Source organism: Solilutibacter tolerans, assembly GCF_900155935.1.
GTDB classification, from domain to species: Bacteria; Pseudomonadota; Gammaproteobacteria; order Xanthomonadales; family Xanthomonadaceae; genus Solilutibacter; species Solilutibacter tolerans.
On the sequence record NZ_FTLW01000003.1, the window covers coordinates 111,677 to 224,194 of the forward strand.

Sequence of the window (112,518 nt, forward strand, 5' to 3'; positions counted from 1 at the left end):
TGTCGGCACGCAGCGTGTGCAGCGGCACGCGGCCTTCGCGGTACCACTCGGAGCGGGCGATTTCAGCACCGTTCAAGCGGCCAGCCACGTTGACCTTGATACCCAGTGCACCCAGGCGCATCGCGTTGCCCACCGAGCGCTTCATCGCGCGGCGGAACATGATGCGACGCTCGAGCTGCTGTGCGATCGACTCGGCCACCAGCTGTGCGTCGAGTTCCGGCTTACGCACTTCGGTCACGTTGATGTGGGCGGGAACGCCCATCACGTCCGAGACTTCCTTACGCAGCTTCTCGATGTCTTCACCACGCTTGCCGATCACAACGCCGGGACGGGCGGTGTGGATCGTCACGCGTGCCGACTTGGCCGGACGCTCGATGGTGATCTTGCTGATGCCGGCCGAGGCCAGCTTCTTGCGCAGCATGTCGCGGACCTTGAGGTCAGCGGCGAGGAATTCGGCGTATTCCTTTTTGCCCGCATACCACTTGCTGTTCCAGTCCTTGGCGATGCCAAGGCGGATGCCGATCGGATGAACTTTGTGACCCATGATTACTTGCCCTCGCCGACGACGATGGTGATGTGGCTGGTGCGCTTGACGATGCGGGTACCGCGACCCTTCGCACGCGCCATGAAACGCTTCAGGGACGGACCTTCATCAACCATGATGGTCTTGACCTTGAGCGCGTCGGCATCGGCGCCAACGTTGTTTTCGGCATTTGACACCGCCGACCACAACAGCTTGTGGATCATGTGTGCAGCCTTCTTGTCGCTGAACTTCAGCAAGTCGAGGGCGCGAGAGGCCGGCAGGCCGCGCACCTGATCAGCGACCAGGCGGGCTTTCTGCGGGGAGATGCGCGCAGTGCGCAGGATGGCTTTAGCTTCCATGGTCATCTCCTTACCTCGACTTCTTGTCGCCGCCGTGACCCTTGAAGGTACGGGTCAGTGCGAATTCGCCGAGCTTGTGGCCCACCATGTTCTCGTTGATCAGCACCGGCACATGATTCTTGCCGTTGTGAACTGCGAGGGTGAAGCCCACCATTTCCGGCAGGATCATCGAACGACGCGACCAGGTCTTGATCGGCTTTTTCGTATTGGTGCCCGCGGCCTCCACCTTCTGGATGAGGTGATGGTCGACAAAGGGGCCTTTCTTGAGTGAACGTGCCATGGCCGATTAGCTCCTGCGATCGCGCACGATGAACTGCTGCGTGCGCTTGTTCTTGCGGGTCTTGTAACCCTTGGTCGGGACGCCCCACGGGGTGACCGGATGCGGATTACCCTGGCCGGCCTTGGCTTCACCACCACCGTGCGGGTGATCAACCGGGTTCATCGCCGCACCGCGAACGGTCGGCTTGACACCGCGCCAGCGCTTCGCGCCAGCCTTGCCCAGCTTCTCGAGGTTGTGCTCGACATTGCCCACTTCACCGATGGTGGCGCGGCAGTCGACCGGCACTTTGCGCATTTCACCCGAACGCAGACGCAGCGTGGCATAGCCCTGCTCGCGCGCGATCAGCTGCACGCCAGCGCCAGCGGCGCGGGCCATCTGAGCACCCTTGCCCGGCTTCATCTCGATGCAGTGCACCGTGGTGCCCACCGGGATGTTGCGAAGCGGCAGCGTGTTGCCGGCGCGGATCGGCGCGGACTCGCCCGCCATCACCTGGTCGCCGGCCTTCAGGCCCTTCGGCGCGATGATGTAGCGACGCTCGCCGTCCACGTACAGCAGCAACGCGATGTGCGCAGTGCGGTTCGGGTCGTACTCGATGCGCTCGACCTTGGCGGGAATCGTTTCCTTATCGCGCTTGAAGTCGATGATGCGGTAATGCTGCTTATGACCACCGCCGATGTGGCGGGTGGTGATGCGGCCGTGATGGTTGCGACCACCGGTCTTGCCCTGCTTCTCCAAGAGCGGCGCGTAAGGCGCACCCTTGTGCAGATCGGGCGTGACCACGCGAACCGCGCTACGGCGGCCAGCGGAAGTCGGCTTGAAAGTCATTAAAGGCATCGTGTGCTCCTTAGGCCTTCGCAGTCACGTCGATGGACTGGCCGTCAGCCAGCTTCACGTAAGCCTTGCGCCAGTCGCTGCGGCGACCCATGCGCGAACGGAAGGCTTTCTGCTTGCCCTTCACGTTGACTACGTTCACCGACTCAACCTTCACGTCGAAGATCTGCTCGATGGCTGCCTTGACGTCAGCCTTGGTGGCGGTGGTCGCCACTTCGAAGACGTACTGGTTGGACACTTCCTGCAGGCGGGCGGTCTTTTCAGACACGCGCGGCGCGCGGATTACTTCATAAACGTTGGTGGTCATGCCAGCCACTCCTCGATCTTCTTGACTGCGTCGGCAGTGATCACCACCGAGTCAGAACCGACCAGCGACACCGGATCCAGGCCCTGCACGTCGCGCACTTCCACGTAGGGGAGGTTGCGAGCGGACAGGAACAGGTTTTCCGAAGCTTCTTCGGTCACGATCAGCGGACGCTTGCCGACTTCGAGATCCTTCAGCTTGGCAACCAGGCCGGAGGTCTTGGCGGCATCCACGTCGAAACCTTCAACGATGGTGATACGGCCCTGACGGTTCAATTCCGACAGGATCGCGGCCATCGCGGCGCGGTACATCTTGCGGTTGACCTTCTGCGCGAAGCTGCGCGGCTTGGCCGCGAAGGTCACGCCGCCGCCGATGAAGATCGGAGCCGTCAATGCGCCATGACGCGCGCCGCCGCCCTTCTGCTTCTTCGACTTCTTGGTCGTGCCGTTGACTTCCGAACGGGTCTTCTGCGCCTTGGTACCAGCGCGACCGGCGTTGCGGTAGGCGACGACGACCTGGTGGACGAGGTCCTGAGAAAACTCACGGCCAAACACGGCTTCGGAGACCGACACCTTGTTGCCACTACCCTTGATGGTCAGTTCCATGCTCATGCTCCCTTGCTGGTCGGACGCACGATGACGTCGCCACCCGGGGCGCCCGGCACAGCGCCGCGCACGGCGATCAAGCCACGCTCGGCGTCAACCTTGACGACCACGAGGTTCTGGGTGGTCTGGTTTTCGGCACCCATGTGACCGGACATCTTCTTGCCCGGAAACACGCGGCCCGGCGTCTGGCGCTGACCGATCGAACCCGGCGAGCGATGCGAGAGCGAGTTACCATGGGTGGCGTCACCCATGGTGAAGTTCCAGCGCTTGATCGTGCCCTGGAAGCCCTTACCCTTCGTCACGCCCTGCACGTCGACCATCTGGCCTTCGGCAAAGATGTCGGCCTTGACTTCGCCACCGACTTCGTAATCGGACAGCTTGTCGTCGGCGACGCGGAATTCCCACAGACCGCGACCGGCTTCGACCTTGGCCTTGGCGAAATGGCCAGTGCCGGTCTTGTTGATGAGGGCAGCGCGCTTCACGCCGGCAGTGACCTGCACAGCGCTGTAGCCGTCGGCCTCAACGGTCTTGATCTGGGTGATGCGGTTCGGCGTGGCCTCGATCAGCGTCACCGGGATGGACTTGCCATCTTCGGTAAAGACGCGGCTCATGCCTGCCTTTCGGCCAACCAGGCCCATTTGATGGATTTTCGTCGACATGATGATTTCCTCAGGTCAACTTGATCTGGACGTCGACGCCGGCAGCCAGTTCGAGCTTCATCAGCGCGTCCACGGTCTTGTCGTTGGGGTCGACGATGTCAAGCACACGCTTGTGCGTGCGGGTTTCATACTGGTCGCGCGCGTCTTTATCGACGTGGGGCGAGGTCAGCACGGTGTAACGTTCAGTCTTGGTCGGCAGCGGGATCGGGCCGCGCACTTGCGCGCCGGTCCGCTTGGCCGTCTCGACGATTTCGCTGGCCGAGCGGTCGATCAAACGATGATCGAAGGCTTTCAGCCTGATGCGAATCTTCTGGTCCGCCATGACGGAGATTCCTCAATAAGTCCAAAGAGCGAAGGCCCGACAGCTAGGTGTGCCGAACCCGGTGGTTGCGACGTGCAAGCACCGAAGCGCAGGCCGTATCGCGGTGAAACTTTCCCAAAAACAAAGGCGGCCCGGTCTCCCGGTCCGCCCAGACACCAACAAACGCGTGTGTCACCCGGCATTGCCAGATGAGCCACGCGACCTGTCCTTGTCTGGCGAAGACGAGGCGCTTCCTGCTCCTCATTTCGCTGGCTGCGGCCATCGTGCAAGCACGAATCCGCAAGTGGTCTTACATTCTAGCAGGCATTTTCAAGCCCTTGCAAGCCTTTTTCTGCCTTGGACCGAGCGGCTCGCGCCGCCCTGCCCTGATCCGGCCTGCTTCCGGCATGCGGAAGCAGGGGCTGGACCGGTCTTACTTGAGGATCTTCGCCACCACGCCGGCGCCGACCGTACGGCCGCCTTCGCGGATCGCGAAGCGCAGGCCTTCGTCCATGGCGACCGGGTTGATCAGGCTGACGACCATCTTCACGTTGTCGCCCGGCATCACCATCTCGGTGCCTTCCGGCAGCTCGACCGCACCGGTGATGTCGGTGGTACGGAAGTAGAACTGCGGACGGTAGCCCTTGAAGAACGGCGTGTGACGGCCGCCTTCGTCCTTCGACAACACGTACACCTCGGCTTCGAACTCGGTGTGCGGGGTGATCGAACCCGGCTTGCACAGCACCTGGCCGCGCTCGACGTCGTCACGCTTGGTGCCGCGCAGCAGCAGACCGGCGTTGTCGCCTGCCTGGCCCTGGTCCAGCAGCTTGCGGAACATTTCAACGCCCGTAACGGTCGTCTTCTGGGTCGGGCGGATACCGACGATCTCGATTTCCTCACCCACCTTGATCACGCCGCGCTCGATTCGGCCGGTCACCACGGTGCCGCGGCCCGAGATCGAGAACACGTCTTCCACCGGCATCAGGAACGCCTTGTCCACGTCGCGCTCCGGCTCCGGGATCCAGGTGTCCAGCGCGTCGACCAGCTTCAGGATCGCCGGCACGCCGATCTCGCTCTGGTCGCCTTCCAGCGCCAGGCGGGCCGAGCCCGAGATGATCGGGGTGTCGTCGCCCGGGAACTCGTACTTCGACAGAAGTTCACGCACTTCCATCTCCACCAGCTCCAAGAGCTCAGCGTCGTCCACCATGTCGGCCTTGTTCAGGAACACGACGATGTACGGCACGCCGACCTGACGCGACAACAGGATGTGCTCGCGGGTCTGCGGCATCGGGCCGTCAGCGGCCGAGCACACCAGGATCGCGCCGTCCATCTGCGCCGCACCGGTGATCATGTTCTTGACGTAGTCGGCGTGGCCCGGGCAATCGACGTGGGCGTAGTGACGGGTCGGGCTCTCGTATTCGACGTGTGCGGTCGAAATCGTGATGCCGCGTGCCTTTTCTTCCGGCGCCGCGTCAATCGCGTCATAGGCCTTGAACTCGCCGCCGAAACGCTCTGCGCCCACCTTCGTCAGCGCCGCCGTCAGCGTCGTCTTGCCGTGGTCAACGTGACCAATCGTGCCCACGTTCACGTGGGGCTTGGTGCGCTCGAACTTACCCTTTGCCATGATTTTTCTCGGTTCTGGATTGCGGTGGTATTGCGAATATGGTGCTCACGAATGGAATCGAACCATCGACCTCCTCCTTACCAAGGAGGTGCTCTACCGACTGAGCTACGTGAGCGGATTGTTGTTACCTTCCGACGGTGTGGTTCAGTGGAGCGGGAGACGGGAATCGAACCCGCACTAGTAGCTTGGAAGGCTACAGTTCTACCATTGAACTACTCCCGCACTCGGAAGCCGTTCGCCACTAAACGATGATGGTGGAGGGAGGTGGATTCGAACCACCGAAGGCGTAAGCCAGCAGATTTACAGTCTGCCCCCGTTGGCCGCTTGGGTATCCCTCCGCCGAAACCGTCTGGCGGTGAAACAGCCCGTTATTCTGACGGGCGTCTCAAGGCATGTCAACGCTCCGCAACGAAGAATTTGAATACCGGTGCACGCTCAACGCACCGGGGCATCCAGCGTGGCCTGGGCAGCCGGCAAAACGTCGCCGCGCAGGCCTTCATCGACGTACAGGGCGACATGTGGCTGGCCACTGGCATCGATCCAGCCGCGGTACATGCCCTCGGTGTTGAAGGGGAAGGCGAAATCGCCATCCGCCGTCATCACGATCGCCCCACCATTGCCACCCAAATTGACGATGTCGCCATTCACGATGGCCGCACCCGCAGCTGCCGCCGACTCGCCTTCAAATTCTACCCGGGCACAAGTCATTCTCGCTGCCGCGGTACGAATGTAGTATTCGCCCCAGCCGGTGCCGGAGAAGGCGCACTGCTTATCCGCCCATGTGCCAGCCCCGATGATCGGGCTGTCACCAACTCGGTTCCAGCGCTTGTTGCTCATCCCACCGGTCGAGGTTCCGGCGGCGAGATTGCCCGCCGAATCCAGCGCCAGTGCGCCCACGGTGCCGATATAGCGGAGATATTCAGGTCCGGCGGCAACCTGCTTGCCCGCCTCCTGTAACTGCGCCTTGCGCAACTGGCCGGCGCGCTTTTCGGTGTGGAAGTATGAGGTCGGCATCATCGTGAACCCTTGCGCCTTGGCGAAGGTTTCCGCGCCCTTCCCCACCAGCATCACGTGCGGCGACTTATCCATGACCGCGCGGGCCAGAAGAATCGGGTTCTTGATATGTTGCACGCCCGCGACCGCGCCTGCGCGCTGGGTGTGGCCTTCCATGATCGAGGAATCCAGCTCGTTGCGGCCCTCATGGGTGAACACCGCGCCCTTGCCCGCATTGAAATAAGGACTGTCCTCAAGCACGGTGATCGCGGCGGTCACGGCATCGAGTGCGGGCTTGCCCGCTTGCAGCTCTCCATAACCATTGCGAAGCGCGGTCTCCAGCACCTTGCGGATCGCGGCATCGTCGTTCTTGCTGTTTTCGCGGCGAATCACCCCGGCGCCGCCGTGGATCACCAGCACCGGCTTGCTGACTTTTGATCGGGATTGCGCACCAACTGGCGCAGCGGCAAGGCTGAACGTGGCAGCAAGCACGCCGAGAACGATCATCTGGCGCATCGGTCTTCTCTAGTTCGGATGTTTCACGATACTAAAGCGAAAGGGCATCCCCCAAAACAAAAAGGCCGATGCAGGGCACCGGCCTTGGGTGTGCGATGAAACGCGCTCAAACGTTGAAGCGGAAGTGCAGCACGTCGCCCTCGGCGACCTTATATTCCTTGCCTTCCAGGCGCAGGCGACCGGCTTCCTTGGCACCTGCCTCGCCTTTGTACTTGATGTAGTCGTCGTAGCCGATGGTCTCGGCGCGGATGAAGCCTTTTTCGAAATCGGTGTGGATGACACCGGCCGCTTGCGGCGCCGTCGAGCCTTTCTTGACTGTCCAGGCACGTACTTCCTTGACGCCTGCGGTGAAGTAGGTCTGCAGGCCGAGCAGCGTGTAGGCCGCACGAATGACGCGATTGAGACCGGGCTCTTCCAGGCCCAGATCGGCGAGGAAGGTGTCGCGGTCTTCGTCATCGAGTTGCGACAACTCTTCTTCGATGGCTGCAGAAACCGGCACCACTTGCGAACCTTCGGCTTCGGCGCGCGCGCGCACGGCATCGAGATACGGGTTGTTATCGAAACCGTCTTCGAGCACGTTGGCGACGTACATCACCGGCTTGGTGGTGAGCAGGAAGAGATCACGAATCGCTGCCTTGTCCTCATCGGAAAGACCCAGTGCGCGCACCGGCTTGCCTTCATCCAGACCCGCACGCACGCGGCCCAGCACTTCAACACGCACCTTCGCGTCCTTGTCGCCGCTCTTGGCGTTGCGCTCGGCGCGCTGCAGGGCTTTCTCGACGGATTCAAGATCGGCCAGCGCGAGCTCGGTATCGATGGTCTCGATGTCGGCGATCGGATCGACCTTGTTGTTGACGTGGATGACGTCGGCGTTCTCGAAGCAACGCACGACGTGCGCGATCGCATCCACCTCGCGAATGTGGGCCAGGAACTTGTTGCCGAGGCCCTCACCCTTGGCCGCACCGGCGACGAGGCCGGCGATGTCGACGAATTCCACGGCGGTCGGGATCACCTTCTCCGGCTTGACGATGGCGGACAACTCACCCAAGCGCGGATCCGGCACCGGCACCACGCCGACGTTGGGCTCGATCGTGCAGAAAGGGAAGTTGGCCGCGGCGATGCCGGCCTTGGTGAGCGCATTGAACAGCGTGGATTTGCCGACGTTCGGCAGGCCGACGATGCCGCATTGAATGGCCATGTCTTGCTCCGGGCAGCGCGCGTGCGCCGCAGAAATCTGGATGGAAAATCTTAAGAAGAAGTATTGAGGCGCTTCTGCGCCTCGTTGAAGTTGCCCTCGGCGAGCAAGGGCATGATCGCGAGCGCATCGTCGATGCCGCGTGCGATCAGTACATCGTCATCGGCATTCGCGCGGCCCAGCACCCAGCCGGTGACGCGATCCTTGTGGCCAGGATGGCCGATGCCGACGCGTAGCCGACCGAACTTGCCGTGGCCGGTGTGCTTGAAGATGTCGCGCAGGCCATTCTGCCCGCCGTGCCCGCCATCAAACTTGAGACGAACCGTGCCAGGTGGCATGTCCAGCTCATCGTGCGCAACCAGCATGGCGCCGGGTTCGATCTTCCAGAAGCGCAGCGCCGCGGCAACCGACTTGCCACTGAGGTTCATGAAGGTGCTGGGCTTGAGCACCCAGATGTCGCGACCGCCGATGTTCACGCGGGCGACTTCACCGAACAATTTGGATTCCACGCTCCAGCGCGCACCGGCCGCATCGACCAGTTCGTCCACAAAACGAAAACCCGCGTTGTGGCGGGTCTTCGCGTGTTCGGATCCCGGATTGCCGAGCCCGACGATGAGGCGGAGTGCTTGCATCGATCGATGCGACGGGAGGACCTGCGCCATCCCGTCGCGCCAAGGCGATTACTCGCCCTTGCTCTCGCCTTCGCCTTCCGGCGCGGCTTCGTCGCCGCCCTGGTCGATGGCGGGCACGTCGTCGGCCGGCACTTCTTCCGCGACTTCTTCTTCGACTTCTTCCTTGACGAAGCGCGCCACGGCCACGGCCGGGTTGTGCTCTTCGCTGACCGCGTGCGACAGCTCGACGCCCGACGGCAGCTTGACGTCGGCCAGGTACACAGTGTCGCCGGCGGCGATATTGCCGAGATCGACTTCGATGAACTCCGGCAGGTCCTTCGGCAAGCAGACGATGTCGAGGTCGTTCAGTTCGCTGGTCACCGAGACATCGGCAGCCTTGCCCGCGGGCGACTCGTCGATGTTGATGAAGTGCAGCGGCACCTTGACGTGGATCTTCTCGCCCGCCTTCACGCGCTGGAAGTCCAGGTGCATGATGATTTGCTTGTACGGGTGGCGCTGCATGTCACGCAGCAGCACTTGCTGGGCCTTGCCATCGACGGCCAAGGTGATGATCGACGAATAGAACCAGTCGTTCATCTGGGCAAGCCAAGTCGGCTCGTGCTCGAGCTCGATGCTCACCGGGTCGGCGCCACCGCCGTAGACGACGGCAGGAATGCGGCCCGCATGACGCAGGCGGCGGCTCGCACCCTTCCCCTCGTCCTTGCGGCCGAACGCCGTCAGTTTGTGTTCTTTGCTAGCCATTTCAGTTACTCACTTTCAGTCATTGAAAGCTGCATTGCTGCAGCAAGGCGACTCATCCGCGACCAGATGAGCCGTGTCCGCGACGCTCGGCATGAGCGCCACGAATGGGGTGCTGCTCTTGCGTCAGTCGACGTAGAGCGAGCTCACCGACTCGCCAAAGGCGATGCGGCGAATGGTTTCTGCCAAGAGCTCCGCCACCGAGAGCTGGCGGATCTTGCCGCAGGCCTTGGCGGCCTGGGAGAGCGGGATGGTGTCGGTGACGACCAGCTCATCCAGCGCGGAATTCGTGATGTTGTCGATCGCCGCGCCCGACAACACCGGGTGGGTGATGTAAGCGGCGACCTTGGCCGCGCCATGCCGCTTGAGGGCAGCGGCAGCAGCGCACAAGGTGCCGGCGGTATCGACGATGTCATCGACAAGAACACAGTCCTTGCCGGCGACATCACCAATGATGTTCATCACCGTCGCGACGTTCGCCTTCGGACGACGCTTGTCGATGATGGCAAGGTCGGCATCGTCCAGACGCTTGGCAATCGCGCGTGCGCGCACCACGCCGCCGACGTCCGGGCTAACCACGATCAGATTGTCGGTGCCATAGGCGCGCCAGATGTCGGCAAGCAGCAGCGGCGAGGCGTAGACGTTATCGACCGGGATGTCGAAAAAGCCTTGGATCTGGTCGGCGTGCAGGTCCAGCGTCAGCACGCGGTCGGTATGCACCGTGTTGAACATGCTGGCCGCGACCTTGGCGGTGATCGGCACGCGCGCCGAGCGCGGGCGGCGGTCCTGGCGGGCGTAGCCAAAATACGGAACCACGGCGGTCACGCGGTTGGCGGAGGCACGCTTGAGCGCGTCAATCAACACCAACAGCTCCATCAGGTTCTCGGCCGAGGGCGCGCAGGTCGGCTGGATGACGAAGACATCCTGGCCGCGCACGTTTTCCTCGATCTCTACCTGCACCTCGCCATCGGAGAAACGCCCGACCAGCGCCTTGCCCATGCGGATGCCCAGCTCGTCGCAAACAGCCTTGGCCAATGGGCGATTCGCGTTACCCGAGAACACCAGCAAGTTGGGCTGTTCCTGCATCTGAGACTCCGCTTCGCTCTGACCGCGCGGTGGATGGTGGATGGAGATGGCAGGGGCGGAAGGATTCGAACCTACGCATGCCAGGATCAAAACCTGGTGCCTTAACCACTTGGCGACGCCCCTGTAAAACGTTCGGAATCAACGCGATGCGTCAGCTCCGTCTCTCCAGCGCATCCAGCAACGGCGATCGTGCCGCGCCTTCCGCGACCCGCGCGTCCAGTTGCGCGGGCAATCGCTGCAGGGCGTCCATCGCTTCATCGCGCGTGGCGAATTCGACGAAACAACCGCTGCCGCTGCCGGTCAAACGTGGCGTACCGATGGCTGAAAGCGCGTTCAGCACGGAATCCACCGCGTTTTCGCGCTTCCGCAGCACCGGCTCGAACGCATTGCCCGAGAGCGATCCTGAAAGGAAGTTGGCTATTGTCGCGGGCGCGGAATCCCGCGTCAAATCTTCGGCCTGAAAAAGTCCTGCGGTCGGGGCATGAACCCCGGGGAAAGCCAGCACATACCAGGCCGGCGGCAGGTCGATCGGGGTGATGACATCCCCCACGCCTTCGGCCCAGGCGTTCTGCCCATGAACAAAGACCGGCACATCTGCGCCCAATGACAGGCCGAGCCGAGCGATGCTATCAGTGGGCCAATCCAGCCCCCATAGGCGATTGAGAGCAACCAAGACAGTGGCCGCATCCGACGACCCACCACCAAATCCGCCGCCTGACGGAATTCGCTTTTTGACCCCGATATCAACACCTTGAGCGATATTCGACTCTTTTTTTAGTGATTTCGCGGCTTTTACCATCAGGTCGTCAGCCTCCACGACACCCTCGGCGGACTCACCTAGCCGGCGAATTCCACCATCGCCGCGCATGCGCAGGTACACGGTGTCACCCCAATCGAGCAGACGAAATACGGTCTGCAGCGTGTGGTAGCCATCCGGCCGACGTCCGGTGATCTGCAGAAACAGGTTGAGTTTGGCCGGCGCAGGCCATGCGCTCCAGCCTTCAGCTTCAGGAAACATCACTGTCGGATCAGCCACCCGTCGCATCGCTCCACTGGTCGATGACGAGTCGTACACGGCTGTCACCGCGCGTGGCGGTGATGCGCCCAGGCAGACCATCACTGCGATGCTGTTCAAAATCGATGCGCCAACCGTCCTGGTCGAGGCGGATCAAGTCAGTGCCCGAGCCGAAAACATACCCGGTCGGCACCGGGTGCGTGGCGGCCGTGCCGCGCAACCAGAACCGCATCGATTGCACGGGGATGTCCCAACCCGTTGCCTCACGCAGCAAGGTCGCGGCATCGACACCACTGCGCGGCCCCCCTTCCAGGCCCGTGATCGTGGCTTTTTGGTTTGCGACATCCAGCTGCCAGCTTTGTCGGGTGATCGGCGCGCTCAAGGTCACCGAATAGTCCAGCGGGCCGCGCTGCTGCCAATCTATACGCGCATTGCCGGCGTTCTTGCCGGTGCTGATAGCGGCGCGCGCTTGCATCGACCACACATCCTCACCTCGTGCGGCAACACTGGCCTTGTGCGCCGCGAGCGTTGCACTGCATACAACGCTCATTTCCGCGACATCGCACACCGAAGCATAAGCGGGCAAGGAACGGGTCTGCTGCCCCGCGCAACCAGCGAGCAACGCCGCGAGTGTCACTGCTGCAGTAAGCGTGTAGGGATGTCGCATCGTCATGATCCCGCCCCTGTTTTTTCCAGCGCACGCCTCAGCGAACGATTCTCCGGGTCGATTCGGCGCGCTTGATCGAACCATTTCTGTGCTTCGTCCTTGCGCCCCAGCACCCACAGCACTTCAGCGACATGGGCTGCGACTTCCGCATCCTTGTTGAGCGCGAAGGACCGCTCCAATTGCACCAGCGCTTCTTCGTTGCGACCAAGGCGATACAGCACCCAACCGTGGCTATCGATGATCGCGGCGTTCCCCGGATCAGCCACGCGCGCACGATCGATCAGCTCCAAGGCTTCGCGATAACGCGTGGTGCGATCAGCCAGCGTGTAACCCAGCGCATTGAGCGCGGCGACATTGTCGGGCTCAATCACCAGCAATTTGCGCAGGTCCGCCTCGGCGCGATCAATCTGATCGACACGCTCCCATGCAAGCGCCCGGCTGTAGAGGATGGCGAGCTCATCCGGCATCGCGGCGAGGCCGCGTGCATAGGCATCAAACTCGCCTTTTTCGTCGCCATCTTCGCGGCGCAATTCGGCCTCGGCGAGGTAGGCGTCGCGCACGACTTCACCCTCTGCCGCGTCATCGTTTTGCAATGCGCGCAATGCGGCGAATCCTTCGTCCTTGCGGCCCATCGCATGAAAGGTGCTGGCGCGCCGCAGTCGAGCGACATCGCGCAGATTGCCGCCCGCCACAGCGTCGTACCACTGCAGCGCTTCGTCGTATTTCTTCAGGGTCTCCGCCACCTGCCCCAGCAGCAGGCGTTGGCGCGGGTCGCCAGGGCCAACAGTTTCAGCCTTGAGCTCGGCGTACAACTTTTCCAGACCCGGATCGTCCTTGGCGCGCGAGAGCATCGCGGCGCGCAGGGCGCGGGTCTGGGTGTTCTGCGGGCCACCAGCCAGTATCGCGGCAGAGGTCGCGGCATCGCCCAGCGCTTCGTACTCGCCAGCCAGGGCCAGACGTGCACCCGGAATCTCATCGAGGCGGCTGCGCAGAGCCTCCAATTGTTGGCGAGCATCATCCAGATTCCCGGCTTCTCGCGCTAGGCTCGCCTGCAACAGTTGCACGCGCGGCTCGTTCGGGTGTGCTTTGACGATGTCGGCAATCAACGCATCGACCAAAGGCTGTTGCTGGAGACGTTGCGCCAGCCCGGCGAAGGCCAGTTGTGCGTCCATGTCCTTGGGCAAGGCATCTCGCTCGCGCAATTTCTGCAGCACGTCGGCCGTGGATGCGGTGTCTTTGCCGCCCGCCGACAACGCGATCAGCGCATAGCGCCAGCCGCGCGGATCCGGGTTGCGCAGCAAAGCCTCCAGGCTGCTGACAGCCGTCGCGGCTTTCCCGCCGCGCAGGGCCAGGGTGGCCTCGGTCGCGGACAGGGCGAGCGATGGCTCCGCGCCGCGCTTCCACAGGGCCAATGCTGCGTTGGCGGTGCGATCGTCGTTGGCCAAGAGCGCGATGCGCGCGGCGCGCTCGGCCAAACCGATATCACCGCTTTTGCGCGCGGCTTCCAGATAATGCTTGGCCGCCTCATCCAATTTGCCCGCCTGCAGGGCGAATTCGCCGGCCAACATCGGCTCCAAGGCCACATTCCCGGGGGCCGGCTTGGGCGTCTTTGCCGCCAGCTGCCAGGGCGCACAGGCAAGCAACATCGACATCAAGAGGATGGATAAACGGCGAACGTGACTGTCAGGCATCGGCAGGGGCGTAAAATGCGCGGTTTGGAATCGCAGCCAGCTTAATCGCAAGCGCCTGAACATGCCGACCCGGCCCACCTTCCACGCCTTGGGTGTCAACCATCAGACCGCGCCGGTCAGCCTGCGCGAGCGTCTGGCGTTTGACGAGGGCGCGTTGCCGGAAGCGCTATCGGCATTGAAATCGCTGCCGGGCGTGCAAGAAGCTGCGATTCTCTCCACCTGCAATCGCACCGAGCTATACGTTTTGGCAGAGGGTGATGCAGCGGGGCTGCACGAATGGCTGGCCGACCGCCCCGGCGGCCGTTTGGCGCTGGAGGCGTACCTGTATCGCCATCGGGATGCCGACGCCGTGCGTCACCTGTTTCGGGTCGCAGCGGGGCTGGACTCACTGGTATTGGGCGAGCCGCAAATCCTGGGTCAGGTGAAGGAGGCCTGGGCATCGGCGCGCGAAGCCGGCACGCTCGGCAGTTCGCTGGATCGTTTGTTCCAGCAAGCCTTCGGCACGGCCAAGCACGCACGTACGCATACCCGTATCGGTCAACATCCGGTGTCGGTGGCCTCCACCGCCGTGCGCCTGGCGCAGGACACCTTCGCGCGACTGGAGGATTCGACGGTGCTGCTGATCGGCGCGGGCGAGACCATCGAGCTCACCGCCAAGCATTTGTCCGAAGGCCGGGTGAAGCGGCTGCTCATTGCCAACCGCACCCTCGCCCACGCACAGGAAATCGCCGGGCGTCACGGTGGATTTGCACTGCCGTTGTCGGAGCTGGACCGTCACCTCGCCGAAGCCGACATCGTGTTCTCTGCCACTGCCGCGCGTGAGCCGGTGGTGACGCGCTCGCAGGTCGCCGATGCGTTGAAGGCGCGTCGTCATCGCCCGATGCTGCTGCTGGATTTGGCCGTACCGCGCGATATCGAAGCCGATATCGCCAAGCTTCGTGATGTGTTCCTGTACACGGTCGATGATCTCGAACGCGTGGTCGAAGACAACCGCCGCAGCCGACGCGAAGCCGCTGATGAAGCCGAAGCGATTGCGACGCTGCATGCCGAGCGATTCATGGAGCGTCTTGCGTTGATCCGCAACGATGCACCGCTGCGCCAACTGCGCCAGCACGGCGAAGCCGCGCGCGCCGAGGCGATGCGCAAGGCGCAACGATTGCTGCAATCGGGGGCGGATCCACAAGAAGCGCTTGACCTGCTCGCACACACCCTGACCAATCGCTTGTTGCACGCGCCGACTGTTGCACTGCGCGAAGCGGCGGCCATTGGCGATGCAGAACTGGGACGCGCGGTGGACCGCCTCTTCCCCACCACCGGCGCCACCGACACTAACGACGAATCGAACGATGCTGCCGACCCTGCGCCGCAAGCTTGAGCTGCTCGCCGAACGGCGCGATGAACTTGAACGTCTGCTAGCCGACCCATCGGTGATCGGCGACCAGAACGCCTTTCGCAAACTGTCACGCGAATTCGCGCGGCTTGAACCCGTTGCCCAGGCGATGAACGAAGACAGGCAAGCCCGCGAGGACCTCGCCGCCGCCATCGAGTTGCGCGCGGACCCGGAACTGGCCGCGATGGCGGAGGAAGAGATTGCGGCAGCCGAAGCCCGCATCGCCGAACTCGACACCGTATTGATGGGCCACCTGGTGCCCCGCGATGCGCGCGACGACGGCAGTCTGTATCTGGAAGTGCGCGCCGGCACGGGTGGTGACGAGGCCGCGATCTTTGCCGGCGACTTGTTCCGCATGTACTCGCGCTATGCCGAAAAACAAGGCTGGAAGGTGGAAGTCGAATCCGCCAACCAGGGCGAACACGGCGGTTATCGCGAAGTGGTCGCGCGCGTGGAAGGCGATGGCGCGTACTCGAAGCTGAAGTTCGAATCCGGCACCCATCGCGTACAACGCGTACCGGAAACCGAATCGCAAGGCCGCATCCACACCTCGGCCGCGACCGTCGCGATCATTGCCGAGGAAGGCGGCGATGTTGAAATCGAAATCAATCCCGCCGATTTGCGCGTCGATACCTACCGCTCATCCGGCGCGGGTGGTCAGCACGTCAACAAAACCGATTCCGCAATTCGTATCACGCATCTTCCCAGCGGCGTGGTGGTGGAGTCGCAAACCGAGCGCAGCCAACACGCCAACCGCGACAAGGCCATGAAGCGACTGAAGGCGATGTTGGTCGAGGCCGAGATCGAGCGCCGCGAGGCCGCCCAGGCCGCTGACCGCAAGTTGCAGGTCGGCAGCGGCGATCGCAGCCAGCGCATCCGCACCTACAATTTTCCGCAAGGCCGTATCACCGATCATCGCGTCGAGGGCCTGACCCTGTACGACTTGCCGAATGTGCTGGAAGGCGCGCTGGACCCGTTGATCGACCGCTTGGCACAGGAAGCGCAGGCCGATGCACTGGCACGGTTGACCGACGCGCCCTGAGACACCGAATAACGATTCTTCAACACGCGCTGTGATGTGCTTGGCGTCCTCAAAACCGGGGGCGAGGATGAAAACCAAGGTCCGCCAGGCAGAACTGGATGATGTCGATGAACTGGTGCCGTTGTTTGACGCGTATCGACAGTTTTACGACCAACCCAGCGACCTGACCCGTGCACGCAACTGGTTGCGCGCACGCATCGGTGCGAACGAATCCGTAGTATTGCTGGCTGAAACCGATGGCAATGCAGTCGGTTTCACCCAGCTGTATCCGATGTATTCATCCGTGCATACCGCGCGCATCTGGGTCTTGAATGACTTGTATGTCCCACCCGACCAGCGTCGACACGGCGTGGCCAAGGCCTTGCTGAAGGCCGCCATCGAATACGCCCGCAACGATGGTGCCAGTCGCTTGCAGCTGGAGACCGGTCGCCGCAACGAAGCCGCGCGCGCGCTGTATCGCAATGCGGGCTGGCAGGAAGACGACACTCAGTGGTATTCAGTGCCTTTGAACTGAGCACGGGTGACGCAGGCCATGAGCAAACTCAAGCGCAAGGACTACGAGCCCTTGCTGGAACCGCTGCAGGTGGAGCTGGCGCAAATGGCGCAGTGGGCCGCAGCCACGGGGCAGCGCATCCTGGTTTTGTTCGAGGGCCGGGACACCGCAGGTAAGGGGGGCGCGATCAAGGCTGTCAGCGAACACCTAAACCCGCGCCAATGCCGCGTGGTCGCACTACCCAAGCCGACCGAACGCGAAGCGTCGCAATGGTATTTCCAGCGCTACGTGTCGCACCTGCCCGCAGCCGGAGAAATCGTGCTGTTCGACCGAAGCTGGTACAACCGCGCCGGCGTCGAGAGGATCATGGGATTTGCGACATCCGCACAAGTGAAAGCTTTCCTGCAGCAAGCACCCGTCTTTGAAAAGCAATTGGTCGATGACGGTATCCTGCTTTTCAAGTACTGGCTGTCCTGCGATCAGGTGCAACAGGAAAAGCGTTTCGCCGAACGTCGCGAGGATCCGCTCAAGGGCTGGAAGCTTTCACCCATCGACCTCAAGGCGCGCGAGTTGTACGGCGACTACACCGCGGCGCGCGAAGCGATGTTGAAGGCCACGCACACCAAGGACGCACCTTGGACACTGGTCGATTTCAACGATCAAAAACTGGGCCGATTGACCTTGATTCGCGATTTGATAGACCGGCTGCCTGATACGCATATGGACGCGGAGCCCATCGACTTCCCCTCACTACCCGGCAAGCCGAAAAAGGAGCGCTTCGGCATGGTCAAACCCCTTACTGATTTCCCATTAAGTAAAAAGAAAAAAGACTGAGCCCGCTCAATATGAATTTCAGGCGATGTTGAACCCGACCGGCACACCGTCCGCTTCAACATCTTCGCGAGCCACATGATCCACGTGCGCCAGTGGTGGGCCTTCATGCAACCAGGCCTGCAGTGCATCGAGTGATGCGACATCACCCACCGCCAGCACTTCCACGCCGCCATTCACCAAATTAGTTGCATGACAGGCTCCCAGGCCCAACTGCTCAGCCTGCTTGAGCGTGCTGGCGCGAAACCACACGCCCTGCACCTTGCCGCTGATGAGAAAACGCGCGGCAGGCATCAGTGATCACCCGCCGCGGCTTCTTGCTTGGCGGCCTGCACTTCGTCATCGAACAGCCACAACATCGCCTGCCGATAGGTTTCGCCAACGCTGGCTGCATGCGTGCCATTGGCGATGACCAGCCGCTTGAGCGCCCATGGCGCATCGCGCCGCGATTGCCACGCATCGCCCCACTCACGCACGAAAGTCTGACGGAACTCGGGTTCGCGCTCGCCGATGGCCACAGCCAAGTGCAGATCACCTCTTGCATGCGCCGCGGCAGGCGCAAAGAATCGGTCGCGTCCGGGCGTGGTGGCGGGGTTGCTGGCGATGCGACCCCAGAACAAGTCCGGTGCCTCCATGGCCGACCACAGCACGAAATAGCCACTACGTGACTGCCCCGCCAAGATACGGCGTGTCGGATCGATGCGGTATCGGCTTTCGATGGTCGGCAACAATTCGGTTTCGAGGAAACGCAGGAAGCGAGGCGCGCCATCCTGGCCGGGCTTGCCGTCCACCGCGGGCGGGTTGAAATCGATGTCACGCTTGTTGATCGACGGATCGAATCCGCCATACGCGATACCAACGATCACCGCTTCCGGCAATTTTTCGTCGTAGGTGAGGAAGAGATGCTGTGGTGCCAACATCGGAAACAGGCTGTCCCCATCCAGCAGATACACCACCGGATAGCGTTTGACACTGGATGGGTCATACCCTTCGGGCAAACGTACATACACGTGATACGCACGTCCGACCTGATTCGACTCTAGTTTCAGGTAATCGCCCTTGAGCGAGGGCAGATGATTGAGCGGGACGATGTCGCTTCCGATTGCTCTGGCGGGTGGCGATGCCGGCGTGGACGCACAGCCCGCCATAACCAAGATCACCGCGACGAGTAAACACTTCACCGCATCGCCCTCATGCACTGCCGAGTGAAGGGCCGCCTGCTTCGGCGATGGCATCTTCGATCAATTTTGCCGTGACCGGTCCGACGAACTGACGTGTCAACTTCCCATCCGGTGCGATGAGGTACGTCAAAGGCAGTCCGCGCGGCGCTTCAAATGAGGCTGGCGGGTTGGTCACACCGATGATCGCGATGGGATAGACCACAGGGCGCTCTGCCAAGAATGCACGCAGGTCGTCGGCCGGGATGTCTTCGTAGGCAAGGCCGATCACCTCGATGTGCTCGCGCATGGCATCGAGCGCGGAAAGCTCGGGCATTTCCTTGATGCAAGGCCCGCACCACGTGGCCCAGTAATTGACCACCACCCATTTGCCTCGCTGCGCAGTCAGGTCAAAGGTCTTGCCATCCAAGGTGTCGATGGAAAGCACGGGCACCTCGCCGATGGCCGCCGGTTTCACTGTTACAGGCACGACGGGCTGGTTCGACGGCGTGGCGACGGGCTTGGCCGCATCGTCAGCAGCTGGCTTGCACGCCGCCAGCACGCACAACATCAACGGCAAGATCAGGTGGCGTAGCTTCACTGGGCGGGCTCCTTAACGGGCATGTCGTCGTACACGGTGGCCACCTTGCGCTTGAGCAAGTCGCGCAAGGGAATCCGCAAGTCGTCGATCACTGATGACACACAAACACCTAACTCATCATCACGGCAAGGCAGGTGCGCTTCGGCGGTCGGTATGCGCAGGTGGCAGGCTTCGTAGAGTTCAGTCAGGGTGATCTGGTCCAGGTCACGCGAGAGCAACCATTCACCCGACTCCGCACGCGCAACCACATCAATCTCATCCAGCTGACTGAGGAACTGTTGCACCAGGGCATCGGTCAGCATCGGCTCCATCGCTTGTATCTCGTCCACGTGCAGGCCGCGCCCATCCTGCCGCGCTTCCTGCAAGCGACCCAACATCCGCAGCAAGCCATACATTTCATAGCCTATCGGCAGACGCATGGAAGCCGGCTGGTAGCGGAATGCGGAGAGGCTTGCGGCGAAAGACGCGCCGAGCAATATCGACACCCACCCCATATAGATCCACAACAGGAAGATGGGGGCCAATGCCAACGCGCCGTACAAGTTCTTGTAGGTTTCCGAATGGCCGAAATAGAAGCCCAGCGCCCACTTGATGAGATCGAACGCGATCGCGGCGAGGATTGCACCTGCAAAGGCGTGACGCCATTTGATCGTGCGGTGGGGCACGACGCGATAAATCAAAGTAAAGCAAACCAACTCGATGAGGATCGGCGTGCCGCGCAGCATCAAGCCGCTCAACCACTGGCCCGCACTGGTCTCGGAAAAAAATGCGAGCGCGAACAAGCGCGTGGAAAGCGCCAGACCGCTCGCCGCCAGCAAGGCGCCCAAGGTCATCACCGTCCAATAGACGAGGAAACGGCTGAACTTGGGACGCGCGGTCGGCACCCGCCAGATGCGATTGAACACCGCCTCGACGCTGGTCAAGGTGACCAGCAGCGACACGATCAACGCGACCACGCCTGCCGCGGTCATCTTCACCTTCGTATCTTTGTTGGGCAGCAGGTAGGTCTTTACCGACTCGGCGGCGCTCGGCACGAAATTGTTGAAGATGTAATTGCCCAGCGCATCGGTCCAGCGCTCGAAGCCCGGGAACGCCGACAACACGCCAAAGACCACGAACGACAAGGGCACGATGGCGAAGGTAGTGGTGAAGGCCAGCGCACCGGCGGCCTCGAACAAACGGTCATCGACAAAGCGACGGCCGACGAATCGGGCGAAGGTCAACATCCGTGCGCGATCGCGGACGCGTTCCATGACATGGCCTTGCAGGCGACGATGTGCAGGTATTCCAGACATCGGCAAAGACTAGCAGGCGCCCCGTGCGCATACACTGTCAGCCCCCGAAACAGGTGAAACGGATGGCAGACGTCCTGGTGGTTTATTACAGCCGAGTCGGCTCGGTTGCAGCACTGGCTCGACAAATCGCCCGTGGCGTGGGCGAAATCGATGGAATGACGGCGCGCTTGCGCACCGTACCGCCCGTGGCATCGCAAACCGAAACAGCCATGCCGCCGGTACCGGAAACCGGCGCGCCCTACGTGACGACCAAGGATCTGGAAGAGTGCGCCGGCCTTGCCATTGGTAGTCCGACGCGCTTCGGCAACATGGCCGCGCCGATGAAGCACTTCCTTGATGGCTTGGGCAGTCAATGGGCCAGCGGTGTGCTGATCGGCAAACCGGCCGGGGCATTCACCTCGACCGCGAGCATGCACGGCGGCCAGGAATCGACCTTGTTGTCGATGATGATTCCCCTGCTACACCACGGCTGCATCATCACCGGCCTCCCCTACAGCGAGCCACGCCTGTCATCGACCCAAACCGGTGGCACGCCTTACGGCCCCAGCCACGTCTCGGGCGCACACGCCGACCCGACCTTGTCCGATGACGAAGCGGAGCTCGCACGTGCCTTCGGCCGCCGCTTGGCCGAGCTCGCAAGGAAGTTGGCCGCATGACTGCCAGCAAGCGTCTATTGTTTATCGCATTGCTGCTGCTGGCCGCGTTGTTCGCTTGGGGCTTCCGCAGCAATCCAGCGACCTTGATCTTTGCCGCGGGGCCGCCGTTCCTGATCGCCTTGGCCCTGGTGCTGCGCTTTCGCAGCGCGGCCTTCTGGGCCGGCGTGTTTTCGCTGGGCTGGTTCTCGTTCGGCGTGATGGAAGCATGGACACTCAGTGGCGGCGCGCGTACCTACGCCTTGGCCATAGTGGCGCTTTCGCTGGTGATCGTCGGCGCCTCCAGTTGGGGCGGGATGAAGGCGCGATTCGGGAAGCATGACGGCAAGCCCGGGGGTTCAGCGTAAAATCGCCGACATCACGCATCGTGGATCACACAATGGAAGACCTGCTCATCGTCACCACCGGCGGCACCATCGACAAAGTGTATTTCGATGCGAAATCGGATTACCAAGTAGGCGAGCCCCAGATCGGCAAGATCCTCGATGACCTGGGTGTGGCGTTCCGTTTTCACGTGATCCCGCTGCTGCGCAAGGATTCGCTGTTCATCAACGATGACGATCGAGTGCTGATGCGCGCAACCATCGCCGCGCAGAACGAGCGCTGCGTGCTGGTCACGCATGGCACCGACAGCATGGTAGAGACCGCGAAAGTGCTGGCCGAGATCAAGGACAAGACCATCGTGTTGACCGGCGCACTCAACCCCGCCCGTTTCGAAGGCTCGGATGCGGAGTTCAACATTGGTTGCGCCGTGGGCGCGGTGCAGTCGCTACCGCCCGGCGTCTACATCGCGATGAACGGGCGCATCTGGGATCCGGAAAAAGTCCGCAAGAACGTCGAAGCCAATCGCTTCGAGGCCAACTGATCCTTAGTTGGGCGGGCCGAGCACACGCCAGGCTCCGCCCAGCTTCTCGTCCTCGCTACCGATCGACAGCACGCCACCCGGGATGCGACCGTCGGGCGATGACAATGCCTCGACCTTGAAGCCATCCACGATCCAGCGCGCATCCCGATCCGCGCGATCTGTCAGGAACGGCTTGTCCAAGCTCATGCCCAGCTGCCCCGGCGTCCACACCAGCGAACGGAACGGGCCGTAGTCATCCGGGTCGGAAGCTGCGACCGCCCATAGCGTGCCGGCACCATCGACATACAAATCCGCGATATCGCGATGCGGCGGCACCGACAGCCAGCTGCCCGGCGCATGCAGTTCTCGTTCCTGCGTCTGCCAACTCACTGTGCCGGCATCAGCATTGAACTCGCCAAAGCGCAAGCTACCGCGCGGCCGCACCTTCGAGCCGCCACGCTCGCCCAAAGCCAACAGATAGCGACCCTCACCGATGCTGCGACAAGCCAGGCCTTCATAGCCCATGTCGTCCTTGCCGTTGCTGCGCTCGGCCGGCAGCTTCACTGCGTGCAGCAATTCAATGACACCATTGACTATGCGCAGGTGCAGGATGCGGCCGTAATCAGCATCGCGATAGCTGCTTTCCGCGGCGAGAAATTCATCACGACGCCCGGGCAATGCGCACAGCGCCTCTAGGTCATTCGACAGGCCACCGACAATCTCCCAACCACGCACCGGGATCGGCGAGAAGCGGGTACCACCTTCGGCCACGGCGTCTATCGCGCCAAAACGCAGGTCCTCGGAATACGCCTTGGTGTCCATGACGATGAGGTATCGACCGTCGCTCATCGGTGCCATGCCGCTGATGCCTGGCAGGTTTGCCGAGAGATTGATCGTCGGGATCGACGGCAGCGGGGCATTGATGCTGATGCAGCCCGCGAGGGAAACAGCCGCGACGATCGCGAAGAAGCAGTGACGTGACAACATGCGAGCCGATCCAAGAGCCAGAGGCGATGATGCGTTGGCATCGCGTGATGTACAAGCCATTTGTGACGGGCGGCTAAGTTTGAAGCGGGTTGCGATCAAAACATGCCGGTTTCAAGCCGCGCAGCCTCGCTCATCATGTTGCGGTTCCATGGCGGGTCGAAGACCAGCTCGACATCGGCTTCCACGATTGTCGGAATCATTTCCAGCTTGTCACGCACGTCGGCCACCAGGATGTCGCCCATGCCGCAACCGGGCGCGGTCAGGGTCATCTTGACCTCGACCTTGCGCTGGCCAGGCTGATCGGGATGCGCGGATAGATCTGCTTCGTACACCAAGCCCAGATCGACCACGTTGATTGGAATTTCCGGGTCAAAACAAGTGCGTAGTTGCTGCCAGACCAAGCGTTCGACTTCTTCGTCCCCGGCCCCTTCCGGCAGCTCGATCGGCATCGGCGGCTCCTTGCCGATGGCATCCGCATCCTTGCCCGCCACGCGCATCAGATTGCCTTCAACGAACACGGTAAAACTGCCACCCAAGGCCTGGGTGATATAGCCGATGCTGCCAGCCGGCATCGTCACTTCCTCGCCCGAGGGGACTAGGACGACGGGGCAATCGCGCTCAAAGCGCACAGGTTCGCTACTGCGGGAATACATGGACAGGGAAGGAAAACGGAATCGGTTATTGTACGCCGCCAAGCCGCTATCCTGTACGGCCCAGTCTTGTTAGTCCGCATGTCCGAGACCCCGCCCAAGCCCGCTGGCTACAACTTTTCGCGCCTCTTGCTGCCCGTGATCGGCATTGTCGGCGTCGCGGCGCTCTGGGTGCTGGCGGCGCTGTACATGGACCGAATGTTGAGCGCGTTCGCCCTCATCGCCGCGCTGGACCTGGTGTTGATGGTGCGACTGGCCCGCCTGCCCCGCGGCTTGAACCGCGGCATGATTGCGGCCGGCGGCACCGTGCTCGCGATCCTGATCGCCAATGGCTGGATGCTGGCCGCGCGCGTCGGCCTCTTGATGGGGATGATGCCGTGGGAAGGCATCTCCTTGATGGGCCCGGGTTTCGCCTGGACCTTGGCGCAGCTGGCCAACGACGGTCGCGATCTGGCCATCTACATCGCCGCCGTGGTGCTGGCGGGCTGGTTCGGGCGTTGACCCTTGAATCAGGCGGGCTTAGTGCCCGCCGTCGAGCGCCTTCAACTCACTGACCAGGGCGCTGGCCATCTCGCTGCCATCGCCGTACAGCATGCGCGAGTTGTCGGCATAGAACAGGGCGTTCTCGATGCCGGCAAACCCGGTGCCCTTGCCGCGCTTGATGATGACGGTGTTCCTCGAGTTGACGACATCCAAGATCGGCATGCCGTAGATGGGCGATGCGGGATCGGTCTTGGCCACCGGGTTGACCACGTCGTTCGCACCGATCACCAGCGCGACATCGGTATTGGCAAACTCGGGGTTGATGTCGTCCATGTCGGCGATGAGGTCGTAGGGCACACCGGCTTCGGCCAGCAATACGTTCATATGGCCTGGCATGCGCCCCGCGACCGGGTGGATCGCGAATTTCACCTTCACCCCACGCTCCATCAGGCGCTGGGTCAGTTCCCAGATCTTGTGCTGCGCCTGCGCGACGGCCATGCCGTAACCGGGCACGATCACCACGCGCTCCGCATACGCCATGAGCGCGGCGACATCGCTGGCTTCAATCGGTTTCATGCTGCCGCCGATTTCCTGCATCTCCGCGCTCGCGCCACCAAAGTTGGAGAACAGCACGTTGCTGATCTTGCGATTCATCGCCTTCGCCATCAGCCGCGTCAGCAACATGCCCGCCGCACCGACCATCGTGCCGGCGATGATCAGCGCCTCATTGCCCAGCACATAGCCTTCGAATGCGACCGCGAGGCCGGTGAACGCGTTGTACAGCGAGATCACCACCGGCATGTCCGCGCCGCCGATCGGCAACGTCATCAACACGCCCAACAGCAGCGCCAGCACGAAAAACGCGATGATCCACGGCATCGACAAGGTGTACAACGCCATGCCGCCAGCAAGAATCGTGGTTAGTGCGACGCAGGCGTTGAAATACTGCTGGCCATCGAACGCGTAGCGCTTGTCCATGCGCCCGTCGAGCTTGGCCCAGGCGATGATGCTGCCGGTCAGCGAGACCGCACCGATCAAAGCCCCCAGCACTGCCAGGCCCAACGCGAAACGCGTGTGGCCTGGTTCACCGCCCGATGCCTTGACCAACTCGACTGCGCCAATCGCCGCCGCGCTGCCACCGCCCATGCCGTTGAACAGGGCCACCATCTGCGGCATGTCGGTGATCGCCACCTTCTTGCCCCAGACCCAGTTGAGCCCGACACCGATCACAATCGCCGCGATCATCAGTGCGATGTTGTGCAGACCGGGCAGGAAGAACGTCGCCAGCGTCGCCAGCACCATGCCAGCACCGGCCCATTGGATGCCGCTGCGTGCAGTCTTGGGCGATGCCATGCGCAGCAAGCCCAACAAGAACAACGTCGCCGCAATGAAGTAACTCAATTTGACCAAGGTCAGGACAGTCATGCGCGGCCTCCTTCAACAAACACTTCGGGCTGCTTGTCCATGCGATGGTGTTCGCGCATCTCGATCGCCGTCTTCAGTAGGCCCACCATGCCCAGGCCAAACGCCACCAGACCCAGCGACAATTGATTGACGATGGTGTCCTCGGCCAGGTACGCGCCGATGAGGCCAAACACCATCGCCCCCAGCGCATACGCGGCCAGCACCATCAACATCCAACGGCCCTTGCGCGGGTCCTGCCAGACCCGGCGTGACATCTCGTTCTGGGTCTTGGTCGGGTCCTGCAAGGAAGACAAACCAATACCGACACCGGCGTACAGCAAGGCGTAGTTCCAGTCGTCGTAGATCGGCAGCCAACCGGCGGTCTTGATGGAGGCAACCGCCAACCCCGATTTGAAGATGTAGCCCAGCGCGACGATGAGCGCCGGGTATTGCAGATAGCTCAGCCCTTGAAAAATGTTACGCATCGATGCGTGCGCGCGGACCGGCACCGAAGCAACATCACGGCTCATTTGTCACCCTCCACCTGCTTGGGCGCGGCCTTCTGGCTGGGCTTGAACATCTCCAGCATCCGCTCGGTGACGACGTAACCGCCGGCGGCGTTGCCCGCACCCAGCAGCACGGCGATGAAACCCAGCGCCTTCTCGGCCGTGGTGTCTGCATGGCCCAGGACCACCATTGCGCCGATCAAGACGATCCCGTGGATGAAGTTGGAGCCCGACATCAGTGGGGTGTGCAGGATCACCGGCACCCGCGAAATGATCACGTGACCAGCGATCGCCGCCAGCATGAAGATGTACAGCGCCACGAACCCATCCGACATCGCTTCGTCTCCACCGTGTTTCCCGCATCATAACCATCGCTGAACGTCGCCGCCCACGGTCAACCTGCCGTGCCAACAAGCGTTTGCATCCTCGACCCCCTTGCATGAACCCGCCCACGTGTGCCCCGATGCTGGAAAGGAACCCTGTTTGAGCAGGATGGAGAACCGGGTGGAAAGCCAGGTGGCAGAGGTAGCGCCGATAGAGACGCTGGACAGCTTTTTGTCCGGAGTTAGCGCCCGCGCGTTCCGCTTTGCCGAGCTGGGATTGCGCCATCGCGAGGACGCATTGGACGTGGTCCAGGAAGCGATGATGAAGATGCTGGGCTATCGCGACCGCCCGGCCGAAGAATGGTCGCCTTTGTTCTGGCGAATCCTGCGCACACGCATCATCGATGCGCAGCGCAGGCGGCGGTTTCGCCTTGGCTGGATGGGTTCTGCAACGCTCGATGATGGCAGCGAGATGGAATGGGCCGACACCGACCCGGATCCTTCCCGCAGCCATGACAGCCGCGAAGCCTGGGTGCGGATGCGCGAGGCGATGCGCGCCCTGCCCGACCGCCAACGCGAGGCCTTCACACTTCGCGTGCTGGAAGAGTTCGACGTGGCACAAACCGCCGCGATCATGGGCTGCAGCGAGGGATCAGTGAAAACCCACCTGTCCCGCGCCCGCGGCTCGCTACAAAAACAACTGGAAGATTGGCGATGAACACGCAACCCCCTGATCAATTCGATGCCGCTCTGCGCCACACCTGGCGCGATGCCGCCGCCCACCTGCCCGGCCCGCTGCAGATGCAATTGACCCCCGGCATGGCCGCGCAGCGCAAACGCGCGCAGCCGCAGCGGAAGAACTGGTGGCTGCCAGCTGCTGGTGCGTTCGCCAGCCTGGCCTTGGCGGTGGGCCTGTGGTGGTCGCCCAGCTTCAATTCGATAAGCCCGGCGTCCGATGCACCCAGCGCGCAAGCCGCGGTCGATGCGGCCAGCGTCGCGGTCAATGACGATGATGCCGCCACTGAACTCTTGACCCGAAACCCCGATTTTTACGCTTGGCTGGGCACTGAAGAAGCCCGCAACCTGGCGATGGAGTGATGACGATGAAAATGCTGCACCTTGCCCTGCCCGTGCTGATGATGATCGCTGCGCCCGCCTTCGCCCAGCAATCCGCGCCGCCACCCGGGAACTGGGATCAACTGGACGCCACACAGCGTGAGCTGCTGTTGCAGCCGGTACGCGACCGCTGGAATCTGGCGGATACCGAGCAGCGCCAGCGCATGCTGGACCACGCAACTCGCTGGCGTGACATGCCGGCTGAAGAACGCGCCAATGCACGCGTAGGGATGAAGCGCTTTCACCGCCTCAGTCCTGAGCAGCAGGCGCAGATGCGCGTGCTCTACAACAAGACCCGCGACATGAAGCCGCAGGAACGTCGTGAAGCCTTCGCCTTGTTCCATGCGATGCGCGATATGAACGCAGAACAGCGTCAGGATTTACGCAATCGTTGGGCCAAGATGTCGCCGGAGCAACGTGAGACATGGATGCGCGAGCACGCGCCCCGTCGTCATGGGCACAAAGGGCCGCAGCCCAAGCAATAAGCCTCAGCCGGTGGTCGCCGCATCGCGCGGTGGCCACACGGTCTTGGCCAGCAACTCGTCTTCCCAGTCGAAGGTCAGTGCCCCTTCGCCTAACAGCAGGCTGGCGAAGTTGTAGACGTTGCGTGCGTACATCTCGCTGGCATGCAATGCGCCCATCGAAGCCAAGCCGAGCGGCCCGGCCACGGTGACACCGCCATCGGTCTCGATGGCATCGCCCGGCACGGTCAGTGCGCAGTTGCCACCACTCTCGGCGGCCAGATCGACGATCACGCTGCCCGGCCGCATCATCCCCACCATCTCGGCGCTGATGATCTTCGGCGCAGGACGGCCCGGCACCGCGGCCGTGCAGACGATGACATCGACACTTTTCAGATGCTCACCCAAACGGCGTTGCTGTTCGGCGCGCTCTTCATCGGTGAGCTGGCGCGCATAACCGCCCTCACCTGCGGCGCTGACGCCAAGATCGAGAAAGCGGCCACCCAATGATTCGATTTGTTCACGTGTTTCCGGCCGCACGTCGAAGCCTTCGACCTGCGCGCCGAGGCGCTTGGCGGTGGCAATCGCCTGCAAGCCGGCGACACCTGCACCGATGATGAGCACCTTGGATGGACGGATGGTCCCGGCGGCCGTGGTCAGCATCGGAAAAAATCGTGGTGCAAGTTCGGCAGCGATCAAGGTCGCCTTGTAGCCCGCCATGCCCGCCTGTGAGCTGAGCACATCCATCGCCTGCGCGCGCGTGGTGCGCGGCAAACGCTCGAGTGGGAAGGTGATGATGCCGCGTCCGCGCAGAGCTTCGGCACGTGCGGAATCGGCCTCCGGTTGTACGCCGCCGACCAGGGTCGCGCCCTGCTTCAACAAGGCGATACGCGCGTTATCCGGCGGCTGCACACAGAACACCAAATCCGCATCGGACAAGGCGGCAGCCGCATCGTCCACCAACTTGGCGCCCGCGGCAGCATAAACATCATCAGGAAAGTGCGCGCCACGACCCAGACCACGCTCAGCGACCACCTCGGCTCCGGTTTTCACCAGTTTCCCGCAGGTTTCCGGTGTCAGCGCCACGCGCTTTTCACCGTTGGCCGTCTCGCTCGCCACGCCGATCTTCACCGCCATCGCTTTACCCCGGAATGCGTCGTTATCTGCATCCTAACCGGATTGGCGATGAGGCTTCAGCCGGCCTTGTCAGCTCGCCGCGCGCAACTGCTCCCAGACCTGCCGCATCGCGTGGTCCACCGGCGCTTCGATCGCACGGATGACGACTTCACCGCGCCCGACCAGCGCCGCCAATTCCTCCGCCGACACCACCAGTTTGCGCAGTCCGCGCCGGTTGACGATGAGAAAACGACCCGTCAGCGGGCTGACCCAGGCGATCTTGGCGGCGGACTCATGACCCTCTTCTTCACGAATGCGCAGCCCCTGACCCGCACGCAGTTTGCGCAGACGCGCGACCAATACCGGGTCTTCCGGCGTCTCGCGCGCACTGACCAAACGCAAACCCGGCTCAGGCACGTCATCTGATGCTGCTTCCATCAAGAGCGGCATCCAATCACGTGGCCGACGCTCGGCATCAGGATTGGCCAGACCAGCACACAGCCGCGCGATGGCTTCCTCGGCGGCTTCATGCACATGGCCGCACAAGGACAGGCATTCGCGCAGTGGCACCAACTGGCCAATGAAGCCCCGCGCCAACTTGTCGGCCTGGAGCTCGGCCCCGGCAACATCCAGCTCGATCAGGGTCGCGCCGAGGCTGCGCATCGCGCGGTAGCGCGCGGTGTCTGCACCGTAGCGCAGCCATACGTGCAGCAAGGCGGTTTGCCAGATCTGCTCAAGGAAGTGGTGGCAGGCCTCGGACAGGGAGCGGCCACGCGCCAGCGAGACCAGCTCCGCATGAGCATCCTGTCGTGCGAAATGCAGTCGCTCGCGGCCGTGCAGGGCTTCGGCCATGCGGCGTTCGGCGATCTCGGCGCGCAGGCGTTGCTGCTCCAGATAATCCCGCAGCTCCTTGGCCGCCAGCTCGAATATGGCTTGATCCTCTTCGAAACGCGCGACGACCTGATCGACTACTGCCTCGGCCCGAGTCAACATCTCTCGATGCGGCGCGCTTTCGCCTGCGTTGCCGTCACAACTTTCGGCGAGTGCATCCAGCAAGCGGCGCGCCGGGTGGCTACGACGATTGAACAAGGAGTCATCCATCACCGCGACTTTGACGTATGGCAGTACCAGCTTGCCCAACATCTGCGTACCACGTGGCATCAGGTCGTTGCTGTCGGCCAAAGTGTCGAAGAGGATGGCGACCAAATCGATGGCATCTTCATCGTCCTGACTGAACTGGGTTTGCTCGCGATCAAAGCCAAGCTGCACAGCGGCCTTGAGCATTTCTTCGCGGATCACGCATTGCAGCGAACTGCCACCATCACGCGCCAAGGCCGTCGCGAAAGGCGCAGGGTCTTCGCCTTGCAACACCGAGGCCATCGTCATGACTTCCGCGCTGCGCAGCACGTGCACACCCTGGCCCGCCGGCTTGTGCGCCCGCCACGTGCCCGCTGCCTGCGCACGCTGTCGCCATTGGGCGAGATGTTCGTGGACGATGTCACGGTAGCGCGGCAGCCCTTCGTCACGGCGCGGCACATGCCCGACCGAAGCTGCAGATGCCGGCTCCACCGAAGGCCGCGCACGCAAGTTGGCGACGATGTCATGGCGCAAGGCATCCGTATGCTGGGGCATAGGGTTAATCGCTTCGTTTTGCACGGACTGCACAGTGGCAGAAGGCGATGCGTTCAGACCCGAAGGCGCGGCCACGATGCCGCCGCCCTCCAGCAAAGTGGAGATGCGCGGCAAGACATCGCGCACCAAGGCAGGCAAACGCTTGCGCAGGTCGTCGAAGGTCGCCGGGACCAGCGTCGCGCTGAAATCATCCAGCGGCAAGGACTGGGCAAACACGCGCAGGATCGTCTCGGGCGCCCACGGATTGCCGGCTCCCGGGCGCATGCCCAGGCTCGACGCCAGCGCCGCGACCCGGCGATCGGAGGCTTCAAGCGAATCGGCCAGCATCTTCTCCAGATCACCGGCGAGTTGCTGCGCATGCAGATGCGCGGACAACTCGATTTCCGACATCAAACTCAGCGTGCGCGAGGCGATGACCTGATGGTTGCGCCAAGCCAGCGCGGCATCTTCCAGACCGTTGCGCAGTTGAGCGGCCCAGGCTTTCTCCTGCGCCACCAGCGCGCGCACGGCCTCCATGTCCGCCTGATGCGTCGAGTAATTGGTGGTGGCGACACTGCGGGTCGCCCATTCGCTGGCAAGTCGGGTCCAGAAGCTGGATAGCGGCGCACTCAACCACTCCGCGCCCAATCGAGCCGCCTGTCGATGCAGACGCTCGGCATCGGCAGTCGCGTGGACACCGTCCAAGAAGTCAGGCGCGTGCCCCATGAACATCCCCATCCCTCATAAAACTAGAATGGACGTTACCAATCCCGGCGGCGACAGCGCTGAGATGTCCATCCCAATTCGATGACGCCATGACTTTTGATTGCCTAGATCAGCGCCGCTCGGTGCCCTCCCGCCAACTGGCCGAACCCGGCCCGGACATGGCGCAACTCCTGGCGATGCTGCAAGCCGCCAGCCGCGTACCCGACCACGGCAAGCGCGTGCCCTTCCGTTTCTTGCGCATCGCGGGCGATGCGCGAAACGTGATGGGCGAGTTGCTGGCATCGCGCAAATTGGCGCTCGACCCAGAAGCCAGCAACGCGGTGATCCAGAAAGAGCGTGAACGTTTCAGTTTCGCGCCTGTGATCGTGACGGTGATCGCAGAACAAGGCTATGATGAAAAAATTCCAGCCAGCGAGCGCTTCTCCACCGCGAGCTGCGTATGCTTCGCATTGCTGCAGGCCGCGCAGGCAGCGGGCTTCGGCGCGCAATGGCTGACCGGCTGGGCCTCCCTCGACCCTGAAATCCACCAACGCTTGGGAGTGAGAAAGGATGAAGCGATCGTTGGCTTCATCCATATAGGTACCGCACAGATGGAAGCACCGGAGCGTGATCGCCCGGACGCTGCCTCCCTGCTGAGCGACTGGCAAGCATGACGGGGACTGCCGTGCGCCCCACTCTCCATCTGATCGATGCTTCGCTCTACGTCTTTCGCGCCTGGCACTCGATGCCGGACGAATGGCACGATGCCGACGGCTGGCCACTGAATGCGGTTCAGGGTTTCACGCGCTTCTTGCTGGAGTTGATCGAACGCGAACGTCCGCGTCACATGGTCGTCGCCTTCGACGAAGCACTTGATTCTTGCTTCCGCAACCGTCTTTATCCCGAATACAAAGCCAACCGGCCGCCAGCGCCGGAAGAACTCATGCGTCAATTTGCCTACTGCAAGGAATTATGCGAAGCGATGGGCATCGTGACCTTGGCCCACGGCGAATACGAGGCCGATGACCTGATCGGCAGCGCGCTTAAATCCGTACGCAAGGATGGATTTCGCGGCGTGATCGTTTCTGCCGACAAAGACCTCTCGCAACTTCTGCAAGACGGCGATGAGCAGTTCGATTTCGCCCGCGGACAGCGTTGGGGCGCGGGGGGCGTCAAGGCGCGGCATGGCGTGCACGCGCACCAGATCGCCGATTATTTGGCGCTATGCGGCGACGCCGTCGACAACATTCCCGGTGTCAATGGCATAGGGCATAAAACGGCGGCGGCATTGATCTCGCATTTCGGCAGTCTGGATGAATTATCCAATCGCATCGACGAAGTCGCTTTTTTGCGCTTGCGTGGCGCGGCCACCACCGCACGCCGCCTGCACGAGCAACGCGAGCTTTTGCCGCTCTGGCTGCAACTCACCCGCATCGCGCTGGATGCGCCATTGATGCCGCATGCACCGCCCTTCGCGCGGCGTACTGCCGATGAAGCCGCGTTGGACGATTTCGCCGAGCGTGCGCGCCTGGGCCCACTGACCCGTCGCCGTCTGCAGGCAGCCACACAACTTTGATTGTCATCGCATCCTCCCCGCTCGCCAGCTAGCATCACGATATGAACGACGATCTGGAAATCCTCTATCAAGGCGACTGGCTGCGGCTGGTCAAACGCGGCAAATGGGAGGCTGTCGAGCGCTGCCACGGCGGCAACGGCATGGCGGTCATCGTGATCGCGGTGACACCCGCCGATGAAGTGCTATTCGTCGAGCAATACCGCATGCCATTACAGGCGCGCACCATCGAAATGCCTGCCGGCCTCGTCGGCGACGACCATGAGCATGATTCGCTGGAGGCTGCAGCAAGGCGTGAATTGATCGAAGAAACCGGTTGGGAGCCGCGTCGTGTGGATGTGCTACTGACCGGACCGACTTCGTCCGGCATGAGCAACGAGCGCATCGCCTTCGTGCGTGCGCGTGATCTGGTAAAAGTAGGCGCTGGTGGCGGCGTGGATAGCGAAGACATCATCGTGCATGCGGTGCCACGCGTCGAAGCGCCGCGCTGGCTGATGCAAAAGCATGCCGAGGGTTTTGAGCTGGATCTCAAACTCTGGGCTGGGTTGTGGATGATCGAACACAACCCCGACGGCAGCCGCGCCGCGGATTGACCGCGGCGGCGTTTTGAGGTCTCAAGCCTTCTTGATGAACTCGGTCCGCAACACCAAGCCCTTGACCTTGTCGACATTGCATTCGATCAGGTCTTCGTCATCGGTCAGGCGGATGTTCTTGCATAACTGCCCACGCTTGAGCGTGACCGAGGTGCCCTTCACTTTCAGGTCCTTGATCAAGGTAACGCTGTCACCATCGGTCAGACGCGTGCCGTTGCTGTCCTTGACGATGATCTCGTCGTTGTCGTCACTCATGTGATCACTCCTCGATGCGGATTACAGCGCTTTCGGCGCGAATTGATCGGTGGCGCGGATCAAGGCATCGATGTTCTCCGCTTCGAACGCCGAATGCCCAGCGGTCGGTGAAATCATCAGCTCTGCCTTCGGCCAAGCCTTGTGCAGATCCCAGGCATTGGCGACCGGACACACGACATCGTAACGTCCATGCACGATCACACCGGGAATGTCTTTGATGCGATCGACGTCGCGCAGCAGCTGATCATCGACTTCGAAAAACCCCTTGTTGACGAAGTAATGGTTCTCGATCCGCGCAAAAGCCAGCGCGAATTGCGCATCGCCGTGACTGTCGGCGTAGTCCTCGGGCACTTCGAGGTAGCTGGTGCCACCTTCCCAGATGCTCCAACGGCGCGCAGCTTCCAGACGCACGGCTTCGTCATCGCTGGTGAGACGCTTGTGATACGCCGCCATCAAGTCGCCACGCTCGGCTTCTGGGATGAATTCGCGATAGGGCTCGAACTGGTCCGGGAACAGGCGCGATGCGCCTTCCTGATAGAACCATTCCAGCTCCCAGCGACGCAACATGAAGATGCCGCGGAGCACCAGCTCGGTGACGCGCTCAGGATGTTTTTGCGCGTAGGCCAGTGCCAACGTTGAACCCCAGCTGCCACCGAACACTTGCCAATGTTCGATCTCCAGCATCTCGCGGATGCGCTCGATGTCGGCGACCAGGTCCCATGTGGTGTTGTCGTTCAAGTCCGCATGCGGCGTGCTGCGGCCCGCGCCGCGCTGATCGAACAACACGATGCGGTACTTGGACGGATCGTGGAAGCGGCGCATCGCGGCGTTGCAACCGCCGCCGGGACCGCCATGCAACATCACCACCGGTTTGCCATCGGAATTGCCGCACTCCTCCCAATATAGGGTGTGACGGTCATCGACCTTGAGCATGCCGCTCTTGGTCGGCTCGATCGGGGGATACAACGTGCGCATGGCGGGCTCCGCGTGCGAAAAGACGACAGTGTATCGCCTAGCTCAAATGCGACGCCCCAGCGTGATGCGGTCGCGGCCTTCCAGATCGCGGGCCGTTTGCACATCAGCGAAGCCGGCTGTCTCGAACAAAGCACGCACGGATGCGCCTTGATTCCAACCGTGTTCGACCAGTAGCCAGCCATCCGGTTTGAGGTGGGATGTCGCCTGATTGGCGATCACGCGCAGGTCATCCAATCCATCAACACCCGAAGCCAGCGCCGTCATAGGCTCAAACCGCAAGTCACCTTCACCCAAATGCGGGTCGCCAGACTCGATGTAAGGCGGATTACTGGCGATTAAATCGAATCGCTCGCCTGCCAGCGGCGCAAACCAACTGCCTAAACGGAATTCGATATTGGCAATGTGATTTCTCTCTGCATTTTGGCGTGCGACGGCGAGCGCGGCCTCACTGAAATCCGTGGCCACCACCTGCGCACGTGGCCGCTCGCTGGCGATGGCGAGCGCAATCGCGCCGCTGCCGGTGCCAAGATCGGCAATGCACACGTCGACATCCTGCGGGATGCGTTCCAGCGCCAGTTCCACGAGCAGCTCGGTCTCAGGGCGCGGAATCAACGTGTCGGGCGTGACTGCGAGATCGAGCGTCCAAAAGCCGCGCGTGCCGCTCAAGTAAGCGACCGGCTCGCCGACTTCGCGCCGCGCGACCAAGGCCGCGAACGCGGCCGCATCGGCATCGCCCAAGCCATCTTGCTCGTGCAGAAATAGCCATGTTCGGTCGCGGCCCAAGACATGCAACAGCAGCAATTCCGCATCAATGCGGTCGATGCGTGTCGCAGCGGCACGCAACGCTTCGGCAAGGGGGATGGGGCTATGCGACATCCGCATAGCTTACGGGTCCGTCTCACCTGGCGAGACGCTCCGCGCGCACGCTCGCGCGATGGCTGCCCAGTTCCGTCTCGATTTCACCCCGCTGCCCTGCGTTCAGGCCTGCACCGGCCATGCAGCGGATAATCGTGGGATGCCGCTTCCTCCTGCCCTCGCGCCCTTCCACCCGGCGGTTGCCGGTTGGTTTGCACGGCGCTTCCCCGCGCCCACACCGGCGCAGGCCGAGGCATGGCCAGCGATCGCCGCGGGCGAGCATGTGCTGGTCGCCGCGCCCACCGGCTCAGGCAAGACGCTGACCGCCTTCCTTGCCGCCATCGATGCGCTGGTGCGCGAAGGCCTGGCGCACGGGCTGACCGATGCGACGCAGGTGCTGTACATCTCGCCGCTGAAGGCGCTCTCCAATGACATCCATCTGAATCTGGAAGCGCCGCTGGCCGGCATCCGTGAGGAACTCACGCATCTGGGCCTGCCCGATGTCGAGATCCGCACCGCCGTGCGCACTGGCGACACCCCGCAGGCCGAGCGCGCCGCCTTGCGCAAACAGGCGCCGCATATCCTGGTCACCACGCCGGAATCGTTATACGTGTTGCTGGGCTCGGAATCGGGGCGCGCGATGCTGGCTTCGGTACGCAGCGTGATCGTCGATGAAATCCATGCCCTAGTGCAAAGCAAGCGCGGCAGTCATCTCGCCTTGTCGTTGGAACGACTCGAAGCACTGACCGGCCGCTCGCTGCAACGCGTCGGCCTATCCGCGACGCAAAAGCCCATCGATGCCGTGGCTCGCTTCCTCGTCGGCGCGGGTCATGTGGATGCCGATGGCCAGGCCCACTGCCGCATCATCGACATCGGCCATGATCGAAAGCGCGACCTCGCACTCGAAGTCCCGCCTACACCGCTCACCGCGGTCATTTCCAATGACCAGTGGGAGCAGATCTACCAACGCATCGCCGCGCTCGCGGCCGAACACCGCACCACGCTGGTGTTCGTCAACACACGTCGCATGGCCGAGCGTGCATCGCGCCATTTGGGCGACCTGCTTGGCAAGGAGCATGTCGCCGCGCATCACGGTTCGCTGGCCAAAGAACTACGGCTCGATGCAGAGCAACGTTTAAAGGCCGGCCAGCTGAAGGTGCTGGTGGCGACCGCATCGCTGGAGCTCGGCATCGATATCGGCGATGTCGACCTGGTCTGCCAGATCGGTTCGCCCCGCTCCATCGCCGCCTTCCTGCAGCGCGTGGGCCGCGCTGGCCACCATGTCGGCGGCGTGCCGAAGGGGCGTTTGTTCGCCACGACGCGCGACGAACTGGTGGAATGCGCGGCGCTGCTCGATTGCGTCAGGCGCGGTGAATTGGACGCGCTGATCATGCCGCCCGCACCACTGGACGTGCTGGCGCAGCAGATCGTCGCCGAGGTCGCCTGCCGCGAGTGGAAAGAAGACGCGCTCTACGAGTGCCTGCGTAGCGCTTGGCCGTACGCAACACTCACGCGCGACACCTATGACGATGTCGTACGCATGTTGGCCGACGGCTTCACCACACGGCGCGGCACGCGCGGCGCGTGGCTGCATCGCGATGCGGTGCACGGCGTGTTGCGTGGCCGCGCCGGTGCGCGCATGACCGCGACCATGTCCGGCGGCACCATTCCCGACACCGGCGACTACGCCGTGGTACTCGATCCGGCTTCCATCCAGATCGGCACGGTCAACGAAGACTTCGCCATCGAAAGCGCGGCCGGCGACATCTTTCAATTAGGCAATGCGAGTTACCGCATCCTGCGCGTGGAGCCTGGCCGTGTGCGCGTGGAAGACGCGGAAGGCCTGCCGCCGTCAATTCCATTCTGGCTGGGCGAAGCGCCGGGCCGCACGGATGAGCTCTCGCTGGGCGTCTCACGCCTGCGCTCGACCATCGCCGAACGCATCGAAGTCAGCGGCAGTGATGCCGCCCTGCGCTGGCTGATCCAAGACGTGCATTTGAACGAAGCTGCGGCTCGCCAAATCGTCGATTACTGCGCGGAGCAACTCATCGCTTTTGGTCTCTTGCCCACGCGCGAGCGCATGGGGATGGAGCGTTTCTTCGACGAATCCGGCGGCACCCAGCTCATCATCCATTCGCCACACGGCTCGCGCATCAACAAGGCCTGGGGGCTCGCGCTGCGCAAGCGTTTCTGTCGCAGCTTCAACTTCGAGCTGCAAGCCGCCGCCACCGAGAACGCGATCATCCTCTCGCTGTCCACCAGTCACAGCTTTCCCTTGGAGGATGTGACCAAGTTCTTGCACTCCAACTCGGCGCAGGATGTCTTGGTGCAAGCCTTGCTGGATGCACCGCTCTTCCCCGCACGCTGGCGCTGGAATGCGACCAATGCCCTGGCCTTGCCGCGCTTCACCGGCGGCAAGAAAGTGCCGCCGCAACTGCAACGCATGAAATCGGAAGACTTGCTGGCAACGGTATTCCCGGATCAAGTCGCATGCCTGGAGAACATCGTCGGCGAGCGCGAAGTGCCCGACCATCCGCTGGTGGCGCAAACGCTGCATGACTGCCTTGAAGAAGCGATGGATTGCGAAGGGTGGCTGGCGATGTTGCGTCGGCTGGAGGCCGGCGACATCGAGATCGTCACGCGTGACCTGACTGCGCCCTCGCCTTTCGCCGCCGAAGTGCTCAACGCCGCGCCGTATGCTTTCCTTGACGATGCACCGCTGGAAGAACGCCGCACACAGGCCGTGCAGACGCGCCGCTATACCGATCCCGAGCAAGCGCGCGACCTTGGCAAATTGGATGTCGCAGCGATCGAGCAAGTGCGCGAAGACGCATGGCCGCAGGCCCGCAACGTCGACGAGGCTCACGATGCCTTGATGAGCCTCGGCGCGATTCGCGATGACGAAGCGGATGCCAGCGGCTGGGCCGGCTTGCTCGATGCACTGGCCAAAGCACGACGCGCGACCCGATTCGACATCGACCACACGCGCTTTTGGGTCGCCGCCGAGCGCTTACCGATGATCAGCGCCGTGCACGCGCAGGCCAACCTCGATCCACCGATCAGCGCGCCAGCGGAATACGCCGCGCAAGACTGGCCACGCGAAGACGCCCTACGCGAATGGGTGCGCATGCGCCTGACCGCCAGCGGCCCGATCACCACCGCGCACCTGTCCCACACCCTCGCCATACCCGCCAGCGACATCGAGCTGGCGCTCGCTGCACTGGAGCGCGACGGCTATGCGATGCGCGGTCACTTCGACGAAACCATCGACGGCGAGCAGTGGTGCGAACGGAACCTGCTGGCGCGCGTGCACCGCCTGACCCTGGGGCGATTGCGGCGCGAGATCGAACCCGTCTCGCCGCAGGATTTCATGCGTTTCCTGTGCGATTGGCAGCATGTCGCGCCGCATACGCGCCTGCGCGGGCCTGAGGCCTTGTCGAAAGTACTCGGCCAACTGGAAGGTTATGAAGCGGCTGCAGGTGCATGGGAGTCCGAACTCCTTCCCGCGCGCCTCGCCGATTACTCGATTCACTGGCTGGATGAGCAATGCAGCGCCGGCCGCGTGCGTTGGTCACGTCTGCGGCCGGCTGTTGAAGGCAGCAGCGGAAAATCGCCCGTGCGCGCCACGCCGATTGTCCTGCTGCCGCGGCGCGAGCAAGCCACGTGGATGCGGCTGGCAGCCGAGCCCGATGCGGCGGCGCTGTCATCGCGCGCGGCCAAGGTGGCGGAGGCGTTGAAACATCACGGCGCGCTTTTCTTCGACGAGTTGCTCAATGAATCGCGTCTGTTGCAGACTGAACTTGAAGACGCGCTCGCGGAACTGGTCGCACGCGGCATGGTCAGCTGTGACAGCTTTGCCGGCCTTCGTGCCTTGCTGCTGCCGCAGGGCAAACGGCCGAAGGCCTCGAATCGATTGCGACGCGGACGGGTATCCGGTATCCACGATGCAGGCCGTTGGTCGCTGCTGCGCCGCCCGCTGCTGGACGAGGCCGATACCCCTGACACCGCGTTGGAGCACGTCGCCCGCGTCCTGCTGCGTCGCTATGGCATGGTCTGCTGGCGCCTCTTGGAGCGCGAAGCCGGCTGGCTGCCACCGTGGCGCGAGTTGCTGCGCGTGTATCGACGGATGGAGGCGCGTGGCGAGGTGCGCGGCGGGCGCTTCGTCGCGGGCCTTGTCGGTGAGCAGTTCGCCCTGCCCGAGGCCGTCGCCGTGCTGCGTCAGGTCCGCAAACGCGAGGCCGATGGCGCGATGTTGGTGCTCTCGGCCACCGATCCGCTGAACCTGGTCGGCACCCTCCTGCCCGGCGACAAGGTGCCACGCACCCCGGGCAACCGGCTGCTGCTGCGCGATGGCGTGCCGCTGGCGGCGTGGATCGGTGGGGAGTTCCGCCCGCTGGCCGACCTGTCACCGATTGATGCGACATCCGCCCAAACGCTGTTGCAACAAGCCCCGGCGCATCGCCGACGCAGCCAGTTGGCGAGCCCTGTGATTGATGCGGCTTCCCATATCGATAGCTGATATCTATCGATAGAATTCCAACTATCGATTTGAATTATCAATGGATGATGCCTACCCTATTGCAGTCGGACAGGTATCCCCCTGCCCGATCTCAATCAAGCCCCCCGCATTCATCCACAGGAGTTATCGATGTCCCTGATCAATACCGAAGTCCAGCCGTTCAAGGCCAATGCATTCAAGAACGGCGAATTCATCTCCGTCACCGAGGCCGATCTGAAGGGCAAGTGGTCGGTCCTGATCTTCATGCCTGCTGCCTTCACCTTCAACTGCCCGACCGAAATCGAAGACGCCGCCGATCATTACGCCGAGTTCGAAAAGGCCGGCGCCCAGGTGTTCATCGTCACCACCGACACCCACTTCTCGCACAAGGTGTGGCACGAGACCTCGCCGGCCGTCGGCAAGGCCAAGTTCGCCCTGGTCGGCGACCCGACCCACGCCCTGTCGAAGGCGTTCGACGTGCTGATCCCGGAAGAAGGCCTGGCCCTGCGCGGCACCTTCGTGATCAACCCGGACGGCGTGATCAAGACGATGGAAGTGCACGACAACGCCATCGCACGTGACGTCACCGAAACCCTGCGCAAGCTGCAGGCCGCGCAGTACGTCGCCAACCACGACGGCGAAGTGTGCCCGGCCAAGTGGAAGGAAGGTCAAAAAACCCTGAAGCCGTCGCTCGACCTCGTCGGCAAAATCTGATTACAGCTACTGCGCTCGCGGAGGCTATGCCGCTGCGCTTGCTCGAAAGGGTCGTGGACTCTCGGTCCACTCCCCTTCCTCCGCAGCTTGCGACTACGCCTGCGCATCGCTCGTCACGCTGTAATCCGTTGCGATAACCCGCCCTCTCCGTGCTTCGGAGAGGGTTGGGAAGAAGGGGTGATGTCGCTTCGTCTCGCGCCTTTTTCCCAGCCCTCTCATCGCCTCCCGTGCCAACGGCGCGATGGCCACGCCTACCCGATTTTTGACTTCAACGATCCAACATCCCCAAGGAGTCCGACATGCTTGATACCGAACTCAAAGCCCAGCTCGCCGCCTACCTGGAACGTCTGCAGGCACCGCTGACCCTGATCGCCACGCTGGATGCCACCGACGCCAGCCGCGACATGCGCGCGCTGCTCGGCGACATCGTCGATGCCGGCGCGGGTCGCATTTCACTGAAGGATGCGGGCGAAGCGGGCGTCGAGCCCGGCAGCCGCCTGCCCAGCTTCCGCATCACCCGCGCGGATGCCGACATCGGTGTGGAATTCGCCGGCCTGCCGCTTGGCCACGAATTCACCTCCTTGGTGCTCGCATTGCTGCATGTCGGCAAGCACCCGCCGAAACTCACCGAGGACGACATCGCGCGGATCAAGTCGCTGGAAGGCAATGGCCCGGACAGCGAGCTGCACTTCGAGACGTTCTTCTCGCAGTCCTGCCAAAGCTGCCCGGACGTGGTGCAGTCGCTCAACACGATGGCCGCGCTCAACCCGCGCATCCGTCACAGCGCGGTCGATGGCGCGGCATTCAGTGATGAAATGGAAGAGCGCGGCGTGATGGCCGTGCCCACCGTGCTGCTCAACGGCCAACCGTTCGGCACCGGTCGCATGGGCATGGCGGAGATCATCGCCAAGCTGGACACCGGCGCGGGCGAGAAAGCCGCGAAGGCGATTAGCGAAAAAGCCCCGTTCGATGTCCTCGTCGTCGGTGGCGGCCCGGCGGGCGCTGCCGCGGCGATCTATGCCGCACGCAAGGGCATCCGCACGGGCGTCCTGGCCGAGCGCTTCGGCGGCCAGGTGCTGGACACGCTCGCCATCGAGAACTTCGTTTCGGTGAGTCATACCGAAGGCCCGCAGATGGCCACCGCCCTCGAAGCCCACGTCGCCGACTACGAGGTGGACGTGATGAACCTGCAGCGCGCGGAAAAGCTTGAGAAAACCGATGACGGCTTCCGCCTGACCACCGCGAGCGGCGCGACCTTGCAGGCGAAGTCCGTGATCGTCTCGACCGGTGCGCGCTGGCGCAAGATGGGCGTGCCCGGCGAAGACCAGTACATGACCAAGGGCGTGGCGTTCTGCCCGCACTGCGATGGCCCGTTGTTCAAGGGCAAGCGCGTGGCGGTGATCGGCGGCGGCAACTCGGGCGTGGAGGCCGCGATCGACCTCGCCGGCATCGTTGGCCATGTCACCTTGATCGAATTCGACAGCCAACTGCGCGCCGATGAAGTGCTGCAAGCCAAGCTGCGCAGCCTGCCCAACGTCGCCATCATCACCTCGGCGTTGACCACCGAAGTGCTGGGCGATGGCAGCAAGGTCACCGGCCTTGTGTACGAAGACCGCACCACGGGTGAAAAGCACAATGTCGAACTCGAAGGCATCTTCGTGCAGATCGGCCTGTTGCCGAACACTGAGTGGTTGAAGGACAGCGGCGTCAGCTTGAGCCCGCGTGGCGAGATCGTCATTGATGACCGCGGCGCGACGTCGCTGCCCGGCGTGCTGGCGGCAGGTGACGCGACCACGGTGCCGTACAAGCAGATCATCATCGCGATGGGCGCAGGCGCGACGGCCTCGCTGTCGGCGTTTGATCACCTGATCCGGACCTCCGCCCCGGTTGCGCAGGCGCAAGCCGCGTGAACCTGCGCGACCTCAAATACCTGGTCGCCCTGGCCGATCATCGCCACTTCGGCAAGGCGGCCGAGGCCAGCTTCGTCAGCCAGCCGACGCTCTCCACCCAGATCAAGAAGCTGGAGGATGAGCTCGGCGTGCAGTTGTTCGAGCGCGCGCCGCGCAAGGTGATGCTGACGCCCATCGGCCGCGAAGTCGTGGCGCGTGCACGCGGCATCGTGGGCGAGGTCGAATCGATGCGCGACCTCGCCCGCCGCAGCCAGGACCCGGAATCCGGCACCTTGCGCTTGGGCGCGTTCCCCACGCTGGCACCGTACTTCTTGCCGCATGCAGTACCGGCATTGCAGCAGCGATTCCCGCGCCTGGAAATGCTGCTGGTCGAGGAAAAGAGCGACGCGTTGATCGCGCAGCTGCGCGAGGGCCGCATCGATGCCGCCTTGCTTGCGCTGCCGATTCATGATGACCAGCTGCATGCCGAATCGCTGTTCGATGAACCGTTCCTGCTCGCCACACGCGAAGACGGCGCATTCGCCGAGCGTCGCGACATCGGCATCAATGAACTCGATGACCAGACACTGCTGCTGCTCGAAGACGGCCACTGCCTGCGCGATCAGGCGCTGGATGTGTGTCGCCTGTCCGGCGCGCACGAGAAAGCCGGCTTCCGCGCCACCAGTCTGGAAACGCTGCGGCAGATGGTCGCGGCGGGTGCCGGCATCACCTTGTTGCCAGAGCTGGCGACGCGTCCGCCCATCGCGCAACCCGACCACCTGCGCCTGATCCCGTTCGCGGGCGAAGCGCCCCGCCGCAGCATCGCGCTGGTCTGGCGCAAGAGCTCGGCGATGAGCGAGCTACTCACTGACATCGCGCAAACATTGCGCTCGCTATCGTCGACGCTTCTCAAGGACTGACGAGGCGGCATGAGCCGTGCAAGAAACTTGTCGCTAGGCTTGGCCGCGACCGCCGGCATCGCGGGCGGCGGTTGGTGGTGGCAGACGCGGCAGGCACCCGAGCCGAAACTGCGTGACCCGGCCAAGATCGAAGCGGCCATGCGGCCGACGCCAAAGTCGTTCGTCCCCCGCAAGCAAGTCGCGGCGCCGGGCTGCCCGATGCCCACGCAAATCGCCACGCCCGCGCTGCCGGCGCAGTCGCCGGTGCCAACGGGCCTTTCGCCTTTCAAACATCCGCAGGGGCGCTTGCAACCACTCGCCGGTTTCAGCGTGGATGCGCGCGTGTTGTCATCACGCCGTTATCAGGATGACCGCGAAGCCGAGTTTTCGCCGGTCGATCTGGCACTGGGCTGGGGGCGGATGCGCGATGACGATGTGTTGTCGATGTTGCAAGTCGGCCAACAGAATCGTTGGTACTACACGCGCTGGACCGAGTCGCCGCCGATCCCGATCAATCAGGTGCGACTGGAAAGCGCCAACATGCACATGATCCCGGCCAATCGCGACATCGCCCAAGCGCTTTCCGCGATCAAGCCCGGCCAGCGCGTGCGCATCGATGGCTGGCTGGTGGAAGTTCAAGCGAAAGACGGCTGGCGTTGGCGCAGTTCGACCACGCGCAGCGATCACGGCCCCGGCGGCTGCGAAGTGATCCAGGTCTGCGCGGTCGCGGTGGAGTAAGGCTCAGGCTTCGGCGGGCGGCGTGCGTCGAATGGGCTTCAGCCCCGCGACGAAGATGCCGGCCATCGTCACCAACAAGCCCAGCCATTGGCGCGGCGAAGTCGGATGGTCGAGCAAGACGACATCCAGCAAGTAAGCCACCATCGGTTGGAACAGCAGCAACAGGCCCACCATCGCCACCGACAGCACCGCGATCGAGCGCGAGATCAGGATCCAGCTGAGGCAGTGGCCGATCGCCGCGAGGGTGAGCAGGATGCCGAAGGATTTCCAGGACGGGATGGCGAACGAAGCGCCTTCGACCATCCCCATCACGCCGAGGCAGGCGGCGGAACCGAATGCCGCGAGGCACAGCACCTGCTCCACCGGCGCTCGGTGCGAGGTGACAGCGGCCTCCGCCTGCGAGCGCTTGATGCCGATGTTGTAGGCCGCATAGGCCACGCCAGTGGCGAGGCCCAGCCACACACCCCAGCGGTATTCGTCCGGCAGCGTGGCCCAATCGCCGCCCAAGAGCAGCCACAGGCCGAAGAACGCCAGCAGCACGCCGAAGATGAAACGCGGGGTGAGCTTCTCGCCGAAGAACAGCACGCCGGCCAGCGCCATGAAGAACACCTGCGCATTGGCCAGCAAGGTGGACAGGCCCGGCCCGACGATGAGGATGCTCCGGTGCCACATCCACAGGTCGATGGCGAAGGCGATCGAAGGCAGCGCGATCCACGCCCACGCCTGCTTCGACAAGGGCTGCCAGCCATGGCGGAATTGCACCAGCAATGCCAGCAAGATGCCGGACAGAAACATCCGCCAGAACGCAGAGACCGTGGGCGGCGTGTCGGCGAAGCGCACCATCAGCCCGTTGGTGCCGATGATTGCAGCACCGATCAGCAGTTGGACTATGGCGGCGCGACGTGGCGTGTGGTCAGGCAGGCCTGCGGCACTCATGCCGGCAGCCAGCCTTCGTCGTCCTCATCCACTTCGGCGGACTCGCCGGCATCATTCAGCAGCGGCAGGGTCTTGAGCAGCGCTTGGGCTTCTTCGACCCAGTCATCCGGCACGCGTACTTCGACGAATCCGGTGGCCGGCAACTCGCCCATCCCACCGACCAGATGCTCGCCCAGCACGAAGGCCGGGATGTCGGCATCCTCCAGTGCATGCTTCACCAGATGGGCATCGATGGGGTTGAGCGCCTGATAGACCGTGCGCATGGACGATTCCGCGAGAGGGCCTGGCCAGCATAACGGTAAACTGGGCGCAGCTTCCCCAGATTCGAGCGAATTCGCCGCCCTCATGACCGACAGCCACGCCCCCGCGCCCGAGCGCACCGATTTCATCCGCAACATCGTCCGCGAGGACCTGGCCAGCGGCAAGCACACGCATATCAAGACGCGCTTTCCGCCGGAACCCAACGGCTATCTGCACCTGGGCCACGTGCGCGCGATCCATACCGATTTCGGCATCGCGTCTGAATTTGGTGGCGACTGCAACCTGCGCTTCGACGACACCAACCCGGCCAAGGAAGACCCGGAGTATGTGGAGGCGATCCAGGACGATGTGCACTGGCTGGGCTACGAATGGCACGACCTGCGCCATGCCTCCGATTACTTCGGCGTGTTGTATCTGGCCGGCGAAAAACTGATCCGCGATGGCAAGGCGTTCGTCTGCGACCTCAACGCCGAAGAAGTGCGCGCCACGCGCGGCACCTTGACCGAGCCGGGCACGGCCTCGCCTTATCGCGAGCGTTCGGTCGAAGAAAACCTGGACCTGTTCCGTCGCATGCGCGCGGGCGAGTTCCCGGATGGTGCACGCACGCTGCGCGCGAAGATCGACATGGCATCGCCCAACATGAACCTGCGCGATCCGGCGCTGTACCGGATCAAGCATGTCGAGCACCAGAACACGGGCGATGCGTGGCCGATCTACCCGATGTACGACTACGCGCACTCGCTGTCGGACGCGATCGAAGGCATCACCCACTCGCTGTGCACGCTGGAGTTCGAGGACCACCGCCCGCTGTACGACTGGGCCGTGGACAACGTGAAGCTGCACGAGCATCCCGAATTGCTTGCGCCATTGGTCGAGAAAGGCTTGCCGATGGAAGCAGCCAAGCCGCGCCAGATCGAGTTCTCGCGCCTCAATCTCGATTACACCGTGATGTCCAAGCGCAAGTTGATGGCGCTGGTGAACGAAGGCCTGGTGGATGGCTGGGATGACCCTCGCATGCCGACGCTGCAGGGCATCCGTCGTCGCGGCTACACGCCGGACGCATTGAAGCTCTTCGTCTCTCGCCTCGGCTTGTCGAAGCAGAACTCGACGATTGACTACACGGTGCTGGAAAACACCCTGCGCGAGGATCTGGATGGCCGCGCCGAGCGTCGCATGGCGGTGCTCAACCCGCTCAAGTTCGTGCTGACCAACTTGCCGGAGGATCATCGCGAGACGCTGACGTTCTCCAATCATCCCAAAGACGAGTCGATGGGCAGCCGCGAGATTGGCTTCTCCAACGTGTTGTGGATTGATGCCGATGACTTTGTCGAAGAACCGCCGAAGGGCTGGAAGCGATTGGTGCCGGGCGGCGAAGTGCGCCTGCGCGGCGCCGGCATCGTGCGCTGCGACGAAGTGATCAAAGATGACGCCGGCCACATCGTCGAACTGCGTGGCTGGCTGGATCCCGAATCCCGCCCCGGCATGGAAGGCGCGAACCGCAAGATCAAGGGCACCATCCATTGGGTCGATGCCGCGACTGGCATCCCCACGGAGTTCCGCCTGTACGACCGCCTGTTCACCGTGCCGAATCCGGATGACGATAGTGAAGGCAAGACCTATCGCGATTACCTAAACCCGGAATCGCGCGGCGTGGTGCATGGCTATGTCGAGGCCGCGGCGGCCACCGCTGCGCCGGAGACACGCTTCCAGTTCGAGCGCACGGGCTACTTTGTCGCTGACCGTCGCGATCACACGTCTTCACGTCCTGTGTTCAACCGCGCAGTAACCCTGCGTGATACCTGGATGCAGAAGGAAGGCTGAGATGCGCCGGATCGTCTTCGCGTTGCTCGCATGCCTGCTGCTGGTGCTGATCACCGGCTGTACTGCGCCGACGACGGCCAAGGATTCGCCACCCGGCGACTTCCCGACCAACCCCTTCGACAAGCCCGTACAGCCACGGCCGATCGGCGCGGATCCTTCGGTGGTCAATCGCAGCTGCAAGACCGATGCCGACTGCACGGTGAAGAATGTCGGCAACTGCTGCGGCCACTACCCGGCCTGCGTGAACGTCAACGCCCAAACCAACCCGGAAGCGGTACAAGCGCAGTGCGCTAAATCCGGCATGGCGTCGGTCTGCGGCTTCCCGCAAATCAGCGGTTGTAAATGCGTCAGCGGGCAATGCGCCGCCGATAGCCAAGCGAGTGCCTTGTGATGCTGCCACTGCAACAACATTTGACCTTGCCCGCCTGGGTCCACGACTTCGATTTTGCTGAGCGCTATCCGGGGGATGAAGCGAAGGTCGCTTTAGCCATCGAACTGTCACGCCACAACATCGAATCACGCTCGGGCGGGCCGTTCGGCGCCGCCGTGTTCGCACCGGATGATCGCCTGATCGCGGTCGGCGTCAATCGCGTGCTGCCGCAGAACTGTTCCGTCGCGCACGCGGAGATGATGGCCTTCATGCTGGCGCAGCAACGCATGCAGCGCGCACGCTTGAACCTCAATGACGATGGTAGCCGCTACGCACCCATCACCTTGGCGACTTCCGCCCAACCTTGCTGCCAGTGCTATGGCGCGAGCATCTGGGCCGGCATCGACCGCTTGTTGATTGGTGCGCGTAGTGAGGATGTCGAATCCCTCACCGAATTCGACGAAGGCCCGCTACCGGCCGACTGGATCGGCGAGCTGGAGCGTCGCGGCATCGAGGTGGTGCGCGATGTCGAACGCGAGGCCGCGCGCACCGTGCTGCGCGATTACGGCCTGCTTGGCGGCGCGAACTACTGACGCATGGACGGCCTCCTGTGCTGGTGTCGAAGCGGCTTCGAGCCGGATCTCGCGGCAGAACTCACCGCACGTGCGGCCGAGGCCGGCATCCCCGGCTACGCGCAGACGGAACGCAATAGCGGCTACGTCGTGTTCCATGCCGAAGACGGCGTGACCCTCAATGCCGCGCTGCCTTGGGAGTCCCTGATCTTCGCGCGGCAAAAATTACCTGTGATCGCAGAGCTGCGGGATTTGCCCCCAAGTGATCGCATCACCCCGATGATCGAGGTACTGAAAACCCACGGCACGCGCTTCGGTGACCTGTGGGTGGAGCACCCGGATTCAGAAGCAGGCAAGCCCCTCGCCGGCCTGGCGCGCAGTTTTGGCAATGCGCTGCGCCCGGCGTTGCGCAAGGCAGGCTTGCTGACCCAGCGCGAGGACATGGACCTGCCCCGCCTGCATGTGGCCTTCGTCGATGGCGATCACGCGTTCCTCGCCCAGACCGACCCTGCCGACAGCGCACCGTGGCCGCTCGGGATTCCGCGTTTGAAGATGCATGCCGATGCGCCATCACGCAGCGCGTTGAAGTTGGAAGAGGCCTTGCTGGTCCTGCTGAGCGCGCACGAATGCGCCAGCTTGATGAAGGAGGACATGCGTGCCGCCGATTTGGGCGCAGCACCGGGGGGATGGAGTTGGGTCTTGGTGCGCCAAGGCCTGCGGGTCATCGCCATCGACAACGGCCCGATGCGCCCCGAACTGCTGGATGGCGGCCGGGTCGAGCACCTGCGCGAGGATGGTTTCCGCTGGCATCCCACCACCCCGCTGGACTGGATGGTCTGCGACATGGTGGAGCAGCCCATCCGAGTGGCCGACCGCATGGCCGAGTGGTTCGCCCAGGGCTGGTGCCGTCATGCCATCTTCAACCTCAAACTGCCGATGAAGAAACGCTGGCAGGAGACCGAGCGCTGTTTGTCACTGTTTGCCGCAGAGGCTGGCCGACCACTGACCTTCCGAGCCAAGCAGCTCTACCACGACCGTGAGGAAATCACGGTGTTTGCCAGCGTTCGTCGGCTGCACGAATAGAACTAGCCGCCAAAGCCACTGGCATGGGATTTGCTTATATATCATCCGGCGGACTGAAAAATCGCGGGAGTGCCGGCTGACCAAGCCCCGCCTGAGGCTTCAGGGCGTTCTCGTGCACCCGATAGAGAGGGAAAACTGCCGGAAGGCTTACGGCGATGGTCGCGAACTGCGATAGAACGCCGTTCTTCCAGCCAGGAATGAGCCGAGTGATTCACCAAGGATGGCCAAAAAACCGTGTCCTGTGGTCAGTTTCCCAGGGGAATCCAACAGTGCAGTTCCAACTTATAGTGTCATCCGCATGGCGAGATGGTCTGATGCGTCTGCTTGCCTTGGCTTGCTGCGGCGGGTTGCTGATGGCGGGCAGCCCCGCCATGGCGCAGACGGTACAGCGCAGCTTCTTGAACCTTGGGTTTGAACAGCCCCGCATCAACGGCCCTTCGACCAGTGCGTCCAGCGATGGGGATGCAGGTTGCAGCCGCACTGTAGCTGCAAGTGATGTGAATGGCTGGGAGACGACTGAGGATCAAAGCAACCCAGCTGGCTTTTGGGGCAGTCCCGCCTCCGAAATGTGTCCACAGGCAGCAGGCTTCCCAGGCCCTCCTAATACTGGCAACGTCATCCAGATGTTCTACGAGAACTACCAAGGCTCCGGCGCTGGCTCTACTGGCGTAGGCGGCGTCATCTTGGCCCCTACCGACACACCGGCGCGTTTGGGTGAACAATTCGCAGAGCTCAACGCTGACAACCCCGAACGTCTCTATTAGAAGGTTTGCCTAGTCAGAGGCGAGACCATTAGCTGGAGACTGAGCCACCGGGCACGCAGTCATGCCACGGTGCCCGACGTCATGGAGTTCAACATCAGTCCCTCGCCATATGGCAGCCTTCCGGCACGAGCGTTTCCTCCCCGCGCCGCCGGCCCTGGTGCGATCCGTATCGTCCGGGCAGCCACCACCACCACGGGGATTGAAGGCACAACCCCGACACCACGTGAGTGCGGGACCACTGGCTTGACCAATGCAACCTGTAGTTGGACATCAACTAACCTCAATGGAGGCTGGGCTGATTACTCGGGCACTTTTACTTGGGATACTCCTTCCGGCGAGCAATACATCGGTTTTCAAGCCATCAGTAGCACCTGGGGGTTGTCTGGAGGCAACTATCTTGACGAGATTTCAGTCACGCTGAAGCCGTTCCTCCATTTCGCAGGCGGGGCGAGCAATGTCAGCTTCGTCGAGGGCGAGACGGCACCGACAATCAACGTTCGAATCGTGGGCACAGTGACTAGCGGTTTCACCATTCCCCTCACAGTGGGAGGCACTGCCACCCGGGGTACCACCGCAACGCCCGGCGCAAACGACGACTACATCCTCACGGCCGCGAATGCCACGATCACCGTGCCGGCAGGCGATTACGGCGCAGGACAAAACATCAATATTCCGATCACGTTCTTGTCCGACACCGTGGTCGAAAACAATGAAACCATTACCTTCACCATCCCCACGGGCAGTAGCCTGCCCTATGTAGTCGCTAATACTGATGAGTGCGCGGGCGTTGCAATCGGTGAGATGACCATCAACATCCTCGACAACGACGTCGACCTGCGGATTTCCAAGACCAACACACCCGCAGTACAGCCGCTGGATCAAGCCGCTGACACGGTGACATCCGGCCAGAACGTCACCTATACCCTACTGGTGGAAAACGGCGCACGCGCGGTTTCAGGTGCAGTGATCCAAGACCAGGCCGTAAGCGGCATCACGTGCCCGGCACCAGCACCCGCCTCCGCCTCCGTAACGTGCACTGCAAGCTCCGGGCCTGCCTGCACGTCCGCCACCTACCCCGTCAGTACATTGACCGGCAGCGGGATCGTCTTGGGCAACATGCCCGCCAACAGCACGGTGACGCTGACGTTCACTTGCCGAGTCAATTGACGCTCGGCGAGATTCGATGAGTGCATCGCCATGGCGGCGCACTCGGTGATGACGCGTAACGACGGCGCGATTCAGTCTGTTGAGCGCAAAGTTTCGCGCACCCAGGTCTCGCGCTGATCGACGATCAACTCTTCCAGTAATGCGCTTTCGGTATCGACACGCCCCTTGACGGCGCGCGCATCAAATTTCTGCGCTGCGGTTTCCGGGTCACGCCAAGCAATGGTGACCCGCAAATCCCACTCATCGTTCTCGCTTGCCATCAGCGGTTGCGCAATGCGGTACCAGAGCACACGCCCATCCTTGCGAAGAGCTTCCAGCTTTGGGCGTTCAACGCGATCGAACAAGGTCATGAACTGCACCATGCGACGGGGCTGCACCCACATGGTGCGCTCGACGACAAAGGGGTCTTGCGTGGATGTAGCGGTCTGCGCGTAAACAGGGGCAAGCAAAAAGCTGGAAAGGATCAGGACAGAAACTTTTTTAATCATTAGCAATGGGCAAATAAAATTGTTGGTCAGAGAATTTCGATGGGCTAGATCAGGTACCAGCAGCATGACGCCAGAGCGCATTCCGCAACGGCACAAGTGCATTGGCAGCTGTGAGCGCATGACCTCGCAGCATCGTCGGCAACAAGGCGTCATTCGAATACACCCGATTGATGGTCTCGAAGGCGTAGCTCGATACGACGTTGTCGCTCCGCCGCGCGCGCGCCCAGCGTTGCAGGCGATGCGGCGCATCGAAGTCGCGCCCGAGGCGTTTCGCCTCGCGCATCTCGTCACGCAAGGCAGCGACATCGCGCAAACCAAGATTCACGCCCTGCCCGGCCAACGGATGCACGACGTGGGCGGCATCGCCCAGCACCAGGACGCGTCTTTCGATTTGCGTTTTAGCCAATTGACGTCGCAGGGGGAAGGCGACGCGGCGCGACACGGGCCGCACTGCACCGAGCCGGGCACCAAACGCGTTGGTCAGCTCGACACCGAAGGCTTCATCGTCCAGTGCAAGGATTCGCTCAGCCTCGACGTCCGGCAGGCTCCACACGATGGAGCTGCGACACTCAGCATCCACCGGTAAAAAGGCAAGCGGGCCACTTGGTAAAAAGCGCTGCCATGCGGTGAGTTGATGGGGCTCTTCGGTTTCGACATAGGCAACCACGCCGCGTTGCCCATAATCGTGTGTCGGCGCTTCGATACCCGCCAGCGATCGCAAGGTGGAATTCGCGCCATCGGCGGCAATGGCGATGCGGGCATCGATGGTCTCGCCACTTTCCAGCGTCAGACGCACACTGTCATCGCGCTGCTCCAGACCATTGACACTGGCCGGTTGAAAATATTCGACGCCGGCGCGATTGGCTGCAGTCTGCAAGCGCTCGGCCAACAGGTCATGCTCGATGATCCAGCCCAATTCACGGCGCGCGAGCGTATCGGCATCGAAATGCAGTTCACCGCCACCGGCCGCATCCCACACGCGCATGTGGCGATAGGGTTGCGCGCGGGTGGCGAGGATGTCTTTCCACACGCCGAGCGACTCAAGTAACGCGGCATTGTCGGGGGCGAAAGCGAACACGCGCAGGTCCGGTTGCTCGCGCGACCAGCGCGCGGGCGTGCCTGCTTCGACCAAAGCCACCTGCAAGCCGGCATCGGCCAGGGCCAACGCGCAAGCCGCGCCGACCACGCCGCCACCGACCACCACCGCGTCACGTTGCATGCGTCGGCTCATTGCGCATTCTCCCGACACATCGCGGGCACATCGCCGCGATAGCCCATGCCACCGGCCACGACTTGCGCTCGCAGGCCGGGCACGTTGGCGAGCGCCGCCATCCCCAGGCTGCGCAGGCCACGCATCGCCAAGCCTTCGTTACTGCTGGCGCGCGCCATGCCATCGGAGAAGGCCAGCGTGCGTGCGCGATCTTCGCTGCGACGCGCCGCGTAGGACTCGAGCATCGCGGCATCGTCCAGCCCATGGGCGGTGATTTCTTCGACCAAAGTCAGCGCATCGCGCAGGCCCAGGTTGAAGCCCTGCGCGCCGATGGGGTGAATGCTTTGCGCGGCGTTGCCCAGCAACACGGCGCGCGGCGCGGTCAAACGCTCGGCCACCACGCGCACGGCGGGATACCGGCTGCGTTCGCCACTGGCGACGAAACGGCCGGCGCGCCAACCGAAGGCGTCCTGCAGTCGCGCAAGCCACGCGGCTTCATCCAATGCAGCGACGGCATCGGCCTCCTCGCTGGGGACGCCATGCACCACGCCATAGTGGCGATCGAAACGCGGCAAGAACGCCGTCGGGCCATGCGGACCCAGACGCTCCCACGCGGTGCCGTCCGGCGGGCGCTGCGGACGCACGCGGCTGACGAAGAGCGTTTGCCCGTAGTCATGGCGCGTCGCATCGATACCCAGTGACGAGCGCACCGCGCTCTTCATGCCATCCGCGCCAACCAACAAACGCGTGGTGATGCGATGTTCGCCCTCGGCATCGGCCACGCGCACTTCGCGCCGGCCATCCGCCAACCCTTGGGTGTCGATAAAGCGCGCCGGGCGATAGCGGGTGAGCGAAGCAACATCGCCCAATCGCTTTTCCAAAGCCTCGCCGAAATCACGGGCGATGACGACATGACCGAAAGCCTCACGCCCGACTTCGCTGGCATCCAGTGACACCCGGCCGAAATCCCCCACCCGACTGGCGTGGATGCGGCGAATGGGCGATGCGGTCTGCAGCAACGGCCAGATCTTGAGCGCCTGCAGCGCATGGCAGCTGGCTTCGGCCAGGCTCAGGTTGCGCTCGTCGAAGACCGGGGGCAGTGCGCCCGGGGGCGCGGCTTCCACCATCGCCACATCCAAACCACTGTTTTCCAGCGCGATGGCGAGGCTCGCGCCCACCAATCCGCCGCCGACGATGACGATGTCATGTTGCGCGTGCATGCGGGAATGATAGCGACCCGATAGAATCGCAGGATGACGGAGACCACCCACATGAATCTGAACCTGAATCTTGAGCCGCGCAGCCGTGGCGTCAACCTCGCTCTGCTGGCGGGCCTCGCCCTGGTGATGGTCGCCACGCGCGCCAACCACTTCGCCGCCATCCCCGATGCGTCGTGGGCGGTGTTCTTCGTCGGCGGCTTCTATCTGCGCCACTTCACCAAGTGGGCGTTCCCGCTGCTGATGGCCCTGGCCGTGGTCATCGACTACGTCGTGATCACCGCGCAGGGCATCAATTTCTGGAGCCATTACTGCGTGTCGCCGGGTTACTGGATGCTGGTGCCCGCGTACTTCAGCCTGTGGTTCGGCGGGATGTGGCTGGCCAAGCAGGAAGGCAGCGCCGGTGCGCGCCTCGGCAAGCTGGCTTTCGCGGTGGTGGCCTCGGTCGCGGTGTGCCAGCTGTTCTCGCAGGGCGGCTTCTACTGGCTGAGCGATGCGGTCGCCCACAAGACCGTGGCCGGCTGGGCCAAGAACTACATGGATTGGGTCGGCCCGTACCTGATGACCACCGCGATGTACGTCGGCGGCGCGCTGGCGCTGCACGTGACCGCCTACACCCTGCTTGGCCAGCGCACGCAGGCCGTGCGCGGCTGAGTCTGGGCCGATGGGCAATCGCCTCTCCAAGATATACACCCGCACCGGCGATGACGGCAGCACCGGCCTGGGCGACGGTACCCGCGTCGCCAAGGATTCGCTGCGGGTCGAGGCCTACGGCACGGTGGACGAGGCGAACTCCTGTATTGGCCTGGTGCTGGCCAGCGACGTGCCCGAGGACATCCGCACCCTGCTGACGGCCGTGCAGCACCAGATGTTCGACCTGGGCGGGGAGCTGTGCATCCCCGGCCATGCGGCGATCGACGATGACGATGTGGAACGCCTCGAGCAGCATCTCGACCGTTACAACGACGACCTGCCGCCGCTGAAGGATTTCATTCTGCCCGGCGGTGGCGAAGCGGCCGCGCGTTGCCATATCGCGCGTACTGTCGTGCGCCGCGCCGAGCGCGAGACGGTGGCGTTGTCGCGCGTCGAAGCGGTCCGCCCGCAGGCGATCCGCTACCTCAATCGCCTCTCCGACCTGTTGTTCGTGCTCTCGCGGGTGCTGGCGCGCGCCAGCGGCCACGGCGAGGTGCTCTGGAATCACGAGCGCCGCCGCGGGTGAGCCTGCGGCTGTACACGCACACCGACTGCCTGGGCCATGACACCGGCCCCGGCCACGCCGAACGCCCTGATCGCCTGCGCGCGGTGACCGCCGCGATCAATGCCGCCTTCCCTGATCTAGGGTGGACGTCGGCGTCGGTCGCGCCACGGGACGCCCTGTTGCGCGTGCATGGCGCAGATTATGTCGATGGGCTGATGTCGCGCCCGGCCGAGGGGTTGGCTTGGCTGGATGAAGACACGGTGTTCTCGCCCGGCAGCCTGCAGGCGGCCCTTGTCGCGGCCGGCGCCGGCGTGGAGGCGGTCGACTGGGTGCTCGGCGGCGACGGCCGACGCGCCTTCTGCGCGGTGCGCCCGCCCGGCCACCACGCCGAGGCCGCCCGCGCGATGGGCTTCTGCCTGTTCAACAACATCGCGGTGGCCGCCGCTCACGCGCTCTGGGCCGGCGTGCAACGCGTGGCCATCGCCGACTTCGACGTCCACCACGGCAACGGCACCCAGTCGATCTTCGCCCGCCAGCCGCGCGTGCTGTTCGCCAGCTCCCATGAGATGCCGCTGTATCCGTGGACCGGCGGCTTCGACGAAACCGGCATCGGCAACATCTTCAATGCCCCGATCCTGGGCGGCACCGGCCGCGAGACCTTCCGCAGCACCTGGTCGAAGCAGCTGCTGCCGGCCATCGACGATTTCGCGCCGCAGTTGCTGCTGATCTCCGCCGGCTTCGACGCCCACCGCGACGACCCGCTGGCCTCGCTGCAGCTGGAAGCCGACGACTTCGGCTGGCTCACCGGCGAGCTCCGCGCCATCGCCGACCGCCATGCCGGCGGGCGCGTGGTGTCGATGCTCGAAGGCGGGTACGCACTCGGCGCGCTGGCGGAATCGGTCGTCGCGCACTTGAATGCGCTGGACGGCTGAGGCGGCTCCGGCAAGCCTGCCCTGCGACTGAACGGAGACGGGCCGGCGATTGCCGCTTCACGGGGGATGCGGCAAGCTAACGGCCGATTTCTGCCCTCCGGACCGGACGCGTGCGCCCCTTCCCAAAATTGCTTCCCCTGCCATTCGCCATCGCCTTCGCCCTGCCCGCCATGGCCCAAGAGCGGGAGATGCCGCTGAACTACGGCCTGTGCCCAATCGAGGACGCAGTGCCCAAGTTTCCGGAAGCGCCAGAGACCAATCTGGGTATCGCGCCGCAGGATCGGAGTCAAATGCCGACCGAAGTTGCTGGCGACGAGCAAAGCGGCACGATTGAAGTGCCCATTCTGCAAGGCAATGTCGCACTGACCCGCGGCGACCAGTTCCTCGGCACCGACAAGATCACCATCGACAGCGAGAAGCAAACCTACGTCGCCGAAGGCAGCGTACGTTTCCAGGACTCGGGCATGCGCATCGTGGCCGAGCGCGCCAGTGGTAGCCAGGCGACCGATACGCATCGCATCGAGGAGCTGCGCTACCAGCTGACTGATCGTCGCGGCAATGGCGGCGCGGATCGAATTGAACTTCAGGGTGGCCAAGGCACCTTGTTCGGATCCTCCTATTCGACTTGCCCGCCAACCCAGCAACATTGGCGTGTCGTCGCCAATCAGATCAACGTCAACACCGAAGAAGGGTTCGCGGTTGCCCGCAATGCGACCCTGCGCTTGGGCAAGGTACCGGTGCTGTACGTGCCGTGGTTCAAGTTCCCGATCGATGAGCGCCGCCAGACCGGGCTGCTGTTCCCGTCGATCTCCAACTCCGGGCGCAACGGCTTCGATTACAAGCAGCCGATCTACATCAACCTCGCCCCCAATTACGACATGACCTTGTCGCCACGTATCATGACCAAGCGTGGCGTGTCGCTCGGCACCGAGTTCCGCTACCTCAACGAGGCCGGCGCTGGCACCTTGCGCGGGTTGTGGATGCCGAAGGATGACCTGCGTGATCGCGAACGTGGATTCGTCAACTTCGGCGGGTATCAAAACCTCACCTCTCATTGGCAAGCCCGTGCCAACGTGATGTGGATCAGCGACCCACGCTACTTCGAGGATTTCAACAACTCCTCGATGGGGGTCTCTGCCTACTCCTCGTTCAGCGAAGTGGGACTGTATGGTCGCGGGCGTTATTGGGATGCCGGACTGACGGCAGATCACTGGCAATTGGCCGACTACACCTTGACCGAGGCCAGCCTGCCCTTCGACCGCCTGCCGCGCGTGTTCTTGAACTGGGAACAACCTTTCGGCACCTTGCTGCGCGCCGGCGTGGAAAGCGAAGCTGTCCGCTTCCAACATCAGTCTTATCGTGCGATCGATGCGCAATACCGGCCAATCGGGCCCGAGATCGACATCCCGGGCGGCAGTCGCTTCGATGTTAAGCCCTACATCAGCATGCCCTTGGAAGGGGCTGGCTGGTTCATCCGGCCAACAGTGGCCTGGCGTTACACCACTTATCAGCTGGACGACGCGCTGGCACAACAAATCGCTCGTAGACGCGCGCAAGCTGATGCGGCCAATCGCGGCATCGCCTATACCCCGGCGATGGACGCCGCGTTCTTCGACAGCAAGCCTAGCCGCAGCCTGCCGATCTATTCGCTGGATGCCGGATTGCAGTTTGATCGCGAGTTCGAGCGCAAGGGCAAATCGTTCCTGCAAACGCTGGAGCCGCGCATCTTCTATCTGCACGCCCCTTATCGCGACCAATCCGCGCTCCCGGTCTTTGACACCGTGCCGCTGACCTTCGGTTGGGGCCAGCTGTTCCGCGACAACCGCTACAGCAGCGCTGATCGCCAGAGCGACGCCAACCAGATCACGACCGCGCTCACCACGCGCATCCTGCGCGATAGCGATGGCTTCGAGAAATTCAGCGCGAGCCTTGGCCAGATCCATTACCTGGACGATGTACGGGTCAAGGCATATCCGTGGGAAAACACCGTCGAGCGGGGCCGCTCTGCCTGGGTCGCGGATGCCAACTGGTCACCCAGTGATCGCTGGCAGATCGGTGGCTCGTATCAATGGGACCCGAAATACCGCCGTCACGACCTGGCTGCCTTCCGTGCCCGCTATCTGCTGAAAGACGACGGCATCGTCAATCTTGCCTACCGTTACCGTCGTGACCTGCTTGAGCAGGCCGACTTCTCCTTCCTGTATCCAATCAACCCGACCTGGAGCCTGGTCGGCCGCTATTACTACTCGCTCAAAGACCGCAAGGCGCTGGAAACGGTGGCCGGTGTGCAGTGGGATAGCTGCTGCGTCGCCGTACGATTGGTAGGCCGGCAATACATCCACAACCGCGAAGGCGAACTCAACGACAGCATCATGCTGGAGATTGAATTCAAGGGTCTTGGCTCCGCGGGCCAGGACACTAGGCGTACCTTGCGCCGTGCTATTCTCGGCTATTACCGCGACGATCTTTACCTCGTGCCGCCCCCCTCGATCAACCAGGGCACGACGGATCCTGACCCGGACCCCACACCATGATGAATTTTCGAGTCCTTTTGCTGGCAGCAACGCTGGCATTTGCCCCCTTGGCACTGCAGGCACAGACCCAGCCCATCGACCGCATCGCCGCGGTGGTCAACGAGGAAGTGATCCTGCAAAGCGAGTTGGACCGCGCCATCGCCAACATCACCGCGCAGTACGCCAGCAACCCGGGGCAATTGCCGCCGGCTGAGGTGCTGGCCAAGCAGGTGCTGGAACGCCTGGTCCTGACCCGCTTGCAGGTCGCGCGTGCGCAAGAAAGCGGCATCCGCGTCAACGATCAAGAGATCGAACAGGCAGCGGCCAACATCGCCCAGCAGAACGGCATGACTCTTGACCAGCTGCAGGCGCAGGTGGCGAAAGATGGCCTGTCGATGACCGATTTCCGCAACACCTTGCGCGATGAAATCACCATCCAGCGGATGAAGCAGAGTTTCGCGCAGGGCCGCATTTCAGTCAGCGAGTCCGAGGTCAACGCTGCCCTCGCCCAGCAGGCCAATGCAGGCGGTGGTGCTCAGTACCATCTGGCGCACATTTTGGTTGCGTTGCCGGAAGGTGCAACGGCCGAGCAGATCGCCATCGGCCAGTCCAAGATCGATGGCATCAAGAAGGTCATTGAAAGCGGCGAGATGGATTTCGCCGCCGCCGCCGTGCGTTATTCCGATAGCCCGAACGCGCTGGAAGGTGGTGACCTGGGCTGGCGCCCGGAATCGGAGATCCCGCCGGCCTTCGCGCAGACCGTCAAAAGCATGCAGCCCGGCCAGATCATTGGCCCGATCCGTGGTGGCAGCGGTTTCCAGCTGATTCGTCTGGTTGAAACCCGCACCGCACCGGCAGCTTCGCAGGTCACCCAGTATCACGTCCGCCACATCCTGGTCACCGGTGACGATGCCGCCGCCGAAGCCAAGTTGAGTACGCTGCGCGCTCGCGTCGCGGGCGGTGCGGACTTTGCCCAGCTAGCGAAGGAAGAGTCGCAAGACCCGAACAGCAAGGAAAATGGCGGCGACCTGGGCTGGTTGGCCGTCGATGCCTTCGGCCCGGATCTTGGCCCGCGCATCGCTGCGTTGAAAGATGGCGACATGACGCAGCCGATCAAGACCCCGTCCGGCTGGCACCTGATCCAGGTGATCGAGCGCCGCCAAAACGCCGCCGGCGACGACCAGAAGCGCGCCGCGATGCGTGAAACCATCGGCCGCCGCAAACTGGAGGACGAGTACACCCGTTTCCTGCAGGAAATGCGCGGTGACGCCTTCGTCGACATCCGCAGCGAATCGGTGATCAACACCGCGCCAGCGGCCGACAACAACGGCGGTTGAGATGCGCCCTCGGCTCGCGCTCGTTCCGGGCGAGCCTGCCGGCGTTGGCCCTGAATTGTGTGTCCGCCTGGCCCAACGCCCGGCGAATCGCTTTGATTTGACGGCTTTCGGCGATGCGGCCACCCTGCGCCGCGCCGCCCAAGCACTCAATCTCCCTTTGCGATTGCTGCCCGCCGAGGCCCTTGCGCAGAAGCCCGGCGACCTGCCGCTGCACGAGATCGCCCTGCCCGGTGCGCCGCCTGCCTTCGGCCAGCCTGATCCCGCCCATGCTCGCGCTATCATCGATTCGCTGGAATTAGCCGCCCATGCCTGTATCGATGGTGCCTACCAGGGTCTGGTCACTGGCCCCACGCATAAAGCGAGCTTGAATGCAGGCGGCATCCCCTATATCGGCACCACCGAGCTGCTCGCGGACATCAGCAGACATGAAGTCGTGATGATGCTGGCACGCCCCGGTCTCAGGGTCGCTCTCGTCACTACCCACCTGCCACTGCGCGAGGTGGCCGACGCGCTGACTCCAGCGGCATTGAAACGCACGCTGCGCATCACCCATCAATCCATGCGCGATGACTTCGGCATCACCGTCCCACGCATCGCCGTGCTAGGCCTCAACCCACATGCGGGCGAAGATGGCCATATGGGCCGAGAGGAGATCGAGGTGATGCGGCCTGTGATGGAGGCCTTGCGCGCTGAAGGCATGAATTTGATCGGCCCGCTGCCCGCTGACACCGCATTCCTGCCAGACAAATTGCTCGGCTTTGATGCGGTTGTCGCGATGTACCACGACCAGGGCCTGCCAGTGCTGAAGAGCCATGGCATCGATCAGGCCGTCAACATCACCTTGGGCCTGCCCTTCCCTCGCGTGGCCGTGGATCACGGCACGGCGCTCGATATCGCCGGGCAGGGGATTGCCGATGCCAGCAGTTTGTTTGCCGCAGCCGATCTATGCGCCGAGCTCGCACACCATCGCATGAACAAGGAGCCCGCGTGAGCGAGACCATAAGCTTTGACGATTTCCTGAAAGTAGACCTTCGGGTCGGTCGCATCATCGACGCGCAAGAGTTTCCCGAGGCACGCAAACCCGCCTACAAATTGAAGGTGGATTTCGGCTCCGAAATCGGCGTACTGCAGTCCAGCGCGCAGATCACCGTGCACTACACGCCGGAGTCCCTCGTCGGGCGATTGGTTGTGGGTGTGGTGAATTTCCCGCCACGCCAAATCGGTCCGGTGCGTTCGCAGTGCCTGGTCACCGGCTTCCACGACGAAAACGGCGCCGTGGTGCTGTGCATGCCTGATGGCAACATCCCCTTGGGAACTCGATTGCTGTGAACGCACGCTTCGACAAGCCAGCGAAAAAACACCTTGGGCAGAACTTCCTGCACGAGCGCGGCGTCATCGACAAAATCCTGCTCGCAGTCAATCCGAAACCAGGCGATCGCATCGTCGAAATCGGTCCCGGCCAAGGCGCGCTCACCTTGCCACTGCTCGACTTGCATGGTGAAGCCACCGCGATCGAATTCGACCGCGACCTCTTGCTGCCTTTGACCGAGGCGGCCAGTGCGCGCGGCAAGCTCGACCTCATCAATCGCGATGTGATGCAGGTGGATTTCACCGAGCTCGCACGCGCCCTGGGCGGACCGATTCGCCTCATCGGCAACCTGCCCTACAACCTATCCAGCCCGATCCTGTTCCACGCGCTGGACCATGCGACTTCCATCATCGACATGCACTTCATGTTGCAAAAAGAAGTGGTGGATCGCATGGCCGCGAGCGAAGGCAGCAAAGTCTACGGCCGCCTGTCGGTGATGCTGCAGGCGTATTGCAAGGTCACGCCGTTGATCAAGGTGCCGCCGGGTGCATTCCGTCCAGCGCCCAAGGTCGATTCGGCGGTCGTCCGATTGGTGCCGAAGCCGGCATCCGAAATCACCGTGCGCGATCACGCACGCTTTGTCGAAGTGGTGCGTTCAGCTTTCGGCCAACGTCGCAAGACACTGCACAACGCGCTGAAAGATGTCTGTAATGACGATGCGATTCGTGCCGCAGGGCTTGAACCGCAGCTGCGCGCCGAACAAGTCCCGGTCGCCGGTTTCATAGCGCTGGCAAACATCAGCGACTGAAAGCGCCGGTTTTGCCGCCTGGTTCACGCTGCTTGCGTAGAATCACCGCATGTCCAGCGAAACCCCTTATGCCATCGGCATCGACGTGGCGACGCACTACCTCGACGAGGAATCCTCGCCCGAGGACAGCCGCTACGTCTTCGCCTACACCATCCGCATCCAGAACCGCGGCACCCAGCCTGCGCGACTGCTGAACCGCCATTGGATCGTCACCGACGCAGAAGGTCATGTCGAAGAAGTGCATGGCGAAGGCGTGGTCGGCGAGCAACCGTGGCTGAAGCCGGGTGACGGCTTTGAGTATTCCTCAGGCGTGGTGTTGCCCACCAGTCTGGGCACCATGCATGGCAGCTATGACCTGCTGGCGGATGACGGCACGCATTTCAAGGCCGACATCCCCGCCTTCACGTTGAGCACGCCGCGAACCTTGCACTAGGCCGGCGCGACGATGGCGACCTGGGCGATTGGTGACCTGCAAGGCTGCTACGAGGCAACCCAGCGGCTGTTGGAGCGCGTGCGTTTCGATCCAGCCGTCGATCGCCTGTGGTTCTGCGGTGACCTGGTCAATCGTGGCGGCGAGTCACTGGAAACCCTGCGCTTGGTGCACAGCCTGCGTGATCAGTCGCATGTCGTCTTGGGCAATCACGATCTCTCGCTCATCGCGATCGGCGAGCGCCGCCCGGAAGAGCAACGCAAGGTCAACCCGGACCTGCGCCGCGTGCTGGAAGCGCCTGACGCGCGCGAACTGCTGGACTGGCTGCGTCAATGTCCGTTGATGCATTCTGACCGCGAACTGGGCTGGTGCATGTTGCATGCCGGGTTGGCGCCGCAGTGGGATATAGCCGCAGCAGAGCGCCACGCGCGTGAAGTAGAAGAGCGCCTGCGCGGCCCCAACTTCCGCAAATTGCTGCGCGCCATGTACGGCGACCGCCCGGCCTGGCATCCGAATCTTCAGAGCATTGATCGCCTGCGTTCGATCATCAACATCTTCACCCGCATGCGTTATTGCACGCCGCGCGGACGCATCGCCTTCGACATCAAGGGCGCACCGGGCACGCAGCCGCCGGGTTTGTATCCGTGGTATTCGGTGCCGGGGCGTGCAGAGCGCGATCTGAAGATCGTCTGCGGCCATTGGAGCACGCTGGGATTGATGATCGGCCATGGCGTGCATGCCATCGACACCGGTGCCGTCTGGGGCGGCCCGCTGACAGCGCTGCGCCTGGGCGCTGATACATTGGAGCTGGTGCAGGTGCCAGGCCGGAAAGTGTGATGTCGCTTCGGCGTATCAACGCGAAAAATTCAGGCGCGCACGTAATCCACGAACTCGAACGCATGGGGATGTCGCGCATCGGCCGGGTGTGATTCGCGTGCGGTCACGCGCCAATGCTCGGCATCAAAGGCGGGGAAGAACGCATCCGCCCTCTCCACTTCGACATCGACCCAGGTCAAGTGCATGCGATCAGCCAGCGGCATCGCCAAGGCATAGATTTCGCCGCCGCCGATCACCGACAGCGTAGCCGCGCCGTCCACGCGTGCAATGGCCAGCGCTTGACCTAGCGATGCCACCGCTTCCATGCCTTCAAAAGGCACGCGCCCACTGCGCGTCAGTACCAGGTTGCGTCGCTTGGGTAGTGCGCGGCCCAGCGACTCAGCGGTTTTGCGCCCCATCAATACTGGCTGGCCCAAGGTGAGCGCCTTGAAGCGCTTGAGGTCGTCCGGTAGATGCCAGGGCAGTGCATTGCCGCGGCCGATGGCGCGGCGACGATCAAGCGCGGCGATCAATACGAGCGCTGGCGGTCCCGCCGGCTCTCCTGCCAACGACATCAAGTATCCGCCTTTTCCTGGCACGCCATCACTAGATCAGCGATGTGTTTTCCAGAATTGCGTGCCTGCTCCATGAACTGGGGTGTCATGAGGTCGGCGTGCGCATTGCCCAGCACTTCATCAACACGCCCACCCAATGCATCGAACTGCCGGTCATAGGCGCGCAGCTCGGCATCTTGCAGAAATTCTGGGAAGTGGCTGACATCGCCCTTGCCGCTTTGATTGCCGATCTGGTTGAGATGTCGCTGGCCATTGGGCGTGGCGGCGAAACGCAAGAACGCACGAAGTTCAGCCTCTCCAAAAGCTTCGCTCAACACCTGAGTAATGCGGGGTCGGATCGAGCTATCCAGCCAGCCACGAAAATGCGGGGTGATCACCTCACGATACTGCTCTTGCATGTACTGCTCGGCTGCCGGACAACCTGCCACCTTGGCCTGCAACTTGGCTGGTGGCTTGACAGATTGGGCGATCAACACCTCGAACATGCGTCCACCGGTGATGTCGTAATAAGCCTTAACCAACTCGGCTTTTCCAGCTGTCGGCGAAAGCACGGGTACCGCGATCGGCGTCGCCGGTAGCGGTAGTACGGCGCCGATCTTTTGTGTCGCTGACGTAGATGCTTCTTGTGCGATGACCGGCGACGCAACCGGCAATGCCAATGAAAGACTGACCAGCAAACCGCTCAAACACTTCATGTGTGCACCTCTCCTTATACGGCCACGGGCGCCTTGATCGCCGCTTGCGGGTGGTAATTACGGATTTCGATGTCATCGAAATTGAAATCGAAGATGTCGTCCACGTCCGGGTTCAAGTGCAAGGTCGGCAACGCACCCGGCGTGCGCGACAACTGCTCGCGGGCTTGCTCGAAATGGTTCGAATACAGATGTGCATCGCCGAGTGTGTGGACGAAATCCCCCACTTTCAGCCCGCAGACCTGCGCGACCATGTGGGTCAGCAATGCATAACTGGCGATGTTGAACGGCACACCCAGGAAGATATCGCCGCTTCGCTGGTACAGCTGGCAGCTGAGCTTGCCATCGACCACGTAGAACTGGAACAACGAGTGACACGGCATCAGCGCCATCTTCGGCAGGTCAGCCACATTCCATGCGCTGATGATGAGGCGGCGCGAATCCGGGTTGCGTTTGATCTCGTCGATCAGCCAGCTGATCTGGTCGATGGCCTGGCCATCCGCGCCTTCCCAACTGCGCCATTGCTTGCCGTACACCGGGCCCAGCTCACCTTCCGCATCGGCCCATTCGTCCCAGATCGAGACCTTGTGATCTTTCAGGTACGCGATATTGGTCTCGCCTTTCAGGAACCAGAGCAACTCATGGATGATCGAGCGCGTGTGCAATTTCTTGGTGGTGACCAGCGGAAAGCCTTCGTTCAAATCGAAGCGCATCTGCCAACCGAACACGCTACGCGTACCGGTGCCGGTGCGGTCGGATTTCTCGTCGCCCTGCTCCAGTACGTGCTGCAACAGATCCAGGTACTGGCGCATCAGTTCGCCTCCTCAGGCAGCTGCGGCTGCAACGTCGGCTGCGAATGCGATTTCCATAGCCAGTACAGGCCGAGCGCGATCAGCGGCAGGCTGAGCACCTGCCCCATCGTCAGCCAGCCAAACGCCAGATAGCCAAGCTGCGGATCCGGCAGGCGCACAAATTCGACGACGAAGCGGAATGCACCGTAGAGCAGCGCGAACATGCCGGCGACGGCATAACGCGGGCGTGGCTTGGACGAATACCACCACAGCAGCGCGAACATGACGATGCCCTCCCACACCATTTGGTAGAGCTGGCTGGGGTGACGTGCGTATTGATCCAGTACGCCCGATTCAGCCATGGCGCGCAGGCTGTTGGCGGGCAGATGCTGGAGCTCGGCCGGCAACGATCCCGGGAAGATCACGCCCCAGTTGCCATCGGTCGGCTTGCCCCACAGCTCGCCGTTGATCCAGTTGCCCAGGCGACCAAAGCCAAGACCCAGCGGAATCAGCGGCGCGACGAAATCGACCACGTCGAAGAAATGCAGGCGATGCTTGCGTGCCCACCAGAACACGGCGATCAGCACGCCGATCAGGCCGCCGTGGAAGCTCATCCCGCCTTCCCACACCTTCAGCATCTGCAGTGGATCGGCGATATAGGTCTTGAAGTCGTAGAACAGGATGTAACCCAGGCGTCCGCCCAGCACCACGCCCAGCATGCCGTAGAACATCAGGTCGCCGAATGCGTTGTCATCGACCCCCGGCAAACGTCCTTTGCGGATGCGGCTGCGACCCAGCCACCACGCGCTGACGAAGGCCAAGAGGTACATCAGACCGTACCAATGGACTTTCAGCGGCCCCAGGGCAACAGCAATCGGGTCGAGATCATGAAAATAGACAGGAGGCATCGCGGTCTTCGGCGGCGGAATGCCTTCATTGTGCCCGACCCGCACCCCGAGGCGAAGTCAGCGCAGGATCACCGGCGCGTTGGGTAACTCGTCGTGGTCGATTTCGCCTTCGATTTGCGGGAAATGCGTGGCCAAGAGGCTACCGATCTCAGTCACGCCGCGCATGACGGCATCTTCCGGCTCGCCCGCCTTCATCCGCTCTTCCATCAGCTGGCAGATGCCGCGCCATTGCTCGGCGCTCACCAACTCGTGCAGGCCACGATCCGCAACGATCTCGATGCGGTGATCAGCCAGCAACAGGTACACCAGCACGCCGTTGTTCGCCTCGGTATCCCAGACGCGCAATTGGGCGAAGGCGGCTTCGGCGCGCTGACGCGAATCCACCCGATTCCACACATCACGCCAATGCAAGGCTGACTCGACGGCGAAGCAAATCTCGCCACGATGCCGGCGTTCGTCATCGGCGATGGCGTCATGGATGCGTTTGAGGCTATCCGTCGGAAACGTGCCTTTGGCCGAAGGCGCGAAGAGATGTTTGAGGATGCGCATGATCACCAGCTCCCCGAGGCACCGCCGCCGCCGGACATACCGCCACCGCCCGACCAGCCACCGCCACCACCACCAAAGCCGCCTCCGCCGCCCCAGCTGCCGCCGGAAGATCCGCCGCCCCAGCCACCCATGCCACCGCCACCCCAACCGCCCCAGCTGTCATCGCGGGCGAAACGGCCAGCGCCAGCACCAGCCAAGCCGAGGAACAAGCCGATGAAGGCGCCAATGCCGCCAACCAAGAGGGCCGAGGAAATCAGCCATGCCACGCCGCCCGCGCCCGCGCCCGCGAGCAAGCCACGGATGCCCGCAGGCGTGCCGTTGAAGATGCCGCGGATGACGTTGGCCACGATGAAGGCGGCGATCAGCGCGAACAACCAATTGCCACCACGGTCCTGACCGGCAGGGTGATCGGCGATCGGCGCCGGCAATGGCTCACCATCGATCAAGCGCACCAGCTGCGCCGAGGCATCGGTGATGCCGCCGGCGAAATCACCCGCGCGGAATTTCGGCACCAAGTATTCCTGGATGATGCGACTGGAGGTCGCATCGGGGATCGCACCCTCCAGGCCATAACCGGGTTGGATGCGCACGCGCCGATCATCTTTCGCCACAACCAGGATCACGCCGTCATCCACCCCCTGACGCCCCAGCTTCCACTGGTCATACACGCGCTGGGTGTATTGGGCGATGTCTTCGGGTTCGGTTGTTGGGACGACCAGCACCTGTAGCTGGCTGCCCTTGCGCTGCTGCAGGGCTTGCGCCTGTTGAACCAGCTGGCTTTGGGTCGCTGCATCCAACGTACCGGTGGTATCGACCACCGGCGAATCCAAAGGCGGGATCGGCGCTAGCTGCTGGGCCAGCGCAACCGTCGTAACCAGCCACAACAGGCAGAGCGCAGCGAGCCGCCGCGTCCAGTGCACGTCAGGCGGGCCTGATCAGCCCGCGGGCGCAGGTGCAGGCTGCGCGGCCGGGGCAGGCTGGGCCGCAGGCGCAGACGTGCCGAAATCAACCGTCGGTGCCTGCTGGATCTGCTGCTCGTTCTCGACGCTGAAATTGGGCTTGGGCTTGTAGCCGAACATCATGGCGACGAGGTTCTGCGGGAAGGAGCGGATGTAGGTGTTGTAGTCCTGCACCGTTGTGATGTAGCGCTGGCGCTCCACCGCGATGCGGTTCTCGGTGCCTTCCAGCTGCGCCTGCAACTGCAGGAAATTCTGGTCGGCTTTGAGCTGCGGATAATTCTCAGCCACCATCAACAAGCGACCGATGGCGCCGTTCAACTCGCCTTGGGCTTGCTGGAACTGCTGCACGGATTGCGCATCGTCGGCATTGACGTTGATGCTGCCGACCTTGGCGCGTGCGTTGGTGACATCGGTCAGGACCTTGGCTTCGTGAGCGGCATAGCCCTTCACCGTATTGACCAGATTGGGCACGAGGTCAGCACGGCGCTTGTAGACGTTGAGCACCTGCGACCAGGCGGCTTTGACGGCTTCGTCCTTCTGCTGGATCTGGTTGTAGCCGCAGCCGGACAGCAGCGAGGCCAGCATCAGGATCGCGATAAAACGGAAGGTACGCATCAGGGGACTCCATAAACAGGCAAGCGCACGACCCTTTGTCGTGCGTTCAGGGAGATAAAGTGCCCACCCGGACGTTCAGTCCGGGTGAAAGCCGGCGGGGTTCACCATTCGCCGGCGCCGGGAACGTGGTCCTTCACCGCATTGCGGCGCATAAGCAGGCTCAGCCATTCCACCAGCACCGAGAAGCCCATCGCGAAGTAGATGTAGGGCTTGGGCACGTGCAGGTCGAAACCGTCAAGGATCAGCACCACGCCGATCAAGAGGATGAAGGCCAGCGCCAGCATCTTCACAGTCGGGTTGGCGTCGATGAAGCGGCCCAGCGGGTTCGCCGCCAGCAGCATGATCGCCACGGCCAGAAGGATCGCGAAGACCATCACCGGGATGTGCTCGGCAATGCCGACCGCGGTGATCACCGAATCCAGCGAGAACACCAGGTCGATCACGGCGATCTGCGCGATCACCACCCAAAACACACCCGAAGCCTTGGTCGTGCGCGGGTCATCGTCATGGCCGCCGGAAATCATTTCGCGGATCTCGGCGATGCCCTTAACCAACAAGAACGCGCCGCCCAGAATCAGTACCAGATCGCGAATCGAAATGCCCATGCCGAAGATGTGGAAGAGATCCCGTTCCATCTTGGCCAGGAACGCCAACATCACCAACAAGGCGATACGCGTGATGCAGGCCACCGCGATACCGATCTTGCGCGCCACCGGGCGCTGGTGCTCTGGCAGGCGGGACACGGCGATCGAGATGAACACCAGGTTATCGATGCCCAGCACGATTTCCAGTGCGGACAGGGTGACCAGCGTCATCCATACATCAGGGGAGGAAAGGAAACTCAGATCCATCGTCAGCTCGTTCTCTTGTCGTCTTGGTTAATTCGTTTCAATGCAGGCGCGGCAGCAGGATGCAGGCCCACACCAGCAACACGTTCATCATCAGCATGAACACCGCGGCCGAGCCCATGTCCTTGGCGCGACCGGCCAACTCATGGAACTCCGCGCCGTAGCGCTCGATGATGGCTTCAGCCGCCGAGTTCAGCAGCTCCATCGCCATGACCATGATCAGCGAGCCCACCAGCAGCGCACGCTCCACCCCGGTCTGCCCCAGCCACAGGCCCAACGGCCCCAGCAGGCAGAACGCCACCACTTCCAAACGGAAGGAGGACTCATGCAACCACGCCGCCTTCAATCCCTTGAGCGACCACAGGAAAGCCCTGTAGATCCCGCGCGGGCCGCGCGGCAGATGGCCATAGGTGTCAGCCATGGGCAATCGACACTGTCAGGGGGGAGCGGAGGTGGCGCATGCAGGACCGATAGGAACAGGCGGCCGATGGCCATCCCCCCGATTTTGCCACAGAGCCGCGCCGCAAGCCCGCCGGATGGCGGGGCTTGGCGGCACATTTGGCGCCTATTGCTGGCGCAGCGCCTCGATCGGGTCCAGCAGCGAGGCTTTGCGCGCCGGGTAATACCCGAAGAACAGACCGGTGACGATGGAGAACGCGGCCGCCAGGCCAACGACTTGGGCATTCAGCGCAATCGGCAATTCGCTGAACTTGGATACCAATAGCGCACCACCAATGCCGATCAGGATGCCGATGACGCCACCGATCAGCGAGATCAAGATCGCCTCCATCAAAAACTGCCGACGCACGTCGGATGGCCCGGCACCCACTGCCATGCGCAGGCCGATTTCCTTGATCCGCTCGGTGACCGAGACCAGCATGATGTTCATGATGCCGATGCCGCCGATGATGAGGCAGATGCCGGCCACTGCACCCAACAGTTTCGACATCAGATTGGTCGTCGCGGTACGGGTCGCCACGATCTGGCTGATGTTGCGAACATTGAAATCATCTTCCTCGCCCGGCTTGATCTTGTGGCGTTGGCGCAGCAACGCTTCCACCTCGCCTTGCACGTAATCCAGATCTTTCGCATCGGCCACGGTCAACGCGATTTGCATCACCGCGCTCGGCGGCAGGCCCATATTGCCCATCAAGCGGCGACGCCCGGTTTCCAGCGGCACCATCACCACGTCGTCCTGGTCCTGACCGAAACCGCCCTGGCCTTTGGCTTCCAGGGTACCGACCACGGTCAGTGGTACGCGCCCCAAGCGAATGGTCTGGCCGATGCCGCTGTCCTCACCAAACAAGGTGCGGCGGATGGTGTCGCCGATGATTACGCCACGTCCGTTGCCGCCATAGTCATCGGCCTCGAACAGACTGCCTTGGGCGATCTTCCAGCCATTGATTTCGAAATAATCCGGCTGCACGCCCTGCCAGCTGGTCGATGCATTGTTCTCGGCGAACACCACTTGGGTGCCGCCTCGCAATGCGCCTGCGACGTATTGCACTTCCGGAATTTCGTCCTTGATCGCATCAACATCCCCCTGGTTGAGGGTGAAGAAGCTCGATGAACTCATGCGCGCACCACCGCCCGGACCGCGACCACCGCCCGGCGAAATATCAAGCCGCTGCGAACCCAGGCCCGACACCAGCTTGTCGATTTCCTTCTGCGTGCCTTGGCCGACCGAGACCATCACGATCACCGCCGCGATGCCGATGATGACACCCAGCGAGGTCAGCGCACTGCGCATCCAGTTGCCCCGCAAGGCATGGAAGGCCGTGCGCAGGATGTCCATCCAGGTCATGCGCGCACCTCCTCGTGCATCTCGCCATCGCGCATCACGAAGATGCGGTCGGCGTGCTCGGCGACTTCCTGATCGTGGGTGATCAGCACCACGGTGTGGCCGTCATCACGCAGCTGCTTGAACAGGGAGAGGATTTCTTCGCCCGTTTTGCTGTCTAACGCACCCGTTGGTTCATCAGCCAACAAAATGGGAGGCTGGTTGATCAACGCGCGGGCAATCGCGACGCGTTGCTGTTGGCCGCCGGAGAGCTCATTCGGGCGATGGTGACTGCGCTCACCCAGGCCGACCGATTCAAGCGCCGCTTGCGCACGTTCGCGGCGTTCGTGTGGCGGGATGCGCGCATAGCCGAGTGGCATTGCCACGTTGTCAAGCGCGGACATGCGCGGCAACAAATGAAAGCCTTGGAAGACGAAGCCGATTTTCTCGCGGCGCAACGTCGCCAATTCTTCGGCATCAAGCGTCGCGACATCGATGCCGTCACAGGCATACAGGCCGTCGCTGGGCGTATCGAGGCAGCCGATCAAATTCATCAGCGTCGACTTTCCCGAACCCGATGGCCCCATGATTGCGACGAAGTCACCGCGATTGATGACAAGGTCCACGCCCTTGAGCGCGACGACTTCGGCCTCGCTGCCTTCGGAATAGACTTTGCGCAAGCCACGCGTCTCGATGACCGGCGGCACCATCGGCACGGGTTCCATCACCGCGCTCACGAACGCGGCGGCGTGGATGCCGAACTCGCGCTCGACGACGCAGCGCGTGCCCCCGTGATCACCTCGTCGCCTTCCTTGATGCTGCCGGCGATCTCGGTCGAGGTGCCATCGGATGCACCGACACGCACCATCACCATCTTCGCCTTGCCATCGACCAGCAGATACAAGGGCGCGCGCGTCGCGTTAATCAGCGCATCAATCGCCGAATCCCATTGCGTGCGTTGTGCATCGCTCAGCTTGCCGCGGAAACCGGCAAATTGTTGCTGGAAGCGATCGCGCATGCGGTTGCGCATTTGCGCCTGCATCGCACCGCCCCCGCCGCCCATCGTCACCATGCGCATGCCACCACCACCGCCGCCAAACACGCGATTGCCTTGCTGCTGACTCGCAGCACTGCGGGCAGCAGCCATGCGTTCGGCTTGCTGTTTCTTCATTGCCTCGAGCGTTTCGTCGAACGCAGCCTGCTGTGCGGCATCAAGCTTCAGCCCAGCCGCGATCGCCGGCAGGTCATCGCTGATGCTGCCGCGTTGGCCACCACCATTCGCTGCACCACCCTCGCCCGCTGCCGCCATCATCGCCTGCATCTCCTCCTCGGACGGCTTGTAGCGCAGCGCTGCGTTGGCGACTTTGAGGATATTGCTGCGCTTGCTGACTTCGATCTCGGCGTTGACCGTCAGACCCGGCAGCAAGGTGCCATCGGTGTTGTCCACCGTCACCACAACCGGATAGGTCACCACGTTGTTGGCGGTGGTCGCCGACAGCCGCACCTGCTCCACCACGCCCTTGAACTGGCGGTCGGGGAAGGCATCGGCGGTGAAGCTGACCGTCTGCCCGGCCTTGACCTGGCCGATGTCGGATTCGTCCACCGCCAGCTCGATCTTCATCTTCGACAAATCTTCGGCGATCTTGAACAACTCTGGCGCCTGGAGACTGGCCGCGACGGTCTGCCCGGGCTCGATGGTACGGGTCAACACCACGCCATCGACGGGCGAGCGAATCACCGTACGCCCCAGGTTGAGACGCGTGGTCTGGGTCGATGCCGACTGCTGGCGGATTTGTGCGCGCGCCACGCCCACTTGCGCCTGCGCCTGCTGCATCGCGGCGCGCGCCGCATCCACATCACCACGCGACACCAGTTGCTGTTTGCCCAATTCTGCCTTGCGTGCGTAGTCCGCGCTGGCATTGCGCAGGGTAGCTTCGGCCTGGGCCAGCTGCGCGTTGGCGCTGGCCACGGCGGCGGCCCCTTGGGTGATCTGCGCCTCGTAGGTGCTGGGGTCGATGCGCGCCAGCACGTCGCCCTTCTTCACTGGGCTGTTGAAGTCCACCAGCACATCGGTGACCTGACCGGAGATCTGACTGCCCACGGTCACTGTGGTGATCGCCGACAGCGTGCCTGTGGCCGAGATCGCCACGCGGATGTCGCCGCGTTCGACCTGCGTCGTGCGGTAAGCGCTTTCTTCACCGCCGGCCTTGCGCTGCGTCCACCACCAGCCGAAGCCGAGCAATACGACCAATCCGATGATGGCGGGCAAGAGCCAGGGGCGGCGACGGGAGCGGGAGGCGTTACGCGGCTTGGACGACATCGACAAAATCCGAAAGGGTGAATGCAGAGGTTCCGGGCGCTAACGCACGCACGCGACGCAGGTTGACGCCTCAGGAGAATCTGAGGGTTGCCAGCGTACCCTGCCCTGGTTGGCTTTCCAGCAAGACCTTCCAGCCGAAGCGCTCAGCCAGTCGCTGGGCCAGGGTCAGGCCCATGCCTTTGGCCGTGTAATCGGACAAGTCCGCGCGCCAGAAGGGGTCGAAGGCCTTGGACAGGGTTTCCGCATCCATGCCGATGCCGGTATCACGGACTTCGACGCGATCCGCCAGTACTTCGATCTGCACAGTTCCTGCCTCGGTGAAGTGACAGGCATTGCGCAGCAGCTGGGAGACGATGACGCCGATCACCCTCGGCGGCGCATGGATCTTCGGGTCCGCGGTTGGCAGCACAACCAGATTCACCGGCTTGTCTTCCAGCCATTCGCGGGCATTCGCCGCTTCTTCGTGCATGACCTCCTGCACGCTGACGTCTTCCGAATCCACCGGCACATCCGGGTGCCGCGCCAGCACCAGGAAAGCATCGATCAAGACTTCCATGTCGTCGGTGGCTTGACGCAAACGCCGCAAGGAGCGCTCGCCGCGCGGGCTTAGATTTTCGGTGGCGAGCAAGTCGCCGGCAACACGCACCACAGTGACTGGCGTACGCAACTCGTGGCTGGCATCCCGGGTGAAGTTGCGTTCGCGGTCGACGTATTCCTCAACGCGTCGGGACATGCTGGCCAAAGCATCGCCTAAATGCGCGACCTCGTACGTGTTCTCGCCACGATGGGCGGGCGAGTCGAACCGCGTCAGTTGGGGGCTGCGTGGATCCCAGGCCAGCACGGTATCCGTCAGCTGGGCGACGGGTGCCACGATGCGGCGACATCGGCGATAGCCCAGCCAACTGATGATAGCGATACCAAGAACCGACAAAGCTACCGCCAGTATCGAAATCCAACGGACGATGTGATCCGCCAGACCCGGCGCGACACTGAGGTATATCGTCCCCTCGGCGCGCTCGCTGATGTAGGCCAGGCGCCAGATTCCGTCGTGGGTGCGATGAAATCCGGGAGGCAGTGCGCGCAGTATCGGCGGCACTTGGTCAGGCATGCTTCCCGCAGGGACAAAAAACCTCGCGTAGCTGTTGCTCTGCGGCAACGCTGCCTGCGGATCGGCATCCACCAGCTCCCATGTCCGCTGCGCCTCATCGACAATGCGCTGCTTGAGCAAGATGTCGCGCAGCACCAAGCTGCCGTACAACGTGCCCAAGGTGACAACCAGCGAGGCAATCACCCCCTGGACGATGAAGATCCAGCGTATTTTTCGTGAGAGGGTTTCAGTCGGCGCCATGATCCACAGGCTGTATCAGGCAGGCGGTTGTTCGATGTCGGCGATGCGGTAGCCCGCGCTCTGCACGGTGTGCAGCAACTGTTTGTCGAACGGCTTGTCGATGACTTTGCGCAGGTTGTACAGATGGCTGCGCAAGGTGTCGGAATCGGGCAGGCTGTTGCCCCATATCTCGCGCTCGATCTCCTGCCGGCTGACCACGCGCGGCGATTCACGCATCAGGATCGTCAGCAATTTCAGGCCGATGGGCGAGAGCAGCAATTCGGTGCCGCCACGGGTCGCACGCAAGGACGCCGGATCCAGCACCAGATCGCCCACCTTCAACACTTCCGAGCCCACCTGACGGCGCTCGCGACGGATCAATACCCGCAGGCGCGCCTCCAGCTCCTGGATCGCGAAGGGCTTGGTCAGGTAGTCATCGGCACCCGAAGACAGGCCGGTCAGTTTTTCATCCAGCGTGTCGCGTGCGGTCAGCATCAGGATGGGAGTGGACTTGCGGGCCTCCTCGCGCAGGCGGCGGCAAACTTCCAGGCCGTCCATACGCGGCAGCATCAGGTCCAGGATGATGACGTCGTAGGTGTTTTCAGCGGCCAGCCGGTAGCCGTCCAAGCCATCGCCGGCATAGTCGACTTCGAAGCCCTTGCTCTCCAGATATTCGCCAACCATCTCGGAAATGTTGCGGTTGTCCTCGATGATCAGGACCAGCCCGGACGGTTCTTGGTTGCTACGCATGAATCGAATCTCCCCTTCAGCTTTGTGAAATGATCCGGTTTCGGGGTGGAGGGAGCGTGAAGAAGCTCATCCAAAGCATCAAATCATGGATTCTAAGTAGCTGAACTGAGTGGTTTGTTCAGTCTGGGCGCAAGAAGCGCCTTGCTTCTCAGGTGTCATTCTTGACACGAAACCACAACGCTTCCTGCGCCTTGAGATCCAGCTCGCTGAACGCCTGGCCTTCCGCCTTCGCCATGGCTTCCATCGACCGAAAGCGCCGTTCGAACTTTCGGTTGGCCGCCCGCAGGGCGTCGCCCGGGTCGACCTTCGCGTGGCGGGCCAAGTTGGCGGCGACGAACAACACATCGCCCAACTCCTCGCGCAGGCGTGCTTGGGTCTCGACGTCGTTGGGGGCGGCCTCGCGGGCATCGAATTCGACGGCCAGCTCGTCCAACTCTTCACGCAATTTGGCAATCACCGGACGATCGTCCGGCCAATCAAACCCAGTACGCGCAGCACGTGATTGCAACTTCACCGCACGCTGCCACTCGGGCAAGCCCCGCGCAATACCAGCGAGCGCGGAATCATCTACCGGATTCTTCGCCGCGCGTTCGGCTTGTTTCTGCACTTCCCAAGCCGCGGTCTGCGCTTCGGCATCTTCGATGCTGGCACCGGCAAAGACATGGGGATGTCGCCGCGTCATCTTGTCGCAAATCGCCTCGCTGACATCACTAAACTCAAAAGCGCCAGCCTCCTTGGCCATCTGGGCGTGAAAGACGACTTGCAACAACAAATCGCCCAACTCGTCCTTCAAGTCGTCCATGTCGCCGCGGTCAATCGCGTCGGCGACTTCGTAGGCTTCTTCGATCGTGTAGGGCGCGATGCTGGAGAAATCCTGTTCGAGATCCCACGGACAGCCGCCATCGGGCGCGCGCAGCGCAGCCATGATGCGCAGTAATTCGTCGATGCCGCGCTTCTTCTCACTCACGCCATCGCCTCATGCAGCAATGCAGGATCACCACAGGCGAAAAAATCACCGTTTAGCAATGTGTCTCGCTGGTTGTAGCGGAACGGACGACCGCACGGATCGACCACAGCACCACCTGCACCTTCAAGAATGGCCTGCCCTGCAGCCGTGTCCCACTCGCTGGTCGGACCGAATCGTGGATACAGGTCGATGCTGCCTTCGGCGATGCGACAGAACTTCAGCGACGAGCCCAGCCCTATCACTTCGGTATCGGGGAATCGCGCGATGACGGCCTCCGTCCGCGGATCACGATGCGAGCGACTGGCGGCGATGCGCAGCGGCGTGCTGGCCGGCATGCGCGTGTGGAGGGCGATGTCGCTTCCCGCCTCGCGCCGATAAGCGCCCTGCCCTGGCGCGCCATGCCAGACCAAGCCAGTGACCGGCTGCTGGATCACCCCGAACACCGCAACACCATCATCGATCAGCGCGATGTTGACACTGAACTCGCCATTCTTCTTCACGAATTCACGCGTGCCATCCAGCGGATCAACCAGCCAGTAACGCATCCAGCTTTTGCGCAAGGCAAAGCATGTCTCGGCGGATTCTTCGGACAGCACCGGGATCTGCGGCGTCAACGACGCCAGCCCGGCCACGATACGACGATGCGCAGCGAGGTCGGCTTCGGTCAGCGGCGTCGCATCCTGCTTGCGCTCGACATCAAAATCACGTGCATAGACCTCAAGAATGTCGGTGGCGGCGGCCTCGGCAATGGCGATCACGCCGTCGCGCAGTGCAACATCGATCTTCATGCGTTCCTCACTAACCATTCGCGCGCGATGTAGAGCGCCGCCATCGCACGGCCATCGGACATCTCATCGCGCATCACCAGCTCGCCCAGGTCGGCGATTGGCCAAGCGATGACCTCCAACGGCTCGGGCTCGTCGCCTTCAAGTCGCTGCGGATAAAGATCACGTGCCAACACGATATGCGCGTGATGCGTCATGTAGGACGGCGACAAGGCCAGTGTGCGCAGCACCCTTACATCATGCGCGCCGAAGCCGGCTTCTTCCATCAACTCGCGATTGGCGGCGACTTCAGGCGTTTCGCCCGGGTCGATCGCGCCCTTCACCGGCCCCAGCTCATAGCGCTCAACGCCGGCAGCATATTCACGCACCAGCAGTACATGTTCGGGGTCGGGCATCGCCACCACGATCACTGCGCCAGGGCCGTGCGCCACGACGCGTCGATAGTGGCGACGCTCACCGTTGGAAAATTCAAGGTCGAGTATTTCGACGACGCGGCCATCGCCCTCATCCTGCCGTTCAACACCATGAATCACGGGCGGCACCTTGCTCATCGGCAAGCTTCCGACGAGAGGCGATAATGTGGCTTATGCAAAACGATGTTCATTCGACTCCCAGTTTAGCCGAGGCCGCACGCTGGCAGGCCCGCGATCTGGCCGTGCTCTGGCACCCGTGCACGCAGATGCGCGAACACCCCAACACTCTGCCGCTGGTGCCCATCGCACATGGAGAGGGCGCGTGGCTCACCGGCATGGATGGCAGACGATATCTGGATGCGGTCTCCAGTTGGTGGACCAATATCCACGGCCATGCCGAGCCGCGCATCGCCGAGGCCATCGCCAGGCAGGCTCGTAGCCTGGAGCAAGTGATTCTGGCCGGCTTCTCGCACGAGCCAGCCATCGAGTTGGCTGAGCGTTTGCTGGCCATCGCGCCGCGCCAGCCAGACCGTGCGCCACTGGCCAAAGTGTTTTACGCCGATAACGGATCGGCAGGCGTGGAAGTCGCGCTGAAGATGGCCTTCCATTGGTTCCTCAATGCAGGTGAACCACGACGCACACGTTTTGTTGCACTGGAAAACGGCTACCACGGCGAAACACTGGGAGCGCTGTCCGTTGGCGACATCCCACTGTATCGCCGCACCTATGCCCCGCTGCTATCCGAGTGCCTGTTCGCACCGACGCCCGACGCCTATCTGGCTGTGGATGGCGAGGATGCCGAAGCGCGAGCACTCGCAGCCGCCGATCTACTGGCCACGATGTTTGATCGTTATCCTGGCGAAATATGCGCGGTGATCGTCGAACCGCTGCTGCAATGCGCAGGCGGGATGCGAATGTATCACCCCGCCTATTTGCGTCGCGTGCGCGAGCTCTGTGATGCGCATGGCGCGTTCTTCATCGCGGATGAAATTGCAACGGGTTTCGGTCGCACCGGCACGCTGTTCGCCTGTGAACAAGCGGGCGTACAACCGGATTTCATGTGCGTGTCGAAAGGATTGACCGGTGGCTTCCTGCCGCTGGCAGCCGTACTCACCACGCAATCGGTTTACGACGGCTTCCTAGATGATTCACGCGAACGTGCATTTCTGCACTCGCATAGCTACACGGGCAACCCGCTGGCCTGCGCAGCGGCGTTGGCATCACTCGACATCTTCGAGCGTGATGAGGTGATATCGCACAACCAGGCGACGTCGCGCCTCATGCAAGAGCACGCGGCGAGCATCGCCCAACTTCCGCATATCGCAGACGCCCGCCAGCTTGGCATGGTCTGCGCCTTCGAACTCACGCGCGATGGCGACAAATCCATGCCGTTCGATCCGGCGCTCCGCATCGGTTTGCGTGCGTATCGCGCCGCGCTCGAGCGCGGCGTCATCCTCCGCCCATTAGGCGACACGCTGTATTGGATGCCCCCCTATTGTGTGGATGATGCTGCACTCGAGTTGCTGGCCGACGTCACCGAACACGCCATCAGGGAGGCCATAACATGCGTCTGACTCGTGTCTATGTCGATGCGCCACTTGGCGTGGGTCTAATGGTTGAATTGCCCGAGCATGTAGCTGCGCATTTGGTGCGTGTGCTGCGTCTGCGTGAGGGGGATGTCTGCGTACTCTTCAATGGCAATGGCCATGATTACGATGCGCGCATCACCAGCATCGGCAAGCGTGGCGTGCAGGTCGAAGTGTCCAGTGCTCGCCGCATCGACAACGAATCTCCGCTGTCGATCACTTTGCTGCAAGGCATCGCACGCGGCGAAAAGATGGACTTGATCCTGCAGAAAGCGACCGAACTTGGTGTCACCCGGATCATCCCGGTGCACAGTGACCGCAGCGAGGTGAAGCTGGAAGGTGCGCGCTCGATCAAACGTCTCGCGCATTGGCGCGGCGTGGTGGCATCGGCCTGCGAACAAAGTGGCCGCGCAACTTTGCCAGAAGTGAATGAGCCTGCCCCCTTGCTTTCGGCGGTGGGCGCGGCCGGATTGCCCGTCGCGCGTTACACCCTCTCGCCGCTGGCTGAAGGCGGTATCGATTCAGTCACCGTAGCAAACGAAAACCAGTTACTCATCGCGGTTGGACCGGAGGGGGGCTGGTCGGAGCGCGATTTGCAAACGCTAGATAACGCCGGTTTCATCGGCCTCAGGCTGGGGCCGCGCATCCTGCGTACCGAAACCGCGGGCCTGGCTGCCATCGCAGCGCTGCAAATGCGTCTGGGCGATATGCGCTAAGAAAATCAGGCGGCGAGTGCGGCCTGCAGGCGTTGTTCGATGCTATCCATATCCGGCACCAGAGCTTCTTCGTCCTGATAGCGCACGGCGGCTGCCACACCTTCGCCCAATTGGACATCCGGTTGCTCCACCAACATCGCCGGCGACACTGTCACCAAACGCGGGAAGCCCTGGGTCAACATCGCAAAGTACGGCAGGCGGGTATCCCCGCCCAAGGTCTTGAGGACCAGCACTCGCTGACCACGCAACGATGCGTCGTGCTCACCCATACCGGCTAAAGTCGAGAACGCGATCAGCGGCACTTGCCAGCCACGCCAGCGGATCCGACCCAGCAGCCAGTCGGGTGCGCCTTCGATTGGTTCCGGATCGGCTACCGAGAGAATTTCGTCGATGCAGGCGTTAGGCAACATCAAGCGGCCACCGGCCACCTGGATCACGACGCCACGCAGATCGGGAAGTGTATCGCTCATGCAGAAACCTGCTGCTGCCATCGGGCAACGAGTTGAGTGGCGAGCCCGACAGGCGAGTTCGCCTCGGCGCCACGTTGAATAAGAAGCGCAGGCACTACGTGATCGTAGCAACCCTCGGCCGACTGTGCGAACAAACGCCCACCTGCTTGCTGGAAGCGTTGCGCAGGTTCCACGAAATCTTCGCTGGCGCCGGACAGCAATACGACGCCACTGCTGCCGGCCGGTAGAGCGGAGAGCACATCGGCAAACCGGCGGCTGGGGACTTCAGTGAAATGCATCACGCCATTGCCACCGCGCTCGACGCTGATCGCCGTCGGAACCACGTAGACATGACCTGCCTGCAATGCCTTGCCGGCCTCGGCGAGCTCCACCGGCATCTGGCTGGCGCGATCCATTTGGCGGACCAAACGGTCGTACTGGCCACCATCCAACCATTGCTGCACCAACACGGGCACGCTGAAGTCACTGCCCAACTGCTGCAGGATTTGGCGAAGCGGGTCAGGCCCGCCGATGCCACCTACCAGCAACACTGCACCTTCGACCGCTAAATCGCTGCGAGGGGGGCTGGCCACGGCGGCCGTCTCGGCGACTTCGATGGACTCGTCATCACTTTCATCACCGACTAGCGAGAGCTTGGCGATACGGTCATTCAATCCGGCCAGGCCCTCATGAGATCCGGTCGTTGTCGCCTCGCTCACAGGCATTGACTCATCGGTCAACGACCAGCTCGGTGCTTCGGGAGGTGCCGCCACCTCGGTCTTGGCCGGCTCAAGCTCAAACTCAGATTCAGCACCTTCGACCACGGGCCGTTCGAAGTCCTGCCAGCGATCGCTAGGCGTCTGTACCTCGAACTGCGCCATCTCTTCTTCAATCCGCTCGTAGGCTTGCTCAGCCGGCAAATCACTTTCATCCAACGGAGCAAGCGCGGCGCGGAAATCCGTATCGGCAGCCTGGGGCGCGTTGGCCGCCGGCAATTCGTTGACGGCCTCGAAGTCCTGAAAGCGCGTCCAATCCAGCGCGGCATCCGTGGCGGGTTCGGGCAAAGCCACATCCGATACCTGATTGTCCGGTTGATCGGCTGGCTCTTCGTCTACCGGCATTGCTTGCAGGTTCGCATCGATGCTCTCAAGCGCTGACTCCAGAAGCTCAGCCTCGGATGTCACTTCGTCAGGCTCATGGCCTTCGGGCAACACATCGCCATGACCCAGCAATTTCGCACCGAGATGCCGCGACCAACGTGCCACATCCCAACCGTCCCGCGCGCCGACCAATGCGACTTCCTCAAACAGGATCCGGTAATTGTCATCCGCGAGGATGGGATCGAAACGCTCAAGCGCATCTTCGACTTCCGCATCCACGGCGATCACGAGGTTGCGCGCGCCGGCCCCGCGAATCTCTTCGATACCGGTTTCCAACGGATCCGCTTCCAGCACCACGTCAACGCCGGCTTGCTGCAGGCCTGCGCGCAGGCGTTCACGTGCCTCGCCAGGCCGGGCCAGCAAAATGGTGCGGCGCGGATCAGCCATGGTCGCGTCCCATGCCCAACAATTCACTTACATTCCGCAACAGCTCGGTTTCCTGATACGGCTTGCCCAGGTAACGATTGACGCCCAGATCAAAAGCGCGCTGACGATGCTTGTCGCCGGTACGCGATGTGATCATCACGATCGGCACCTGGCGCAAGCGTGCACTGCCCTTCATTTCGGTTGCCAACTCGTAGCCATCCATGCGCGGCATTTCGATGTCGAGCAACATGAGGTCTGGGACGCGCTCCTCCATCTGCTCCAATGCGTCGATGCCGTCTTTCGCCGTCATCACCTCGAAACCTTGGCGACCCAGCACGCGGCTGGTCACTTTGCGCATCGTGATCGAGTCATCAACCACCATCACCAAAGGCACGGTGTTGACCTGGACGGGCTCGGCCGACTCTTCATCCTCGACTTGCGGCTGGCTGGCCCAGCGACGTGCCAACGGCGCGATGTCCAGAATGATGCGGACTTGGCCATCGCCCATGACCGTGGCACCGAACACACCCGGAATAGATGCCATCTGCGGCCCGGTCGGCTTCACCACGATTTCGCGGTTGCCGAGGATCTGGTCGACGCCAACGGCGACGCGCAACTCGCCCGCGCGCACCAACAGGACAGGTATCTGCAACTGGCCTTCGGCCTTGGCCGGGGCTTGCCCCAGCAGGACGCCCAAATCGTGGATGAGGTAATTCTCATCACCATATTTGTGGATGTATTCGTTGCCGTTATATAGATCTCGATCCACACGCGACACACCGCGCACCGATGCCACCGGCACCGCGAAGATGCTTTCGCCAATGCGCACGAACACGGCCTGCGTCACCGCCAAGGTTTGCGGCAAATGCATCGTGAAACGACTGCCCTGACCGCGTGTGGATGCGATCTCGAGGCTGCCGCCGATCTGACGGACTTCGTTGTTGACCACGTCCATGCCGACGCCACGACCAGACAGCTGGCTGACTTCGCTGGAAGTGCTGAAACCCGATTCCAGAATCAGATTGTCGATTTGCGCATCGCTGAGCACAGTGTCCGGATGAACGATGCCACGTTCTTCGGCACGCCGGCGAATCGCCTCACGATCGAGACCTGCGCCGTCATCCGACACCACCAGCACGACCTCGGAGCCTTCCTGGCGCACGTTCAGACGCACTTCGCCGGCTTCCGGCTTGCCTGCACTGCCGCGCGCATCGGATTTTTCGATGCCATGTGCAACCGCGTTGCGCAACAGATGTTCGATCGGACCCAGCATGCGATCCAGCACATTGCGATCCAGTTCGCCATGCGCGCCTTCAAGAACGAATTGCGCGGACTTGCCCGCATCGCTCGACGCCTGACGCACCACGCGACGCAGTCGCGGCAGCACCGATTCCACCGGCACCATTCGCGTGCGCATCAACCCTTCCTGCAACTCCGTACTTACGCGCGACTGTTGCAGCAAGAGCGTTTCGTACTGGCGGGTCAAATCCTCGAGCGAGCCCTGCAAGCTCGACATGTCGTTCGCCGACTCACCCAGCGCACGCGAAAGCTGCTGCAGCGTTGAGAAGCGATCGAGCTCCAGCGGATCGAACGTCGGGTTGGTCGTTTCCTGCTCGCGCTGATAGCGCGCGATGATCTGCGCTTCGGTTTCGATGTCGAGTCGACGCAACTGGTCGCGCAGACGTGTATTCGTCTGCTCCATTTCGGACATCGCGCCGCGGAATGCGCCCAGCTGCTGCTCCAGTCGCGAACGGTAGATCGCGACTTCACCCGCGTAGTTGACCAAACGATCCAGGAGGTCGGCGCGGATGCGCACCATTTCCTGCGAACCGCGACCACCGGTATCTGCCTGATCTTCCACACGCATGAGCGGCGCAGAAAGCTCGGCCAATTCGATTGCCGCCGTTTGCTCGACTGCATGGGCCACAGGCGCTTGCACGTTCTCGCCACGCGCGCGCTGCATGAGCGATGCCACCAACGCATCGGCCGGATGTATGGCTCGGCGACGAGCGACACGCCCCAGCATCGCATGCAGGCGATCCAGGCTGTTTTCGACCAACGGGATGTCGTCAACGGACAACTCAAGGCGGCCTTCGGCCACCGACTCCAGCAGGCTTTCGAGCGAGTGTCCCAGGTCGCCCATCGTCATCAGGCCTGCCATGCGCGCACCACCCTTGAGGGTATGCAGGTCACGCTGCAACGCCACGAGCGCCTCACGATTGGCCGGATCGGCACGCAGCTCTGCCGCAAGCCCGTCGCTGTGATCCAGAAGGTCGTGGCCTTCTTCAATGAAGATGTCGAGCAGGTCTTCGTCCAGGCCGGCAATGCTGAGCGGCTGCGCGGGACCGATCTCGTCATCGACATCCAACGCTGCCAACTCTTGCGCCTTGCGCGCCGCCTCGAGCCGTTCGGCCTCAAGACGTAACAAGTCCAGATGCTCTTGACGACGCAACTCGGCCAGACGTTCGGCTTCGATGCGTTCGGCCTCGAGGCGCTCGGCTTGCGCAGCCTGATGCGACTGCTCAGCCTCCAGCTTCAGGCGCGCTTCTTCGGCGTACTGCGCTTCCAAGCGCGCGTATTCAGCTGTTTCGTTGGCTTCGATGCGTTCGGCTTCGATGCGTTCGGCTTCGATGCGTTCGGCTTCGATGCGTTCGGCTTCGACGCGTTCGGCTTCGATGCGCTGGGCTTCGACACGTTCGGTTTCGACACGTTCGGCTTCGATGCGCTCGGCTTCGACACGTTCGGTTTCGACACGTTCGGCTTCGATGCGCTCGGCTTCGATGCGCTCGGCTTCGACACGCTCGGCTTCGACGCGCTCGGCTTCGATGCGCTCGGCTTCGACACGCTCGGTTTCGATGCGTTCGGCTTCGACACGCTCGGCTTCGACACGCTCGGTTTCGATGCGTTGGGTTTCGATGCGTTGGGCTTCGATGCGTTCGGCTTCGACACGTTCGGCTTCGATGCGGTCGGCTTCGACACGCTCGGTTTCGATGCGGTCGGCTTCGACACGCTCGGTTTCGATGCGTTGGGTTTCGATGCGTTGGGCTTCGATGCGTTCGGCTTCGATGCGTTCGGCTTCGACGCGTTCGGCTTCGACACGTTCGGCTTCGACACGTTCGGCTTCGATGCGTTCGGCTTCTAGATCGTCTTGCAAGGAGGGCACGACAGGTGCCGCTGCTTCCGGCAAGCCATCGCGCAATGCAATGAACTCCGCAGTCAACTCCGCTTGTCGAGGGACCAGCTGGGGCTGGGCTTGTAGACCGGCCACGGTTTCGCGAATCTGATTGGACAGACGCCCAAGCGCGGCAACACCTGCAGCGCCCAACGGAAGATCCGCGGCAACCAGACGCTTCGTCCAGCCTTCCGCTGGTCCGATCGCGTCGGTGATTTCGGGCACTTCCGCCATCGCAAAAGCGCCATTCATCGTGTGCACGGCGCGCAACAGATCGCGATCAGGCACGCGCGTCGCCGCATCTTCATCCGCCAACCAACGGTCCACGGTTTGCAGATGGCCGTCGACTTCAACACCCAGTATCTCGAGCAACACGTCATCCACCAGCACGGGTACGCGCTCGACAATGATTTGCGGCGACACTTCAGCCATGGTTTCGACAACCACTGCGTCTGCATCAGCATCGACCACGGCTTCTTCGAAGTGTTGCGATTGCGGGGCGAGATAAATCGCCTCCTCACCACCCGCCAAGCGTTCAGCCACTGCCTCCATACCCGACAAATCGAGCCCCTTGGCTGGTACGCCTTGCAGTGCGCCCAACAACGCGGGCAACACACCATGCGCCTGGCCAACCAAGGCCACCACGGCAGGCGACGCCGGACGTGTCTCGTCCAGCACGCGGTTGAGCATGTTCTCAACTTTCCAGCTGAACTCACCTAGGGCGCGTGCGCCGACCAGACGGCCACTGCCCTTGAGCGTGTGGAAAACGCGACGGATCGGACGCAGGCGCTCGATGTCGGTAGGGGATGTCGCCCAGGCCGGAATCAGGGTATTGAGGTTGCCGATCTCTTCTTCGAATTCTTCAAGGAAAATTTCGCGGATCTCGTCGTCGATTTCCTGGTTGTCCAGATCGAAACCACCATCGGCGACGGACAACGGCACGGCCGCTGCGGCCGACGCCTCAAACGCCTCAACTTCTTCCACTTCTTCAACGACAACCGACGCCGCGATGTTGGTTTCCTGATCGCTTTCGGCAGGCTGAGCGAACTCAGGCGCAAGCCCAGGCTCGACATCGATCTCAGCCACATCGAATTCCACGTCGCGCTCGATCGCAGGCGCATCAACCGGCGCGGAGGAGTCATGCACCAAATGTTCCGCCTGCGGTTGACGCCGCAAGGTATGCGCATCGTCCAGCAACTGCTGGTAGGCATTCTCGAATTCGTTGTCGAAGAACGGCGTTTCGGTCGGCTCGCTTTCCAGGGGCAATGGCCAGTAGCGCAGGGCTTCCAGGCTATGACGGGTGATGGCAAGGATCTCGTCGCGGCCACCGCGCTGGTCACGCAAGGCTTCGAGGTAGTACTCGACGCTGGATAGCGCATCCGCGAGGGTATCGAGCTGCTGCCCGCCGGGAATGCGTTTGCGATCCAGCAATTCGGTCTGGGTATAGCGACGAATGCCGGTGACGTAGTCTGCGACGTTCGACAGCTCCAGCATCCGCAATGCGCCGCCGACTTCATCCAGCAGGCGCGGGATTTCCTGCAATTGGCTGTGATCCCAGCCAGTTTCGACGAACGCGACGAACCCCTGCCGCGCATCACCAAAATTGGCGATGGCTTCGCGGGTCAGCGCATCCAGCAACTGATGCGATTCCGACGCGCCCAGACCTTCGGCATCATTTCGTGGCCGGCTGGCGGCTTCTTCGCCCAAGCGCGCAACCTGGTCGTCCAGCGATGCATCGACGTAGAGCAAGGCGCCTGCTACGTCGAGCAATGCGGGTTCACTCATTGCGCGACGTCCGTCGGCAATCGCTCCGACCACGTCGCGCTGTTCGGCGACCACGTCACGCGCCAGGCCCAAACCGAGCATGCCGAGCGTATCCGCCACGCGTCCGAGCGCTTCTGCTTGCGGCTGCAGGGCTTCGGCATCCTGACGACCGGTGCGCAAATGCAAATCCAATGCATCCTTGATGCGCAGGACGTCTTCTTTGATCGCCGCGGAAACCGTATCCAGCAAGGCGCGGTTGCGTCCAGTCAGGCTGGCATTGGCGTGGGCAAGTTCTTCTTCATCGGGCGCGATTTGCTGATCAAGCCCAAAGGTCTCGCGCAAACGCTGCAAGGAAGGATGCCGCGCGGTTTGCGTTGAGACTTGGTAGAGCAAATCGCGCGTGGTCTCCAACAAGGAAGAGGTCGGTTTCGCGCCCTCGCCCTGGAAAATGCGCTTGGATTCTTCAGCCACGTTGGCGAATGCATCGCGCAGGCCATTCGTGTCGCTGACCGCGCCATCGCGGATCGCTGCGGCGAGCTCCGCGCCGACCCAGAAAAGGCGGCGTGCCTCCGAGCCTGCATCGGCGCTGGACAAGCCTTGCAACGCATCGTGGAGGCCAGCCGCATCCAGTGCATCGTTTTGTGCCCACCCATCAACAATGGTGGCAAGAGTGTTGACGTGCGCGGCAGCATCACCACCGGATTCACCCTGCGGCAGGCCCGGCATCTCGAGATCAAGGTCGGGACTGAACAAGGCCACTTCGCTGACCGGCTTCATGCCGTGGCTGGCACGCAACTCGTTGAGCAACGGCATCAGCACAATCGGGATGTCGCGATGGCCACCCTGCAAGCGCTCAAGATAGTCCGGCAATTGTACGGCACCACGCATCAGCACCGCGCACGCGTCATCGGTGTTCTCGATGCGGCCGTCGGCAATTGCCGTGGCGACATCCTGCATTTCGCCCGCGACCATGGCCGGAGCGTAGAGCTCGATCATCTTCAGGCTGCCCTGCACCTGGTGCAGGAGCGTGGCGGCAAGGCGCATCCGCGCGGGGTCGGCGGCATCTTCGGCATACGCCTCGATCTCCTGCCTGACCTGCGTCAGCGTGGCATCCAACTCAGGCTTGATCCAGCCGAGCGTGGCATGTTCGATCGCTTCGCGCAGCACGTTCATGGCTGGCGCCTCTCGAACAGGTTGGAACTGACGACAGTCATCTCGGTCGCGGTCCTATCGGCTCAGGCCGGCAACTTGAAGTCGGCCACGGAACGACGCAGGTTGGTCGCCAATTGGGCCAAGTTGCCAATGGAGCTGGCAGTCTGGCTGGCGCCTTGCGAAGTCTGCGAGGTGATCGACTGGATCGTCGTCATCGTCTCGGAGATGTCGGATGCGGCTTCGGATTGCTGCTCGGCCGATTTCGAGATGTTGTGAATCAACTCGGCGAGGTCGTTCGACACGCGTTCAATCTCACCCAGCGCCGTACCGGCGTCCTCGGCGAGGCGCGCACCCTGCACCACTTCGGTGGTCGTCTCTTCCATCGAACTGACCGCTTCGTTGGTATCGGACTGAATCGTCGACACCAGGCCTTCGATTCGTTTGGTTGCATTCGATGCGCGTTCTGCGAGTCGCTGCACTTCGTCGGCCACCACCGCGAAGCCGCGGCCCGCCTCACCGGCCGATGCCGCCTGAATCGAGGCGTTCAAGGCCAGGATGTTCGTCTGTTCCGAGATGTCGTTAATCAGTTCCACGATCGCGCCGATCTCTTGCGAGGATTCACCCAGGCGCTTGATTCGCTTCGAGGTTTCCTGGATCTGGTCGCGGATGTTGTCCATGCCGCGGATCGTCTGGCGCACCACGTCCGCACCGCTGGTGGCGATTTCCACCGAGCGCTGCGCCACTTCCGCCGACTTCGCGGAGTTGCGCGACACGTGACGGATAGAGCCTGCGATGTCATTGATGCGGTTGGTGGCCGAGCCAATTTCCGTCGCCTGGTGCTCTGCGGCTTCCGCCAGGTGCATCGCAGTCGCCTGTGTTTCCTGCGCCGAGGACGAGACTTGCACCGAGGTCTCGTTGATCGTACCCACCAGGCTACGCAGCTGTTCGATGGCGAAGTTGATCGAGTCCGCGATGGCGCCGGTCATGTCCTCGGTCACCGTCGCCTTCACGGTCAAGTCACCTTCTGCGAGCGAACCCATTTCGTCCAGCAAGCGCATGATCGCCTCCTGGTTTCGATTGTTGAGCTCTTCGACCGAGTTACGACGATTGGCCTGCGCGCGGTACAAGCTCCACAACAAGCCGGCGATGGCGGCCAGCGCCACCAGACCCGAGATGATCGACACCCAGATGTTGCCGATCAGGCTGGTGTCTTTCAGCGAACCGGCCGAGGTGAACGCGCTGAACAGAGTCTTCGAATCGTCCAGCAGCTTGTCCGAACTAGCGATGATCTTGCTGGATGCCGCCTGCGCCTGGAACAGATTCTGCGAACCGCCGAGGATCGCGTCCAGATCCTTCTTCATACCGGTCCAGATCTCGCTCGACTTGTTCAGCGAGGCGATCGCGGCACCGTTGGTCACGCGCTGAGCGTTGGTGCCGCCCTCACGAAGGTCCTTCAAGACCTGCTCGAACACCGTGGCGTCCTGACGCAGACCCTGGCCTGCGAGCGGCGCGGTGGCTCCGCCTGCCTGCATTTCCGCGATGCGGCGTGCCATTTGCGCGGCAAGGATCGATTCGCGCATGGCGATGTATTGCTGGGTCGACGGCGCACCGGCCGTCGACATCGCACGCACCATTTCATCGAGATTGGCCTGCAGGGCCGGCACCGCTGCGGTGAAACGGTTGGCGTTGCCACCCAAGCCCGATACCGCGGCTTCGCTGCCGATGATCTGCTGAGCGTTCTGAGACAGCGGCGTCCACGTCGCTTTGATAGTGCGAATCGGCGCGGCCACCGAGATGTCGCTGCCGTAGTCGTCATCCACCAGCGCGATGTTCTTGTCGATCTGTTCCTTGGTGGCCTTGAACGACTTGAAGGCATCCAGATCGCCACCGGTGGCTGCCTGCGCCTGGCTGGCCAACTGCTGCGACAACACCTGCAGGTCCGCGACGGCCGTACTGGCACTACCCAGGCGCGTGGCTCGCCACACCGACAAGGCGGTATTGGCGGCGAACACCAGGATGGCAATCGCCAGAAGGGTCAACCAGAAATTGGTGCCGGCTTCGCGGGCCTTGCCGACGACCGAATTGTTGACAGTGCTCATTGCTAGAACCTCAGGTTTTCAGCAGTACCGGCGCTTTCACGCCGACGATGGGTTGAATGGCCGCTTACGTGGCCACGTTACGAAATTCGGGGGTACGGGACAGGCGCTCAAGGCTAAAGACCGACCACACCCGGTCTTCCAGGGCGTAGGCACGGTCGATGAAGTGGGCGTATCGACCACTCGCCTCGACCTCGGCGCGCGCATCATCATCGAAGCTGCGCTGCCCGTAGAGCTCGTCGATCAGGATGGCGACATCACCACCCTGCTGCCGCATCACCAACATGCGTTGGCGCTCCTGCGGCACGCTGCGCTTGCCTTCAAGGAACAGCTTGAGGTCGGCGACCGGCAAAAGATTGCCGCGGATGTTGGCAAGCCCAAGCAGCCACGGCTGCGCGCCCGGGATCGGGGTCAGGCCGGGCACGCCGAGGATTTCGACGACCTCATCGAAGGACGACACCAGGTCGTTCTGGCCGATGCGATAGGCCAGCCCACGCCAGCCTTCGCGACCACCCGCCTGCAACGGACTGCCCGGCACGTGCGCAAGGCTGCGCTGCTCGTAATCGTGCAGCAGTGCGAGGGCGGTGCGACCGGAAGCCATCGTCAGGCTCCCAATGCCGCATTGATGCGGGCGATGAGGTCAGCCTCTTGCGGTGGCTTGACCACATAGTCACGCGCGCCTTGACGCATGCCCCAGGCCTTGTCGGTGTCCATGCCCTTGGTGCTCACGATCAATACCGGGATGTGCTTGGTGGCTTCGTCGCGTGTGATCGCGCGGGTCGCCTGGAAGCCGTTCATGCCCGGCAGTACCACGTCCATCAGGACCAGGTCCGGACGTTCGCGCTTGCAAACGTCGATGCCGTCTTCGGCGCTGACCGAGGCCGTGACCTCGTGGCCATTCTTTTCCAGCAATTGCGTGAGGACAGCCGCTTCCGTCGGCGAATCCTCGATCAACAATATGTGTGCCATGCCCTTCTCCCCTGATCAGGCGGTGACGTAAGTGCGGATCGCGTCCAGCAGTTCCTCGCGTGTAAACGGCTTGGTGAGGTACTGCTCGGAGCCGACAATGCGGCCCCGCGCCTTGTCGAATAGCCCGTCCTTGGACGAGAGCATGATGACCGGCGTGGTCTTGAATACTTGGTTGTTTTTGATGAGCGCGCACGTCTGGTAGCCATCCAGGCGCGGCATCATGATGTCGACGAAGATGATGTTCGGATGCTGGTCCGCGATCTTGGCCAGCGCCTCGAATCCATCATTCGCCGTCACGACTTCGCAGCCCTCGCGCTTGAGCAAGGTCTCAGCCGTGCGACGGATCGTCTTGGAGTCATCGATCACCATCACCTTGAGTCCCTCAAGGCCGGCGGTGTTTCCTTCTTGCATCCAACAAACCCCTGTTTTTACCGCGCACGCGCGGCCCCGAACCTAGGAATCTTTCATTCCCTGCCGGGCATGTCAAGCAGATGTGATCTCGTGCCCGCACTTCTGTGCGTTGCATCTGATTCCGCAGCTGAACGGTATCGGGGTACAAGTGCACTGATAACATCGCGAACAACAGATTTTCACCAGCAGGCCGACCCATGCAGCTCGACATCGTGGTGGTCATGGATCCCATCAGCGGGATCAAGACTGCCAAGGACACTTCTTTCGCGATGCTGCTGGAAGGCCAGCGACGTGGCCATCGACTGCATTACGTGCGCCCCGGCGGGCTTTATCTGCGTGATGGCCAGGCTTTTGCGATGTCGGCGCCGCTGCAAGTACGCGACAACACAAGCGACTGGTTCAGCTTGGGCGACTTCAGCGAATTGCCGCTAGGCCCCGGGCAGGCCGTCCTGATGCGCACCGACCCCCCCGTCGATGCCAACTACCTGCACGACACCCAGCTACTGGATTTCGCCCGCCGCCAAGGCGCTTTGATCGTCAATGACCCCCGTGGCTTGCGCGATTTCAACGAGAAACTGGCCGCGCTCGAGTTTCCTGAATGCTGCCCGCCGACCTTGGTCAGTCGAGATGCCAAGGCCCTCAAGGCCTTCGTCACTGAACACGGGCAAGCCGTGCTCAAACCATTGGACGGGATGGGCGGGCGCTCGATCTTCCGGGTCGCCGCCGGGGAGCCGAACGTCAACGTCATCCTGGAAACCCTGACCGAAGGCGGCAAGCACCTGGCGATGGCGCAGCGCTACCTGCCCGAGATCAAGGCCGGCGACAAGCGTGTCTTGCTGGTCGATGGTGTGCCGGTCGACTACGCCCTGGCCCGCATTCCGCAGGGTGACGAGTTCCGCGGCAACCTGGCCGCTGGCGGTCGCGGCGAAGGCCAGCCGCTGTCTGATCGCGACCGCTGGATCGCCGCGCAGGTCGGCCCCGAGATGAAACGCCGCGGCATGTTGTTCGTAGGCCTCGACATCATTGGCGACTGGATGACCGAGCTCAACGTGACCAGCCCCACCGGCACGCGCGAGCTGGACAAGCAATTCGGCCTCAACATCGCCGGCCTGCTGTTTGATGCCATCGAATCGCGGATCCACACAGGAAACGCACAAGCCAAGGACGCATGAGCAGCACCGCGCTCCCACCCCTGCCGGCTCCGACGCGCCTGCGCGATGGCGACCGCCTCGGCGCGACAATGGCACTGTCCGCAGCCTTGCATGCCGTGGTCATCCTCGGGATCGGCTTCGCGGTCGAGCAGGCCGCCCCGATCACCCCGATGCTGGACGTGATCCTGTCCGGCACACGCACCCCGCTGACGCCTAAACAAGCCGAATTCCTCGCCCAGGCCAGCAACGAAGGCGGCGGCGAGCACGACAAGTCCTCCCGCCCGACCGAATCCGTCAGCGGCCCACTGCCCCTGCCCGAGGCCGGCATCGCCCCGCAGCCACTGCGCGCGCAGAGCCCGCAGGCCGCCCCAGCGCCCGAGGCACGCGTGGTCACCACCCGCCAAGCCGACCAAGCCGTACCGACGCCGCAGGATCGGCCGCAGACGGAAGCCGAACCGCTCCCGCCCGGGCCGCAGAAAATCGCCCACGACATCGAGATGGCACGGCTGGCCGCCGAGGTCCACCTCAACTCACAGCGCTACGCCAAGCGCCCGAAGCGCAAATTCGTCTCCGCCAGCACACAGGAATACGCCTACGCCGATTACCTGCGCCGCTGGGTGGACCGCGCCGAACGTATCGGCAACCTCAACTACCCCGAGGCCGCCCGCCAGCGCGGCCTCTCCGGCCAGGTAGTGATGAGCATCGGGATTCGCCGCAATGGCAGCGTGGAGTCCGCGCGCGTCCTGGTGTCCAGCGGCAAACCTATCCTGGATCAGGCCGCGATGCGCATCGCCAAATTGGCCCAGCCTTACCCCCCGCTGCCCAAGACAGCAGATGAGATCGATGTACTGAACGTGGTGCGAACCTGGAATTTCAAGCCCAGCGGCACCTTCGACGACGAATGACGCGCCTTACAAGCGGCGCCACACCGGACCCTCACCACGGCGCCAATAGACGGCGACGGCACGAGCATAAAACGTATCCGCCGGCAGCAAGCCGAACATCCGGCCGTCGTGGCTCGCGCCGCGCGCATCGCCCATCACCAGGACTTGCCCTTCCGGCACGTGGCCAGCGGCATCCGGACCGCCACCGCGGGTGAGATCGAGTGCGTAGATGCGGCTTCCCAGCTGTTCGGTGTCGCTGCCCTCTGCCGATGCCATGTCCTGCCCGTTGATGCGCAGTCGACCCTCGCGCACCTCGACTTGATCACCGCCCACGGCCACGACGCGCTTGATCAGACGCTCACCGCTTTCCGGCGATTCGAAGACGGCGACTTCCCCACGCACCGGCTCGCCATCGCCCAACAAACGCGCATGGGTGAACGGCAATCGCAAGCCATAGGCGCGCATGTCCACCAACACACGATCCCCCGGCATCAGGGTGGGCTGCATGGAACCAGTGGGCACGGCGTAGTGGTTGGCGAAGGCAGAGCGAAAGCCCATCAGCAGCATCAAGGCAAAGGCGATCCTCAGCGTTTCACCTTGCCAGCCCTGCAGACGAGAGGTGGATGTCGAATCGTTGTGATCCATGGCGATGGCTCCATGCGGTGATGCCCAGCTTCCCGCTACGATAGGCAGCCTGCGTGTGCCAGAAGTCAGTGCAGACGGACCGCACCTGGATGCGCATTGACCACGTCCCAAGGCAACACAGCCCACTCTGGGTCGTCGCAAACGCGCATGACCCGAGGGAAATAGGCGGCAAAGTGGATGCCCGTCGGCAACACGTACCAACTGGAGAAATTCCAGACTTCGGGATCGCGGTAGTCACACTCGTTGTCGTCCGATGTGCCGCCCGGCGCCATCTCCCCGGGATACAGTCGCATGAATTGGCTCGTCAGCCAGGGTGCGAAGATTTTGCTTCGGTAGTCCATCCACGCATCATCAAAAGGGTCCGGGCTTTCGCCGCGATGCACCGGCTCACCCTTGCCCACCCAAAGCACGTCTTCGAGCCGTAGTTCGCGCCCATTGCGTGCATCGATATTTAGCGGTGCGTCGCCAAAGTCCGGATGCGCACCGCCACAGTAATAAGACGTATCGAGACTGGCGCTGATCACTCGCGAATCGATATGGCGAAGCGTGGCCTCGGCCAAGTCGAAGCCGGCATCCCCCGGTCTAGCGCCGCCGGAACGACACTGGTAAAGGTCTTCGACCCATTGCCATAGCCGGTAATGCAAAGTGCGATTGATGGCGCGCTGTGCCGTCGGCGAATAACCAGAAGCGACTTCGAACAACCCGATATCGCTGTCAGGCTGGCGCAGCCATCGCAGCTCATAACCATTCACGGTTTCACGCTTGCCGGCCTGCAATTTCAGGGTGGACAGGCGCAGATAAGCATAGCGGTCAAAGTCGCTGCGCAAAGCACTTAGCGACGGTTCGCGGGCATCGGGCAAGGCATGGACCTTGTTGAGCCGGATGGACAGCTTGAGCCCATTCACGCCCACCCACTCCCCTTGCCAGCTATCGCCGACGGGCGCACGCATCCGCCACTGCGGCTTGCCTTGATCACGCCCCCAGCCGGCGGGCATCTCTTCCAGCAGACAGCCACCGTCCGGGGCCGACTCACCATCGAGCCCGATATCCAGCCGATAGCGCTCGTAGAAATAACGGCCGCCGCAATCCGACTTGCCTGAAAAGCTTAAGGATCGCTCGACCACGATGCGTTGTGTGCCCAGCTCGCCCTGCCATAGGGTGGCTTCGCTTTTGTCGGGATTGGCCGCAAAACTGACGTTGGTCCATGCCAATGCCGCGCAGGCCAGCCACTGCCGTATCTTCATCGGCGGCTGTCCCGCAGGGCTTGTTGTTCGACCAGGGTCAGCGCAACCTGATTGCGCAGGTAGGCTGGCTCCAGCCGCTCGGGCGCGACCGCTTCACCCCGTGCATGGGCAGCAACCGCAAGCGCCGCGATATCGGCGGCGTGCGGCAAGGCGTCGGCATCCACCTCGGTCAATTGCGTGGACAGCCGCTGGACCAGCGCACTGTCTTGCGCAGCAAAACCGGTGCCCACGCCGCGCCAACCATCGCCGGCAATTTTCACCGATTCCGGTGGCCCGACATGCTCTTCGCCCACCAACTGCGGCAGGCCATTGCGAATCTCGAACGTGGCCCAGTAGACCTCGCCCATGCGCGCATCGATTGCCGCAAGCACGCGTTCACCCTCATCGGCGCGCGCACGCATGGCCAAAGCCGCCAGCGTTGAAATGGCGATGGCAGGAATATCCAGTGCCAAGGCCATGCCCTGCGCCAGCGACACGCCCAGCCGCACCCCGGTGAACGCACCCGGGCCACGGCCGACCGCGACCAATTGCAGCGCTTTGCGCGACAGGCCGGCTTCGCCGAGCAAGGCCTCGGCCCACGGCAAGGCGAGCTCGGCATGGCGGCGCGGCGCGACTTCGAAGCGCTCGATCAATAGATCGCCGTGCAGGATGGCGACACTGCAAGCTTCGGTGGAGGTCTCGAGCGCGATCAGGTTCATGGGTAAAGCCTAGCCGGTCGCCTTGACGGCGTCAGCCTCGACGTCGCCCGTTCGCGATGCAAAGAACGCTTCGACATCGCCGATTTCCCGCGTGCGTGGCATCGGCGGCAAGGAATTCAGGAAGATGCGGCCATAACTTTTGCTGGTAAGGCGCGAATCGCACAGCACCAGTACGCCACGATCATTGATGGTGCGGATCAGACGACCGGCACCTTGCTTGAGCGCGATCACCGCCTGCGGCAGCTGCTCGTCGCGGAAAGGGTTGCCGCCACTGCGACGCACCGCGTCCAGCCGTGCCTCAAACACCGGGTCGTCCGGCGCGGCAAACGGCAGTTTGTCGATGACGACGACCGACAGCGCATCGCCCGCGACATCGACCCCTTCGCGGAAACTCGCCGTGCCGAGCAGCACGCCATGACCGGAGTCGCGGAACTGTTGCAACAATTGGCCGCGCGGCGCCTCGCCCTGCACAAACAGCGGCCATGGGATGTCGCTACGCTCTCGCAGCAGGCGCGCAGCCTCGCGCAGCGCACGATGCGATGCAAACAGCAGGAACGCGCGGCCTTGCGATGCATGCAGCACCGGAATCACCGCATCCAGCACCGCTTCGGTGAAGCCAAACGCAGAAGGCTCCGGCATCATCTTCGGCATGTAGAGCAAGGCTTTTCGTGGCCAATCGAATGGGCCGGGTTCGAGTTGCGTTTGAGGCTCCCACAAGCCAAGACGTTTCGATAGATGGGTGAATTCGCCACCGACCGCGAGCGTTGCCGAGGTGAATATCCACGCCGCACGCGATTGCTCACGATGTCGACGCAGCGGCCCGGACACATCCAGCGGCGTGCGCTGCAGACGAAAGCCTCGCGGCGTCAGCTCGTACCAATAGATGTTGTCACTGCCTGGGTCAGGGCTGCGCTCGTTAAGAGGCTCTTCGATTTCATCCTCGTCGCGGTTCCAGGCCTCGCGCCAGCGCGACAGCCGCGCCTCCGCTTCGACAGCGCGCGCATGGGTGGCATCCAGGCCAGGGCCCGTTTCGCGCCATGGGCTGATCGCTTCGATCAAATTACGCAAGGCATCGCTCAAGGATTCAAACGCGCTCTCGACCGCCGGCTCACTCAAAGCGCGATGACGCGTACCACGAATCGGCAAACTGTCCATGGCCGCACGCAAGTAACGCGTCACGTGCTCCAGCTGTTGCGCAGGTGCCTGCAGCGCAGCGAGCGCCCCCGATGTCTCGCGGCATTCGCCCAACACATCGCGCGCCAGCTCCACCAACAAGCGGGCACCGAGGCCTTCGCCGAAAAATTGCGCGGCCAGCTCCGGCAACTGATGCGCCTCGTCGACCACGAAAGTCTGCGCGCCCGGCAAAATTTCCCCGAAGCCTTCCTGTTTCAGCGCCAAATCGGCCAATAGCAGGTGATGATTGACCACCACCACGTCGGCTGCCTGCGCACGCTGGCGCGCCTGCACGACGAAACACTCGCCCCAGAATGGGCACTCGTTGCCGAGGCAATTCTCGTTGGTCGATGTCACCAAGGGATAGACCGGTGAATCCTCCGGCATGTCCTCAAGCTCGGCCAGATCGCCAAAGCGCGTGCGCCCGCTCCAAGCGACGATGCGCTGGAAATGACCGGCTTGCTCCTTGTTGGCGAATTTGGGCTCGCCCTTAGCCTGCTCCGTTCTATAGCGGCACAGATAGTTCGCCCGCCCTTTGAGCAAAGCCGATTTGTGGCCGATGCCGAGGGCATCACGCACTCGCGGCAAGTCGCGGTGATAGAGCTGGTCCTGCAGCGCGCGGGTGCCGGTGCTGATGATGGTCTTACGGCCGGACAGGAGCGCCGGCACCAGATAGGCATAGGTCTTGCCAGTGCCGGTGCCAGCCTCGGCCAGCAAGGTGCCGGTGCCGACGATGGCCTCGGCAATCGATGCAGACAAGCGTTGCTGCGCCTCGCGCGGGACGAAACCGGGTATCGCATCGGCCAGGGCACCCGTGTCGCCAAGCACCTCGATGCTGCAGTCCACCAGCGTACTCATTGGCGCAAGCGATCCTTCGCCATCGCCACCTTCCTCATCGTGAAGGCGGCGGCTGGGCCGGTGGCTGCTGCTGCGCAGGTGGCGGTGTAGTGGCCGGGTCTTGCGGCGCACGCCGGCCACCCATGCCAAACAGGTCGCGCCAGAAGCCGCTTCCGGACTCTGGCTGTCCTGACTCGATCGGCTCGATCGGATTGCCGTATTCGTCGACCGGTACCGGCGGCGGGGCGATCACGCATTGCTCGTACGACGGCGCATAACCCTGCACGAAGGCGAAGCGACGCACACCCGGGCAGCTGGCATCCGTGGCATGACTGCCTGCAACCCACTGCCAATCGATGCCATCGTCGCCGACTTCCAGCGGCTTGCTGGGCAGGCGGGAGAAAATCCCCGACCACACGCGCATCGCACCTGTTGCACCATACAAACCTGTGGGCTTGTTCTGGTCGTTGCCAACCCAGACCACGGCCAGGTGATCGCCCGTCCAGCCGGCAAACCAGCTATCGCGGCTGTCATTGGACGTGCCGGTCTTGCCTGCCGCCTTGAGTCGACCCAAGCCGTCGGACACCAGCTGACGACCCGTGCCCGACGACACTGCCTGTTGCAAGGCGATGGTGACCAGGCGCGCAGCGATCGCATCGCCCTTTTGCGCCGGCGCTGGCGCTTTGTCATAACGATTGAGAGCGCGCCCGTTCGGATCAAGCACACCACGCACGGCATGCAAGGGCTGCACTTCGCCCCCCGAAGCCAGAAATTGATACAGCTGTGCCATCGCATAAGGGCTCTGGTCGGTCGAACCAAGCAGCAGCGACGGATTGGTCTGGGGTTCGATGCCTGCCAATGTACGTGTCAATTGCGCGACGCGTTCCGGACCGACATCCATGCCTAGACGCACGGTGGCCAGGTTGTACGACTGCGCGAGCGCATCGATCAATCGGACCGTGCCGTGGCTACGCCCATCGGAATTCTTCGGCGACCAGCGCTGGCCATCGCCTTGACGAATGGTCAGCGGTGAATCATCAACATAACTGGCCAGCGACCATTTGCCTGGCTGTGCGAGCGCGAGCAGATAGACGAACGGTTTGATGATCGAACCCACCGGCCGCTGCGCTTCGACGGCGCGATTGAAGCCCGGGTTGGAGAAGTCTCGGCTACCCACCGCGGCCACGACTTGCCCCGTGTGCACATCGGTCATCACCAAGCCCGCCTCGAGCGGTGCGTTCTTGCGCGGGCCAAGCGATTTCAGCGTCCGCGTCACCGCGCCCTCGGCATACCCCTGCGCTGCCGGCGACATCGCCGTCATCACCGACAATCCGGCCCCCTGCAGCGAGTCGGCCGGGTAATCGCGCACCAGCTGGCGACGCACCAGGTCGACATAGGCGGGGAAGCGATTCGGCGCGGCACCGCCCGGCTCCTTGCTCACGCCCAGCGGCGCTTTGACCGCGCGATCGTGCTCTTTCTGGTCGATGACGCCCGTTTCCAGCATCTCGCCCAAGACGAAATTGCGCCGCTCAGTGGCGCGCGCGGGATTACGACGCGCGTCGTACCAGGAAGGCCCGTTGACCAGTGCGATCAGCAACGCGATCTGTTCGGTATTGAGCTGGTCAAGGTTACGGTCGAACCAGAACTCGGATGCGGCGGCCACGCCGTGGATAGCCTGCGATCCGCGCTGTCCCCAGTAGACCTGATTGAAATAGGTTTCAAGGATGGTGCGCTTGTCGTAACGCGCCTCCAGGATCAGTGCGTAGAGGATTTCCTTGAACTTGCGCGAGAACGTCACCTCGCTGCCAATGCCAAGCAGACCGCTGCGTGCCAGCTGCTGGGTCAACGTGCTGCCACCCTGCAGACTCTTGCCACGCGAGCGCAGGCTGACCCAGATGCCGCGCGTCATGCCCGAGATATCGATGCCGTGGTGGCGGGCGAAATCGCGGTCTTCCACCGCCTGCAGGCCCGTGACGAGGGCCTCGGGCACCTCATTTAGGCTGACCAGGCGGCGCTCCTCCTGCTTCTGCCCGTACAAGGTGGCGATGCGTGCGGGGTCAAGGCGCGCAGCGCGCAGGTTCGACTTGCGGTCGGCCTGGCGGACAGAGGCCACCCGACCGCCACTCATTGTGACCTGGATGCGCTGCGGCGCGATGCGCCCTTCGACATCGAAATATCCCCGGCTCGAAATCGTGAAGGTATTGCCGTTGCGCGCATAGCTGCCAGGCTTGCTGCCTGCACCGTCATCCCGATAAGCGGCAGCATCCAACTCCGTCTTCAACGTATTCGCATCCAGCGCGATGCCGGGTTCCAACTGCAATGGCCGTGCATAAACACGGGTCGGCAGTTGCCACTTCAACTCGCCAAAGCGTTGGCTGACTTGGTGATTGAGATAGAGCGTGTACGGGATGAGGAAACCCAGCCCGATACCGACCAAGGCCAGAAAGGCCACCAAGAGTCGCCGACCCCAACCCGATCCGACCGTCTGATGGTCGCCTTCGTCGTCGAAGTCGGGATCGTCGTAATCGTATTTGGCCATGCAGGGAGCTGAGGCGCCTGGGCGCGATAAATGGAAAGACGGCAGTCTAGCCCAGATGCAATCAACGCCCGTAGGGCGAAAGTTCAGCCTGCGTTGTCCGATTTTGCCCCGGTTCGGCCAAGCAGGCCGTCTTTCACGCCGGCCAACATCGCAAGCGCGTTGGCCCTCCGCGGCCGGACCAGCAGCGAGAACCGCAGCAGCTTCAACAGGGCGCGCGGAATATCCTGCGCGATCCACAGCCATGGCGTGGCGATGCGGCGGTAAAGCAATATCCGGTTCCGCATCATGTAATACAGCCGCACCGGCGAATGAACGAAGCTGGCACCGAGCGGCAACCGGCGAACGCCATCACCGATGCGATGCCCCATGCGTGCATCGCCTATCCCATACAACGCGTGTCCCGCACGAGCGGAACGGAACGACCATTCCAGATCGACGTTGTCGATGAACAGCCCTTCATCCATCCCGCCCACGCTATCGATCACCGCCATCGGAACTAGCGAGCCCGAGGTGATCAGAAAATCGCAGCGCACTGTTTCACCCCGCGCCACCGCAATCTTGCGGTTGAGCGGGAACCCAACCCGCACGAATGGCGCGAGCACACCATCGCGCAGGTCTTCAGCCACCGGGCCTACCGCAGCCACTTTCTCGTGCATGGAAAGTCGCGCCAAGGCGGCATGCAGCATCTCGACCATGTCATTGGCAGGCAAGCTGTCCTGGTCCATGAGGAGCACATGGCTCGCGCCCTTCTCGCGCGCACAAGCGATGCCTTGATTCAGCGCTGTCGCTATACCGAGGTTGTTCTCGTTTTCAAGCAACATCGCATCGAATCGCTTCGCCAAATCTCGTAAGGCGATCCGCGCCGTTTCCTCTGAAGCGTTGTCTATGATGGCGATAGCAGACACTTGAGGTCGCAAGCGCGCCAGCTGGGCTTCAAGCGCAGCCAGGTCAGGCTTGTAGGTGACGATGACGGCGTGGGTACGTGAGTCCGTAAGTTGAGGTTGGCGCTGCATCAATCAATCCCCAACACATCTGCCAAGGCAGAGCGCAGACCGCTACCGAAACGGCCATAACGACCACTTCGCCATTCACTCCATGCCTGTCGTAAGCGCGAAGATGATGCTACCGAAACCTTTGCACGGGCCTGAGCGTGGCGGAGACGTTCTTGAACATCTCGGAGATGCCGCCCGCATGAAGGCGTACCTGCGACATGCCTCTCCATAGTCAACCAACGCGTCTCACCTCGACGCATGAATTCGATACGCCCCCTCCCCAGACCCCATTGCTGCAGACCCAACTTTTCCTGCACACCTATCTGATTGTTGCAATGCTGGCGATAGTCGATGACCACTTCATCCAGCGTATCGACCTCTCCCTGCATCGCACCGAGGATGGCAAACCATTCGTCATGCGCCCAGCCATCGCCCACCGGCAATGCCGAGGAAAGCAGGCTTCGCCGCATCGCCATGGCTGCACCTGTGACGATGTTCCGGCGCAGCAAGACATCGAAGGCGCGACCTGAATGCATCGCCTCCATTTCACTGGCGGAGACTTCCAACACTTCAAACAATCGGCGGCCTGATGGCTGGCCTTCGCCATCCACCAATCGCGCATCCCCATGCAAGACCTGCAATGCTGGCCGCGGGGCAAATACCGAGGCCATGCGCTCGATCTTGCGCGGATGCCAGACATCATCCTGGTCGCAAAGGAAAAGCAATTCAGCATCACTACGCTGCAAGGCCTGCTCAAAATGGCGGACGTAACCGATATTGGTCTCGTTACGGTGCAGGATCACCTCGCAACCCGCGCTTGAACGGTCGGCAGCGAAAGCCTCGAGCAATGCCCATGTGTTGTCGGAAGACGCATCGTCCGATAACACGTACGTGGCGGGCTGCTGCGTCTGCACGCGCAGGCTCTCCAGTTGTGCCGGCAAGAAGCGTTCACCGTTGTAGGTGCATAGCACCACCGCGCAGCGAGGCATGACCACGGCACTCACCGCTTGACCTCTAGCCAGCGCGTGACATCGGGGGAAAACCCGCGGGGATGCACATCCAGCAACATCGTCAGCTGATGATTGTTCGCGACCAGATCATCGTCCACCCGCGACAAGGCACCTCGCAATTTCGGCATCGACTTGCCTGCCAACTGCATCAGCCAACGAGGCACGGGCAGCGGCATCGTCCACACGGGCATGTCATCACGCAGCCTGCGAAACATGTCATCGATGCGAATACGCTCACCGCCACCGATTTCGATGATCTTGCCCTGCGCCGATGAATTGTCCATCGCATGCAAGGCTGCCAAGGCGACGTCTTCTGCATGCACGGGTTGTCGCAAGCCTTGCCCCTTGGGATACGGGAACAGTCGCGTTTGTAATGCACGCCGTGCTATGAGGCTGAGGTTTTCATCGACACCCAGTCCGTAAATCATCGTTGGTCGAAGGACTGTCCAGCCGATCCCCAAGCGTTCGCATTGCGTGATCAGCGCTGATTCCGCCTGGCGCAACGACGCCGACAACGCACGATCTTCGGCAACGATGGAATTACGCTTGCTTTCCGCGCTCATCGAGCTGGTGGCCACCAGCCACTGGCACGGCGCAGCCGAAAGCGTGGACAACGCATTGGCCAATGCCTGCATCGGGCCGAAACTGATCAGCCACTCACAAGCGGTCACATCGGGCCATCCTTCGGCGAGATCCACGCGATGCCACTCGACAGACAGATCTTCGGGCGCTTGCTCGGCACGACTCAATGCCACCACACGGTGCCCTTGCGCATGCAGCATCGGCATCAAGGCGCGGCCAATCTGGCTGGTCGCGCCGGTCAGCAACACGCGTGGGGGTGGGTCGAAGTCTGGCAAAGCAGCATCACGGCTAGAAGTGTCGGCACAGTTTATCGCTTGCCCCACCACGGCCGCGCGCACCTTACCCACGCCGCGCTTCTTGCACCCCCGGCAGCGCCGCCAATTTCCCGAGCAACTGGGACAATTGGTCGATGTCGCGGATCTCCACGCCTATCGCCAGCCGCTGGCTTCCATCGCGGGTAGCGCCGTCGCTACGAATGGCCCGCACCATCACGCCTTCCTGCGCGATCAGATTGCTGACATCGCGCAGCCATCCCTTGCGGTCGATGCCGCTGACCACGATGTCCACGGCCTGTCTGGGCGAAGCGTCGCCCCAATCCACCGGCATCAGGCGCTCGGGCTCGCGTTCCGCCATGCGTTTCAATGATGCGCAATTGGCACGATGCATCGACAGACCGCGACTGCGGGTGAGATATCCGATCACCGGCTCACCCGGCACCGGCTGACAGCAACGCGCCACATGCACCAACAAATTGTCAACGCCCGCGACCGACACTCCCGGCCGCGCATGCGATTCCGATTTTGTCGATGCAGCAGGAGCGAACGTCTCGGGTTCGGGCTCAGGTGCTCGTCGCGCATCGTTTAACGCACGCACCACTTGCGTAGGCCCGATCTCGCCTAGCGCCACCTTGACCTGCAGCTCGTCGACAGTCTCGAGATGGAAGCGCGTCGTGATCGCCGACAAATCTGCATCGGCCAAACCCATTCGCTTCAGCTCACGCTCGAGGATCTCACGCCCGGCCTGCTGGTTGCGCTCACGATCCAGTTTGCGAAACCAGGCGCGCACTTTCTCGCGAGATCGGGGACTCGCAAGGAAACGATTGCCGGGCAGCAACCAATCGCGGCGTGGCTCGCCCGTCTTTCCCACCATCACTTCGACGCGCTCACCCGTCGTCAATTTGTAATCCAGCGGAACGATGCGCCCATCCACCTTGGCACCGCGGCAGCGATGGCCGATGTCGGTGTGCACGCGATAGGCAAAGTCGAGCGGCGTCGCACCCAGCGGCAGATCCACCACTTCGCCCTTGGGCGTGAGGGCATAAACGCGCTCTTCCACCAACTCCTGATCAAGGTCGGCGCGAAGTGATTCGTCTCCTAGTTCGTTCTCGGCATCCAGCAGCCGTCGCATCCACGCGACCTTGCGCTCAAGCGCAGCATCGCCAGCGCCACCCTCCTTGTAGCGCCAATGCGCGGCAACTCCGAGTTCCGCATGGCTGTGCATGTCACGGGTGCGAATTTGCACCTCGACCACTTTTCCTTCCGGCCCCACCACGCAGGTATGCAGTGATCGATAGTCATTAGCCTTGGGGCGCGCGATGTAGTCATCGAATTCGCCCGGCACCGGCATCCACAAGGCATGCACTACGCCAAGCACCGCGTAACACTCGGGCGTGGTATCGACCAATACACGCACCGCGCGCAGATCGTATAGACCTTCGAACGGGAGATCCTTCTTCTGCATCTTTCGCCAGATACTGAACAGATGCTTGGAGCGCCCAGCGACTTCGGCCGTCGCCAGCCCATTGGCTTCCAGCGCATCACCCAGCACGTCCTTGACTATGTCGATATAGGTTTCGCGGCCACGCCGGGTATCGTCCATCAAGCGTGCAATACGACGATAGGCATCAGGCTCAAGCACGCGGAAGGCGAGGTCTTCCAACTCCCATTTCAATTGCCAGATACCCAGCCGGTTGGCAAGCGGCGCGTGGATATCGCGTGTCAGCTGCGCCAACACATGGGCATCGGGTGCACTGACACGCACGGCGTCACGCAGGCGGGTCAAATGACGCGCCAACAATATCGGCACTACACGCAAGTCTTGGCTCATCGCCAGCAACAAGCGTCGCAACCCTTCCGGATTCGACCCTTGCCCCTGCTCGGCATGCAGCGCGCGCACTTGCGCTTCTGCGGCCAGGCCTTCCAGCAGTCGCTGGATCGAAGCAGACATCATGATGTCGGGCGGAATTCCGTTCTCGAACGCCGCATCAATGAGCGCCGCCGAAAGCATGTCTTCATCGGCATTCAAGGTAACAAGCTGCGCCAAGGTATCGGATGCACGATCCCGGGACGACTCAATTTTCGCGTGCCCCAGGGTTGTTTTCAGCCAGGCGCGCGCTTCTTCGCCCAGCCCGTCGAGGGCAGGTAAAAACAGGAGATCTGACAAGGGCGCGGGGGCAGCCACGGCAACTTCAACTTTAATGACGCATTCATTGATCAGGTATGGCTACACTACCGACAAGCCCAGCGATTGGAACCCCCATGCGCATGATCCGCTCGTTCATTGTCATCAGCCTGCTACTTGCTTCGACCACCACGATTGCCCAGCAGCGAGACGGCACTCCTATCGAGCGGCAGATGACTGCCGAAGAATTCAAGGCGGCCGGGCTAGACAAGCTTTCGGCAGAAGAGCTCGCCCGACTGAATGGCTGGCTGAACCGCACCGTGGTGCAAGAGTCAAAAAAGGCGGCAGCGGCTGCTCTGGCAGTAGCCAAGCAGGATGAAGAAACAAAAGCCAATCGCATGTTGCAGTTTGGCGGCGGCGAGGCGTTCGATGCCAAGATGACTGGGCACTTTGACGGCTTCGAACGCGGCAAGAAGTACACCCTGGACAATGGTCAGGTGTGGGAGCAAATCGACGATGCGCGCATGTACGGGGTCAAGCTCGACAATCCAACGGTTTCGCTCAAGCCAAGTTTGTTTGGCAATGCCTGGTACATGCGCGTGGATGGGAGAGCCGTGAACGCCAAGGTGAAGCGCGTCAAATAACGCGCTGATCTTTTAACGCGTCAATCTACTGCCTGCATCTTCGCGATGCGCGCCGCCAATTTCTTTGCCGATATGCCACCTTTCGCACCCAATTCTTGTGCATAGGTCGCGACGCGCAATTCCTCCAGCTCCCAACGCAACGCCTGGGCATCGACATGCGCCGGATCCGCTTCTGCCAAGGCATCGACGAAAGGTTTCAACTCCAGCATCCGCGCCTGATCTTTTTGCGGATCACGTTGCGCGCGCTCGGCGCGCAATGACAACGCCTTCAGATAACGAGGCAATTCCACCAATGCCTCGGCTGGTGTTTCACGCAAGAAACCGGGCGCCGCCAAACTATCAAGATGGGCGCGCATGTCGTCCAAGTTGCCACTAGCCCACCCCATCAGCCGGGATTCCAGTCGTGCGCGCACTTCGGCGATGGCCGTGAGAATGGCATCGGCCTGCTGCAGGCGGCGCATAGATTCAGCAAACAGCGTTTTGCCGATGCTCTCGGCTTCACTATCGAAAGTGCCGCGATCGCGAATCGGCATCAGTCGCTCGTCATTACTTAGCGAGGAAAACGCACCCTCGACCAAATCTTCTCGCAGCTGATCGGCATCACGCGCCAGCGGCTTGCGCAGCGCATCCAATTTGGACGGCGCATGGTCCAACGCGGCATAAAGCAAGCCGGTTTTCGGGGGGATCGGCAGTTGCCGGCGCGCTTGCTTGAACTTGTCGGTCAGCGCGATACGCAGCAGGCGGCGCACTCCGGCAGGATGCAATCGCTGCGCCGTGTTGCGCTGCGCATGGACATGCAACGATGCAGCATCGCCATCGTCCTGCAACGCCGGATAAGCGGGGATGCCGCCATCCCCCATGATTTGGACGGGAATCGGATCTTCCGGAAACGACTGGAGGCCGCTCCGAGCCATGTCCTTAGCCGCGCGCGAGGCAAAAGCACGCTGCGCGCGATCACCGTATTTCGTTCGCAACTCGTCAAGGTCACGCGAATGTGCAAGCACTTGCTTGCCCGATTCATCTTGCAGTTGCAGGTTCATGCGCAAATGGGGGTCGATGTCGGCCTCATCAAAATCGGCCACCGACATCTCCACGCCCGAAAGCCTCTTCAGGAAGCGCGCAAGCACCGAGGTCATCGCATCGCCCCCGGGCTCAGGGTGCGCTTGTGCGAAGGCGCGCGCAAAGTCCGGCGCAGGCACGAAGTTTCTTCGCAAGACCTTGGGCAAGGACTTGATCAATGCCGCCGCCTTGTCCTGGATAAAGCCAGGTGCCAACCACGACAAGCGCGCATCATCCAGTGCGTTGAGCAAATGCAAAGGGACGACGAGGGTCATCCCGTCGTCCACCGCACCAGGCTCGAAGCGATAGCGCACGGCCAGACGTGCATCGCCCAACGCCAAGTAGGGCGGGAAGCGCACGGCATCGGTTTCGTCCGCGATCAGCAGATCATCCCGCGTCCATACAAGCGCAGCCTGCTCGGCCTTCGGCAATCTCTTGAACCAGGCATCCATCGCCTGCGCGCCGTGGATCTGCGCTGGCAATCGATCCAGATACCAACGTGCCTGCCAATCTTCATCGACTACCAGACCAGCTCTTCGCTGCTTGGCCTCCTCTTCCTTGGCCTCCTGCAGCGTGAGCAGGTTGCGCGGCAGGAAGGTGCTTCGTGTATTGATGTCGCCCGTCACCAACCCATCGCGCACGAAGATGGCGCGCGATTCTTCCGGATACAGGGCGCCGTAATGCACGGGTTTCTTCGGGGCCAGCACCAAACCGAACAAGCTGATCTGTTCGCTGCCGATCACCCGTCCCTGCGAACGTGACCAATGGGGGTCGTGATGGCGACGTGCCAGCAGATGCGGCAATTCCGCGATGACCCAATCCGGCTCAATCGCCGCATTGGTGATGGCCCAGACCCGCTCGGTGTCCAGCAACGTCGCCGACAAGACCCAGGCGGGCGGCTTGCGGGCAAGTGCGGAGCCCGGAAACAACTGGAAGCGACGTCCCCGCGGGCCTTCGTACACACCGCGGTCACCCAGATGCGCTACTTGCGTTGGCAGGCCAGCGATCAAGGCGCGATGGAGTTTGGCGTAGTCGACGCGGGTGACTTCTTTCAGGGCATCCGTCTGCTGCGTGGGGCCATGCTTATCGGACTTCGAACTGTCCGGAGCGGGCTTGCGCGATTTTTCACTCGGACCCTGCTTGTTTGAAGAAGCGAGAACGCGGCCACTCGACCATCCCATTTCCTCGCATTGCAATTTCAATTGGCGATGAAGTTCACGCCATTCGCGCAGCCGCAGGAAGCCAAGAAAATGTCTCTCCGCCCATTTGCGCAGCTGTGACTGGCTAAGATCCTCATGGGCGATGCGGAAAGCGTCCCACAGGTTCCAGATACCTATGAATTCGGATTTCGCGTCGGCGAATTCGGCATGCACGGCATCAGCCGCTGCACGAGCATCTGCTGGACGCTCGCGTGGATCCTGAATGCCCAGGAAACTGGCGATGGCCAACATCTCGTGCAACACGCCGTGCTTTTCGGCAGCGATCAGCATGCGCGACAGCTTTACATCAACCGGCAACTTGGCCATCTGCTTGCCGACGGCGGTCAATTTGCGCTGCCCGTCGATCGCACCAAGTTCTGACAACTGCTGCCAGCCATCGGCCACGGCGCGTGGATCAGGCGGCTCAAGGAACGGGAACGTTTCGATATCGCCGAGGCCAATCGATAGCATCCGCAGGATCACGCCCGCCAATGCGGCACGACGGATTTCCGGATCAGTGAACTCGGCGCGCGCCCCGAAGTCGGTCTCGGAATACAGACGGATGCACACTCCATCGGCCACGCGGCCACATCGACCGGCGCGCTGGTTGGCGCTGGCCTGCGAGACAGGTTCGATATGCAGGCGGTCCAACTTCTGGCGCGGGCTGTAGCGTTTGACGCGTGCGTACCCGGGATCGACCACGTAGCGGATCCGCGGCACAGTGAGCGAGGTCTCCGCCACGTTGGTCGCGAGCACGATGCGGCGCTTGACCCCGGGCTGGAACACCTTGTCCTGGTCACGCGCGGACAATCGCGCATAGAGCGGCACGACTTCGGTCGAGCGATATTTGCGCCGCTCCAGCGCAAGATGCGCATCGCGAATTTCGCGCTCGCCCGGCAGGAAGATCAGGGTGTCGCCCAACGGGTTCTCGCGGGTGATTTCATCACAGGCCGCCACGATGCCATCCAGCACGCTGCGCGCGCCTTCATCCTCACCCTCACCCTCCAGCGGGCGATAGCGCAATTCGACGGGAAAAGTGCGGCCTTCCACCTCGACCACCGGCGCATCCCCGAAATGTTCGGCGAAACGCGCGGTATCAATAGTGGCGGATGTCACGATGACCTTGAGGTCGGGACGCCTTGGCAACAATTGCCTCAGATAGCCGAGCAAAAAATCGATGTTCAGGCTGCGCTCGTGCGCTTCGTCGATGATGATGGTGTCGTAGCGCGACAGCCAGCGGTCATTCTGAATCTCCGCCAACAGGATGCCATCGGTCATGAACTTGATCGCCGTGGCATCGCTGACCTGATCGTTGAAGCGCACTTGGAAGCCCACCGCGCCGCCCATCGGCACTTGCAACTCTTCAGCCACGCGCCGCGCAACCGACCGCGCCGCGATGCGCCTGGGCTGCGTGCAGCCGATCATCCCGGCCTGGCCGCGTCCCGCCAGCAGACACAATTTGGGTAGTTGCGTGGTCTTGCCGCTGCCGGTCTCACCCGCTAACACCACGACTTGATGTTTGCGAATGAGTTCGATGATGACATCAGCGTGCGCAGCTATCGGAAGATCGGCATTGATCGTGGCCACCGGCAGTTGCGCGGCACGTCGTTCGCGCTCCGTGATGGATGCCTGCAATTTCGTCGCGAAGGCATCGCGCAATCCCTCATCATCCGGCTTGGCTTTCCACTTCGACCACAAACCGATCAGTCGACCACGGTCACGCGTCAGCGCAGCATCGATTGCGCGCTTAGCCTGCCCCGGTTGGACGGCGATATCGATAGATGGGGTGGAGTCGTTGGGCATGGCTAATGATTTCAATCAGGTATTTTCATCGCGCCGAAACACGGGGAAGGGTATTGTCACCGCATCCCCCCTCAAAGGATTGTTTCCATGGCCAAGAAAAAAGCATCCGCCAAGAAAACCAGCAAAGCTGCCAAGGTGGCTCCCAGCCCGCATGCGGACGGTGCCCCGGCCATCGACATCGGCATCAGCGCCAAAGAACGCGCCAAGATCGCCAATGGTCTTTCGCACTTCCTTGCCGATAGTTACACCTTGTATTTGAAGACGCACAATTTCCACTGGAATGTCACCGGTTCGATGTTCAATGCCTTGCACAATATGTTCGAAGCGCAATACACCGAAGAATGGACCGCACTCGACGAGATCGCCGAACGCATCCGCGCGCTCGGCTTCAATGCACCAGGCAGCTACACCGAATTCGCCAAACTGACCTCCATCAAGGAAGAGCCCGGATTGACCGATACCGCCAATTGGCGGGAGATGGTCAGCCAGCTGGTCGCCGGCAACGAGGCCGTCTGCCGCACTGCACGCGAGGTGCTGGAGATCGCCGATGACGCCGACGATGCACCCACCGAAGACCTACTGACCCAACGCCTGCAAATCCACGAAAAGTACGCTTGGATGTTGCGTTCGCTGCTGCAGTAATCAAGCCGCAAGCAGCACACGCGGAACGTGCGTTCAGCCGAGCGCACGCTCCAGCACCGCTATCCGCACCTTCACCCCGTTGGCGACCTGCCACAGAATCACCGACTGGGGGCCATCGGCCACCTCATCACTGATTTCCACGCCGCGGTTCATCGGCCCCGGATGCATCACGATCGCATCCTCCTGGGCCAGACGCAGGCGCTGGGTCGTGATGCCGAAGTCGCGGTGATAGCTGTCTAGTGAATCAACCAACCCGTCTTCCATCCGCTCGCGCTGCAGGCGCAGCGTCATCACCACATCGGCATCGCGCAAGGCAGCGTCCAGATCATCGGTGACCATGCTGCATGCAGATAGCGTGTTGTCATCCGGCAACAGCCCAGCCGGCCCACAGGCACGAATATCGGTGACGCCCAACTTCTCCAACGCGACCAGATCACTGCGCGCAACGCGCGAATGACGGATGTCGCCGATGATCGCCACACGCAGCTGGCTGAAATCACCGCCCTTCCAGTCGCGGATGGTGAGCATGTCCAGTAATCCCTGCGTCGGGTGCTGATGGCGCCCATCGCCTGCATTGATCAGAGCCGTGCCTGGCTCGGCTTGCTCGGCCAGCGCGGCCACTGCGCCATTCTCGCGATGGCGCACGATGAAACCGCGTACGCCCATCGCCTCGATGTTCTTGAAGGTATCTAGTGCAGTCTCACCCTTGGTGGTGGACGATGTCGCCGCTTCGAAGCCCAACACGTCCGCACCCAGGCGCTGCGCGGCACGCTGGAAGCTGAGGCGAGTGCGCGTGGATGGCTCGAAAAACAGCGTGCACACACCTATGCCGGCCAACCGCTGGCGCAGATCGATTGCTTCATCGTAGCTGGACGCGCGATCCAGCAGTGCGATGATCTCGCCTCGATCCAGCTCTCGCAGCGACAACAGGTGTTTCGACATTTCAGGACTCCGGGTTGTCGGTCAGCGGTACGGCTGTATCAGGCGC

112 protein-coding genes, 4 tRNA genes and 3 pseudogenes (2 of these 119 only partly in view) are annotated in these 112,518 nt (G+C 62.6%); 42 read left to right on the forward strand and 77 right to left on the reverse strand.

The window, feature by feature from the left end:
* The 21 genes from rpsC to BW989_RS06825 form a co-directional block, all read right to left on the reverse strand.
* Positions 1-544: the 5' portion of a 30S ribosomal protein S3 gene (gene rpsC, locus BW989_RS06725; RefSeq protein ID WP_076586695.1), read on the reverse strand. The gene continues 194 nt to the left of window position 1, outside the view; the window shows 544 of its 738 coding nt (coding positions 1-544); it begins with the start codon at positions 542-544; its stop codon lies off the left edge, out of view.
* Between the two features lie 2 nt (positions 545-546).
* On the reverse strand, positions 547-882 hold the full coding sequence (gene rplV / locus BW989_RS06730; RefSeq protein WP_083688407.1) for a 50S ribosomal protein L22: 336 nt from the start codon (positions 880-882) through the stop codon (positions 547-549).
* A gap of 10 nt (positions 883-892) precedes the next feature.
* Positions 893-1,162, reverse strand: a complete 270-nt coding sequence (gene rpsS, locus BW989_RS06735; RefSeq protein ID WP_076586699.1) for a 30S ribosomal protein S19 — start codon at positions 1,160-1,162, stop codon at positions 893-895.
* A 6-nt stretch (positions 1,163-1,168) separates the two neighbouring features.
* Entirely contained in the window at positions 1,169-1,996 is an 828-nt protein-coding gene (gene rplB / locus BW989_RS06740) for a 50S ribosomal protein L2 (protein WP_076586701.1), read from the reverse strand.
* 10 nt (positions 1,997-2,006) lie between these two features.
* The gene (rplW, locus tag BW989_RS06745; protein WP_076586703.1) at positions 2,007-2,300 is read right to left on the reverse strand and encodes a 50S ribosomal protein L23; all 294 of its coding nucleotides are present in this window, start codon (positions 2,298-2,300) and stop codon (positions 2,007-2,009) included.
* Positions 2,297-2,902, reverse strand: coding sequence for a 50S ribosomal protein L4 (gene rplD, locus BW989_RS06750; protein ID WP_076586705.1), 606 nt, complete (start codon positions 2,900-2,902; stop codon positions 2,297-2,299). The genes rplW and rplD overlap by 4 nt, the downstream gene beginning before the upstream one ends.
* 2 nt (positions 2,903-2,904) lie before the next feature.
* Complete coding sequence (gene rplC, locus BW989_RS06755; RefSeq protein WP_425476653.1) at positions 2,905-3,540, reverse strand: 50S ribosomal protein L3; 636 nt, start codon at positions 3,538-3,540, stop codon at positions 2,905-2,907.
* Between the two features lie 31 nt (positions 3,541-3,571).
* A complete protein-coding gene (rpsJ, locus tag BW989_RS06760; protein WP_076586709.1) occupies positions 3,572-3,883 on the reverse strand; it encodes a 30S ribosomal protein S10 in 312 nt (103 codons plus the stop codon).
* Between the two features lie 412 nt (positions 3,884-4,295).
* The gene (gene tuf, locus BW989_RS06765; RefSeq protein ID WP_076586711.1) at positions 4,296-5,486 is read right to left on the reverse strand and encodes an elongation factor Tu; all 1,191 of its coding nucleotides are present in this window, start codon (positions 5,484-5,486) and stop codon (positions 4,296-4,298) included.
* A gap of 39 nt (positions 5,487-5,525) precedes the next feature.
* A tRNA-Thr gene (locus BW989_RS06770) sits at positions 5,526-5,601 on the reverse strand.
* Between the two features lie 33 nt (positions 5,602-5,634).
* A tRNA-Gly gene (locus BW989_RS06775) sits at positions 5,635-5,708 on the reverse strand.
* Between the two features lie 30 nt (positions 5,709-5,738).
* Positions 5,739-5,824 (reverse strand) — tRNA-Tyr (locus BW989_RS06780).
* 97 nt (positions 5,825-5,921) lie between these two features.
* Positions 5,922-6,986: an isoaspartyl peptidase/L-asparaginase family protein gene (locus tag BW989_RS06785; RefSeq protein ID WP_207551635.1), complete on the reverse strand. Its 1,065-nt coding sequence runs from the start codon at positions 6,984-6,986 to the stop codon at positions 5,922-5,924.
* 115 nt (positions 6,987-7,101) lie between these two features.
* A complete protein-coding gene (ychF, locus tag BW989_RS06790) occupies positions 7,102-8,193 on the reverse strand; it encodes a redox-regulated ATPase YchF (RefSeq protein ID WP_076586713.1) in 1,092 nt (363 codons plus the stop codon).
* Positions 8,194-8,243: 50 nt separating this feature from the next.
* Positions 8,244-8,822 carry an aminoacyl-tRNA hydrolase gene (gene pth, locus BW989_RS06795; RefSeq protein ID WP_076587228.1) on the reverse strand — a complete coding sequence of 193 codons (579 nt, stop codon included), beginning with the start codon at positions 8,820-8,822 and terminating at the stop codon, positions 8,244-8,246.
* A 48-nt stretch (positions 8,823-8,870) separates the two neighbouring features.
* A complete protein-coding gene (locus BW989_RS06800; RefSeq protein WP_076586715.1) occupies positions 8,871-9,563 on the reverse strand; it encodes a 50S ribosomal protein L25/general stress protein Ctc in 693 nt (230 codons plus the stop codon).
* Positions 9,564-9,686: 123 nt separating this feature from the next.
* Positions 9,687-10,646, reverse strand: coding sequence for a ribose-phosphate diphosphokinase (locus BW989_RS06805; protein WP_076586717.1), 960 nt, complete (start codon positions 10,644-10,646; stop codon positions 9,687-9,689).
* Between the two features lie 47 nt (positions 10,647-10,693).
* A tRNA-Gln gene (locus BW989_RS06810) sits at positions 10,694-10,769 on the reverse strand.
* A gap of 28 nt (positions 10,770-10,797) precedes the next feature.
* Complete coding sequence (ispE, locus tag BW989_RS06815; RefSeq protein WP_076587229.1) at positions 10,798-11,664, reverse strand: 4-(cytidine 5'-diphospho)-2-C-methyl-D-erythritol kinase; 867 nt, start codon at positions 11,662-11,664, stop codon at positions 10,798-10,800.
* Between the two features lie 10 nt (positions 11,665-11,674).
* A complete protein-coding gene (gene lolB / locus BW989_RS06820) occupies positions 11,675-12,334 on the reverse strand; it encodes a lipoprotein insertase outer membrane protein LolB (protein WP_076586719.1) in 660 nt (219 codons plus the stop codon).
* Entirely contained in the window at positions 12,331-14,025 is a 1,695-nt protein-coding gene (locus BW989_RS06825) for a tetratricopeptide repeat protein (RefSeq protein ID WP_207551636.1), read from the reverse strand. Before BW989_RS06825 ends, lolB begins: the two co-directional genes overlap by 4 nt.
* Before the next feature lie 55 nt (positions 14,026-14,080).
* Between BW989_RS06825 and hemA the strand changes: the two genes are divergently transcribed.
* From hemA to ppk2, 4 genes are all read left to right on the forward strand, one after another.
* Positions 14,081-15,394 carry a glutamyl-tRNA reductase gene (gene hemA, locus BW989_RS06830; protein WP_076586721.1) on the forward strand — a complete coding sequence of 438 codons (1,314 nt, stop codon included), beginning with the start codon at positions 14,081-14,083 and terminating at the stop codon, positions 15,392-15,394.
* Positions 15,366-16,451, forward strand: a complete 1,086-nt coding sequence (prfA, locus tag BW989_RS06835; protein ID WP_076586723.1) for a peptide chain release factor 1 — start codon at positions 15,366-15,368, stop codon at positions 16,449-16,451. The genes hemA and prfA overlap by 29 nt, the downstream gene beginning before the upstream one ends.
* 67 nt (positions 16,452-16,518) lie before the next feature.
* The gene (locus BW989_RS06840) at positions 16,519-16,965 is read left to right on the forward strand and encodes a GNAT family N-acetyltransferase (protein WP_076586725.1); all 447 of its coding nucleotides are present in this window, start codon (positions 16,519-16,521) and stop codon (positions 16,963-16,965) included.
* 18 nt (positions 16,966-16,983) lie between these two features.
* On the forward strand, positions 16,984-17,778 hold the full coding sequence (gene ppk2, locus BW989_RS06845; RefSeq protein ID WP_076586727.1) for a polyphosphate kinase 2: 795 nt from the start codon (positions 16,984-16,986) through the stop codon (positions 17,776-17,778).
* 18 nt (positions 17,779-17,796) lie between these two features.
* Here ppk2 and BW989_RS06850 read toward each other — a convergent pair whose 3' ends face one another.
* From BW989_RS06850 to BW989_RS06865, 4 genes are read right to left on the reverse strand one after another with little or no spacing between them, the layout of a single operon-like run.
* On the reverse strand, positions 17,797-18,069 hold the full coding sequence (locus tag BW989_RS06850) for an acylphosphatase (RefSeq protein WP_076586729.1): 273 nt from the start codon (positions 18,067-18,069) through the stop codon (positions 17,797-17,799).
* Positions 18,069-19,010 (reverse strand): alpha/beta hydrolase, encoded by a 942-nt coding sequence (locus BW989_RS06855; protein WP_083688351.1) that lies wholly within the window; start codon positions 19,008-19,010, stop codon positions 18,069-18,071. Before BW989_RS06855 ends, BW989_RS06850 begins: the two co-directional genes overlap by 1 nt.
* Positions 18,967-19,503 (reverse strand): TlpA family protein disulfide reductase, encoded by a 537-nt coding sequence (locus tag BW989_RS06860; RefSeq protein WP_076587235.1) that lies wholly within the window; start codon positions 19,501-19,503, stop codon positions 18,967-18,969. Before BW989_RS06860 ends, BW989_RS06855 begins: the two co-directional genes overlap by 44 nt.
* Before the next feature lie 26 nt (positions 19,504-19,529).
* Positions 19,530-20,786, reverse strand: coding sequence for a YihY family inner membrane protein (locus tag BW989_RS06865; RefSeq protein ID WP_076586731.1), 1,257 nt, complete (start codon positions 20,784-20,786; stop codon positions 19,530-19,532).
* A 104-nt stretch (positions 20,787-20,890) separates the two neighbouring features.
* On the opposite strand from BW989_RS06865, the gene wrbA reads away from it, so the two are divergent.
* Genes wrbA through BW989_RS06880 form a run of 3 tightly spaced genes read left to right on the forward strand, consistent with a single transcriptional unit; the run spans position 20,891 to position 22,346 of the window.
* Positions 20,891-21,484, forward strand: coding sequence for an NAD(P)H:quinone oxidoreductase (gene wrbA / locus BW989_RS06870; RefSeq protein ID WP_076586734.1), 594 nt, complete (start codon positions 20,891-20,893; stop codon positions 21,482-21,484).
* Positions 21,481-21,828 (forward strand): hypothetical protein, encoded by a 348-nt coding sequence (locus tag BW989_RS06875; RefSeq protein WP_076586736.1) that lies wholly within the window; start codon positions 21,481-21,483, stop codon positions 21,826-21,828. Before wrbA ends, BW989_RS06875 begins: the two co-directional genes overlap by 4 nt.
* 32 nt (positions 21,829-21,860) lie before the next feature.
* A complete protein-coding gene (locus BW989_RS06880) occupies positions 21,861-22,346 on the forward strand; it encodes an asparaginase domain-containing protein (protein WP_076586738.1) in 486 nt (161 codons plus the stop codon).
* 3 nt (positions 22,347-22,349) lie between these two features.
* Here BW989_RS06880 and BW989_RS06885 read toward each other — a convergent pair whose 3' ends face one another.
* Together BW989_RS06885 and sufT are read right to left on the reverse strand one after the other, a co-directional pair.
* Positions 22,350-23,312: a hypothetical protein gene (locus BW989_RS06885; RefSeq protein ID WP_076586740.1), complete on the reverse strand. Its 963-nt coding sequence runs from the start codon at positions 23,310-23,312 to the stop codon at positions 22,350-22,352.
* Between the two features lie 95 nt (positions 23,313-23,407).
* Entirely contained in the window at positions 23,408-23,965 is a 558-nt protein-coding gene (gene sufT / locus BW989_RS06890) for a putative Fe-S cluster assembly protein SufT (protein ID WP_076586742.1), read from the reverse strand.
* A 78-nt stretch (positions 23,966-24,043) separates the two neighbouring features.
* Between sufT and BW989_RS06895 the strand changes: the two genes are divergently transcribed.
* Positions 24,044-24,463, forward strand: a complete 420-nt coding sequence (locus BW989_RS06895) for a hypothetical protein (RefSeq protein ID WP_076586744.1) — start codon at positions 24,044-24,046, stop codon at positions 24,461-24,463.
* A gap of 18 nt (positions 24,464-24,481) precedes the next feature.
* On the opposite strand, the pseudogene BW989_RS06900 reads toward BW989_RS06895, so the two are convergent.
* The 3 genes and pseudogenes from BW989_RS06900 to BW989_RS06910 all read right to left on the reverse strand — a co-directional run.
* Positions 24,482-25,855 (reverse strand): annotated as a pseudogene (locus BW989_RS06900) (NAD(P)(+) transhydrogenase (Re/Si-specific) subunit beta); the annotation flags it as partial.
* An 11-nt stretch (positions 25,856-25,866) separates the two neighbouring features.
* Positions 25,867-26,379, reverse strand: coding sequence for a hypothetical protein (locus BW989_RS06905; RefSeq protein WP_083688354.1), 513 nt, complete (start codon positions 26,377-26,379; stop codon positions 25,867-25,869).
* Positions 26,376-26,690, reverse strand: coding sequence for an NAD(P) transhydrogenase subunit alpha part 2 (locus BW989_RS06910; RefSeq protein ID WP_076586748.1), 315 nt, complete (start codon positions 26,688-26,690; stop codon positions 26,376-26,378). The genes BW989_RS06905 and BW989_RS06910 overlap by 4 nt, the downstream gene beginning before the upstream one ends.
* A gap of 157 nt (positions 26,691-26,847) precedes the next feature.
* On the opposite strand from BW989_RS06910, the gene BW989_RS06915 reads away from it, so the two are divergent.
* From BW989_RS06915 to BW989_RS06925, 3 genes are read left to right on the forward strand one after another with little or no spacing between them, the layout of a single operon-like run.
* Positions 26,848-27,396 (forward strand): RNA polymerase sigma factor, encoded by a 549-nt coding sequence (locus BW989_RS06915; RefSeq protein ID WP_076586750.1) that lies wholly within the window; start codon positions 26,848-26,850, stop codon positions 27,394-27,396.
* Complete coding sequence (locus BW989_RS06920) at positions 27,393-27,776, forward strand: hypothetical protein (protein ID WP_076586752.1); 384 nt, start codon at positions 27,393-27,395, stop codon at positions 27,774-27,776. The genes BW989_RS06915 and BW989_RS06920 overlap by 4 nt, the downstream gene beginning before the upstream one ends.
* Before the next feature lie 5 nt (positions 27,777-27,781).
* Complete coding sequence (locus BW989_RS06925; RefSeq protein ID WP_076587239.1) at positions 27,782-28,279, forward strand: DUF3106 domain-containing protein; 498 nt, start codon at positions 27,782-27,784, stop codon at positions 28,277-28,279.
* Positions 28,280-28,282: 3 nt separating this feature from the next.
* On the opposite strand, the gene BW989_RS06930 is transcribed toward BW989_RS06925, so the two are convergent.
* Positions 28,283-29,392 carry an NAD(P) transhydrogenase subunit alpha gene (locus BW989_RS06930; protein WP_076586754.1) on the reverse strand — a complete coding sequence of 370 codons (1,110 nt, stop codon included), beginning with the start codon at positions 29,390-29,392 and terminating at the stop codon, positions 28,283-28,285.
* Positions 29,393-29,461: 69 nt separating this feature from the next.
* The gene (locus BW989_RS06935; protein WP_165688570.1) at positions 29,462-31,708 is read right to left on the reverse strand and encodes a DUF1631 family protein; all 2,247 of its coding nucleotides are present in this window, start codon (positions 31,706-31,708) and stop codon (positions 29,462-29,464) included.
* 89 nt (positions 31,709-31,797) lie between these two features.
* On the opposite strand from BW989_RS06935, the gene BW989_RS06940 reads away from it, so the two are divergent.
* Genes BW989_RS06940 through BW989_RS06950 form a run of 3 tightly spaced genes read left to right on the forward strand, consistent with a single transcriptional unit; the run spans position 31,798 to position 33,853 of the window.
* On the forward strand, positions 31,798-32,361 hold the full coding sequence (locus BW989_RS06940) for a nitroreductase family protein (protein WP_076586758.1): 564 nt from the start codon (positions 31,798-31,800) through the stop codon (positions 32,359-32,361).
* Positions 32,358-33,263, forward strand: a complete 906-nt coding sequence (locus BW989_RS06945; protein WP_076586760.1) for a 5'-3' exonuclease — start codon at positions 32,358-32,360, stop codon at positions 33,261-33,263. The genes BW989_RS06940 and BW989_RS06945 overlap by 4 nt, the downstream gene beginning before the upstream one ends.
* Positions 33,264-33,304: 41 nt before the next feature.
* The gene (locus BW989_RS06950) at positions 33,305-33,853 is read left to right on the forward strand and encodes an NUDIX hydrolase (RefSeq protein WP_076586762.1); all 549 of its coding nucleotides are present in this window, start codon (positions 33,305-33,307) and stop codon (positions 33,851-33,853) included.
* A gap of 21 nt (positions 33,854-33,874) precedes the next feature.
* On the opposite strand, the gene BW989_RS06955 is transcribed toward BW989_RS06950, so the two are convergent.
* The 3 genes from BW989_RS06955 to prmC are packed head-to-tail and all read right to left on the reverse strand — an operon-like array spanning position 33,875 to position 35,959.
* Entirely contained in the window at positions 33,875-34,108 is a 234-nt protein-coding gene (locus tag BW989_RS06955; protein ID WP_076586764.1) for an alkylphosphonate utilization protein, read from the reverse strand.
* A gap of 21 nt (positions 34,109-34,129) precedes the next feature.
* On the reverse strand, positions 34,130-35,083 hold the full coding sequence (gene pip, locus BW989_RS06960; RefSeq protein WP_076586766.1) for a prolyl aminopeptidase: 954 nt from the start codon (positions 35,081-35,083) through the stop codon (positions 34,130-34,132).
* 42 nt (positions 35,084-35,125) lie between these two features.
* Positions 35,126-35,959, reverse strand: coding sequence for a peptide chain release factor N(5)-glutamine methyltransferase (gene prmC / locus BW989_RS06965; RefSeq protein ID WP_076586767.1), 834 nt, complete (start codon positions 35,957-35,959; stop codon positions 35,126-35,128).
* 139 nt (positions 35,960-36,098) lie between these two features.
* Here prmC and BW989_RS06970 point away from each other — a divergent pair, with 139 nt between their 5' ends.
* The 5 genes from BW989_RS06970 to BW989_RS06990 all read left to right on the forward strand — a co-directional run bounded on the left by BW989_RS06970 (position 36,099) and on the right by BW989_RS06990 (position 44,676).
* Positions 36,099-40,457, forward strand: coding sequence for a DEAD/DEAH box helicase (locus BW989_RS06970; protein ID WP_076586769.1), 4,359 nt, complete (start codon positions 36,099-36,101; stop codon positions 40,455-40,457).
* A 129-nt stretch (positions 40,458-40,586) separates the two neighbouring features.
* Positions 40,587-41,150 carry an alkyl hydroperoxide reductase subunit C gene (ahpC, locus tag BW989_RS06975; protein ID WP_076586771.1) on the forward strand — a complete coding sequence of 188 codons (564 nt, stop codon included), beginning with the start codon at positions 40,587-40,589 and terminating at the stop codon, positions 41,148-41,150.
* A 299-nt stretch (positions 41,151-41,449) separates the two neighbouring features.
* Positions 41,450-43,060 (forward strand): alkyl hydroperoxide reductase subunit F, encoded by a 1,611-nt coding sequence (ahpF, locus tag BW989_RS06980; protein WP_076586773.1) that lies wholly within the window; start codon positions 41,450-41,452, stop codon positions 43,058-43,060.
* On the forward strand, positions 43,057-43,959 hold the full coding sequence (locus BW989_RS06985) for a LysR substrate-binding domain-containing protein (RefSeq protein WP_076586775.1): 903 nt from the start codon (positions 43,057-43,059) through the stop codon (positions 43,957-43,959). Before ahpF ends, BW989_RS06985 begins: the two co-directional genes overlap by 4 nt.
* Before the next feature lie 9 nt (positions 43,960-43,968).
* The gene (locus BW989_RS06990; RefSeq protein WP_076586777.1) at positions 43,969-44,676 is read left to right on the forward strand and encodes a hypothetical protein; all 708 of its coding nucleotides are present in this window, start codon (positions 43,969-43,971) and stop codon (positions 44,674-44,676) included.
* Positions 44,677-44,679: 3 nt separating this feature from the next.
* Here the strand turns inward: BW989_RS06990 and BW989_RS06995 are convergent, their stop codons facing one another.
* Positions 44,680-45,612 carry a DMT family transporter gene (locus tag BW989_RS06995; protein ID WP_076586779.1) on the reverse strand — a complete coding sequence of 311 codons (933 nt, stop codon included), beginning with the start codon at positions 45,610-45,612 and terminating at the stop codon, positions 44,680-44,682.
* A complete protein-coding gene (locus BW989_RS07000; protein WP_076586781.1) occupies positions 45,609-45,875 on the reverse strand; it encodes a putative signal transducing protein in 267 nt (88 codons plus the stop codon). The genes BW989_RS06995 and BW989_RS07000 overlap by 4 nt, the downstream gene beginning before the upstream one ends.
* 82 nt (positions 45,876-45,957) lie before the next feature.
* On the opposite strand from BW989_RS07000, the gene BW989_RS07005 reads away from it, so the two are divergent.
* The 6 genes from BW989_RS07005 (at position 45,958) to BW989_RS07030 (ending at position 51,650) form a co-directional block, all read left to right on the forward strand.
* The gene (locus tag BW989_RS07005; RefSeq protein ID WP_076586783.1) at positions 45,958-47,694 is read left to right on the forward strand and encodes a glutamine--tRNA ligase/YqeY domain fusion protein; all 1,737 of its coding nucleotides are present in this window, start codon (positions 45,958-45,960) and stop codon (positions 47,692-47,694) included.
* 1 nt (position 47,695) lies between these two features.
* Complete coding sequence (locus BW989_RS12910; RefSeq protein ID WP_076586785.1) at positions 47,696-48,085, forward strand: hypothetical protein; 390 nt, start codon at positions 47,696-47,698, stop codon at positions 48,083-48,085.
* Positions 48,085-48,657 carry a nucleoside deaminase gene (locus BW989_RS07015; RefSeq protein WP_076586787.1) on the forward strand — a complete coding sequence of 191 codons (573 nt, stop codon included), beginning with the start codon at positions 48,085-48,087 and terminating at the stop codon, positions 48,655-48,657. The genes BW989_RS12910 and BW989_RS07015 overlap by 1 nt, the downstream gene beginning before the upstream one ends.
* Before the next feature lie 3 nt (positions 48,658-48,660).
* Positions 48,661-49,719: a 23S rRNA (cytidine(2498)-2'-O)-methyltransferase RlmM gene (gene rlmM / locus BW989_RS07020; RefSeq protein WP_076586789.1), complete on the forward strand. Its 1,059-nt coding sequence runs from the start codon at positions 48,661-48,663 to the stop codon at positions 49,717-49,719.
* Between the two features lie 314 nt (positions 49,720-50,033).
* Complete coding sequence (locus BW989_RS07025) at positions 50,034-50,483, forward strand: hypothetical protein (protein ID WP_076586791.1); 450 nt, start codon at positions 50,034-50,036, stop codon at positions 50,481-50,483.
* Between the two features lie 81 nt (positions 50,484-50,564).
* Positions 50,565-51,650: a COG1361 family protein gene (locus tag BW989_RS07030; RefSeq protein ID WP_165688571.1), complete on the forward strand. Its 1,086-nt coding sequence runs from the start codon at positions 50,565-50,567 to the stop codon at positions 51,648-51,650.
* Positions 51,651-51,721: 71 nt separating this feature from the next.
* Here the strand turns inward: BW989_RS07030 and BW989_RS07035 are convergent, their stop codons facing one another.
* The 3 genes from BW989_RS07035 to ubiH are packed head-to-tail and all read right to left on the reverse strand — an operon-like array spanning position 51,722 to position 54,568.
* Positions 51,722-52,138 (reverse strand): hypothetical protein, encoded by a 417-nt coding sequence (locus BW989_RS07035; protein WP_076586794.1) that lies wholly within the window; start codon positions 52,136-52,138, stop codon positions 51,722-51,724.
* A 49-nt stretch (positions 52,139-52,187) separates the two neighbouring features.
* Positions 52,188-53,369, reverse strand: a complete 1,182-nt coding sequence (locus BW989_RS07040; protein WP_076586795.1) for a UbiH/UbiF family hydroxylase — start codon at positions 53,367-53,369, stop codon at positions 52,188-52,190.
* Positions 53,366-54,568: a 2-octaprenyl-6-methoxyphenyl hydroxylase gene (gene ubiH / locus BW989_RS07045; protein ID WP_076586797.1), complete on the reverse strand. Its 1,203-nt coding sequence runs from the start codon at positions 54,566-54,568 to the stop codon at positions 53,366-53,368. Before ubiH ends, BW989_RS07040 begins: the two co-directional genes overlap by 4 nt.
* 51 nt (positions 54,569-54,619) lie before the next feature.
* Between ubiH and BW989_RS07050 the strand changes: the two genes are divergently transcribed.
* The 10 genes and pseudogenes from BW989_RS07050 to BW989_RS07095 form a co-directional block, all read left to right on the forward strand.
* On the forward strand, positions 54,620-55,219 hold the full coding sequence (locus tag BW989_RS07050) for a hypothetical protein (RefSeq protein WP_076587241.1): 600 nt from the start codon (positions 54,620-54,622) through the stop codon (positions 55,217-55,219).
* Between the two features lie 10 nt (positions 55,220-55,229).
* Positions 55,230-55,784 carry a cob(I)yrinic acid a,c-diamide adenosyltransferase gene (locus BW989_RS07055; protein WP_076586799.1) on the forward strand — a complete coding sequence of 185 codons (555 nt, stop codon included), beginning with the start codon at positions 55,230-55,232 and terminating at the stop codon, positions 55,782-55,784.
* 2 nt (positions 55,785-55,786) lie between these two features.
* Positions 55,787-56,695 carry a histone deacetylase family protein gene (locus BW989_RS07060; RefSeq protein ID WP_076587243.1) on the forward strand — a complete coding sequence of 303 codons (909 nt, stop codon included), beginning with the start codon at positions 55,787-55,789 and terminating at the stop codon, positions 56,693-56,695.
* Between the two features lie 110 nt (positions 56,696-56,805).
* Positions 56,806-59,229 (forward strand): LPS-assembly protein LptD, encoded by a 2,424-nt coding sequence (gene lptD / locus BW989_RS07065; protein ID WP_076586801.1) that lies wholly within the window; start codon positions 56,806-56,808, stop codon positions 59,227-59,229.
* On the forward strand, positions 59,226-60,545 hold the full coding sequence (locus BW989_RS07070) for a peptidylprolyl isomerase (RefSeq protein WP_076586802.1): 1,320 nt from the start codon (positions 59,226-59,228) through the stop codon (positions 60,543-60,545). The genes lptD and BW989_RS07070 overlap by 4 nt, the downstream gene beginning before the upstream one ends.
* A 1-nt stretch (position 60,546) precedes the next feature.
* Complete coding sequence (pdxA, locus tag BW989_RS07075) at positions 60,547-61,536, forward strand: 4-hydroxythreonine-4-phosphate dehydrogenase PdxA (RefSeq protein ID WP_076586803.1); 990 nt, start codon at positions 60,547-60,549, stop codon at positions 61,534-61,536.
* Entirely contained in the window at positions 61,533-61,874 is a 342-nt protein-coding gene (locus BW989_RS07080; RefSeq protein WP_242651367.1) for a tRNA-binding protein, read from the forward strand. The genes pdxA and BW989_RS07080 overlap by 4 nt, the downstream gene beginning before the upstream one ends.
* Positions 61,871-62,662, forward strand: a complete 792-nt coding sequence (rsmA, locus tag BW989_RS07085; RefSeq protein ID WP_076586805.1) for a 16S rRNA (adenine(1518)-N(6)/adenine(1519)-N(6))-dimethyltransferase RsmA — start codon at positions 61,871-61,873, stop codon at positions 62,660-62,662. The genes BW989_RS07080 and rsmA overlap by 4 nt, the downstream gene beginning before the upstream one ends.
* Positions 62,663-62,711: 49 nt before the next feature.
* Positions 62,712-63,095: a Co2+/Mg2+ efflux protein ApaG gene (gene apaG / locus BW989_RS07090; RefSeq protein ID WP_076586807.1), complete on the forward strand. Its 384-nt coding sequence runs from the start codon at positions 62,712-62,714 to the stop codon at positions 63,093-63,095.
* 12 nt (positions 63,096-63,107) lie between these two features.
* Positions 63,108-63,926 (forward strand): annotated as a pseudogene (locus tag BW989_RS07095) (symmetrical bis(5'-nucleosyl)-tetraphosphatase); the annotation flags it as partial.
* Between the two features lie 32 nt (positions 63,927-63,958).
* Here the strand turns inward: BW989_RS07095 and BW989_RS07100 are convergent.
* From BW989_RS07100 to nudE, 17 genes are all read right to left on the reverse strand, one after another.
* Positions 63,959-64,483, reverse strand: a complete 525-nt coding sequence (locus tag BW989_RS07100; protein ID WP_076586809.1) for a dihydrofolate reductase — start codon at positions 64,481-64,483, stop codon at positions 63,959-63,961.
* Entirely contained in the window at positions 64,483-65,178 is a 696-nt protein-coding gene (locus tag BW989_RS07105) for a hypothetical protein (protein WP_076586811.1), read from the reverse strand. The genes BW989_RS07100 and BW989_RS07105 overlap by 1 nt, the downstream gene beginning before the upstream one ends.
* 14 nt (positions 65,179-65,192) lie before the next feature.
* On the reverse strand, positions 65,193-65,987 hold the full coding sequence (locus BW989_RS07110) for a thymidylate synthase (protein WP_076586813.1): 795 nt from the start codon (positions 65,985-65,987) through the stop codon (positions 65,193-65,195).
* The gene (lgt, locus tag BW989_RS07115; protein WP_076586815.1) at positions 65,987-66,874 is read right to left on the reverse strand and encodes a prolipoprotein diacylglyceryl transferase; all 888 of its coding nucleotides are present in this window, start codon (positions 66,872-66,874) and stop codon (positions 65,987-65,989) included. The genes BW989_RS07110 and lgt overlap by 1 nt, the downstream gene beginning before the upstream one ends.
* A gap of 57 nt (positions 66,875-66,931) precedes the next feature.
* Positions 66,932-67,423 (reverse strand): TPM domain-containing protein, encoded by a 492-nt coding sequence (locus BW989_RS07120; protein ID WP_076586817.1) that lies wholly within the window; start codon positions 67,421-67,423, stop codon positions 66,932-66,934.
* Between the two features lie 2 nt (positions 67,424-67,425).
* On the reverse strand, positions 67,426-68,343 hold the full coding sequence (locus BW989_RS07125; RefSeq protein ID WP_076586819.1) for a TPM domain-containing protein: 918 nt from the start codon (positions 68,341-68,343) through the stop codon (positions 67,426-67,428).
* 15 nt (positions 68,344-68,358) lie between these two features.
* Entirely contained in the window at positions 68,359-68,997 is a 639-nt protein-coding gene (locus BW989_RS07130) for a LemA family protein (protein WP_076586821.1), read from the reverse strand.
* 101 nt (positions 68,998-69,098) lie between these two features.
* Positions 69,099-69,848: a TerC family protein gene (locus tag BW989_RS07135; protein ID WP_076586823.1), complete on the reverse strand. Its 750-nt coding sequence runs from the start codon at positions 69,846-69,848 to the stop codon at positions 69,099-69,101.
* A 37-nt stretch (positions 69,849-69,885) separates the two neighbouring features.
* A complete protein-coding gene (locus BW989_RS07140; protein WP_076586825.1) occupies positions 69,886-70,266 on the reverse strand; it encodes a diacylglycerol kinase in 381 nt (126 codons plus the stop codon).
* 144 nt (positions 70,267-70,410) lie between these two features.
* The gene (locus tag BW989_RS07145) at positions 70,411-71,649 is read right to left on the reverse strand and encodes an ABC transporter permease (RefSeq protein WP_076586827.1); all 1,239 of its coding nucleotides are present in this window, start codon (positions 71,647-71,649) and stop codon (positions 70,411-70,413) included.
* Complete coding sequence (locus BW989_RS07150; RefSeq protein ID WP_076586828.1) at positions 71,646-72,350, reverse strand: ABC transporter ATP-binding protein; 705 nt, start codon at positions 72,348-72,350, stop codon at positions 71,646-71,648. The genes BW989_RS07145 and BW989_RS07150 overlap by 4 nt, the downstream gene beginning before the upstream one ends.
* Positions 72,351-72,358: 8 nt before the next feature.
* Entirely contained in the window at positions 72,359-73,945 is a 1,587-nt protein-coding gene (locus tag BW989_RS07155) for an efflux RND transporter periplasmic adaptor subunit (RefSeq protein WP_076586830.1), read from the reverse strand.
* A gap of 70 nt (positions 73,946-74,015) precedes the next feature.
* Entirely contained in the window at positions 74,016-75,293 is a 1,278-nt protein-coding gene (locus BW989_RS07160; RefSeq protein WP_076586832.1) for a sensor histidine kinase, read from the reverse strand.
* Positions 75,294-75,308: 15 nt separating this feature from the next.
* A complete protein-coding gene (locus BW989_RS07165) occupies positions 75,309-76,022 on the reverse strand; it encodes a response regulator transcription factor (RefSeq protein WP_076586834.1) in 714 nt (237 codons plus the stop codon).
* 148 nt (positions 76,023-76,170) lie between these two features.
* Entirely contained in the window at positions 76,171-76,989 is an 819-nt protein-coding gene (gene mazG, locus BW989_RS07170) for a nucleoside triphosphate pyrophosphohydrolase (RefSeq protein ID WP_076586835.1), read from the reverse strand.
* A complete protein-coding gene (gene cysQ, locus BW989_RS07175) occupies positions 76,986-77,777 on the reverse strand; it encodes a 3'(2'),5'-bisphosphate nucleotidase CysQ (RefSeq protein WP_076586837.1) in 792 nt (263 codons plus the stop codon). Before cysQ ends, mazG begins: the two co-directional genes overlap by 4 nt.
* Complete coding sequence (nudE, locus tag BW989_RS07180) at positions 77,774-78,325, reverse strand: ADP compounds hydrolase NudE (RefSeq protein WP_076586839.1); 552 nt, start codon at positions 78,323-78,325, stop codon at positions 77,774-77,776. The genes cysQ and nudE overlap by 4 nt, the downstream gene beginning before the upstream one ends.
* Before the next feature lie 35 nt (positions 78,326-78,360).
* On the opposite strand from nudE, the gene bioA reads away from it, so the two are divergent.
* Positions 78,361-79,761 (forward strand): adenosylmethionine--8-amino-7-oxononanoate transaminase, encoded by a 1,401-nt coding sequence (gene bioA / locus BW989_RS07185; protein ID WP_076586840.1) that lies wholly within the window; start codon positions 78,361-78,363, stop codon positions 79,759-79,761.
* Positions 79,752-80,489 carry a 16S rRNA (uracil(1498)-N(3))-methyltransferase gene (locus BW989_RS07190; RefSeq protein ID WP_076586842.1) on the forward strand — a complete coding sequence of 246 codons (738 nt, stop codon included), beginning with the start codon at positions 79,752-79,754 and terminating at the stop codon, positions 80,487-80,489. Before bioA ends, BW989_RS07190 begins: the two co-directional genes overlap by 10 nt.
* 5 nt (positions 80,490-80,494) lie before the next feature.
* Here the strand turns inward: BW989_RS07190 and BW989_RS07195 are convergent, their stop codons facing one another.
* The 3 genes from BW989_RS07195 to BW989_RS12965 are packed head-to-tail and all read right to left on the reverse strand — an operon-like array spanning position 80,495 to position 85,033.
* Positions 80,495-80,959 carry a chemotaxis protein CheW gene (locus BW989_RS07195; RefSeq protein WP_076586844.1) on the reverse strand — a complete coding sequence of 155 codons (465 nt, stop codon included), beginning with the start codon at positions 80,957-80,959 and terminating at the stop codon, positions 80,495-80,497.
* A complete protein-coding gene (locus BW989_RS07200; protein WP_076586846.1) occupies positions 80,956-82,485 on the reverse strand; it encodes a chemotaxis protein CheB in 1,530 nt (509 codons plus the stop codon). The genes BW989_RS07195 and BW989_RS07200 overlap by 4 nt, the downstream gene beginning before the upstream one ends.
* On the reverse strand, positions 82,478-85,033 hold the full coding sequence (locus tag BW989_RS12965) for a response regulator (RefSeq protein WP_425476654.1): 2,556 nt from the start codon (positions 85,031-85,033) through the stop codon (positions 82,478-82,480). The genes BW989_RS07200 and BW989_RS12965 overlap by 8 nt, the downstream gene beginning before the upstream one ends.
* Positions 85,034-85,047: 14 nt before the next feature.
* Between BW989_RS12965 and BW989_RS12970 the strand changes: the two genes are divergently transcribed.
* Positions 85,048-85,671: a pentapeptide repeat-containing protein gene (locus BW989_RS12970; RefSeq protein WP_425476655.1), complete on the forward strand. Its 624-nt coding sequence runs from the start codon at positions 85,048-85,050 to the stop codon at positions 85,669-85,671.
* A 565-nt stretch (positions 85,672-86,236) separates the two neighbouring features.
* On the opposite strand, the pseudogene BW989_RS12975 reads toward BW989_RS12970, so the two are convergent.
* The 5 genes and pseudogenes from BW989_RS12975 to pilG form a co-directional block, all read right to left on the reverse strand.
* Positions 86,237-88,573 (reverse strand): annotated as a pseudogene (locus tag BW989_RS12975) (Hpt domain-containing protein); the annotation flags it as partial.
* Positions 88,574-88,635: 62 nt separating this feature from the next.
* Entirely contained in the window at positions 88,636-90,651 is a 2,016-nt protein-coding gene (locus tag BW989_RS07210) for a methyl-accepting chemotaxis protein (protein WP_076586850.1), read from the reverse strand.
* Positions 90,652-90,715: 64 nt separating this feature from the next.
* Positions 90,716-91,249: a chemotaxis protein CheW gene (locus tag BW989_RS07215; protein ID WP_076586853.1), complete on the reverse strand. Its 534-nt coding sequence runs from the start codon at positions 91,247-91,249 to the stop codon at positions 90,716-90,718.
* Positions 91,250-91,251: 2 nt separating this feature from the next.
* Positions 91,252-91,617 carry a response regulator gene (locus tag BW989_RS07220; RefSeq protein ID WP_076586855.1) on the reverse strand — a complete coding sequence of 122 codons (366 nt, stop codon included), beginning with the start codon at positions 91,615-91,617 and terminating at the stop codon, positions 91,252-91,254.
* Between the two features lie 15 nt (positions 91,618-91,632).
* Positions 91,633-92,028, reverse strand: a complete 396-nt coding sequence (gene pilG / locus BW989_RS07225; protein WP_076586857.1) for a twitching motility response regulator PilG — start codon at positions 92,026-92,028, stop codon at positions 91,633-91,635.
* A gap of 197 nt (positions 92,029-92,225) precedes the next feature.
* On the opposite strand from pilG, the gene gshB reads away from it, so the two are divergent.
* A complete protein-coding gene (gene gshB / locus BW989_RS07230) occupies positions 92,226-93,200 on the forward strand; it encodes a glutathione synthase (protein ID WP_076586859.1) in 975 nt (324 codons plus the stop codon).
* Positions 93,197-94,084, forward strand: coding sequence for an energy transducer TonB (locus BW989_RS07235; RefSeq protein WP_076586861.1), 888 nt, complete (start codon positions 93,197-93,199; stop codon positions 94,082-94,084). Before gshB ends, BW989_RS07235 begins: the two co-directional genes overlap by 4 nt.
* Positions 94,085-94,090: 6 nt before the next feature.
* Here BW989_RS07235 and lepB read toward each other — a convergent pair whose 3' ends face one another.
* The 9 genes from lepB to BW989_RS07280 all read right to left on the reverse strand — a co-directional run bounded on the left by lepB (position 94,091) and on the right by BW989_RS07280 (position 106,165).
* Complete coding sequence (gene lepB, locus BW989_RS07240) at positions 94,091-94,708, reverse strand: signal peptidase I (RefSeq protein ID WP_076586863.1); 618 nt, start codon at positions 94,706-94,708, stop codon at positions 94,091-94,093.
* A gap of 65 nt (positions 94,709-94,773) precedes the next feature.
* Complete coding sequence (locus tag BW989_RS07245; RefSeq protein ID WP_076586865.1) at positions 94,774-95,952, reverse strand: hypothetical protein; 1,179 nt, start codon at positions 95,950-95,952, stop codon at positions 94,774-94,776.
* A complete protein-coding gene (gene tsaB, locus BW989_RS07250) occupies positions 95,949-96,650 on the reverse strand; it encodes a tRNA (adenosine(37)-N6)-threonylcarbamoyltransferase complex dimerization subunit type 1 TsaB (protein ID WP_076586866.1) in 702 nt (233 codons plus the stop codon). The genes BW989_RS07245 and tsaB overlap by 4 nt, the downstream gene beginning before the upstream one ends.
* Positions 96,651-96,659: 9 nt before the next feature.
* Positions 96,660-98,681 carry a DNA repair helicase YoaA gene (gene yoaA, locus BW989_RS07255; protein ID WP_076587247.1) on the reverse strand — a complete coding sequence of 674 codons (2,022 nt, stop codon included), beginning with the start codon at positions 98,679-98,681 and terminating at the stop codon, positions 96,660-96,662.
* A 34-nt stretch (positions 98,682-98,715) separates the two neighbouring features.
* Positions 98,716-101,199 (reverse strand): penicillin-binding protein 1B, encoded by a 2,484-nt coding sequence (gene mrcB / locus BW989_RS07260; protein WP_076586868.1) that lies wholly within the window; start codon positions 101,197-101,199, stop codon positions 98,716-98,718.
* 83 nt (positions 101,200-101,282) lie between these two features.
* Positions 101,283-102,212 carry a glycosyltransferase family 2 protein gene (locus BW989_RS07265; protein WP_076586870.1) on the reverse strand — a complete coding sequence of 310 codons (930 nt, stop codon included), beginning with the start codon at positions 102,210-102,212 and terminating at the stop codon, positions 101,283-101,285.
* Positions 102,212-103,180, reverse strand: coding sequence for a glycosyltransferase family 2 protein (locus BW989_RS07270; protein ID WP_076587249.1), 969 nt, complete (start codon positions 103,178-103,180; stop codon positions 102,212-102,214). Before BW989_RS07270 ends, BW989_RS07265 begins: the two co-directional genes overlap by 1 nt.
* An 11-nt stretch (positions 103,181-103,191) precedes the next feature.
* Positions 103,192-104,130, reverse strand: coding sequence for an SDR family oxidoreductase (locus BW989_RS07275; protein ID WP_242651370.1), 939 nt, complete (start codon positions 104,128-104,130; stop codon positions 103,192-103,194).
* Positions 104,123-106,165: a RelA/SpoT family protein gene (locus tag BW989_RS07280; protein ID WP_242651391.1), complete on the reverse strand. Its 2,043-nt coding sequence runs from the start codon at positions 106,163-106,165 to the stop codon at positions 104,123-104,125. Before BW989_RS07280 ends, BW989_RS07275 begins: the two co-directional genes overlap by 8 nt.
* A 155-nt stretch (positions 106,166-106,320) precedes the next feature.
* Between BW989_RS07280 and BW989_RS07285 the strand changes: the two genes are divergently transcribed.
* Positions 106,321-106,827, forward strand: coding sequence for a hypothetical protein (locus tag BW989_RS07285; protein WP_076586872.1), 507 nt, complete (start codon positions 106,321-106,323; stop codon positions 106,825-106,827).
* A gap of 20 nt (positions 106,828-106,847) precedes the next feature.
* On the opposite strand, the gene hrpA is transcribed toward BW989_RS07285, so the two are convergent.
* On the reverse strand, positions 106,848-110,888 hold the full coding sequence (gene hrpA, locus BW989_RS07290; RefSeq protein WP_076586874.1) for an ATP-dependent RNA helicase HrpA: 4,041 nt from the start codon (positions 110,886-110,888) through the stop codon (positions 106,848-106,850).
* A gap of 87 nt (positions 110,889-110,975) precedes the next feature.
* Between hrpA and BW989_RS07295 the strand changes: the two genes are divergently transcribed.
* Positions 110,976-111,530 carry a Dps family protein gene (locus tag BW989_RS07295; RefSeq protein ID WP_076586877.1) on the forward strand — a complete coding sequence of 185 codons (555 nt, stop codon included), beginning with the start codon at positions 110,976-110,978 and terminating at the stop codon, positions 111,528-111,530.
* A gap of 33 nt (positions 111,531-111,563) precedes the next feature.
* On the opposite strand, the gene BW989_RS07300 is transcribed toward BW989_RS07295, so the two are convergent.
* Entirely contained in the window at positions 111,564-112,472 is a 909-nt protein-coding gene (locus BW989_RS07300; RefSeq protein ID WP_076586879.1) for an aspartate carbamoyltransferase catalytic subunit, read from the reverse strand.
* A gap of 1 nt (position 112,473) precedes the next feature.
* Positions 112,474-112,518, reverse strand: partial view of a Holliday junction resolvase RuvX gene (gene ruvX / locus BW989_RS07305; protein ID WP_076586881.1) — the 3' portion only. It continues 420 nt past the right edge of the window; the window shows 45 of its 465 coding nt (coding positions 421-465); its start codon lies beyond the right edge, outside the window; the stop codon is at positions 112,474-112,476.

Coding starts and splice junctions, on each gene's coding strand:
- BW989_RS07140 (WP_076586825.1), bottom strand. CDS start 70,266: ATGGCTGACACCTATGGCCATCTGCCGCGCGGCCCGCGCGGGATCTAC.
- BW989_RS07100 (WP_076586809.1), bottom strand. CDS start 64,483: ATGTCGTTGGCAGGAGAGCCGGCGGGACCGCCAGCGCTCGTATTGATC.
- tuf (WP_076586711.1), bottom strand. CDS start 5,486: ATGGCAAAGGGTAAGTTCGAGCGCACCAAGCCCCACGTGAACGTGGGC.
- BW989_RS07005 (WP_076586783.1), top strand. CDS start 45,958: ATGACCGACAGCCACGCCCCCGCGCCCGAGCGCACCGATTTCATCCGC.
- BW989_RS06995 (WP_076586779.1), bottom strand. CDS start 45,612: ATGAGTGCCGCAGGCCTGCCTGACCACACGCCACGTCGCGCCGCCATA.
- BW989_RS07105 (WP_076586811.1), bottom strand. CDS start 65,178: ATGAAGTGTTTGAGCGGTTTGCTGGTCAGTCTTTCATTGGCATTGCCG.
- BW989_RS06930 (WP_076586754.1), bottom strand. CDS start 29,392: ATGGCGGTGAAGATCGGCGTGGCGAGCGAGACGGCCAACGGTGAAAAG.
- BW989_RS07030 (WP_165688571.1), top strand. CDS start 50,565: ATGGAGTTCAACATCAGTCCCTCGCCATATGGCAGCCTTCCGGCACGA.
- BW989_RS06840 (WP_076586725.1), top strand. CDS start 16,519: ATGAAAACCAAGGTCCGCCAGGCAGAACTGGATGATGTCGATGAACTG.
- BW989_RS07195 (WP_076586844.1), bottom strand. CDS start 80,959: ATGAGCGATACACTTCCCGATCTGCGTGGCGTCGTGATCCAGGTGGCC.
- BW989_RS07235 (WP_076586861.1), top strand. CDS start 93,197: ATGAGCAGCACCGCGCTCCCACCCCTGCCGGCTCCGACGCGCCTGCGC.
- BW989_RS06855 (WP_083688351.1), bottom strand. CDS start 19,010: ATGCCATCGCCGAAGCAGGCGGCCCTTCACTCGGCAGTGCATGAGGGC.
- BW989_RS07130 (WP_076586821.1), bottom strand. CDS start 68,997: ATGCGTACCTTCCGTTTTATCGCGATCCTGATGCTGGCCTCGCTGCTG.
- BW989_RS07270 (WP_076587249.1), bottom strand. CDS start 103,180: ATGCCTCGCTGCGCGGTGGTGCTATGCACCTACAACGGTGAACGCTTC.
- BW989_RS07300 (WP_076586879.1), bottom strand. CDS start 112,472: ATGTCGAAACACCTGTTGTCGCTGCGAGAGCTGGATCGAGGCGAGATC.
- BW989_RS07190 (WP_076586842.1), top strand. CDS start 79,752: ATGCGTCTGACTCGTGTCTATGTCGATGCGCCACTTGGCGTGGGTCTA.
- BW989_RS07135 (WP_076586823.1), bottom strand. CDS start 69,848: ATGGATCTGAGTTTCCTTTCCTCCCCTGATGTATGGATGACGCTGGTC.
- BW989_RS07200 (WP_076586846.1), bottom strand. CDS start 82,485: ATGGCTGATCCGCGCCGCACCATTTTGCTGGCCCGGCCTGGCGAGGCA.
- wrbA (WP_076586734.1), top strand. CDS start 20,891: ATGGCAGACGTCCTGGTGGTTTATTACAGCCGAGTCGGCTCGGTTGCA.
- BW989_RS07285 (WP_076586872.1), top strand. CDS start 106,321: ATGCGCATGATCCGCTCGTTCATTGTCATCAGCCTGCTACTTGCTTCG.
- BW989_RS07145 (WP_076586827.1), bottom strand. CDS start 71,649: ATGACCTGGATGGACATCCTGCGCACGGCCTTCCATGCCTTGCGGGGC.
- BW989_RS07120 (WP_076586817.1), bottom strand. CDS start 67,423: ATGCGCATCCTCAAACATCTCTTCGCGCCTTCGGCCAAAGGCACGTTT.
- BW989_RS06910 (WP_076586748.1), bottom strand. CDS start 26,690: ATGTCGGATGGGTTCGTGGCGCTGTACATCTTCATGCTGGCGGCGATC.
- BW989_RS06935 (WP_165688570.1), bottom strand. CDS start 31,708: ATGGGGCACGCGCCTGACTTCTTGGACGGTGTCCACGCGACTGCCGAT.
- rpsJ (WP_076586709.1), bottom strand. CDS start 3,883: ATGGCGGACCAGAAGATTCGCATCAGGCTGAAAGCCTTCGATCATCGT.
- ppk2 (WP_076586727.1), top strand. CDS start 16,984: ATGAGCAAACTCAAGCGCAAGGACTACGAGCCCTTGCTGGAACCGCTG.
- BW989_RS07295 (WP_076586877.1), top strand. CDS start 110,976: ATGGCCAAGAAAAAAGCATCCGCCAAGAAAACCAGCAAAGCTGCCAAG.
- BW989_RS07025 (WP_076586791.1), top strand. CDS start 50,034: ATGCGTCTGCTTGCCTTGGCTTGCTGCGGCGGGTTGCTGATGGCGGGC.
- ispE (WP_076587229.1), bottom strand. CDS start 11,664: ATGTTTCCTGAAGCTGAAGGCTGGAGCGCATGGCCTGCGCCGGCCAAA.
- BW989_RS06895 (WP_076586744.1), top strand. CDS start 24,044: ATGTCCGAGACCCCGCCCAAGCCCGCTGGCTACAACTTTTCGCGCCTC.
- BW989_RS06805 (WP_076586717.1), bottom strand. CDS start 10,646: ATGCAGGAACAGCCCAACTTGCTGGTGTTCTCGGGTAACGCGAATCGC.
- mrcB (WP_076586868.1), bottom strand. CDS start 101,199: ATGGCCAAATACGATTACGACGATCCCGACTTCGACGACGAAGGCGAC.
- cysQ (WP_076586837.1), bottom strand. CDS start 77,777: ATGAAGATCGATGTTGCACTGCGCGACGGCGTGATCGCCATTGCCGAG.
- lepB (WP_076586863.1), bottom strand. CDS start 94,708: ATGGATCACAACGATTCGACATCCACCTCTCGTCTGCAGGGCTGGCAA.
- BW989_RS07160 (WP_076586832.1), bottom strand. CDS start 75,293: ATGGCGCCGACTGAAACCCTCTCACGAAAAATACGCTGGATCTTCATC.
- tsaB (WP_076586866.1), bottom strand. CDS start 96,650: ATGAACCTGATCGCGCTCGAGACCTCCACCGAAGCTTGCAGTGTCGCC.
- ychF (WP_076586713.1), bottom strand. CDS start 8,193: ATGGCCATTCAATGCGGCATCGTCGGCCTGCCGAACGTCGGCAAATCC.
- nudE (WP_076586839.1), bottom strand. CDS start 78,325: ATGAGCAAGGTGCCGCCCGTGATTCATGGTGTTGAACGGCAGGATGAG.
- BW989_RS07150 (WP_076586828.1), bottom strand. CDS start 72,350: ATGGAACCCGTGCCGATGGTGCCGCCGGTCATCGAGACGCGTGGCTTG.
- BW989_RS06990 (WP_076586777.1), top strand. CDS start 43,969: ATGAGCCGTGCAAGAAACTTGTCGCTAGGCTTGGCCGCGACCGCCGGC.
- BW989_RS06970 (WP_076586769.1), top strand. CDS start 36,099: ATGCCGCTTCCTCCTGCCCTCGCGCCCTTCCACCCGGCGGTTGCCGGT.
- rplC (WP_425476653.1), bottom strand. CDS start 3,540: ATGGGCCTGGTTGGCCGAAAGGCAGGCATGAGCCGCGTCTTTACCGAA.
- BW989_RS07000 (WP_076586781.1), bottom strand. CDS start 45,875: ATGCGCACGGTCTATCAGGCGCTCAACCCCATCGATGCCCATCTGGTG.
- BW989_RS07245 (WP_076586865.1), bottom strand. CDS start 95,952: ATGAAGATACGGCAGTGGCTGGCCTGCGCGGCATTGGCATGGACCAAC.
- BW989_RS06920 (WP_076586752.1), top strand. CDS start 27,393: ATGAACACGCAACCCCCTGATCAATTCGATGCCGCTCTGCGCCACACC.
- gshB (WP_076586859.1), top strand. CDS start 92,226: ATGCAGCTCGACATCGTGGTGGTCATGGATCCCATCAGCGGGATCAAG.
- lgt (WP_076586815.1), bottom strand. CDS start 66,874: ATGCCTCCTGTCTATTTTCATGATCTCGACCCGATTGCTGTTGCCCTG.
- BW989_RS07050 (WP_076587241.1), top strand. CDS start 54,620: ATGAATCTGAACCTGAATCTTGAGCCGCGCAGCCGTGGCGTCAACCTC.
- BW989_RS06950 (WP_076586762.1), top strand. CDS start 33,305: ATGAACGACGATCTGGAAATCCTCTATCAAGGCGACTGGCTGCGGCTG.
- sufT (WP_076586742.1), bottom strand. CDS start 23,965: ATGTATTCCCGCAGTAGCGAACCTGTGCGCTTTGAGCGCGATTGCCCC.
- BW989_RS06860 (WP_076587235.1), bottom strand. CDS start 19,503: ATGTTGTGCGTGCTGGCGGCGTGCAAGCCAGCTGCTGACGATGCGGCC.
- prmC (WP_076586767.1), bottom strand. CDS start 35,959: ATGTCGCATAGCCCCATCCCCCTTGCCGAAGCGTTGCGTGCCGCTGCG.
- BW989_RS07165 (WP_076586834.1), bottom strand. CDS start 76,022: ATGCGTAGCAACCAAGAACCGTCCGGGCTGGTCCTGATCATCGAGGAC.
- BW989_RS07070 (WP_076586802.1), top strand. CDS start 59,226: ATGATGAATTTTCGAGTCCTTTTGCTGGCAGCAACGCTGGCATTTGCC.
- rlmM (WP_076586789.1), top strand. CDS start 48,661: ATGGACGGCCTCCTGTGCTGGTGTCGAAGCGGCTTCGAGCCGGATCTC.
- BW989_RS07015 (WP_076586787.1), top strand. CDS start 48,085: ATGCTGCCACTGCAACAACATTTGACCTTGCCCGCCTGGGTCCACGAC.
- BW989_RS06880 (WP_076586738.1), top strand. CDS start 21,861: ATGGAAGACCTGCTCATCGTCACCACCGGCGGCACCATCGACAAAGTG.
- BW989_RS06785 (WP_207551635.1), bottom strand. CDS start 6,986: ATGATCGTTCTCGGCGTGCTTGCTGCCACGTTCAGCCTTGCCGCTGCG.
- BW989_RS06875 (WP_076586736.1), top strand. CDS start 21,481: ATGACTGCCAGCAAGCGTCTATTGTTTATCGCATTGCTGCTGCTGGCC.
- BW989_RS07040 (WP_076586795.1), bottom strand. CDS start 53,369: ATGAGCCGACGCATGCAACGTGACGCGGTGGTGGTCGGTGGCGGCGTG.
- apaG (WP_076586807.1), top strand. CDS start 62,712: ATGTCCAGCGAAACCCCTTATGCCATCGGCATCGACGTGGCGACGCAC.
- BW989_RS06800 (WP_076586715.1), bottom strand. CDS start 9,563: ATGGCTAGCAAAGAACACAAACTGACGGCGTTCGGCCGCAAGGACGAG.
- ahpF (WP_076586773.1), top strand. CDS start 41,450: ATGCTTGATACCGAACTCAAAGCCCAGCTCGCCGCCTACCTGGAACGT.
- bioA (WP_076586840.1), top strand. CDS start 78,361: ATGCAAAACGATGTTCATTCGACTCCCAGTTTAGCCGAGGCCGCACGC.
- rpsS (WP_076586699.1), bottom strand. CDS start 1,162: ATGGCACGTTCACTCAAGAAAGGCCCCTTTGTCGACCATCACCTCATC.
- BW989_RS06915 (WP_076586750.1), top strand. CDS start 26,848: ATGGAGAACCGGGTGGAAAGCCAGGTGGCAGAGGTAGCGCCGATAGAG.
- BW989_RS06940 (WP_076586758.1), top strand. CDS start 31,798: ATGACTTTTGATTGCCTAGATCAGCGCCGCTCGGTGCCCTCCCGCCAA.
- BW989_RS06850 (WP_076586729.1), bottom strand. CDS start 18,069: ATGCCTGCCGCGCGTTTTCTCATCAGCGGCAAGGTGCAGGGCGTGTGG.
- BW989_RS07035 (WP_076586794.1), bottom strand. CDS start 52,138: ATGATTAAAAAAGTTTCTGTCCTGATCCTTTCCAGCTTTTTGCTTGCC.
- BW989_RS07210 (WP_076586850.1), bottom strand. CDS start 90,651: ATGAGCACTGTCAACAATTCGGTCGTCGGCAAGGCCCGCGAAGCCGGC.
- BW989_RS06925 (WP_076587239.1), top strand. CDS start 27,782: ATGAAAATGCTGCACCTTGCCCTGCCCGTGCTGATGATGATCGCTGCG.
- pilG (WP_076586857.1), bottom strand. CDS start 92,028: ATGCAAGAAGGAAACACCGCCGGCCTTGAGGGACTCAAGGTGATGGTG.
- ahpC (WP_076586771.1), top strand. CDS start 40,587: ATGTCCCTGATCAATACCGAAGTCCAGCCGTTCAAGGCCAATGCATTC.
- ubiH (WP_076586797.1), bottom strand. CDS start 54,568: ATGCACGCGCAACATGACATCGTCATCGTCGGCGGCGGATTGGTGGGC.
- BW989_RS07110 (WP_076586813.1), bottom strand. CDS start 65,987: ATGCGCCAGTACCTGGATCTGTTGCAGCACGTACTGGAGCAGGGCGAC.
- BW989_RS07155 (WP_076586830.1), bottom strand. CDS start 73,945: ATGTCGTCCAAGCCGCGTAACGCCTCCCGCTCCCGTCGCCGCCCCTGG.
- pdxA (WP_076586803.1), top strand. CDS start 60,547: ATGCGCCCTCGGCTCGCGCTCGTTCCGGGCGAGCCTGCCGGCGTTGGC.
- BW989_RS06955 (WP_076586764.1), bottom strand. CDS start 34,108: ATGAGTGACGACAACGACGAGATCATCGTCAAGGACAGCAACGGCACG.
- prfA (WP_076586723.1), top strand. CDS start 15,366: ATGCTGCCGACCCTGCGCCGCAAGCTTGAGCTGCTCGCCGAACGGCGC.
- rplV (WP_083688407.1), bottom strand. CDS start 882: ATGGAAGCTAAAGCCATCCTGCGCACTGCGCGCATCTCCCCGCAGAAA.
- yoaA (WP_076587247.1), bottom strand. CDS start 98,681: ATGAGTACGCTGGTGGACTGCAGCATCGAGGTGCTTGGCGACACGGGT.
- rplW (WP_076586703.1), bottom strand. CDS start 2,300: ATGACCACCAACGTTTATGAAGTAATCCGCGCGCCGCGCGTGTCTGAA.
- rplB (WP_076586701.1), bottom strand. CDS start 1,996: ATGCCTTTAATGACTTTCAAGCCGACTTCCGCTGGCCGCCGTAGCGCG.
- BW989_RS07220 (WP_076586855.1), bottom strand. CDS start 91,617: ATGGCACACATATTGTTGATCGAGGATTCGCCGACGGAAGCGGCTGTC.
- hrpA (WP_076586874.1), bottom strand. CDS start 110,888: ATGCCCAACGACTCCACCCCATCTATCGATATCGCCGTCCAACCGGGG.
- BW989_RS06885 (WP_076586740.1), bottom strand. CDS start 23,312: ATGTTGTCACGTCACTGCTTCTTCGCGATCGTCGCGGCTGTTTCCCTC.
- BW989_RS07265 (WP_076586870.1), bottom strand. CDS start 102,212: ATGCAGCGCCAACCTCAACTTACGGACTCACGTACCCACGCCGTCATC.
- pip (WP_076586766.1), bottom strand. CDS start 35,083: ATGCGCACGTTGTATCCCCCGATCGAGCCGACCAAGAGCGGCATGCTC.
- lolB (WP_076586719.1), bottom strand. CDS start 12,334: ATGACGATGCGACATCCCTACACGCTTACTGCAGCAGTGACACTCGCG.
- BW989_RS07215 (WP_076586853.1), bottom strand. CDS start 91,249: ATGGCTTCCGGTCGCACCGCCCTCGCACTGCTGCACGATTACGAGCAG.
- BW989_RS07055 (WP_076586799.1), top strand. CDS start 55,230: ATGGGCAATCGCCTCTCCAAGATATACACCCGCACCGGCGATGACGGC.
- pth (WP_076587228.1), bottom strand. CDS start 8,822: ATGCAAGCACTCCGCCTCATCGTCGGGCTCGGCAATCCGGGATCCGAA.
- hemA (WP_076586721.1), top strand. CDS start 14,081: ATGCCGACCCGGCCCACCTTCCACGCCTTGGGTGTCAACCATCAGACC.
- rplD (WP_076586705.1), bottom strand. CDS start 2,902: ATGGAACTGACCATCAAGGGTAGTGGCAACAAGGTGTCGGTCTCCGAA.
- BW989_RS06905 (WP_083688354.1), bottom strand. CDS start 26,379: ATGAGCCGTGATGTTGCTTCGGTGCCGGTCCGCGCGCACGCATCGATG.
- BW989_RS06865 (WP_076586731.1), bottom strand. CDS start 20,786: ATGGAACGCGTCCGCGATCGCGCACGGATGTTGACCTTCGCCCGATTC.
- BW989_RS06945 (WP_076586760.1), top strand. CDS start 32,358: ATGACGGGGACTGCCGTGCGCCCCACTCTCCATCTGATCGATGCTTCG.
- BW989_RS12910 (WP_076586785.1), top strand. CDS start 47,696: ATGCGCCGGATCGTCTTCGCGTTGCTCGCATGCCTGCTGCTGGTGCTG.